Origin of the sequence: Rhodococcus sp. PD04 (assembly GCF_035918275.1) — a bacterium.
GTDB classification, from domain to species: domain Bacteria; phylum Actinomycetota; class Actinomycetes; order Mycobacteriales; family Mycobacteriaceae; genus Rhodococcus; species Rhodococcus rhodochrous.
In genome coordinates, this window is sequence record NZ_CP142143.1 from 2,923,920 (window position 1) to 3,039,262 (window position 115,343).

Sequence of the window (115,343 nt, forward strand, 5' to 3'; positions counted from 1 at the left end):
AGTACGGCACCGTCGCCCGCGACCAGCGCGACCTTGGGCACGCCGTAGTTGTTCATCAGCGAACCCGCCCAGCGCTGCTGGAGGTCGGACGTGCCGGTCATGCGGGGCCTTCCTTCCCGGAGGACGGCACCACCATGGTGCCGATGCCTTCTTCGGTGAACAGTTCGAGGAGCACGGAGTGCGGTTGGCGGCCGTCGATGACGTGTGCGGTGGGCACTCCGCCCTGCACGGCGCGCAGGCACGCCTCCATCTTCGGGACCATTCCGGAGTCGAGCGACGGCAGCAGCGCGGTGAGCGCGTCGGCGTCGATCCGCGAGGTGAGCGAGCTGCGGTCGGGCCAGTCGGTGTAGAGGCCTTCGACGTCGGTGAGCACGACCAGCTTCTCCGCGCCGAGCGCTTCGGCGAGGGCGGCCGCGGCGGTGTCGGCGTTGATGTTGTGCACCACACCGTCGGCGTCGGGCGCGATCGTCGAGACGACGGGGATGCGGCCGGCGGCGATGAGGTCGAGCACCGCGCCGGGGTCGACGCTGGTGACGTCGCCGACGAGGCCGATGTCGGTGGCCTCGCCGTCGACGACGACCGTGCGGCGGGTCGCGGTGAACAGTCCGGCGTCCTCACCGGAGGTGCCGACGGCGTAGGGGCCGTGGCTGTTGATCAGGCCGACGAGTTCGCGTCCGACCTGCCCGAAGAGCACCATCCGCACGACATCCATGACCTCGGGGGTGGTGACGCGGAAGCCGCCGCGGAACTCACCTTCGAGGCCGAGTCGCTTCAGCATGGCGTTGATCTGCGGGCCGCCGCCGTGCACGACGACGGGGTGGAGGCCGACGGTGCGCAGGAACGCCATGTCGGCGGCGAAGGCGGTCTTGAGAGTGTCGTCGACCATGGCGTTGCCGCCGTACTTGACGACGACGATCTTGTCGCGGAACTTCTGCAGCCACGGCAGGGCCTCGGCGAGGACGAACGCCTTCTGGTGCGAGGTGAGGTCGGCGATCAGTGCGTCGGTCACGTCGTCTCCTGTGTTCGTTCCGGTCACGACGAGTACGCCGAGTTCTCTTCGACGTAGGCGTGCGAGAGGTCGGTGGTGCGGATGGACACCTGCGCGTCGCCGAGACCGAGGTCGATGTCGAGGGCGATGTCGGCGGCGGACAGGTCGACCTCGCGGGCGCCGGGGGCGCCGACACCGTCGATGCACACCGGGTTCCCGTTGAACGACACGGAGATCTTGTCGGGGTCGAGTTCGATCGGGGCGATACCGATGGCGGCGAGCACGCGGCCCCAGTTGGGGTCGGAGCCGAACAGGGCGGTCTTGACGAGGCTGTCGCGGGCCACGGTGCGGGCACCGATCAGGGCGTCGGCTTCGCTGGCGGCGCCGCGGACGGTGACGGTGACCCGCTTGGTGACGCCCTCGGCGTCGGCCATCATCTGCTCGGCGAGGTCGTCGCACACGGCGAGGACGGCGGCGTTCAGCTCGTCCTGGCTCGGGGTGATGCCGCTCGCGCCGGAGGCCAGCAGCAGCACGGTGTCGTTGGTGGAGGTGGCGCCGTCGACGTCGAGGCGGTCGAAGGTGAGCCGGGACGCGTGGCGCAGCGCGGTGTCGAGTTGGTCGGCGGTCGCGACGGCGTCGGTGGTGACCACGCACAGCATCGTCGCCAGGGCGGGGGCGAGCATGCCGGCGCCCTTGGCCATGCCGCCGACGTTCCACTTGTCGGCGTGGTGCAGGGCGGCCTGCTTGGGGACGGTGTCGGTGGTCATGATCGCGTAGGCAGCGTCGGTGCCGCCGGAGATGCCACCGGCGAGTTCGTGGACGATCTCCTGCACGCCGGAGAGCACCTTGTCCATCGGCAGACGGTCGCCGATCAGACCGGTCGAGCACACGGCGACCTCACCGGCACCGGTCTCGGTGCCCCAGTTGCTCAGCGCGTCGGCGACGGCCTCGGCGGTGGCGTGGGTGTCCTGGAAACCCCCGGCGCCGGTGCACGCGTTGGCGCCGCCGGAGTTGAGGATCACCGCGCGCAGGCTGCCGGACTTGAGCACCTGCTGGGACCACAGGACGGGAGCGGCCTTGACCTTGTTGGTGGTGAACACGCCGGCGGCGGTGAGTTCGGGGCCCTCGTTGAGTACGAGCGCGAGGTCCTGCCTGCCGGAGACCTTGATACCGGCGGGGATGCCGGCGGCCCGGAAACCGGCGGGGCTGGTGACACCCTGGGTGCGGATCAGGCGTCCTCCGGCGATCTCGGTGGCGCCGGTGTAGACGTCGTCTGCGTACTTGTTCTCGGTCACGGAGCCACTCCCACGGTGGACAGGCCGGCGGTCTCGGGCAGGCCGAGTGCCAGGTTCATCGATTGCACGGCGGCACCGGCGGTGCCCTTGGTGAGGTTGTCGATCGCGGCGACGACGACGAGAAGGCCGGCGTCGGCATCGACGGTGACGGCGATCTGGACGGCGTTCGAGCCGACCACCGCGCCGGTCGCGGGCAGTGCGCCCTCCGGCAGCAGCTGCACGAACGGTTCGTCGGCGTAGGCCTTCTCGTAGACGGCACGAGCCTCGGCAACGGTCACCGTGGTCGGTGCGGTGCAGGTCGCGAGGATGCCGCGCGGCATGGGCGCGAGGACCGGGGTGAACGAGACCTTCACGTCGGTGCCGGCGAGGGCGGAGAGGTTCTGCTTGATCTCCGGGGTGTGCCGGTGGGCGCCGCCGACGCCGTAGGCGCGAACCGAGCCCATGACCTCGGAACCGAGCAGATCGACCTTCGGGGACTTCCCGGCGCCGGAGGTGCCGGAGACGGCCACGATGTTCACGACGGGTTCGACGATGCCGGCGGCGACGGCCGGGGCGAGGGCGAGCGAGGCGGAGGTCGGGTAGCAACCGGGGACCGCGATGCGGGTGGCGCCGACGAGGGCGTCGCGCTTGCCGGGCAGCTCGGGCATGCCGTAGGGCCAGGTGCCGGCGTGGTCGCTGCCGTACCAGCGCTGCCAGTCGGCGGCGTTCTCGAGGCGGAAGTCGGCGCCGCAGTCGATGACGACGGTCGTCTCGGGCAGTTGCTCGGCGATCACGGCAGAGTGGCCGTGCGGTAGGCCGAGGAAGACGACGTCGTGCCCGAGCAGGGTGTCGATGTCGGTGGCGCCGAGCACGCGGTCGGCGAGCGGCAGCAGATGGGGATGGAACTCACGCAGCGTGGCGCCGGCGTTGCCCCCGGCGGTGAGGGCGCCGATGACGAGCGAGCCCTCCTGGTAGGCGGGGTGGCCGAGGAGCAGGCGCAGGATCTCGCCGCCCGCGTAGCCGCTGGCGCCGGCCACGGCGACCCGTAGCGGCGACTCGGGGGTGGCGGTGAAGTCCGGTGAAGTACCCATACGAATGATTATGCACTCTCATGCAAATCGTTTCATAGGGGGTGTCCCTTTCGGGAGGATTCACTCCGACCGCAGCGACCGTCGGATCTGCTCGAGCCGGTCGGCGGCGGCCGCCTTGCGTTCCTCGTACTGCTCCTCGAGCGTGCGACCCGCACCCGTCGCGTGCGCGAGTTCCTCCGCGCCGAGCGCGGTCGCCGAACGCTGTTCGATCTTCTCACGCACCGATTCGAAGGTCGGCACCCCGTCCGCGGTGTATCCGGTGATCTCCTCGATCGTCGGTGCGCGGACCGGGCCGTCGGCGGATCCGGTGTCGACGACACCCGGTTCGACGATCTCGGCGTCGTGGACCTGAGCGTCGTGGACGTCTTCCTCGCGTGGGGTCACGTCGGGATCGGGGCTCGGCTCCGGGTCGATCGGCGGCACGTCCGGGATGTCCGGGCCCGGCGGAACATCCGGCACCGTCGGCGTCTCCGGCCCGGCCGGGGTCACGTCGGGGACGGGCTGCTCCGGCTTGTCGGGCTCCTCGGGAGACGGCACCCGGCCGCCTTCGTCCTTGCTCATGCCTCCAGGCTACGTCGCTCGGCTCCCGCTGAGTCCTGTTCGGCGCGAGCCCGCAGATACGCCTCGAAGGCCTCCCGGCTGGTGTACCGCAGGGGCACACCGAGTTCCTCACGCAACCGCCGGTTGTCGAGCACCGGACGGTACTGCAGGAAGCCGACCCGCTCCGGGCCGTGCTCGGTCAATCCCAACGCGCGCCCGATCCTCAGGGCGAACTTCAGGACCGCGGCGGGCACCGTGAGGGTCTTGCGGTTCGTCATCGCGGCGATCTCGGGCACGGTGACGACCCCGTCGCCCGCGACGTTGAAGATGCCCGTGACCGGACCGAGCACGGCCTCGGCGAAGGCCGCCGCGACGTCGGTGTGCCAGACGAACACGAACGGGCTGTCGCTGCCGGCGACGACGAGCAGCCGCTCGCGGTCGAGCAGCGCGGTGATCTGGTTGCGGACGGTCTCCCCCAGGATCGTGCCGATCCGCAGGATCACCTGTTCGAGCTGCGGGTGCTCGACCCGGGTGGCGGCGAGCATCTCCTCGACGAGGCGCTTGTGCCGGCTGTAGGTGAACTCGTCGTTGCCGCGGATCGGATCGTCCTCGGTGAGCGGGACCGGGTTGTCGGCGTGATAGCCGTAGGCGGCGCCCGAGGACGCCACGACCAGCCGCCGCACCCCGTAGGTCAGTGCGGCGTCGACGACGTTGCGTGCGCCCTCGACGTCGACGGCGTATTCCTGTTCCGCGGTGGTGTCGCGCCCGGGGTTGACGATGGACGCCAGGTGCACGATCACGTCCGGGCGATGGGTGCCGACGACCTCGGCCGTCCGGCGGCGGTCGCGGACGTCGGCGATCACGTGGGTGACGGCATCGGTGGGGTCGTGGAGGTCGGCCGGTTCGTGGAGGTCGGCGCTGATCACCCGGACGCCGCGCGAGCTCAGGGCCGCGACGACGGCGCTGCCGAGGAAACCGTTGCCACCGGTGACGAGGGCGGTGAGGGAGGTCATGCGGTCACCTTTCGGGTTGCGGTGCGACGGGACCAGACGGTGGCCAGGAGCAGTCCGGCGACGATGTCCCAGATCCCCCACCAGCCGGCGACGATCCCCATGCCGCCGAGGCCGTCGAAGAAGGTCATGACGAGGCCGAGTCCGAGCCCGGCGTTGCGGATGCCGACCTCGAACGAGACGGCGCGGCGGCTGTACTCGGGCAGTCCGCTGGCCCATCCGCACAGGTAGCCCAGACCGAGAGCGATCGCGTCGTGCAGGAACACCGCGAGCAGGACGAGCCCGATGTAGTCGAGGAAGTCGGCGAAGTTGCCGGCGAGCCCGGCGACGATGAAGGCGAGCAGTGCGAGCAGGGATCCGTTCTTCACCCACGGCTGGGCGCGGGACGCGAAGCCGGGGGCCTTCTGCGCGGCCCAGATCCCGAGGACGAACGGCAAACCGATGATCAGGGCGATCTGCACGACCATGCCGAGACCGTCGAGTTCGACCGAGCGCAGCAGCGCCCGGGTGTCGTCGCTGCGACTGCCCCAGAACGCGAAGTTGAGCGGCATGAGCACGATGGCGAACACGTTCGACACGGCCGTCATCGACACCGACAGGGCGACGTCGCCGCCGGCCCGGTGGGTGAGGACGTTGGAGATGTTCCCGGGTGGACAGCACGCGACGAGGATCATGCCGAGCGCGATCGACGGCGCGGGGTCGAGCAGCAGCGTCAGCAGCCAGGTCACGGCGGGCAGCGCGAGGAACTGCGCGGCGATGCCCACCGCCATGGCCTTCGGTGCGCGCAGTGCACGGCGGAAGTCGTCGACGGAGGTGTCGAGCGCGATGCCGAGCATGATCGCGGCGAGCACGACATTGAGGACGAGCAGCGAACCGGAGTCGAAGGAGAGCCTGACGTCGTCGACGTTCACCGCACGCCCGCCGCGGTGGACGAGCCGGCGGCCTCACGGACCGCGCGGGTCTGGTCGCGCAGCGCGGCCCGGTAGGCGTCCTTGTTGACGTAGTAGGCCATCCGGCCGAGCTTCAGATAGCGGTAACCGCCGGTGAGGTCCGGAGGCGAGGCCGCGAGGGCCGCGCGCCATCGCGCCGCGGCCGCCGGATCGGTGTCGGCGAGACCGATCGCGGCGGCGACGAGTTCCGCCTGTTCGTAGCGGCCCTGCCAGCCGAGCCCGGACGACTCGACCATGCCGAGCACGAACAGGTTCGCGAACCGCCGGCTGATCATGTTCAGCAGCAGGTCGGGTGCGTGACCGCGCCAGTCGAGCAGGTCCCGGTCCAGGAACGGATAGTCGAGGACGTAACCGGTGGCGTGCACGATCATGTCGTAGCCGGCGGCGGAGCCGTCCCGGAACCGGACCTCGGCGCCGTCGTACCGCTCGATGTCGGGCCGCACCTGCACGTCCCCGTGGCCGAGGTGATGCAGGATCAGGGAGTTGACGACCGGGTGCGCTTCGTAGAGACGGTGGTCGGGTGCGGGCAGCCCGAAGCGGGTGGGGTCGCCGGTGAACTGACGCAGCAGCAGTGCGTCGAGGCGCTGCTTGATCGGCGCCGGAAGGGGCCGGCCGCGGGTGAGGGTGTCGGCGGGACGCCCGAACAGGTACTTGGGCACGAAGTGGTAACCCCGGCGCACGCTCAGGTCCACCGATCGGGCGTGATGGACGGCGTCGACGGCGATGTCGCAGCCGCTGTTGCCGGCGCCGACGATCAGAACCCGCTTGCCGCGGAAGATCGTCGGATCCTTGTAGGCACTGGTGTGCAGGATCTCGCCGTCGAACCCGCCGGGGATCTGCGGGTGGTTCGGGGTCGCGAGGGTGCCGTTGGCGACCACGACACCGCGGTAGAGCTCGGTGGTCGCAGCGCCGTCCCGGTCCGTGGCGGTCACCCGCCACCGGTCACCGTCCGGTTCGACGCGGGTCACGGTCGTGTCGAAACGGTAGTGCTCGCACAGGCCGAAGACGTCGGCGTAGTCGCGGAAGTACCGGGCGAGTGCCGCATGCCCCGGATAGTCCGGCGTCTGCGGCGGCATGGGGAACTCGGCGAACTCGGTGGTCGTCTTCGAGGAGATCAGGTGCGCCGACTCGTAGACCGTGCTCACCGGGTTGGTGATGTCCCACAACCCCCCGACGGTGCTGTGGGACTCGAAGCCGACGAAGTCGATGCCGTGCCGGGAGAGCGCGCGGGCTCCGGCGAGCCCCGAGGGGCCCGCTCCGATCAGCGCATACTTCTGTTCCGTCTCCATGTTTCGTAGGCTCGCAGGCCACTCGAATTCGACCCGGATTTTGCAGGATAATGACGAAATGGACGATTCCGAGTACGGAACTGCGCGATCGATCGATGAAATCGACCTGAGAATAATCAATGCGCTCCAGTGGTCCCCGCGCTCCACATGGGATGCGCTGGCCGGTCCGCTCGGTCTCGATGCCGCCACGGTGGCCCGCCACTGGCGTCGCCTCGAACGCGAACGTCTCGCATGGACCACGATCACTCCGGGGCCGCGAATCCTCGCGCAGGTGTCGACCGCCCTGCTCGAGATCACCGTGGTGCCCGGCGCGAGGGGGTCGGTGACCGAGGTGATGACCGGGCGTCCGCACGCGGTGACCGTCGAGGTGCCGTCGGCGGGCGCCGACCTGCTCGTCACCGCCGCGACCGCGACCTACGAGCAGATGACCCGGTTGGTCGTCGACGACCTGGGGCGGCTGCCCGGCGTCGCGTCGATCCGCACCCACGTGGTCTCGGAGTGGTTCACCGAGGGCGGGGCGTGGCGGCTGAACGCGCTCGGTCCGGGAGAGCGAGGGGAACTGGCGTCGGGCTCCCGGCGGGTGGGTGAGCGGCGCGGACGCACGACGATCTCCGCCACCGATCGCGCGATCCTGTCGGCGCTCGCAGTCGACGGCCGCACCCCGATGCGCACCCTCGCGGAGATCGCCGGGGCCGGCGCGGCCACGGTCAAACGCCGGATCGAGGCGCTGCTGGCCGCCGAGGTGGTCGGATTACGGTGCGAATTCGCTCATCCCGCAGCGGGTTTCGCGGTACTCGTCACATTGTGGTGCACGGTGCCCGTCGAGCGGCTGACCACGACCGGGCGGGTGGTGAGCCGCGAACCGGAGGTGCGCAACTGCTTCGCCGTCGTCGGCGCCGCGAACCTCGTGGTGCAGGCGTGGTTGCACTCCCCCGCCGAGGTCCCGGACTTCGAGGCACGGTTGCTCGCGCGATGCCCCGACCTGGCCGTGCGGGATCGGGTGCTGGTGTTACGGATCCACAAGCTCGCCGGGCACATCCTCGACCGGGCGGGCCGCAAGGTCACCACGGTCCCGCCCGACGTGTGGCTGCCGGGCGGGGACGCGGGCGGCTCAGGCGCGTAGTTCGGCACCGACCGCGGTGGCCGCGGCGGCCACCGCTGCCTCGCGGGCGGCGCTGGCCTCGTCCTCGGTGAGGGTGCGATCGAGGGCGCGGAAGCGCAGCGCGAACGCGAGGGACTTGCGGTTCTCCCCCAGCTGGGCGCCCTGATAGACGTCGAACAGGCGGATGTCCTCGAGCAGCTCGCCGCCACCCGAGCGCAGGGCGCTCTCGACGTCGGCGGCCGGCACATTCGCGTCGACCACGACCGCGACGTCCTGCAGGACCGCCGGGAACGGCGAGACCACCGGCGCCGGAAGCGATTCCACGATCGGTAACGCGTCGAGGTCGAGTTCGAAGGCGCACGTGCGTGCGGGCAGACCGGCCCGTTCGATCACCGCGGGATGCAGTTCACCGGCATGACCGACGACGACCCCGTCGACGAGCAGTTCGGCGCAGCGGCCGGGATGCCAGGGCAGGTACTGCGCGGCGCGGCGCTCGAGGCGCACCCCGGCGGCACGTGCCACGGTCTCAGCGGCGGCGAAGGCGTCGAAGGCATCGGCGGCGCGACCCGTGCCCCACGGCCCGGCCGGCTCGCGCAGACCGGCGAGCACACCACCGACGTGGACGGGCTGCTTCGGCAGCGACCCTTCGAGCAGGGCGATCTCGTCGTCGGTGGGACGACGGTCGACCGGGAGCGCGTCGACCGGCTTGGTCTCGGAAGTGGGCTGCACGACCTGCGCGATCGCGTAGAGCGACAGGTCGCGCTGGCCGCGCGAGACGTTGCGGCCGAGGATCTCGAGCAGGCCCGGCAGCAGCGTGGTGGCCAGCTCCGGACGATCGGCTTCGAGGGGGTTGAGCACCTTGGTGGTCACCCGCCGCGGGTCGTCGGCGTCGAGCTTCCAGGTGTCGAACACGCCGGCCGGCAGGAACACCGGGGCCAGGACCTCGACATGGCCGTCGTGGGCGAGTGCGCGGGAGACGGCGCGGCGGCGCTTCTGCGTGGCCGTGAGGCCGCGGCCGGCGGGGGCGGTGGGCAGCACCGACGGGATCTGCTCGAGGCCTTCGAGGCGCAGCACCTCCTCGACCAGGTCGGCGGGCTGACGCAGGTCGGGGCGCCAGGTCGGCGGGGTGACGACGAGTTGGCCGTGGCCGTCCTCGCCGACACCGACCTCGACCGCACATCCTATCTGCGTGAGGCGGCGGGCAGCGGTGCCGTTCGGGTAGCTCACCCCGGCCATGCGGTCGGGCAGGTCGATGTCCATGCGGATCGTCGGGCTCTCGGTGGGCACGACGATGTCGGTGAGGGTCGACTCCACGCGTCCGCCGGCGATCTCGACGAGCAGGCTCGCGGCCCGGTCGAGCGCGGCGCGGGCCAGGGCCGGATCGACGGTGCGCTCGAAACGCTTGCCGGCCTCGCTGCTGAGCTTGTGCCGACGGTTGCCGCGGAAGACGGCGAGCGGATCCCAGGTGGCGGCCTCGAGCAGCACGTCGGTGGTGCTGTCGCCGACCTCGGTGGTCGCGCCGCCCATGATGCCGGCGAGGGAGATCACCCCGGAGTCGTCGGTGATGACGACGTCCTCGGGATCGAGATCGCGCTCGACACCGTCGAGGGTGGTGAGCTTCTCCCCTGCCCGGGCGCGTCGCACGACCAGCTCACCCTGGAGGGTGGCGGCGTCGAAGGCGTGCAGCGGCTGGCCGAGTTCGAGCATGACGTAGTTGGTCACGTCGACGGCCGGGGAGATCGGGCGGACACCGGCGGTGTGCAGGCGGCGCTGCATCCACCACGGGGTGACGGCCTTCGGGTCGATGCCGGTGACGCGGCGTGCGGCGAACCGGGTGGCCTTCGTCTCGGGCTCGAGCCGGATCGGGTAGGCCTCGCCGCCGTCGGACGGCAGTGCCGGCACGGCCGCGGGATCGGCGAATTCGAGGTCGAAGCCGCACGCGAGTTCGCGGGTGAGGCCGCGGACGGAGAAGCAGTATCCGCGGTCGGGGGTGATGTTCAGTTCGATGACGGTGTCGCCGAGACCGAGCAGATCGTTGGCGTCGGTGCCGGGTTCGGCCGTACCGGGCTCGAGCACGAGGATGCCGGAGTGGTCCTTGCCGATGCCCAGCTCGGACAGCGAGCAGATCATGCCGTCGGAGATGTGCCCGTAGGTCTTGCGCGATGCGATGGCGAAGTCGCCGGGAAGCACGGCGCCGGGCAGGGCGGCGATGATGAGGTCGCCCTCGGTGAAGTTGCGGGCACCGCACACGATGCCGCGCGGTTCGTCCTCACCGACGTCGACCTTGCAGAAACGGATGGGCTTCTTGAATTCGGTGAGCTCGGTGATCTCCACGACCCGTCCGACGACGAGGTTGTCGATGCGGCCGAGGGTCTCGATGTCCTCGACCTCGAGTCCGACCCGGACGAATCCCGCGTCGAGTTCCTCGGCGGTGACGTTCCACTCCGGGGTGGCGCGCTGCAGGATCTCGGTCAGCCAGGACTGCGCTACTCGCACTTGTGCTCAGCTCTTTCGTTCGGTCGTCGGTCGGTGGAGTCGGTGTCGGGAGCGGGCTCTCAGCCCTGCACGCCGAACGGCAGGGTGAAGCGCACGTCGCCCTCGACGATGTCGCGCATGTCGGGGATGCCGTTGCGGAACTGCAGGGTGCGTTCGAGGCCCATTCCGAACGCGAACCCGGTGTACACGTCGGGGTCGATGCCCGAGGCGCGGAGCACGTTGGGGTTGACCATGCCGCAGCCACCCCACTCGACCCAGCCGGCGCCGCCCTTCTTGTTCGGGAACCACACGTCCACCTCGGCGGACGGTTCGGTGAACGGGAAGTAGTTCGGGCGCATCCGGGTGCGGGTCTCCGGCCCGAACAGCGCCCGCGCGAACGCGTCGAGGGTGCCGCGCAGGTGCGCCATGGTCAGGCCCTTGTCGACGGCGAGACCCTCGACCTGCGAGAAGACCGGGGTGTGGGTGGCGTCGAGTTCGTCGGTGCGGAAGGTGCGACCGGGGCACACGACGTAGATCGGGATGTCGCGGTGCAGCATGGTGCGGACCTGCACGGGCGAGGTGTGGGTGCGCAGCACCTGCCGCGAACCCTCCGGGGCGATGTGGAAAGTGTCCTGCATCGTGCGCGCCGGATGGTCGGGCAGGAAGTTCAGGGCGTCGAAGTTGAAGTGCTCGGTCTCGACCTCGGGGCCTTCGGCGACCTCCCAGCCCATCGCGACGAAGACGTCGGCGATCTCGTCGGAGATGATCGAGATCGGGTGGCGGGCGCCGAGCGCGCGGCGGGTCGCGGGCAGGGTGACGTCGACGGCCTCGGCGACGAGGACCGCGGCGTCGCGTTCGGCCTGCAGCACCGCCTTGCGGTCGTCGAAGGCGGCCTGCACGGCCGTGCGGTGGGCGTTGACCCGCTTGCCGGCGTCGGCGCGCTCGTTGCCGGGCAGCGAGCCGAGGGCGCGCTTGGCGAGGGAGATGGGCGCCTTGTCCCCGAGGTGGTCGATCTTCGCCTGGGCGAGTTCGTCGAGGTCGGTCGCAGCGGCGAACGCGTCGATCGCGGATTTCTCGGCGGCGGTGAGCGCGTCCTCGGTCAGGGCGCTCGGATCGACTGCCGGCGGGGTGCCGCCCTCTTTCTTGGCCACGACCGGTGCATCTCCTTCTTCGGACGAACGGGTGATCTCGGTAGGTGCGGTCCGGGCCGGAGTCCGCGGCGCACCGGGGAAATCCTATGTGATGGGCCGAGCGGCCCGATGTTGCACCCGCGCGCTCGCATACAGGCAGATCGAGGCGGCGGTGGCGAGGTTGAGCGATTCGGCGCGTCCGCGGATAGGGATGCGGACGCGGTGGTCGGCGCGGGCGGCGACCTGCGGGTCGAGTCCGTGGGCCTCGTTGCCGAACAGCCAGGCGGTGGGCGCGGCGAGCAACTCGTCGGCGTCGTCGAGGTCGACCTCGCCGTCGGCGGCCGTCGCGAGGATCTGCACGCCGGCCTCGGCGAGCACGGCCAGCACCCGGTCGGTGTCGCGTTCGCGCGCGACCGGCAGATGGAAGATGCTGCCGGCCGAGGAGCGCACGCACTTGCCGTTGTGCGGGTCGACGCTGTCGCCGGCGAGGACCACGGCGTCGGCGCCCACGGCGTCGGAGACGCGGATGAGGGTGCCGGCGTTGCCGGGTTCGGCGACCGCGACGGGGACGGCGAGCAGCCGCGACCGCGGGGTCACCGCTTCGGCGAGCGGCACGTCGAGGGTGTCGCACACGGCGACGAGGCCGGGCGGGGTGACGGTGTCGGACAGCCGGGCGGCGGCCCGCTCGGTGACGATCCCCACGCGCACACCCTTGCGGCGTGCCTCGTCGATGACCGTCGCGTACCGGCCGGCGGCCGCCTCGGTGACGAACAGTTCGTGCACGCGGGCGGCGGCGAGTGCCTCGGTGACGGAGTTCTCACCCTCGGCGAGGAACCGCCCGGTCTTGCGACGCTCGGCGGTCCGGAGCAGTTTCACAGCAGAAACGACCCGTGGTGTGCGCTCGGTGAGCGTGTCCACGGGTCGTTCCTGGATGTTGTCGTAGCTCAGGGCAGCACTCAGGCAGCCGGAGCGTTGACGTCGGCCGGCAGGGCAGCCTTGGCGACAGCCACGAGGCCGGCGAAGGCCTCGGCGTCGGAGACGGCGAGCTCGGCGAGGATCTTGCGGTCCACCTCGACACCGGCGGCCTTCAGGCCCTGGATGAAGCGGTTGTAGGTGATGTCGTTGGCGCGGGCAGCAGCATTGATGCGGCTGATCCACAGCTTGCGGAAATCACCCTTGCGGGCGCGACGGTCGCGGTAGGCGTAGGTCAGCGAGTGAAGCTGCTGCTCCTTGGCCTTGCGGTACAGGCGCGAGCGCTGTCCGCGGTAGCCCTTCGAGGCCTCGAGAATCGAACGACGCTTCTTCTGGGCGTTGACGGCCCTCTTCACGCGTGCCACTGGTTATGTGTCCTGTCAGAGTTCGGGGGACGAACGAGGTGTCCCCGGGTGGATCGGTCGGAGAGGCTCAGAGCCCGAGCATGCGCTTGACGCGCGGAGCGTCGGCATCGGCGACGACGGCCTTGCCGTCGAGGCGACGCGTCACCCGCGAGGACTTGTGCTCGAGCAGGTGGCGGCGACCCGCCTTCTGGCGCAGGACCTTTCCGCTACCGGACACCTTGAATCGCTTCGCGGTGCCGCTGTGGGTCTTCGACTTGGGCATGGAGTCCTCAGTTCTTGTCGTGTGCGTACATCGGTGCTCACGGACAGCACCGGATGTGCTGCCTGAGCGGGCTAGTTGCTCGGGGCGTCGCCCGTCCCGGGAGCCGGCGCGGACGGCGCGGACTCCGTGGTCGGGGCGGCGGAGGCTGCCGGGCGCGGAGCGGCCTGCGCCGGTGCGGCCTGCGCGGCTTCCTGAGCCTTCGCGCGGGTCTTCGCACCCTTGTGCGGGGCCAGCACCATGGTCATGTTCCGGCCGTCCTGCTTCGGACTGGTCTCGATGAAGCCGAGGTCGGCGACATCGGCGCCGAGGCGCTGCAGCAACCGGTATCCGAGTTCGGGGCGCGACTGCTCGCGGCCGCGGAACATGATCGTGACCTTGACCTTCGAACCGGCTTCGAGGAAGCGCACGACGTTGCGCTTCTTGGTCTCGTAGTCGTGGTCGTCGATCTTCGGACGGAGCTTCTGCTCCTTGATCACGGTCTGCTGCTGGTTCTTGCGCGATTCGCGCGCCTTCTGCGCGGCTTCGTACTTGAACTTGCCGTAGTCCATGATCTTGCAGACCGGCGGCCGGGCGTCGGGCGCCACCTCGACGAGGTCGAGGTCGGCTTCGATTGCCAGGCGGAGGGCATCTTCAACACGCACGATTCCGACCTGTTCACCGCCGGGTCCGACGAGCCGGACTTCGGGAACTCGGATGCGTTCGTTGATGCGGGTCTCAGCGCTGATGGGGCCTCCTAGGTAGAGCGGTGTGGTCGGTTTGACCGCACCGCAGCACGTGGCCCTACTCCTCGACAAGAAGACCCCGCTGTGGCGCCGAGGCTCCACGCGGGGTCCGATACCGACCGGTCGACGGCACCCAGCTCACGCTGCGTGATCCGCACCGCCCGATGGAGGGCGGACATCCGGGCTTCTACACCCGGAGGACCGGACCCCTCAGCTGCATCGATGTGCCGCCAGAGGTGGGAGTCGGACTCCACTTTGCTGCCCACGGAGGATCACCGCGGGCGGTCGTGGGATCAAGTCTAACAAAAAGCCACGTCGACGACGAATCGGCGCGTCGGCACCGCACCCGCACCGCCGGCGCCGAGGGACGCGACCCTATGCTCGACGCTATGACGGATGCTCCCGAGACCCCCGATCAGGATGCTGCGGCGGAGGATGTGCGCGAACTCGCCGACATCCCGGCCGTCGAGGTGATCAGCCGCGCAGCCGTGATGCTCATGAGTTCGGCTGCCGAGAAGCTCGGTCTCGCCGACGAGGATCCCGACAGCAGCGCACGACGTGACCTCGACGAGGCCCGCCGCGTGATCACCGCACTCGCCGGCCTGATCACCTCGTCGGTGGAATATCTCGGTCCGCACGCCGGCCCGCTGCGCGAAGGACTGCAGGCACTGCAGCGCGCCTTCCGCGAGGCGTCGGCGGTGCCCGACGAGCCCGGCAAGGGCCCGGGCGAGAAGTACACCGGCCCGGTCTACTGAGCCGAACCGGAGTCCCGCCCACTTCACGCTCCCCGGCTGCTTCACGAGCCACGGGACCGAGCCGCCCGCCTCTTCCGAGGCGGGCGGCTCGATTCGTCAGCTCGCGGCCGCCACCTTCTTCTTGGCGGTCTTCGCCTTCGCGGCCGTCTTCGTCGCGGCCGACTTCGTAGCGGCAGTCTTGGTCGCGGTCGCCTTGGTCGTCTTCGTCGCGCGCTTGCGTACCGGCGCGGGAGCAGATGCAGTGGTCCGGCCGTCGAGGATCTCCGCAAGGAAGCGTCCGGTGTAGCTCTCCTCCACCGTGACCACCTCTTCCGGAGTGCCCTCCGCAACCACCGTGCCACCACCGGAACCGCCCTCGGGACCCATGTCGATGATCCAGTCGGCGGTCTTGATGACATCGAGGTTGTGCTCGATGACGATCACGGTGTTGCCCTTGTCGACCAGACCGTTGATGACCCCGAGCAGCTTGCGGATGTCCTCGAAGTGCAGGCCCGTGGTGGGCTCGTCGAGGATGTACGCGGTGCGCCCGTTGGAACGCTTCTGCAGTTCGGCGGCGAGCTTGACGCGCTGCGCCTCACCGCCGGACAGGGTCGTCGCCGGCTGGCCCAGGCGCACGTAACCGAGACCGACCTCCGTCAGCGTGTTGAGGTAGCGGTGGATGGAGGTGACCGGCCGGAAGAACTCCGCCGCCTCCTCGATCGACATGTCGAGCACCTCGGCGATGGTCTTGCCCTTGTAATGCACCTCGAGCGTTTCGCGGTTGTACCGGGCACCGTGGCACACCTCGCACGGCACGTACACGTCGGGCAGGAAGTTCATCTCGATCTTCAACGTGCCGTCGCCCGAGCACGCCTCGCACCGGCCGCCCTTGACGTTGAACGAGAACCGGCCCGGCTGGTAGCCGCGCACCTTCGCCTCGGTGGTGGACGCGAACAGGCTGCGGATCTTGTCGAACACCCCGGTGTAGGTCGCCGGGTTCGACCGCGGGGTGCGGCCGATCGGCGACTGGTCGACCTGCACGAGCTTGTCGAGCTGGTCGAGTCCGTTGATGCGGGTGTGCCGTCCGGGGACCTGCCGCGCGCCGTTGAGCTTGTTGGCCATCACCGTCGCGAGGATGTCGTTGACGAGTGTCGACTTCCCGGAGCCGGAGACACCGGTGACGCAGGTGAGGACGCCGAGCGGGAACGCCACGTCGATCTCGCGCAGGTTGTTCTCGCGGGCGCCGACGACGGTGACCTGCCGGCCCTTGTCGATCGGTCGTCGGAGCGCGGGGATCTCGATCTCCTCGCGCCCGGACAGGTAGGCACCGGTGAGCGATTCCGGGTTGTCGAGCAGCTCCTTGTAGGTGCCGCTGTGGACGACCTTGCCGCCGTGCTCGCCCGCGCGCGGACCGATGTCGACGACCCAGTCGGAGGCGCGGACGGTGTCCTCGTCGTGCTCGACGACGATGAGCGTGTTGCCGAGATCGCGCAGTCGCGTGAGGGTGTCGATGAGACGACGGTTGTCGCGCTGGTGCAGACCGATCGACGGCTCGTCGAGGACGTACAGAACGCCGACGAGACCGGATCCGATCTGCGTGGCGAGACGGATGCGCTGTGCCTCACCACCGGAGAGGGTGCCCGCGGCGCGCGAGAGGGTGAGGTAGTCGAGTCCGACGTCGAGCAGGAAGCCGAGCCGGGCCTGGATCTCCTTGAGGACCTGCCCGGCGATGGCGGCTTCGCGGGCGCCGAGGACGAGACCGTCGAGGAAGCGTGCGCACTCGGCGATCGACAGGTCGCTCACCTCGGCGATGGACATCGCGCCGAAGTCGCCCGCGCTGACCGTCACGGCCAGGATCTCGGGACGAAGGCGGGCACCGGCACAGGCCGGGCACGGGATCTCCCGCATGTAACCCTCGTAGCGTTCCTTGGCCTGCTCGGACTCGGACTGCTCGAGACGGCGGTGCAGGAACGGCATGACGCCCTCGAACTCGGCGTAGTACGAGCGGACGCGGCCGTAGCGGTTCTTGTAGCGCACGTGCACCTGCTCGGTGCTGCCCTCCAGCACTGCCTTGCGCACCTTGGCGGGCAGTTTCCGCCACGGGGTGTCGATGTCGAACTCGAGGGCGTCGGCCAGGCCGGACAGCAGTCGGCCGAAGTATTCCGCGCTCTGGCCCATCGACCAGGGCGCGATCGCGCCGTCGGCCAGGCTCAGATCCGGGTCGGGCACGACGAGATCGGGATCGACCTCCTTGCGCACACCGAGACCCGCGCACTCGGGGCACGCACCGTAGGGCGAGTTGAAGGAGAACGACCGCGGCTCGAGTTCGTCGATCGACAGGGGGTGCGCGTTCGGGCACGCCAGGTTCTCCGAGAACCGACGCTCGCGATCGGGGGCGTCCTCCTCGCGATCGACGAAGTCGAGCACGACGACACCCTCGGCGAGCCGCAGCGCGGTCTCGATGGAGTCGGTGAGTCGCTGTTGCGCGCTGGGCTTGACGGCGAGGCGGTCGACGACGACCTCGATGTCGTGCTTCTCCTGCTTCTTCAGCTTCGGCGGATCGGAGAGCGGGTGGACGACCCCGTCGACGCGCACGCGGGAGTAGCCCTGGACGGTCAGCTGCTCGAAGAGGTCGACGAACTCGCCCTTGCGGGTGCGCACGACGGGCGCGAGGACCTGGAAACGGGCCCCGGCCTCCATCTCCAGCACCTGGTCGACGATCTGCTGCGGCGTCTGCCGGGAGATCTGCTCACCACAGACCGGGCAGTGCGGAGTGCCGGCCCGGGCGTACAGCAGACGCAGGTAGTCGTAGACCTCGGTGATGGTGCCCACGGTGGACCGCGGGTTGCGGTTGGTGGACTTCTGGTCGATCGACACCGCAGGCGACAGGCCCTCGATGAAGTCGACGTCCGGCTTGTCCATCTGCCCGAGGAACTGGCGGGCGTAGGCCGACAACGACTCGACGTAGCGCCGCTGCCCCTCGGCGAAGATGGTGTCGAACGCGAGGCTCGACTTGCCCGAACCCGACAGCCCGGTGAAAACGATCAGACTGTCGCGCGGCAGGTCCAGGTCGACACCACGCAGGTTGTGTTCCCGGGCTCCACGCACGATCAGGCGGTCTGCCACGCCACATCCTTCCTGTAGACAAGGCCGGAATTCGGCCCTCAGCCATGGTAGGCGCGGGTACCGACACGTTTCCGTGACGAACAACCGCGCGCCTGAGGCTCACGCGCGTGCACCCGAAGGTAGGTTGGCTGCATGACGCAGCAGCCCGTGATCATCGAGGACACCTACACCGGCGACGTCACTCCCGGCGGACCCGCGCAACGCCGAAGGATTCCCGGAGCGAGCATCGTCAAACTTGCCGTCGGCGAGATGAACAACAACACCTATCTCGTCACCGACGACGCCACCGGCAAGTCCGTCTTCATCGACGCCGCAAACGAACCCGACCGTCTCGTGCAGTTCCTCCGCGACAACGCGCCGGAGCTCGAGCTGATCGTCACCACCCATCAGCACTGGGATCACTGGCAGGGCCTCGAGCGGGTCGCCGCGGAGACCGGTGTGCCGACCGCCGCGCACGAGCTCGACGCCGATCCCCTGCCGGTGAAGCCCGACCGGATCCTGGCCGAGGACGACACCGTGCAGATCGGTGAGCTGAATCTCGAGGTGATCCACCTCTCAGGACACACTCCGGGGTCGGTTGCGCTGGTCCTCACGGAACAGGGCACGGGTCGCACGCACATCTTCACCGGCGATTCATTGTTCCCCGGCGGCGTCGGCAAGACCCCGAACGACGACGCCTTCCGATCGCTCCTCGGCGACGTCGAGTCGAAGATCTTCGATCGCTTCGACGACGAGACGATCTTCTACCCCGGACACGGCAAGGACTCGACCCTCGGAGCCGAACGTCCGCATCTCGGCGAGTGGCGCGAGCGGGGCTGGTGACGGTCCGCCTCGGGCCGGACGGCACTCGGTACGAGGCCTAGCCTGCGACGGGTCTGCGACACCCGAGCGTGCTCGCACGACGTCTGGTCGGGGGCACCGTCCCTGTCGGCCGGCCCTTCGCCCTTGCCCGCTCCGGCGGGCTCGTCCCTCGAGCGCTCGCCCGCCATATCCGCGAAGGCCGTTCCCGAGACCATCCCGTTCGTGCCCGGCACGACCGTGGTCGGCCGCGCTCCCGGTTCGTACATGCGGTCGAACTCCTCGGCCTTCTCCCTCGCCTGCCGTTTCTCCTCGTCGTCGGGCCGATCCCAACGGGTCGGATCCTCCGCGTCGGTCATGTCCGGGCCCCCTTCCAGCACGCGGCAACGACCCGAGCGGGCCGATTGGGCTGCGTCCGTTCCAGCGTGCGCCCCGTCGCAGAGGTGCGGAGGCCGAACGAGGATCGGAGTTCGCCGGAATCCTCCTGTGCACCACTGCCGCGAGTACGCTCGAAAACCGGACGAGCTCGCACGAGCACGGAGGCCTGACACTGTGGCGGATCTCGTACTGGGGCCGGTGCTTCGGCACATCGGCGATACGGACGCCACGATCTGGGTGGAGACGTCCGAGCCGTGCACGGTGCATGTGCTCGGCAGTTCCGAACACACGTGGACCGTCGCGGGGCACCATTACGCGCTCGTCACCGTCCGAGATCTCGAATCCGGATCGGTGACGCCCTACGAGGTGGATCTCGACGGCCGGGTCGTGTGGCCGCCCGTCGGTGTTGCATCGCCGCTGATCAGGACCGCGGGAGACGACCCCGAGGCTTTCGTGCTCGCCTTCGGGTCGTGCCGGGTGGCCTCGGAGAGCGCGGAACCGACAGCTGTCCTCGGAAAGGACGCCCTCGTCGCCTACGCGCAGCGCATGCGTTCCCTACCGGTCGACGAATGGCCCGACGCGCTGCTGCTGCTGGGAGACCAGGTCTACGCCGACGAGCTGTCGGAGGAGATGAAGCGACGGGTCGGTGAGCGTCACGATCTGTCGGAACCGCCCGGAGCCCAGGTACGCGACTTCGAGGAGTACACCTGGCTGTACAGCCGGTCGTGGTCCGAGGACAACGTCCGATGGCTGTTGTCGAACGTGCCGACCTCGATGATCTTCGACGATCACGATGTGCACGACGACTGGAACACCTCCTATTCGTGGCGCAGGGAGATGGAGGCCTCCGCGTGGTGGGAGGAACGCATCGTCGGGGCGTTGGCGTCGTACTGGATCTATCAGCATCTCGGTAACCTCTCTCCCGCGGAGCTGGACGAGGACCCGCTCTACGACCGGGTGCGGAACTGTGCCGGGGACGCCGAACCGATCCTGCGTGCGTTCGCGTCCGGCGCCGACGAGGAAGCCGACGGCAGCCCGGGGGTGCGGTGGTCGTATCGCCGCGATTTCGGACCGGTGCGTCTGCTGGTGATCGATTCGCGGTGCGGGCGGGTGCTCGCGCCCGACCGGCGCGACATGGTGTCCGATCCGGAATTCGACTGGATCGAGGAGCAGGCCGACGGCGACTACGACCACCTCCTGATCGGTACGTCGCTGCCGTGGCTCCTCCCCCGCACGATGCACGACCTCGAGGCGTGGGACGAGAAGCTCGCGTCCGGTGCGCGCGGTGACCGATGGGCGCGGTGGGCCGAGAAACTCCGCCGCGCCGCGGATCTCGAACACTGGGCGGCCTTCCGCGATTCGTTCGAGCGACTCGCCCGTCTGTTCCTGGATGTCGCTGCCGGGCGTCGCGCCGGAACGTCCGGCCGCGCGCCCGCGACGATCTGTGTCCTTTCGGGCGACGTGCACCATGCCTACGCCGCCCGCGTCCGATTCGCGACGCCGACCGCCGGCACGGTGTACCAACTGACTTGTTCGCCCCTGCACAACCATGTCCCCGCAGCTGTCCGGGTCGCCTTCCGCGCCGCATGGGGACGCAAGGCGGAGCGCGTCGTGCGGTTGCTGCTCGGTCCGGTGACGGCCGTTCCCGAGGCGTCGTTCTCGTGGTCGAAGATGGCAGGTCCGAGCTTCGGGAACCAGATCGCCACCCTGCGGACGCGTGGACGCGTCGCGCACCTGACCATCGAGCGCAGCGTCGACACCGCCTCGGGTCCGCACCTGTTCGAGACCGTCACGGATCTGCCGCTCACTACGGAGGAGCGGCCGCCCGAGATTCCGACGTCCCGCGCGGCGAGTCGGCCGTCGAGGTGATGTTCGGGGGCGTTCGTCGATGACGAGATTCGGGTTTTCTTGCATTTCCGTACGAGCCGAAATACCGCTTTGTGCCCTTCGGCCCTGCTTCGTGCATATTCCCGTGACGCCCGGGGTACCTGTGTCAGGGTTTGGAAACACAGCCGACCACGGGAGGAACCACATGCTCGTCCGGAGAATTGCGCGGCCCATGCTCGCGTCCATCTTCATCGCCGGGGGTATCGACGCCCTGCGGAAGCCCGAGCCGAAAGCAGGTGCCGCGCAGCCCGGGCTCGATCAGGCTGTGAACGCATTGCCGGCATCGATCACCGACCGGCTTCCCAGCAACCCCGAGACTCTCGTCCAGATCAACGCCGCCGTCCAGATCGGCGCCGGGACCCTGTTCGCACTCGGTAAGGCACCTCGTCTGTCCGCTCTCGCGCTGATCGGCAGCCTCGTGCCGACGACCGTTGCGGGCCATGACTTCTGGAACGTCGAGGACCCCGAGGCCCGCGCCCAGCAGCGCACCCAGCTCATCAAGAATGTGAGCCTGATCGGCGGTCTGCTCATCGCCGCCGTGGACACCGAGGGCAAGCCGTCGCTCGGCTGGCGGAGCCGTCGCGCCGCGCGTGCCGCGCAGAAGTCGGTGGCCGCTGCACTGCCGGGCCACTCCTCGGACGGTCACACGGCCGAAACGCTGCACACCGTCGCCGAGCGGGTCAAGACGCTGACCGAGGAAGCCGGCGAGCAGGGTGGACACTTCCTCGAGATCGCCAAGGAACGTGCCCCCGAACTCGCAGAGGCCGCACGCGAGCGGAGCAGCGGACTGCTCGAGGTCGCCCGCGACCGCGGTCCGGTGCTGACCGAGCGGGCACGCGATCGTAGTGCCGAGATTCTCGGAGTCGCGCGTGAGCGTGCCCCCGAGATTCTCGGTGTCGCACGTGACCGCGCCCCCGAACTTGCCGAGGGCGCCCGCGAACGTGGCACCGAACTGCTCGAGCTGGCCCGGGAACGCACCCCCGAGCTCGCCGACGTCGCCCGCAAGCGTAGTTCGAAGCTGTGGGACACCACGGTCGATCGCAGCTCGGAATGGGCGAAGCTCGCCGAGGAGCAGTCCGCGATCCTGAACGCCCGGGCCCACGTCGCCGCGGAGAAGGCACGCCTGCGTGCCGAGGCCGCGCGCAAGCAGGGCACGAAGGCGGAGAAGAAGCTCGCGAAGAATCTGAAGGCGCTCGAGAAGAGCATCGAGAAGAAGAAGTAGTCCGGTACGGCACAAGGGTGCGGGCGTGCGTGGAAATCGCACGCCCGCACTGCTGTGATCAGGCTTTCTGCCCGTTTCCCTCCTGCGGCGACTAGACTTCTCGGGCACTTTCGTCGACGCGTCACCCCTGCGGCGGCGAGCGATCTCGTCCTGTCTATCCCCGAGGAGTCCCTGTGCCGGTTGATGGCGCGTCCCATCCGGAGCTCGACCGCGAGCAAGCCTACGTGGCGATGCTCTACACGCGTCTCGACGGTCTGCGCGCCTACGCGAAGACGCGGCTGGCCCGCGTACTGCGCGAGACCGGAGGCACCCCGCAGGCGCGCAGCGAACGCGAGTCGTACACCCACATGTACACCGAGGACATCGCGAAGTACGACGCCGCCGAACACGGCCTGTGCTTCGGTCGCATCGACGTGCGGGACGACGGGACGGACGCCTCCGGACCCACGACGGAGGACGGCGCGGAGACCCGCTACATCGGCCGCCTCGGCATCCTCGACGAGGACAACGACTACGAGTCGCTGCTGCTCGACTGGCGCGCGCCGCAGGCCCGCCCGTTCTACCTCGCGACCCCCGCCGCGCCCGACGGTGTCGTGCTGCGTCGCCACATCCGCAGCCGCGGCCGCTCCGTCACCGCACTGCACGACGAGTACCTCGACCTCGACGCCGCCCTCGAGCACGCCGACACCCCGCCGGCCGGTGGCGTGGCCGGAGAATCGGCGCTGCTCGCCGCTCTGAACGCCGCGCGCACCGGGCAGATGCACGACATCGTGGCGACGATCCAGGCCGAGCAGGACGCGGTCATCCGGTCCGAGCATCGCAGCGTGCTCGTCGTCCAGGGTGGTCCGGGCACTGGCAAGACCGCGGTCGCGCTGCACCGCGCGGCCTACCTGCTCTACACCTACCGAAAGCAGCTGGCCAAGAGCGGTGTGCTGATCGTGGGCCCGAACAGCCGCTTCCTCGACTACATCGGTCAGGTGCTGCCCTCGCTCGGTGAGACCGGGGTACTGCTGTCGACGGTCGGGGATCTGTATCCGGGCGTCACGCCGACAGTCGAGGACGATCCCGTGGCCGGCGAGCTCAAGGGCTCCCTGGACATGGTGAAGGTGCTCGAGAAGGCCGTCCGCGACCGGCAGGAGGTGCCCCGCTCCCCCGTGCAGCTGAGCTTCGACACCTACGCACTCACCCTCGACCGCAAGATGGTGACCCGCGCGCGGGGTCGCGCCCGGTCGTCCCGCCGACCGCACAACCTGGCCCGGCCCATCTTCGTGAACGGGGTCATCGACGCCCTCGCCGACCAGCTCGCCGGGATCATCGGATCGAACCCGCTCGGCGGCGCGAATCTGTTGAGCCGGGAGGACATCCACGACATCCGGTCCGAGATGCGTTCGGACCCCGACATCGTCGCTGCGATCGACGCGCTGTGGCCGGAACTGTCCCCACAGCAGGTGCTCTCGGATCTGCTGGCCTCCCGCGACCGGATCGCGTCGGCGGCCCCGGCGCTGACCGACGAGCAGCTCGACGCGCTGCACCGCCCCGATGCACCGGGGCATTTCAGCGCCGCCGACGCTCCCCTGCTCGACGAGCTCGCCGAGCTGCTCGGTGTGGACGACGCCGCCGAACGTGAGCGCGCGAAGCGGCGCTGGCGCAAGCAGATCGCCGACGCGCAGGGCGCACTCGACATCCTCACCGGTTCGGCACCGCAGGATCTCGAGGACGATCTCGATCCCGAACTGCTCATGGCATACGACCTGATCGACGCCACCCAGCTCGCCGAGCGACAGAACCACCGCCGCCACGAGACCACAGCGGAGCGGGCGGCCGGCGATCGCACCTGGACGTACGGCCACGTGATCGTCGACGAGGCGCAGGAGTTGTCGGCGATGGCATGGCGAACGATCATGCGCCGCATCCCGAATCGCTGGATGACCCTGGTGGGCGACACCGCGCAGACCGGGGATCCGGCGGGAACCGAGTCGTGGCAGCAGATCCTCGAACCGTACGTCGCGAACCGGTGGAAGAAGACCGAACTGACGGTCAACTACCGCACCCCGGCGGAGATCATGCGGATCGCGCACGCGGTGCTCGCGGAGATCGATCCCGACCAGGTGCCGCCGCAGTCGGTGCGCGAGTCCGGTTTCGAGCCGTGGGCGCAGCACGTCGACGCGGACGCGGTGCTCACCACCGTCCGGGCCGCGCTCGACGCCGAGACCGGCCCGGGCACGACGGCCGTGCTCGTTCCGGCGCGGCTCGTGGGTGCGTGGGAGCATCTCGCGTCCGAGTCGGTCACGGTCGCGACCGTCAAGGAGGTCAAGGGCCTCGAGTTCGACGCGGTGCTGCTCGTCGAACCGGCGGAGATCCTCACCGATTCCTCACGCGGGATGAACGACCTGTACGTGGCGCTGACCCGCGCCACCCAGCGTCTCGGGGTGGTGCACTCGGAGGCGTTGCCGGAGGTGCTGACCGGTCTCGCGGCGCCGACACACTGCTGAGCCGACACGGTTCGGTAGACACCGCCGAGCGGACCCCAGGACCGGTCACCGGACGGTACCGTCCTTCGGGGCAAGGGACTGGGACGGATCATCCGCGGAGGGAACGAACACGTGGCCTATCGGGCAGCGCACCACCGGATACGTCGAGCGGGGTGCGCGGCGATCGCGGCGCTGAGCGGGTTCCTCGTCTCCGCCGCGTGCGGATCGGCGACGCCGACCCAGGACGAAGCGCAGGCCGCGACGTCCACGACGTCGGTCGCCCCGACCTCGTCGACGCCGCCCGACGTGCGGTTCCTGCGGGTGAGGGAGGCGCTGGATGCCTCCGGCCTGGTCGCCGATGTCAAGGACGACACGGTGCTGGCGGTGGTGCGCGGGGTGTGCGACCAGTTGAGCGCGGGCGTGCCGGAGCACGACGTCCTCGTCACGCTCCGGCCGATCGCCGCCTATGCCGCGGGCGCCTCGGGGTCGCGGATGTCGGCGGACGAGGCCGCCGCGCGCTATCTCGAGACCGTCCGCGAGGAGTACTGCTGATCCGTCAGCGGACGGTGTGCACCACCAGCACGTCGCACAGGGCCTTGCGGGCGACGTCCGACGGGACGGAGCCGAGCAGGCGCCCGGTCAGCGTGTTGAGGCCGCGGTTGCCGATGACGATGAGATCGGCGTCGACCTCCTCGACGAGCGTGAGGAGCGATTCGACGGGAGCACCGACGATGGGGCGCTCGGTGATCTTGCGGGCGCCGGCGACGGTTGCCTTCTCCCGTGCGGTGCGCAGGATCTCGTAGGTCGGTGCCGAGCCGGTGACCTGGTACGCCTCGTCGCGCAGCGCGTCGGCGGCCTGCGCGGTGTCCTTGGGGTCGGCCGGGTAGTAGGCGCAGGCGATCACCAGTTGGGCGCCGGCGTCGCCGGCCAGAGCAGCTGCCTTCTCCACGGCCCGATACGACGATTCGGAACCGTCGGTTCCGACGACTATGGTCCGGTAGGCGCTCATTCATCCTCCATCAGGTGTGTGGTCCATCGACGCGTGCCGCCGATGCCGTCGTCGACGGAGGACACGCACGCTCCCCCGCCATACGCTGCGTCGACAGTAGCGGGATGGGCGGCCCGGGTGGGACGTTTGGGTCTCATCCCACAATCGCGTTTGATGTTACCGCGCGTCACCGTAACGCGGGCCGAAGAGGCCGGCGGGGAACACCTCGGCGTCGACGAAGGCATCGCGCCACGGCAACGCGAGGTCGAGCAGACGCTCCACACCCTCGTCACCGAGCGCAATCCACGGCGCGACCGCCAGGTCGTCGGTGAGATCCTCGACGAGCTCACGCACCTCGAATCCTTCGCCGGTGAGCTCGCCACGCTTGTCGAGCAGCCCGCGCCCGCGCAGTTCCTTCTCGGCGTCCGCCCACTCGTCCCGCGACCAGCCCCGCAGCTTCCGGGCCGGATCGGTGGCGAAGCCGGTACCGGTCGCCGTGTGGGTGACGAGCGCGTCGAGACCCGACAGTCCCGCGGTCTGCAGCGCCGCGACATGACCGTCGCCGCGATATTCGCGCAGCAGCGTCAGGGCGTGCCACAGCCGCAGGTGCGCCACCTCGGGCCAGGGCAGGTCGGCGTGGGCGGCGTAGAGCGGGCGACCGTCCGGGCCGGGAATCGCCCGCGCCGCGGTGGCCGCGAGGTCCGCCGCCTCGTTCATCTCCGCGGAGCCGAGTACGTCCTGCCCGAGGACCCGTCGATGGAGTGCGTCCAGAGCCCGCAACCGCGCCGCGATGATCGCGGCCGGCTCGGCCGTCTCCCACACTGCCGGGACGGCCGATGCCACCAATCGGGGCGAGAAGCTGTAGAACGTCGCGGTCACGACTCCGGGGCCGACGGCACCCAGGGGTGCCGAGCGCCCACCGAAGTACTGCGCAGCCGGTCCGTCGACGCCCAGCGCGGCGAGTTCACTCGCGATGTCCGGCGCGAAGTAGACGACCGAGTGCAGCAGTTCGAGTGCGCGGGCAGCACGCCCGGCCGAAGAGGGATCCATGGGAGTGGACCCTACCGATTCTCCGGCGCCGATCGGGCCGGGCGACTACTTCAGACCCGCGGCGTCCATGCCGCGCAGCTCCTTCTTCAGATCGGAGATCTCGTCGCGAAGCCGTGCGGCCAGCTCGAACTGCAGGTCGCGGGCTGCCTGCATCATCTGGTCGGTGAGCTGCTGCACGAGATCGGCGAGTTCGGCGCGCGGCATCGTCGAGGTGTCGCGACCTTCCACGACACCGGAGCTGACGGCCCGCCCGGACTCACCCTGGGCTCGGCGACCACGCGAGGCGTTGCGGCCGGAGCCGCCCACCTCGACGGCCTCGGTGTCCTCGGCCTCCTGATAGACCTGGTCGAGGATGTCGGCGATCTTCTTGCGCAGCGGCTTCGGATCGAGACCGTGCTCGGTGTTGTAGGCGATCTGCTTCTCGCGCCGCCGTTCGGTCTCCTCGATGGCCCGCGCCATCGAGTCGGTGATCTTGTCGGCGTACATGTGCACTTCACCCGAGACGTTGCGGGCCGCGCGGCCGATGGTCTGGATCAGCGAGGTCGTCGACCGCAGGAAGCCTTCCTTGTCGGCGTCGAGGATCGCCACCAACGACACCTCGGGAAGGTCGAGCCCCTCGCGGAGCAGGTTGATGCCGACGAGCACGTCGTATTCGCCCAGGCGCAACTGCCGGAGCAGTTCGACGCGGCGCAGGGTGTCGATGTCGGAGTGCAGATAGCGCACCCGGATACCGAGTTCGAGCAGATAGTCGGTGAGGTCCTCGGCCATCTTCTTGGTGAGGGTGGTGACGAGGACGCGTTCGTGGCGCTCGGCACGTTCGCGGATCTCGTGCACGAGATCGTCGATCTGCCCCTTGGTGGGCTTGACGACGACCTGCGGATCGACAAGGCCGGTGGGCCGGATGACCTGCTCGACGAACTCGCCACCGGTCTGTCCGAGCTCGTACGGACCGGGGGTGGCCGACAGATAGACCGTCTGCCCGATGCGGGCGGCGAACTCCTCCCAGGTCAGCGGCCGGTTGTCGACCGCCGACGGGAGACGGAAACCGAAGTCGACGAGGTTGCGCTTGCGCGACATGTCGCCCTCGTACATCGCGCCGATCTGCGGCACCGTGACGTGCGACTCGTCGATGACCAGGAGGAAGTCCTCCGGGAAGTAGTCGATGAGCGTCGCGGGCGCGGATCCGGCGGGGCGCCCGTCGATGTGGCGGGAGTAGTTCTCGATGCCGGAGCAGAAGCCGACCTGCCGGATCATCTCGATGTCGTACTGGGTGCGCATGCGCAGACGCTGCGCCTCGAGCAGCTTGCCGCGGTTCTCCAGATCGGCCAGGCGCTCCTCGAGCTCGGCCTCGATGCTCGCGACTGCACGTTCCATGCGCTCGGGACCGGCGACGTAGTGCGTTGCCGGGAAGATGCGCAGGGAGTCGACCTTGCGCACGACGTCGCCGGTGAGCGGGTGCAGGTAGTACAGCGCGTCGATCTCGTCGCCGAAGAACTCGATCCGCACGGCGAGTTCCTCGTAGGCGGGGATGATGTCGACGGTGTCGCCCTTGACGCGGAACGATCCGCGGGTGAACGCCATGTCGTTGCGGGCGTACTGGACGTCGACGAGCAGGCGCAGCAGCGCGTCGCGCGGCACCTCCACGCCGACCTCGAGCTGGATGGACCGATCGAGATAGGACTGCGGGGTGCCGAGACCGTAGATGCACGAGACCGACGCCACCACCACGACGTCGCGCCGGGACAGCAGCGACGAGGTGGCGGAGTGCCGCAGCCGCTCGACGTCGTCGTTGATCGAGGAGTCCTTCTCGATGTAGGTGTCGGTCTGCGCGATGTACGCCTCGGGCTGGTAGTAGTCGTAGTACGAGACGAAGTACTCGACTGCGTTGTTGGGCAACATGTCTCGCAGCTCGTTGGCGAGCTGCGCGGCCAGGGTCTTGTTGGGCGCCATCACGAGGGTGGGTCGCTGGACGCGTTCGATGAGCCACGCGGTGGTGGCGGACTTGCCGGTACCGGTGGCACCGAGCAGGACGACGTCCTTCTCCCCCGCCCTCAGCCGGCGCTCGAGCTCGTCGATGGCGGCCGGCTGATCGCCGGCCGGTTCGTACTCGCTGACGACCTCGAAACGGGCCTCGGTGCGCTCGATCTCACCCACCGGCCGGAACTCGGAGTGTGCGACGACGGGATGCTCACTTGCGAACGCCATGGAATCCAGAGTAAGCGCTCCCACCGACACGCATCGCGGTCCTGCGTGCGGCGCGGTTCGCGCGCTAGCGTGCATCCCGTGTCCGCGACCCCGCATCCCGTGAAGACCGAGACGTTCGACGTCGCCGCGAAGACCAACATCGACCCCAAGGGCTTCGTGCGGGCTGTCGACGAGTACCGCGTCGAGGAGTGGGGGCTGTACATGGCGCGACCGTCCGACCACCCGCAGTTCCACTACCTCGAGTCGTGGCTGCTGCCGGACCTGCGTCTGCGGGCCTCGATCTTCCACTTCACGCCGGGCAACGAACGCGACCAGGACCGCTACGTCGACGTCGGTGAGTTCCGGCGCGACGGCGACGTCTGGTACTCCCACGACCACTACCTGGACCTGATCGTCCGCACGGGCCGCGACACGGTGGTCGAGGACATCGACGAACTGGTGGTCGCGGTCACCACGGGGATGATCGGCGCGGCCGTCGCCGAGACGGCGATCGACACGGCGTTGCGGGCGGTGGACGGCATCGCCGCGCACGGTCACGACCTCGACGCGTGGCTGCGGGAGCGGGGCGCGCCCGTCTCCTGGCGCTGAGGCGCAGGATCTGCGCGCAGGTGTCGTCACCTGCGCAGACGACGGAGGCGCAGGAGCGAAAAAGTTACTGCCGCAAAGGACATGGTAATCTGCCCCGGCCGGCGAAGCAGTGCACCGAGAAGGCGACCATCGGGGCCGGCCCGGATCGCCCCTCCGCGTGCACATCACCCGACCGAGGACACCCCTCGCGCCGGCGGCGCGCGCCCGTGCAGCCCACGAGCGCCGACGAGAACGCCGCCGATCACTTCGTCGGCACACGCCCGGATCCGGGCGTGCCCTGCTGGAGCGGTATGCCGCGCCCGCCGGCCCGTGGCCGATCGGGCGCCCGACGCATGCCCACCGTCCGGCGGTGGATCGGACCGACGCCGAAGCGGAACCGACAGACAGGACGCGTGCAGCGCGCCCTGCGTTCCGCTGCGCTCCGACGACCGCGGACGTGACGCGAACACGAAGGAGGTCGCAGTGAACGGCACCGAGCTCGTTCAGTTCAGCGCCGCGACGATCGTTGCCCTGCTCGTAATCTTCTACGGCGGAACGCTTCTCATCTCCGCCCGAATCGGGAAGAAGGACGAGAACGCCGACGGCTACATGACCGCCGGTAACAAGGTCGGTTTCGGGGTGTCGGCGGCCAGCATGACCGCCACCTGGATCTGGGCGTCCTCGCTGTACGCCTCCGCGACCTCCGGATACACCTACGGCATCTCCGGCCCGATCCACTACGGGCTGTGGGGCGCGTTGATGATCCTGTTCATCTACCCCTTCGGGAAGCGGATCCGCGCGGTCGCCCCCAAGGCGCACACGCTCGCCGAAGTCATGTTCGCCCGGCACGGTCGCTCGAGCCAGCTCATGCTGGCCGGGTCGAATCTCGTCGGCAGCCTGATCAGCCTGATGTCCAACTTCATCGCCGGCGGTGTGCTCATCTCGCTGATCTCACCGTTCGGCTTCGCCCAGGGTGTCGTCTTCATCGCTGCCGGTGTGCTGCTCTACACCCTGTGGTCCGGCTTCCGAGCCTCCGTGCTCACCGACTTCGTGCAGGTCGTGGCGATGCTCGGTGCGGTCGTCGTCATCATCCCGGCGGTCTTCTTCATCACCGGCTTCCCCGACGCGTTCGACGGTGGTTCCGGGAACCTCACCGACCAGCAGGGCGACTTCTTCTCGAGCGATGCCTTCCTGAACCAGGGCGCGCCGTACATCGCCGCCGTGCTCGCGTACGCCATCGGCAACCAGACGATCGCGCAGCGCCTGTTCGCGGTGCGGGAGGATCTCATCAAGCCCACCTTCGTCACCGCGACCATCGGCTACGGCGCCACCGTCATCGGCGTCGGCATGTTCGGCGTGCTCGCGCTGTACCTGGGCATCGACCCGATGGACGGCGACGTCAACAACATCGTGCCGCAGATGGTGGCGTCCTTCCTGCCCACGGCACTGGTCGTCGTGTTCTTCGTCATGATCATCGGTGCGCTGTCGTCCACGGCCGATTCCGACCTGTCGGCGCTGTCTTCGATCGTCATGGCCGACATCTACGGCCAGAACATCGCCGGCGGCACCCGCAATGCCGATCCCAAGCGGATGCTGTTCATCGGGCGCGCCACGATGGTCGTCGCGACCGCAGCCGCCGTGGCGTTCGCGAGCATGAGATTGAGCATCCTCGACCTGCTCGTGTTCGTCGGCGCGCTCTGGGGTGCGCTGGTCTTCCCCGTCATCGCGAGCTTCTACTGGCACAAGGTCACCAACAAGGCGTTCACGACGTCGGTGCTCGGCGCCCTGACAGCGTTCCTGCCGGTGCGTTTCGGGTGGTTCCCGATGGACGGGGTGCTCGCCTGGACGGTGGACATCGCATCGGTCGTCGGTGTCGGCGTGATCGCGGGTCTGATGGCATTCGGCTTCTTCGGACTCCGGGCCGCACGCGTCATCGGTGTCGTCGCCGCGGTGGTCGTGGCGCCCTTCGCGCTCGGCTCGGTCCACGACTACGCCGTGCTCAGCGCCTCGCTCGTCGCCTACGCGGTCAGCACGGTCGTGTGCTGGGCGATGTCCGTGAACTCCGACGAGGACTTCGACTTCGAGGTCATCGCGCAGCGTGTCGGTGACTTCGACGTGGCTGCGGACGACGCGACACCCGAAACCGACCCTGACTCCCCGAACGCCCCTGCCTCGGCGAAAACTCCTGCGTCCGAGGCGGACGCCTCGGCGACCACTCCGGAAAAGGAGAACCGATGAGCACGCTCGCACTGACCGTCTACGTCCTGATCTGGCCCGTACTCGTCGCCGGTGTGCTGGCGGCGCTCTGCCGCGGGTTCTTCAAGGAGTGGCTGCAGGCCCGACGGGACGGCGAGGATCTGATCTGACCTTCCCTGCAGGAGCTCCATTCGGCGCCCGGGATCGCATGTGCGCGACCCCGGGCGCCGAACTCGTAAGGTCATGCGTTCGACACATTTCCACCGAACAGATGTGAATGGCGTCACAAATGATTCATGACGGGCACATTCGTGCGCTCCGGCTTCTCCTGTCCGCGTCACGTATCGATCCGTGTTCGCACCTCGAGGAGAAGCCGACCAATGCGTACATCACGTGCCATGCGCGCCGTCCTGACGGTCGCGACGGCAACCACCCTGGCGATCGCCGCGTGCGGTTCCGACACGATTGCCGCCGGAAGCGGGACCGGAACCGCAACCACTCCCGTGCGGGAAGGTGACGGGGGATCGACATCGCGGCGTTGGACGCCGGAGAGTATCGAGTCGAACCGCGAGATCTCCTCGGGGAGAACTTCACCGCCGCTGAAGCCGGGCCGGTGATCGAGGGACAGCGGATGGCCGAATTCGTGGTCCACCCCCACGACATCGATCCGGCGCTGACGACGGGTGGAGCGAGTACCGGCGTCTCGGTCTCCACCGACAAGATCCTGGTGGATGGGGCCGGGGACCTCCTCGAACCCTTCGGGATGATCACCGGATTCATGACCTACCGCACCACCGAGGACGAGTCGCGATCGCTGCACGTCTCGGTGGCGCGGTTTCCGACTCCCGAGGACGCCACCCGGGGCCCAGGTCGTGCACGAATTCGAGCAGGTCGACAGGACGACACCGCTGGCAAGTGATCCCACCATCGTGACGGGTATTGCACCGGCGGTCCCAGTCGCCGTGCCGGGAGCGCCGGAGACTCTGGCCTCCGTCCGGTCGTGGGACGTGACCGGAACCGTGACCACGTCGACGGTCACCCCGCAGGGGAGCTTCGTCATCCGGACCTACGCGCACAGCGGGACCGGCGATGTCGATTGGACCACCGATACCGCCGCGCGCGCTGCGCAGGCCCAGGCGCCGTTGCTCGACCGTTTTCCCGCGACGCCTGCCGAGGAGATCGGGGGTCTTCCGATGGATGTGGACAGGGTCCTCGTCCGGGCGGTGGGACTGCCCGAGGGTGTGCTCCCACGCCTGTCCGACCTTGCGGTCTACGGGCCGGACGGATGGCTGCAGCTCGATTCTCATACCGCACGTACCGAGAGGATCTTCGAGGTCACCGGAACCGACCGGATCACCAAGGCCGCGTCGAACGTCTACCGGACCGCCGGTCCCACAGAGGCGGAGATCCTGCGGGACGACTTCGTCGAGACGACCCGGGAGATGTATCCGGATCTCGTCGAGGACGAGACCGTTCCGCAGAACATCCCCGGAACACGCTGCTGGTCGGGTGATGTGGCGCAGGGGCGGGCGAGTGTGTGCCTGATGGTCCACGGGCGGTACGTGGCGGAACTCTCCGGGCTGCGGCCGGTGGGGAACGAGGCTCCCGAGAACGACTCGCTTCGTACGATGTCACAGCGCTTGGCCACCCAGTACGTGAAATTCGTCCGCTCCGAGGAGATGGGCTTGGGCGAGAACTGATCTCGCGGTATTGTCGACGGGTGGTCGACGCTGCCCCCGACGGCGTCGACCACTTCGGACCGCGATATGTTCGTAATTCCCCCGCCCGTCGAGCCGAGTCTCGAATGTGCATGTGGGGCAATGTGACTGCTCGGGATGGTGAGGGGGCTCGATGGACGAGGCCGAGTTGATCGAGCGGTGCCGGGCAGGCGATCGGGCAGCGTTCGCCGAGCTCGTCGCACCGTCACGGGAACGCGTGTGGGCGGTCTGCGTCCGGATCACAGGAAACCGATACGACGCCGAGGATGCACTGCAGGATGCGCTGATCGTGGCGTGGCAGAATCTCGACAAATTCCGTGGCACAGCAGCATTCGGAACGTGGTTGTATCGCATCGCGAGCAATGCGGCGCTCGCTGTCGTGCGGACGCGACGTGGTGAGGTCCTCGACGAACGGGTCGAGGACGAATACGTCTCCGGGGAAACGCCTCTCGCCGAGAGCGTGGTCGACGGTGATGCGGTCCGACGAGCCCTTTTCCTTCTTCCCGAACAGTTTCGGGTTGCCATCGTGTTGCGTGAGTATGCACAGCTCGGTTACGCCGAGATCGCAGCGCACCAGGGCGTGGGTGTACAGACGGTGAAGAGCCGGATCAGGCGTGCCCGTATGCAACTCGCCGATCTACTGAGTCCGGCACTGCTCGGCGCCCAAGAGGTTGCCCTCTGACCGACGGCCGGGCCGATCGATACGGCCACGACGGCCGGGTCGGCCGACACGGAGGGCACCGAACCGCCGAGGACACCCCGGAAGGATGAGCAATGACGCGAAGCGAACCGAATCCGTTGCCCCCCTCAAGGGAATCGCTGGGACTCGATCTGATGGACCGGATTCCCGAACTACCCGAGGACGCCTGGCGTCGGGTGCTCGATATCGCCACCGATCCCCTCACCCCTCGCATCGGAACCGAACTGGTTCCCGTCGAGGGAATCGATGAGAACGATATCGAGCACCCCGCCATCGACGACCTGCCGATCGAACAACTCGACGATCCTGGCAACGACGAGCTGCCGGAGCCGGAATTCGTCGTCGACGCAACCGATCCCGATTTGGGGTAGCCGGCCCTGCAGAGATCCGGCCCGCATCATCGCAATCCCATCCCGGTCGATCCGAGATCGACGACCACCTCGTGCAGTGGTCGCCCGACCGGACCGACCGCCAGTAGACCTCGGATCGTCGCCGTGAGGACCATCGTCGAGAATCCTTCGTGGTCGAATTCCGGAAGGTCGCGATGAGCCTCACCCAAGCGTTCGTCGGTGCTCAGCCGTTCGGCGACGTCGTCGCGTTGCTGCTGGAGCCCCGAGATGCGCTCGAGCTGCGCTTCCTCGGCCACCGCGAAGTTGATCGCGGTGCTCGCCACCGCACTCGCCAGTGCGACCGCGACGTCGGGTGTGTACCCGCGGCGCACGAGAGCTTCGATCTCGCTCACCATCAGCCGCTGCCCCGCTTCCCCACGCGGGAAGAGGGTCTGCATGTAGGTTCCCAGGCCCGCATGGGCAAGGACGAACGCGCGTAGCTGCAGACCGAACGACAGCAGGTGCCGTTCGATGTCGTGCTCCGGATCGTCATGCAGAACGAGATCGCCGAGCAGACTCTCCCCCACGACGAGTTCGAGCCCCCAGCGACCGTCCACGTGGCGGTACAGCGCCGTTGTGGAGACGCCGAGTTCCGCAGCGACAGCGTTGAGGCTCAACTGTCGCAGCCCGATCGCTCGACCGACACGGATGATGTCCTCCATGTCGATCTTACGTACACGTCTGCGGACGCCGGCCACCCCGTTCGCCCCTCCGCTCGCCTTAAGTTAGACCCCATAACTTAAGGAACTATAGGTGTGCCTTCAGGGAACGGCAAGTCGCCGATTCGTTCTCGGCGGGCTGCACCGGGCGAACGGCCCGGCGGCCGAGCTCCGCTCTCGCCGCGGACCTGCTCAGTGCCTACCTACCCGCCGACGGCCGACCGGCACGCGACGGCGGGGCTCACCCCATGTGAGCACCGAGCAGTTCCCGGAAGGACGGTCCGTCCGTGCGGACCGCGTTTCCCGACACGCGCGGCCGTCCGGCGGGCACGGCGTCCGAGAACCCGTGGGGTGATCCCGTGCTGCGGGTGATCTGCTCGGCGAGTTCGTCCGCCGCCCTGTCGATCCGCCCCTTCAGTGCCGTGGCGGCCTCGCCTGTTCCGAAGTCGTCGGTGGTGGCGAAGACGCCGGTGGGCACGACGAGCGCACGCAGATAGCTCAGCAGCGGCCGCATCGCATGGTCGAGGACCAGTGAGTGTCGGGCGCTACCCGCGGTCGCGGCGAGCACCGTGGGCACACCGGTGAGCGTGTCCGGATCGAGCGCGTCGAAGAACATCTTGAACAGACCCGAGTAACCGGCGGCGAAGACCGGGCTCACCGCGATCAGGCCGTCGGCAGTCGCGAGTTGTTCACGGGCCCGTGCGACCGCTGCGGTGGGGACACCGGCGGTGAAGGTGGTGGCCAGATCCGTCGCGAGGCTGCGTAGTTCGATGACCTCGATTTCCGCGTCGTCACCGCGCGCGCCGACCGCGACACGAGTGGCCTCGGCGATGCGGTCGGCGAGCAGACGGGTGGTGGACGGCTCGGACAGGCCACCGCTGACGACGACGATACGGCGGGTCATCGGGCATCCGCCTCTTCCGGCACGAGATCGACGCGGGCCGGGATCACCTGACGGTGCGCCGAGTCGGCTCCCTGCGCGGCGAGCGTGCTGTGCGTGGGCGGGTCGGACGGCACGTGGGCGGGGCGGCGGCGTTCGAATTCCGCTCGCAGTACCGGCACGACCTCCCGGCCGAGGATCTCGATCTGCTCGAGCACGACGTCGAGCGGCAGGCCGGCGTGGTCCATGAGGAACAGCTGACGCTGATAGTCGCCGGCGTAGTCGGCGAAACCGAGCGTGCGTTCGACGACCTGCTCGGGTGTGCCGACGGTCAGCGGTGTCATCGTCGAGAAATCCTCGAGCGACGGGCCGTGGCCGTAGACGGGGGCGTTGTCGAAATAAGGACGGAAGATCCGTTTCGCCTCGGCCTCGGTCTCCGCCATGAACACCTGGCCGCCGAGCCCGACGACGGCCTGGTCTGCGGCACCGTGACCGTACTGCTCGAACCGCTGCCGGTAGAGAGCGATCATCTGCTGGATGTGTTCCTTGTTCCAGAAGATGTTGTTGTGGAAGAAGCCGTCGCCGTAGAAGGCGGCCTGTTCCGCGATCTCGGGCGAACGGATGGAACCGTGCCAGACGAAGGGCGGGGTGTCGTCGAGCGGCCACGGGGTGGAGGTGTAGCCGTGCAGCGGTGTGCGGAACTTGCCCTCCCAGTCGACGACGCGTTCGCGCCAGAGCCGTCGCAGCAGGTGGTAGTTCTCGATGGCGAGCGGGATGCCCTGCCGGATGTCCTTGCCGAACCAGGGGTAGACCGGTCCGGTGTTCCCGCGTCCCATCATGAGGTCGACGCGGCCGCCGGACAGGTGCTGGAGCATCGCGAAGTCCTCGGCGATCTTCACCGGGTCGTTGGTGGTGATGAGGGTGGTCGCGGTCGAGAGGATGAGCTTCTCGGTCCTCGCGGCGATCCAGCCGAGCATCGTCGTCGGCGAGGACGGGACGAAGGGGGGATTGTGGTGCTCGCCGGACGCGAAGACGTCCAGGCCCACCTCCTCGGCCTTCAGCGCGATCTTCGTCATCGCGACGATGCGCTCGTGTTCGGTGGGGACCCGGCCCGTCGTAGGGTCGCGCGTGACGTCGCCGATGGTGAAGATGCCGAACTGCACGGTCGAACCTCCGTCAAGTAGTTGAACTGTCAACTATCCTAACGGACGGGTCGCCCGGAACATTCCCGGGCGGGTCTCCGCCCGGGATCCGGACCCCCTAGGCCGACCAGCCGGTGCTCTCGGCCCACTCCCACGCGCGGTGATGCGCCCGGTCGAACCACGGCGCCTTGAGCGCTGCGTAGGTGGCCGCCGCCTCGGCAGGATCCGTCTTCTGCGACGCCTCGGCTGCGGCATCGGCCTTGAGGTCGGCGTACTCGCGCTTCGCGGTGTCGACCGCGGACAGCCAGTCGCGCAGTAGCAACGCGAACTGCTGGGCGGGCCAGCCGTCCACCCGGACCGCCACCCGCGCCGGACGGCCGGGATCGGCGCTGCCGTGCAACCGCATCTCCCACACCGCCGGGTCGGTCTCTCCCCCGGCCCCGTAGGACGGTTTCGGATCGTCGGTCACCACATGGTCGATGCGCGGGAAGCCCGCAGCAGCCAAGGCGGGTGCGAGCGCATCGGCTGCCGCGAGATCGCCGACGGTGATCTGCAGGTCGATGACGTCCACGGCGGCCAGACCGGGCACCGCGGTGGAGCCCACGTGGTCGATGCGCTTCGCCGCGCCCCCGGCTGCGAGGGCCAGTCGGGCGACGAGCCGCTGCGCCTGCCGATGCCATTCCTCGCGCGCGGGCACGAGGACCGGATCCGCCTCGACCACCACACCGGTGCGCAGATTCTTCTCGAACGGCACCAGGCGGTCGTTCCACAGCGTCCGGACCTGCTCGACCAGCACCTGCTGATCACCGGTGTTGTCGAGCCACACGTCGGCGACCTCGCGTCGCTGTTCCTCCGTCGCCTGCGCCGCGATCCGCGCGCGGGCGTCCGCCTCGGGCATGCCGCGCAGTTCGACGAGACGCCGGATCCGCTCCGCCTCGTCGGCGTGCACGACGGCGACGAGGTGGAAGGCCGGTGCCATCCCGCCCTCGACGAGCAGCGGGATGTCCTGCACGACCACCGCGTCGTCGGGCGCAGCGGCCACCAGCTCGGCGGTACGGCGCCCGACCCGGGGATGGGTGATGGCGTTGAGAACCGCGCGCGCGTCCTCGCTGGCGAACGCCTTCGCGGCGAGGGCAGGACGGTCGAGGGTGCCGTCGGGCTGCAGGATGTCCTCACCGAAGGCGTCCACGAGCTCGGCGAGACCTTCGGAGCCGGGAGCGACGATCTCCCGGGCGACGACATCGGAGTCGACGATCACCGCCCCGAGTTCGACGAGCTCCTTGGCGACGGTCGACTTGCCCGCGCCGATTCCTCCGGTCAACCCCATTCGCAGCACGTTGCCCAGTCTCGCATCACCGCGTCGCCGAGGCACGTTCGCGGTCCCTACGAGGCCTCACGCATCGTCAGCCCCGACAGCGCGACGACATACTCGCCCGCCTGTTCGTCGAAGTCGACGGTGTACACCGTCGGGTAGTAGCCGGTCCGCCGGTAGGACGACGGTTGTTTCACGATCTCCCGCAGGGACGGCTTCGTCGCCAGCCACTCCCGCGTCATCATCGGCTCGATGAAGATGAACTCCCCGTCCCATGATCCGTTGAGCAGCACCTCGGTGAACTCGAAGGAGCCGGGGATCACGCCGTCCGCGGCGTCCGTCCAGTGCATGCCCATGAACGGCACGGTGTTCTCGACGGGTGGACCGGGTGGTGGGATGTATCCCTCCGGAACGTACTTGGGTTCGGGGAGCCGCGCCGCGCGCGCCGCGAAGTCGGGTGCGGCCGGGTCCACCTCGTGGTCGGCGTCCGTCGTGTAGAAGTGCATGTCGAAATGGGGCGCGCCGTAGAGGATCTCCGGGTCGTGCCCGTTCGGGTTCCAGTCCAGCATCACGTGGTCGAAACCGGTGTCCGGAGCGCCCGCGGGAAGAGCCGGCATGAGCATCGTCGTGCCGGCGCCCGGACCCTCGGAAAGGCCGGTGAGCACGGACTCCGACATCCGGATACCGACCTCGCGCGGTCTCCCGTCGTGATCGACGACGACATAGGTGCGGGAGATACCCTCCCCCAGTTCGTTTTCCGGCCCGTAGAGGGTGGTGACACCGTGGTGGTGGCCTGCCGTCTCCGCACCCTCGGCGGTCGGGACGGATCCGTCGCCGCAACCCGCGAGGGTCAGAACGGCGCAGGTGGAGAGGGCGAGTGCGGCGATCGATCGAGAAGTGCGCATTGCCTGCCTTGTGTGAGTGGATGGGTTCGCGGTGGGAGGTCTCGGTCTCATCGGGGTCGGCGCACGACCTGCCCGACGCGCAGCACACCGTGGGTGTCGTGCTCGTCGGCGAGAGCGCCGAGCCAGTGCGCGGTGTCGTCGTCGTAGGTCCGTGCGATGCGGTCCGGATCCGAGGTGGCGGTGAAGTTGGGCAGCGACGTGCCCGTGGCCCACGGTGCCAGTGCCCGATCGATGACCTGGGTGTGCGCGACGACGGCGTCGGCCGAGGGTGGCGCGAGGACGCCGATGACGAAGAGGGAGAAGGCGGCGTCGCGGTGGCAGAAGGCGCTGCGATGCCGTGGTTCACGTGCCAGCGCTCCGCCGAGGAGCCGCATCTCGATGATGGTCTGCGGCGAGTGGGAACCAGGTCCCGCAACCGAGAGCAATGCGTCGATCGCGTCGTGCGTCAGTTCGCGTGTCAGCCCGCTGTGTTCGTGAACGGGCATCGGGTCGACCGGGTCGGCGTGCACTGCTCCCAGTGCCGTGTACGGCAGGATGCCGATGCCGTCGAGGATCGGGGTCGCGACCGTGCGCAGCGCGCCGAGAATCTCCTCGGACTCGGCTTCGCCGGCGACGCTCGCGAAACGGACGGCCACGGTGGCGCGACCGGCCAGCGGTTCCGGGACTCCCGGCAGCGGTGGCAGTTGAAGGAAGGCCAGCGAGGTCGAACTGTGCTCGGGCAGGCCGGCGCACAGGTCCAGCCAGGCGTGCGCCACCGCGGCCGCGTCGGCGCCGTCGAAATACAGCGCGCCACCGTAGAAGTGCGGCAGGGGCACGAGATCGGTCTCCACCGCGGTGACGATCCCGAGGGTCGCCTTGCCGCCGCGCAGGCCCCAGAACAGTTCGGCGTGCTGTTCGGGAGTCACCCGGAGCAGGTCTCCGTCACCGGTGACGAGATCGAAGGCCAGCACGTGGTCGGAGGAGAGTCCGTAGGTGCGGACCAGTGGGCCGATGCCCCCGCCGGTGAGGAAACCGGCCACGCCGACGTGGGGTGCCGATCCGGCGAGCGGGGCGAGACCGTGGGGTGCGGCGGCGTCGACGACCTGCTGCCACACCAGGCCGGCGCCGAGACGGGCGGTGCGGGTGCCGGGGTCGATCGAGCATTCGGTGAGGCGGCCGGTGTGCACGAGCAGCACATCGTCGCCGAGCGGCACGGCGCCGTGCCCGGTGCGCCGCACGGCCACCTTCAGGCCGTGTTCGCCCGCGAACCGGACGGTGGCGCTGACGTCGAGGGCGTTCTCGACCGCGATCACCGCGCGGGGACGGACCGGCACCGCCACGTTCCACGGGGTCGCGACGTCGTAGCCGGGTTCGCCCGGGAGGGAGATCGATCCGGTGACCGCGGTACGGAGAGCGTCGGTGGGGTCGGTGCCGACGATGGGCGTCCGCTGGTTCATGTGCACTTCCTTTCGTCGCACTGGATGGGGTGCGACGAAAGAGTGCCGGGACCGGCTTGGCGGCTTCTTGCGGTGACGCGGACCGCCGTCCAAGCGGCCGCCAAGAACCGGTCAGGTGGGGATCGAGCGGGCGTAGGCGGCGAGTCCGAGCATGCCGGTGCGGGCCGCTTCGTCGGCGATCGCGGCGATCTCCCGGCTGCGTTCGGGCGAGTCCGGCCGCAGTTGGGCGCGCAGTAACCGGCACCGCAGCAGCGTCGGTGGGCTCGATGTGCGGGTCGCGAGGTCCTCGGCCCGATCCAGCAGAGCCGCGGCTGCATCGGTGCGCCCGAGCAGTGCCTGCAGGCGTGCGCACACCTCCGCCACCGAACCGATCACCCCGACCTGTCCCACCGTCGCGATGCGGTCGGTGAACGGATCGAGGAGCTCGAGGAACATCTCGGCGTAGTCGACGAGGGCGAGGTCGGCGACGACGCGCGCGATGAGTGTGCGGTGCCCGAGCGTCGTCCAGGTGAAGGGTGCGCCTTTTGCCGCCCATTGTTCGATGTCGCGGATCACCGTCGCGGTGTCCCGACGGGCGCCGGCGATCGCGATGCTCCAGGAATCCGGTTCCACGGTGCCGGGATCCGCGTCGGCGAGGGTGCCGTACTCCCATTCGAGGGTGTTGGTGGCGAGGTCGGAGCTGCCCGCCGTGTACAGCTCGGTCTGCAGGTGGAACTGAGTGGCGGTGTCGTAGTGGCGCCGGGTCTCGGCGAAGTCGCCGTGCCACGCCGCGAGGGTCGCCTCCATCCATCGGAGCTGTACGCGCAGCACGGGCAGACGCAGCAGGTCGCAACCGGCGATGCCCAGGCGGACGTGGGACGTCGCGGCGTCGACGTCGCCGAGGTTCATCAGTGTCATGCTCGCAACGGCGTGGGCGATCACCTCGTCGAACCGGGCCTGCTGGTGCGGCAGTGCGAGGAGTTCGTCGGTGAGCCGGGCGGATTCGCGGCTGTGTGTCGCGACCCCCGAGTAGAGGAGGATCCGGCCCAGCAACGCGTCGGCGACGACGTCCGGGTCGGCGAGCCCACGCGCGATCTCCAGCGCGGTGCGGCTCATCCCGTCGGGGACGGACGAATCGGGGTGATAGCAACTGCCCACGGCGAGCGCCGCGAGTACCCGCGCGTGCGCCGCGCGGTCGGCCGCGACGAACGGTTCGAGTGCGGCGAGGCGGTCGAGGACCGGTCCCGGATCCTTGCCGTAGGACACCCACGGCCATGCACCGGCTGCGCGCAGCAGCGCTGCGGCCAGGCGTCCGGCCGTCGACGTGCGGCCGTCCCGGACCGCGTCGAGCAGGCCCGCGTCGACGACGTCGAGTACGGTCTGGCCGCGCCCCGCCCGGGCGAGTGCCTCGACACGCGCGACGAGCAGATCGTCGCGATCGCCCGGGGATCGTTCCGCGGCGGGCAGCAGGTCGAAGGCCCGGACGGCGTCGTCCCACCAGCGTGCCGCCTCCTCCGAGTTCCATCTCTCGGTGGCCTCGCGGGCGGCGGTGACGCAGGCGTCGAGCACGACGCGAGCGTCGACGAGCGGCAGTGCCGCCATGAGATGCCGGGCTCGTCTGCCGGCACGATCCGGGTCGGAGGAGTCCGCCAGGACCTCCGCGACGCGTGCGTGCATGCGTTGGCGGCGGAGGGCGGGAATCGCCGCGAGGACCTCGTCGCGGAGCAATCCGTGGGCGAAGGCGTACCCCCGCAGTCCCGGATCGGCGACGATGATGCGCTCGTCGGCGGCGTCGTCGAGGTAGTCGGCGAGGGTGTCGGGATCGAGGCGCGTCGCACCGGCGAGGATGTCCATCTCGATGGTGTCGCCGACGACCGCGGCCACCCGGAGCACCTGCAGCACGGCCGGTTCCACCGCGGCGAGCCGCCGCGCGAGGACCGACCGGACCGCCATGGGGATCCCACCGTCGAGGCGTTCGTCCCGGGGAAGTCGCGCGTATTCGGACACGAACAGCGGGTTGCCGCCGGTGCGTTCGGCGAGCAGGCGCGCCTCGTCGGCACCGAGCGGCGCGCCGCTCACATGCCCGGCCAGGGCGGCGACCTCGGGTTCGGCGAGCGCCGGGACGTCGATGTGCCGGTTACCTTCGCCGTGCAGCACGGCGTCCACGAACCGCTGGACGCCGGGGGTCGTCTCCGAGTCGCGGAGTGTGCACACGAACCAGACACCCCGTTTATGCAGAGCTCCCACGAGGTACAGGAGGCAACGCAGAGAGGTCGGGTCGGCCCACTGGATGTCGTCGAGCACGACGGTGAGGACGGGAGTCTGCGTCGCGGCCGTTTCGACGACGCCCAGAACCCGTTCGTAGACCGCGAAGCGGGCTTCGTCGGACTCCACTCCGGTAGGTGGGATCAGGGTGGTGTCGGCGTCGGCGCCGAGTTCGCGCAGGATGCGCCGGATCGGCCACCAGGCGGGTGCTCCGTCGTCCTCGAGACATCGCGCCCACACGGTGTTCCCACCGATCGCGGCGGTCCGGGCGTCGCATTCCTCGGCGAGGCGGGTCTTGCCGATACCGGCGGGCCCGGTGAGGACGACCCAGCGGGTGGCGCCGGAGCGGACCTCGTCGAGCATGCGGTCGAGGACGCCGGTCTCGGAGGTGCGTCCGACGAAGATGCGCCCGGGGCCCGGCGCCGGGGTGGGTGCGGGAACGGTGGGCGCGGCCGGTGTCGGAACCTCCTCCGCGCCCGTCCATCCCGGGGTTCGGGGCCACGCGGCGAGTCCCGGTTCGTGCCGGAGGATCGCGCCTTGCAGGTCGGTGAGTTCGGTGCCGGGCCGCAACCCCAGCTCGGCGTCCAGCCTCGTCTCGTGGACGCGGAACTGTTCGAGTGCTTCCGACGAACGCCCCGCTCGGTGCAGGGCGAGCATGCGCAGCCAGCAGGTGCGGTCGCGGAACGGGAACTCGCTGCACAGTTCGGTGGCGTCGACGAGAGCGGGCGCGAGGCGACCGAGGGCGAGCAGTGCGGTGATCCGGGTCTCGCGGCATTCGGTGCGCACCTCGTCGAAGGATGCCGCCGCGACCTCCACCCAGTGTTCGTCGCGCAGGTCCTCGAGGAGGTGCCCCCGCACGGAGTCGAGGGCACGGTCGGCGGTGTCGAGTGCGAACTCCCATTCCCCGTTCTCGGCATGCCGACGGGCGGTCTCGGCGTCGTCGAGGAAGCGGGCCAGGTCGACCGACTCGGCCGGGATGTCGAGGACGTAGCCGGGCGGCTGGCGCACGATCGGGGAGGCCGCACCGCTCTCCCCTCTCAGTACCCTGCGCAGATTGGAGATGTACGCCTGGATGCTCGCCATCGCACTGGCAGGCGCCTCGTCCTGCCACAGGGCGTCGATCAGCCGGTCGGTGGAGACCACCCGCCGCCGGTTGAGCAGCAGGACGGCGAGGACCGCTCGCTGCTTGCGCGGACCGAGATCGACCTGCGACTCCGACGGGGGCACCGCCGGATCGGCCGTCGACGCGACCCGGACCACCTCCAGCGGTCCGAGCAGTCGGTACATCATGTGGTGAGCCCCCTCGACCCGGCCGAACTACGCGATCGTTGCAGTGTAAGGACAGTTTTCGCCGGGTGCGCGGCGACTTCTCATCCCGTCACGGCCGGGAATTCGACCGTGTCGCTCTCGGCGTCCCCGAACACCGGTGCGGTCTGCGGCCGGGGACGCAGGCAGACCGCACACACCACGGTTCCGAGAGCCGCAACGAACGCCGCCGCCACGAGCGCCCCCTGCAGGCCCGACACGAAGTCCTGCGGTGATCCGCCGGGCAACAGCGACTCGGCCGGCAGGAACACCCCGAGCACCGCGACGCCCACGGCGATGCCGGTCTGACGGAACGCATCGTTGATACCGGCCGCGAGACCGGAATGCGCCGCGGTGCTCTCTCCGAGGACGATCCCGCTCATCACCGGGTTGAACACGCCGGCAGCCGCGCAGGCCACGACGAGCCCCGGCAGCAGTACGTACTTCGAACTGTCCGCCTCGGCGACCGTCATCATGAGCAACCCGACGGCGACGAGCGCCAGTGAGCACGACAGCGATACCCGGGTGGGGACGACACGATCGAGTTTCGCCGTCGCACCGGCGACGACGAACATGGCGACGGTCGCGGGCAGGTACACCAGCCCGGCCTGCACCGGCGACAGCAGCAGGACGTTCTGCAGGTACAACGTGGTGTAGACGAATACCGCGAACAGCGACGCCGAGATGGCGAAGGCCGCGACCTGTGCTCCGGCGAAGGCCCGGTTGGCGAGCAGGTGCGGGGGCAGCATCGGGTCGGCGGTGCGCATCTCGTGCGCGACGAAGGCGACGAGGGCACCGACAGCGAGCACGAAGGCGATGACGGGCTGCGCATCGGACCACCCGATCTCGTGGCCACGCAGCACGGCGAACACGAACGCCGCCAGCCCAGCCGCGGCCAGGAGCTGCCCTGGCACGTCGGCGGCGCGCGGGCGGGGATCTCGCGATTCGGGCACCCAGCGCAGTGTCAGGAGCAGGGTCACGAGACCGATCGGCACGTTGACGAAGAAGATCGCGCGCCAGTCCAGCAGTTCGGTGAGCAGACCTCCGACGAGCGGACCGACCGCGAAGGCGCCGCCGATGGTCGCGCCGTAGGCGGCCAGGGCCGACGCCCGCGCCGGCCCTCGGTCGAAGACGTCGGCGAGGAGGGCGAGCGAGCAGGCGAACAGGACCGCCCCACCGATGCCCTGCACCGCCCGGGCGAGATCGAGGAACCAGATCGTCGGTGCGAGGGCGCACAGGAGCGAGGCGCCCGTGAACCAGACGAGGCCGACGACGAACGCCCGGCGCCGGCCGCGGCGATCGGCCCACGACCCGGCGCCGAGGACGGCTGTGGCCAGGGCGAGGGTGTAGGCGTCGATCACCCACTGCAGTGAACTGACGCCCGCGTCGAGGTCGACGGCGATCGACGGCAGTGCAGTGTTGACGACGGCGATGTCGAGCATGAGCATCGCCGTCGTCACGCACACCACCAGTAGCGTGATCCGTTTCGTCGCGGTACTTCTCGCGGGGATCGGTGTGGTCATGGAAGATCCTTCCGTGTCGAGGTGTGTGGACCTCGGCCACGGTGCGCCGCGTCGCTTGGGACGAACCGGGTGTACTTCTTGGACGGCCGAGAGAGCCGTCGACGTCTCCCCTCGGAGGGCTCCGGGGATCACACACCGATCACGGCGGGGTCACGGGGCGGTCGCAACGCCGCTCGGAAACCGGACACACCCCCTTCTACCTGGGGTAAATGCGGAGAATTCGACCGACTGTCCGATATCGTCGTTGCGAAGCATCCGTCCCGGCTCGTCCGGAGCATTCGAGAAGGCAGGCCATGCGATCCTCCACCTCAACCACAGGTCGGCATCGCCTCGGCATGGAAAACGGTGTTCACTGCATCCTCATCCCCGAGGTCGCTGCCGCCCTCGCCGAGCACCGGCGGAACTGGTTCACCGCGCTGCTGACGAACGCGCGCCACAGCCACGCCGCGATGCGCAAGCGGGCCACGGCCCTGCCCGCGCAGTGGGCCACTCCCGCCGTGGGATGAGCTCGCCGTGAGTTGAACACCTGCCATCGACGACACACGAAGACCGGCCCCCTCCGATTCGGAGGGGGCCGGTCCCGTCGTGGCCCGGGAGCCACTGTGCCGCAGCAACGATGACCCCGGGAACGCGGACGACCCCGCACCGAATGGTGCGGGGTCGTCCGTCGAAGCGCTGTATCAGGCGTTACCCGACAGCTTCTCGCGCAGAGCGGCGAGCTGGGCGTCGCTCGCGAGCGATCCACCGGTGGTCTCCGGAGCCGCCTCGGCACCCGACTCGGAGGAGTAGTTGCTACCGGACACGCCGGCTGCAGCCTCGGCAGCCTCGTCGGCAGCCATCTTCTCGATCTGAGCGGTGTGCATCTTGTGGCGACGCTCGGCCTCCGCGTAGCGGGACTCCCACTCCTCACGCTGCTTCTCGTAGCCCTCGAGCCATTCGTTGGTCTCGGGATCGAAGCCCTCGGGGAAGATGTAGTTGCCCTGCTCGTCGTAGCTGTCGGCCATGCCGTACTTCGACGGGTCGAACTCGGCCGTGTAGTCCTCGTTCGCCTGCTTCAGCGACAGCGAGATACGACGACGCTCGAGGTCGATGTCGATGACCTTGACCATCGCGTCGTCGCCGACGGCAACGACCTGGTCCGGGACCTCGACGTGGCGCTCGGCCAGCTCGGAGATGTGGACGAGGCCCTCGATGCCCTCCTCGACGCGGACGAACGCGCCGAACGGAACGAGCTTGGTGACCTTGCCCGGCACGATCTGACCGATCGCGTGGGTGCGGGCGAACTGACGCCACGGATCTTCCTGCGTCGCCTTGAGCGACAGGGAGACACGCTCGCGGTCGAGATCGACGTCGAGAACCTCGACGGTGACCTCGGTGCCGACCTCGACGACCTCGGACGGGTGATCGATGTGCTTCCAGGACAGCTCGGAGACGTGCACGAGGCCGTCGACACCGCCGAGATCGACGAAGGCGCCGAAGTTGACGATGGAGGACACGACGCCCTTGCGGACCTGGCCCTTCTGGAGCTGGTGCAGGAACTCGCTGCGGACCTCGGACTGGGTCTGCTCGAGCCATGCGCGGCGCGACAGGACCACGTTATTGCGGTTCTTGTCGAGCTCGATGATCTTGGCCTCGATCTCCTTGCCGACGTAAGGCTGGAGGTCGCGGACGCGACGCATCTCGACGAGCGACGCGGGCAGGAAGCCACGCAGGCCGATGTCGAGGATCAGGCCGCCCTTGACGACCTCGATGACGGTGCCCTTGACGGCCTCGTCCTTCTCCTTGAGCTCCTCGATCGTGCCCCAGGCGCGCTCGTACTGAGCACGCTTCTTGGACAGGATCAGACGGCCTTCCTTGTCCTCCTTGGTGAGAACAAGAGCCTCGACCTCATCGCCCACCGACACGACCTCGTTGGGGTCGACATCGTGCTTGATGGAGAGCTCGCGGGACGGGATGACGCCTTCGGTCTTGTAACCGATGTCGAGCAGCACCTCGTCGCGATCGACCTTGACGATGGTGCCCTCGACGATGTCGCCATCGTTGAAGTACTTGATCGTGGCGTCGATGGCGGCGAGGAAATCCTCGGCGGAGCCGATGTCGTTGACGGCTACCTGCGGCGAGGTGACGGTGGTGGAGGCCATGTGTTGAGTTGCTCCGGACGGGTTGATAGTCGGTTGGTCAAATTCGGTCGGGCACGTGAAACACCCACTGCGATACGGCGATGTGCGAGTCACGGCGAGTTCCTCGCTCGGCCCTGGAGCCGAACTGCGGACACTCGCGATCACCAGGCTACGCGCTTCGAGGGGACCCGGGCAAACCGATATCGGGGCCACTCCCCCGCACCCGATAGGCTCACACCCATGCCGGGCTCCGCGAACACTCCTTTTCCAGACCTTTCGGGCGCCCCGGAGGGAACCGACGACGAGGCCGCGCGGCACGCGGACGCCGAGACGATCCTCGGCGAGACCCGACCCACCCGGACCCGCCTCGGCTCCCTCGAGAGCGAACGCGCGAACCGGGTCTGGTGGGACGCCGACACCGACGACTACCACCGCACGCACGGCGAGTTCCTCGGCGTGGACTCGGCCGCCGGGGAGTTCGTGTGGTGCCCGGAGGGCCTGCACGAGGGCGATGTGCAGTTGCTCGGCCCGGTTGCCGGACGCGACGTCCTCGAACTCGGGTGCGGTTCGGCACCGTGCGCCCGCTGGCTCACCGGGCAGGGGGCCCGGGCGGTCGGGCTGGACATCTCCATGGGGATGCTGCAGCGCGGACGCGCTGCGATGACCGGTTCCGGCCCGACGGTTCCGCTCGTACAGGCCGGCGCCGAGAACCTGCCGTTCGCCGACGGAAGCTTCGACATCGTGTGCTCGGCGTTCGGCGCGGTGCCCTTCGTCGCCGATTCCGCCCGGGTGATGCGCGAAGTGGCGCGGGTGCTGCGACCCGGCGGGCGATGGGTGTTCTCCGTGAACCACCCGATGCGGTGGATCTTCCCCGACGATCCGGGCGAACAGGGCCTGGTCGCGATGTTCCCGTATTTCGACCGGACCCCCTACGTCGAGGTGGACGCGACGGGCCGGGCGACCTACGCCGAGCACCACCGCACCGTGGGCGATCGGGTGCGCGAACTCGTCGCCGCCGGCCTCGAGGTCTACGACATCGTCGAACCCGAGTGGCCCGAGCATCTCGACCGCGAGTGGGGGCAGTGGAGCCCGCTGCGCGGTTCGATCTTCCCGGGCACCGCCATCTTCTGCAGCCGCAAACCCGCCTGATCCCGACTCACAGCAGCCGGGACAGGAACTCCCGGGTCCGGCTCTCCTTCGGGTCGGCCAGCACCTGGCGGGGATCACCGGCCTCGACGACCACGCCGCCGTCCATGAACACGAGCTGATCGGCGACCTCCCGCGCGAAGCCCATCTCGTGCGTGACGACGACCATCGTCATGCCGCCGTCGGCGAGATCGCGCATCACCGCGAGCACCTCGCCGACGAGTTCGGGGTCGAGGGCCGAGGTGGGCTCGTCGAACAGCATGAGCTTGGGATCCATGGCGAGCGCGCGGGCGATCGCGACGCGCTGCTGCTGGCCGCCCGAGAGCTGCGCGGGATAGGCGTCGACCTTGTCGGCCAGCCCGACCCGCGCGAGCAGGTCCCGGGCCTTCTCGACCGCCTCGTCACGCTTGAGCTTCTTCACGAGGATCGGCGCCTCGATGACGTTCTCGAGCACGGTGCGGTGCGGGAACAGGTTGAAGTGCTGGAACACCATGCCGATGTCGCGGCGCTGTTTCGCGGCGGCCCGCGGGTGCAGTTCGTACAGTTTCGAACCCCGTTCGGCGTAGCCGACGAGATCGCCGTCGACGTACAGGCGACCGGCGTCGACGCGTTCGAGGTGGTTGATGCACCGCAGGAAGGTCGACTTGCCGGATCCGGACGGACCGATCAGGCAGGTCACCTGGCCGCGCCCCACCTCGAGCGAGATGCCCTTGAGCACCTTGACGGCGCCGAAACTCTTGCAGACCCGGTCGGCCCGCACCATCGGCGTCTCGACGGACGTCATATGTGTTCCTCCCCCGGTGCGCCGGGCTTCGGCGTCGGCTTGCCAGCCCCGGTGACCGGTACGTTCTGTGCGTCGGCGAGTGCCTGCAACTGACGGGCCGTGAGCTGCCGGCTCAGGCCCTTCGAGTAGTGCCGCTCGAGGTAGTACTGGCCGATCATGAGCAGGCTGGTGATCGCCAGGTACCAGGTCGCGGCGACGAGCAGCAGCGGGATCGGCTGGAAGTTCGCACCCGAGATGTCGCGGGCACGGCCGTACAGCTCGAGGCTGTAGGGCACGGCGGCGACCAGCGAGGTGGTCTTGAGCATGCTGATCAGCTCGTTGCCGGTCGGCGGGATGATGACCCGCATCGCCTGCGGCAGGACGGTGCGGCGGATGGTCTGCGACCACGACATGCCGAGCGCCGTGGACGCCTCCAGCTGCCCCTCGGGCACGGAGGTGATGCCGGCGCGCACGATCTCCGCCATGTAGGCCGCCTCGTTGAGTGCCAGGCCGATGACGGCGAACAGGAACGCCGCGTTCAGGCCCTGCACGTCGATGTGGACGAACTGGTGGACGAACGGGATCCCGAGGTCGATCTGTTTGTAGATCGACGGGAACAGTCCCCACAGCACGAGCTGGACGTACACCGGGGTACCGCGGAAGACCCACAGGTACAGCCACGCGACGGAACGCAGCACGGGATTCGGGGACAGTCGCATCACCGCGAGCACCACGCCGAGGACGACGGCGATGGCCATGGCGAGCACCGTCAGCTGCACGGTCTTCCATGCGGCTGCGGTGATGCGGGCGTCGAACAGGTACTGGGCGTAGATGTCCCAGCGGTAGGCCTCGTTGGTGGCCGCTCCCCAGGCGAACAGCCCGAGTGCGATCAGGACGATCGCGCCGGAGATCCATCGTCCGGGATGTCGCAGGGGTACTGCGCGTATCGGCTCCGGTTCGTCCGGTCGCGGTTCCGCGGATCTCGCGGACGTGGACTCGCTCATGGTTCCCTTTCTCAGCTCGTCGCGCCGTTGATCTGCGACGTGGTGATCGCGCCGTCCTCCATGCCCCAGCGCGCGGTGATCTCGTCGTACGCACCGGAGTCGATGAGGTACTGCACTGCCTGCTGCAGTACGGGACCGAACGGCGACCCCTTCGCGACGACGAATCCGTAGGGCGCGGCGTCGAAGACCTCACCGGCCGGTTCGAGTCGTTCCTCGCTGCGGGCGATGACGTACGCCGTGACCGGCGAGTCGGCGGACAGTGCGTCCACCCGGCCGAGGATGAGGGCATTGGCAGCCTCGTCCTGGCTGTCGTACTTGACCTTGTCGATGGGCGGCAGCCCGCGGGCGACGCATTCCTCGCTCTTCGCGGGGACCTCCTCGAGGTCCTCGATGGTGGTGGTCTGTACCGCCACCCGCAGTCCGCACGCGTTGTCGGGGTCGACGGATTCGCCGGTGCGCTGCGCCCACTGCACCCCGGCGCTGTAGTAGGTGACGAAGTCGACCGATTCCTCGCGTTCCTTCGTGTCGGTGAACGACGACGAGCCCATCTCGAAGGTGCCTGCCTGGACGGCCGGGATGATCCGGTCGAAGTCGGCTTCGTTGAGCACCGCCTCGAGTCCGAGGACGTCGCCGAGGGCCTGGACGAGTTCGACGCCGAAGCCGACGATGGTGCCGTCGTCGTCCTTGAACTCGTTGGGGGCGTACGGGACGTTCACCCCGACCTCGAGGGTGCCGCCGTCGGCGATGTCGGGCGGCAACCGGTTCGCGATGGCGTCGACCTTCTCGACGGTGACGCGGTCGCCGGGCGGCACGGTCGATTCGCTGTTCACCACGCACCCGGTCGCGAGGGCGAGCACCGCCGCTCCCGCCGCCAGCCTGCTCAGGGTCCGGACACGACGACGCCCCCACGAGGTCGCGCGGCGGGTGTGCACTGCTCGATTCACAGTCGCACAGTATCCAACCCGGGAGGGGTCCGAATGCAAACCCGAAGCTCAGGCTTCGAGGCGGGCGATGACGGCGGCGGTGAACTCGTCCGTCGACGCGGTGCCACCGAGGTCGGCGGTCGCGACACCCGCCGCGACGGTCGCGCGCACTGCGTCCTCGATGGCGCGGGCGGCCGCGGAGAATTCGATGTCCGCGCGTGCACCGACACGGTCGAGAAGCATGGCGGCGGAGAGGATCAGCGCGATCGGGTTGGCGCGGCCCTGCCCGGCGATGTCGGGTGCGGCGCCGTGCGCGGCCTGGGCCATGGCCTTGGTGCGCGACGCGTTGATAGACGCCGCGGTGCCGAGCGAGCCGGACAGTTCGGCGGCGAGGTCGGACAGGATGTCGCCGAACATGTTCTCCGTCACGATCACGTCGAAGTCGGCGCCGCGGCGGACGAGCAGCGCGGCCATCGCGTCGACGTGCTGGTCGTCGACGGTGACGCTCGGGTAGAGACGACCCACTTCCTGACACACGTCCCGGAACAGGCCGGTCGTGCGGGCGAGCACGTTGGCCTTGTGCACGATGGTCACGCGCTTGCGGCGACGCGACGCGAGGTCGAAGGCGGTGTGCGCGATGCGTTCACAGGCGGCGCGGGTGATCACTCCGACCGCGAGGGCGATGTCGGGTGTGGGCATGAACTCGCCGCTGCCGACGGCCATGTTCCGGTCGGCGTAGAAACCCTCGGTGTTCTCCCGGACGACGACGAGATCCATCTTCGGTGACACCGACGCCGCTCCCGGCAGTGCGCACGCCGGCCGGATGTTCGCGTACAGGTCGAAGTGCTTGCGGATCCGGCCGCCCGGAGTGAGCTGACCCCGGAACTCGGGTGGGTACGAGGCGCTGTCGTGCGGGCCGAGGATCCACGCGTCGAGCTCCGTGAGGGTGTCGAGGGTGACCTGCGGCAGCGGGTTACCGTGCGTCTCGATCGCGGAGGCACCGACGGGCAGCGGCACCCAGTCGACTGCGACCCCGGCTGCCGCGACGGCGGTATCGACGATCCTGCGGGTCGCCGGCACGATCTCGGGACCGATGCCGTCCCCCTCGAGAAGTCCGATGCAATGAGTCTGAAGCGTTGCGGTGTCGTCGGTCACCCGGTCATCATTGCCTACCGTGGTCCAGTCGGTGGAACTCCTCCTCGACGCCCCGCTCGACACGGCGGTGCGCGACGAGTGGACCAGGCTGCTCGACGCCGGTCTGCACAGTCAGGGACGCGTCCTTTCCGAATCCAACCGCCCGCACGTGACGATGTTCGTTGCGCATGCCGTGCCGGACGAGCTCGAGGACGCGCTGCGAGCCGCCATCACGGTCCGGCGGATCACCCTCCGGCTCGGTGGCGTGGTGATCTTCGGTGGCCGGTACGCGACGCTCGCCCGCACGGTCGTGCCGTCGATCGAACTGCTCGAACTCCAGGCACGGGTGTTCGAGGTACTCGCGGAGTGCCCCGGGATCCCCGCGCACATCCGGCCGGGCGAGTGGACGCCCCACGTCACCCTCGCGCGGCGGGTGCCGGCCGCGCGCATCGGTGCGGCAGTTCTGGCGGCGCAGACGCCGGAACGGCAGCTGACCGGGTCGAGCGCAGGAGTGCGGCGCTGGGACGGCGAGGCCAAGCGGGAGTGGCTGCTCACCTGAGCAGAGGTCGGTGCGCGGTTCAGAAGCGGTAGTCGCCGAACTGAGTCACTTCCATGTGGGTGTCGGGCGTGCGTTCGGTGAGGGCCAGCACGTCGAGGAGGAGGAAGACCGCCAGAAGTACGAGGACCAGCAGGATCATGCCTCGAGCCTGCCGCGCCGAGGTCCCACCCGACAGTGGCAGAGTAGTCGGAAAACATCGATTTTCTGCCACCGCGGTGTCACACTGGGTTGCGTGTCCGGAACACCTGGAACCACCGGCCGGCTCGAGAAGGTGATCGTCCCCGTCCTCCCCTATGTCGAGACCTTCGAACTCGGCGTGGCGTGCGAGGTGTTCGGCTTCGACCGCTCCGACGACGGCCTGCCCACCTACGACTTCCACCTCGTCGCCGCGACCTCCGATCCGGTGCGCACCCGCTTCGGCTACACCATCGAAGTGCCTCACAGGCTCGATCTCCTCGACGACGCCGACCTGATCCTCCTGCCGGCGGTGAACAGCGACGGCATCGCGCTCGACGACGAGCGCCTCGAACCGTTGTTCGCGAAACTGCGGGCCGCCGTCGACCGCGGCGCGCGCGTGGCGAGCATGTGCACCGGGGCGTTCATCCTCGGCGCGGCCGGGTTGCTCGACGGGCGTCGCTGCACGACCCACTGGATGCACGCCGATCGTCTCGCCCGGACGTATCCGACGGCGCAGGTAGACCGGGACGTGCTCTACGTCGACGACCATCCGGTCCTCACCGCCGCGGGCACTGCGGCCGGCATCGACCTGTGCCTCCACATCGTCCGTTCCGCCCAGGGCGCCCAGGTCGCCAACATGATCGCCCGGCGCATGGTGGTGCCACCGCACCGCGACGGTGGGCAGGCCCAGTACGTCGCGATGCCGCTGCCCGAATGCAAGGACGAGTCGCTCGCGCCGTTGCTCGACTGGATGAGCGAGCACCTCGACCGGGAACTCCCGGTGGCCGCGCTGGCGCAGAAGGCGCACATGTCGGCGCGCACCTTCGCGCGGCGGTTCGTCGCCGAGGTCGGGGTCACGCCCGCGCGCTGGCTCCGCGACCAGCGGGTCCTGGCCGCGCAGCGCCTGCTCGAGGAAACGGACCTTCCGATCGACGTGGTGGCCGACCGCGTCGGTTTCGGCACCGCTGCCGTGCTCCGTCAGCATTTTCTGCGCCTGCGGCAGACCACTCCGCAGGCCTACCGCCGGACCTTCCGGCGGTCCGTCGAGCCCGTCGGCGTGGAACGCCGCAACGAGGTCGGCGTGGGACGCCGCAGTCGGGTCGGTGGGGAACACCACGAGCCGGTCGGCGTGTGACGCATCCCTCGATCGGCACCTCCCGACAGCACCCCCGGATCGGACACGTCACGTAGCGTGGCGGAAGGAACCCCGTCACGACGCGTGACGGCGGGAACGAACGGGAAGAAACAACGGCGGCCGGATGTTGGACCCGTCGACACGCCCGACCGAAAGGATTTCCGTGGCAACCAAGGCTCTCACCCAGCAGGACTTCGACGAGGTCGTCACGAGCAACGACATCGTGCTCGTGGACTTCTGGGCCGACTGGTGCGGCCCCTGCAAGCAGTTCGCCCCCACCTTCGAGGCATCGTCGGACAAGCATCCCGACGTCGTGCACGCGAAGGTCGACACCGAGGCCGAGCAGGCCATCGCGGCGGCGGCGAACATCCGCTCGATCCCCACGATCATGGCGTTCCGCGAAGGCATCCTCGTCTACAACCAGGCCGGTGCTCTTCCGCCCGCCGCGCTCGAGGATCTCGTCTCGCAGGTCAAGAACCTCGACATGGACGATGTGCGCAAGCAGATCGCGGAGGCTCGTGCCGAGCAGGGCTGACCCACTCGCGTCGACGGCGCCCGTCCCCGGTGATCCGGGGGCGGGCGCCGTCGTCCGTACGGTGTGGACCTGCGGCCGGTGTCCCTGCGACTCGGTGTCCGCGACTCAGTGCGCCGCGGCGTCCCAGCTGCGGCCGTAACCGACCGAGACCTCGAGCGGCACCGACAACTCGATGACGGAGTCCATCTTGTCGCGCACGAGCGCCTCGACCTGTTCGCGCTCGGCCTCGACCACTTCGAGCACGAGTTCGTCGTGCACCTGCAGCAGCATCCGCGACCGCAGTCCGGCCTCGCTCAGTGCCTTCTGCACGTCGATCATCGCGACCTTGATGATGTCGGCGGCCGTGCCCTGGATGGGGGCGTTGAGCGCGGCGCGCTCGGCGACCTCCCGGCGCTGCCGGTTGTCGCTGTTGAGGTCGGGCAGATACCGGCGGCGACCGTAGAGAGTGGAGGTGTAGCCGACCTTGCGGGCCTCCTCGACCACGTTGTAGAGGTAGTCGCGCACGCCGCCGAAGCGGGTGAAGTAGGCCTCCATCTGCTCGCGGGCCTCGTCGGTGGAGATCTTCAGCTGCTGGGCGAGCCCGTAGGCGCTCAATCCGTAGGCGAGGCCGTAGGACATCGCCTTGACGCGGCGACGCAACTCCGGGGTGACCTCCTCGAGCGGCAGCCCGAACGCCCGCGATGCCACGAAGGTGTGCAGGTCCTCGCCCGTGCGAAATGCCTCGATGAGCCCCTCGTCGGCCGACAGGTGCGCCATGATGCGCATCTCGATCTGGCTGTAGTCGGCGGTGAGCAGCACGTCGAATCCGTCGCCCACCACGAAACCGTCGCGGATCCGGCGACCGGCCTCGGTCCGCACCGGAATGTTCTGCAGGTTCGGCTCGGTCGACGAGAGCCGGCCCGTCGCCGCGACGGTCTGGTTGAAGGTGGTGTGGATGCGACCGTCGTCGGCGATGGACTTGATGAGTCCGTCGACGGTGGTCTTCATCTTGGTGTGCTCACGGTGCGCGAGCAGGTGTTCGAGGAAGGGATGGCCCGTCTTGTCGAACAGGTTCTGCAGGGCGTCGGCGTCGGTGGTGTAGCCGGTCTTGGTCTTCTTCGTCTTCGGCATCTCGAGCTCGTCGAACAGCACCACCTGCAGCTGTTTCGGCGAGCCGAGGTTGATCTGCTTGCCGATCACCTCGTAGGCGGCGTTCGCGGCGGCGGCGACCTGGGCCGCGAATTCGGACTGCAGGTCGTGCAGGTGCGTCGAGTCGACGGCGATGCCGGTGGCCTCGAGTTCTGCGAGGACCTCGAGCAGGGGCAGTTCCATCTCGGTGAGCAGGCGCACCGATTCGATGTCCCCGAGTTCGGTGTCGAGGGCCGCGGCGAGGTCGACGACGGCGCGCGCCGCGAGGATCTGGGACTCGGCCGCCTGCGCGTCGGCGGAGTCCTCGTCGTCGAGCAGCGAGAGTTGTTGCGCGCCGGCGTCTTCCACCCGCAGCTCACGCTTGAGGTAGCGCAGCGACAGGTCGTCGAGCTTGAACGAGCGCTGCCCGGGCCGCATCAGATAGGCGGCGAGCGCGGTGTCGCTGGTGATGCCGGCGAGCGTCCAGCCGCGTCCGCGCAGCGCGTGGATGGCGAACTTCGCCTCGTGCACGGCCTTCTCCACGGCGGGGTTCGCGAGCCATGCGGCGAGGGCGTTCTCGTCCTCGGGGGTGAGCGCCACGGTGCTCACGTAGGCGCCCTCACCGTCGGCTCCGGCGACGGCGATCGCGGTCGCGTCGCCGCCGTAGGGGGTGTCGGTGCCCACCACGGCGAGGCCGTGACGTCGACCCGCCGGGGCGTGTTCGGCGAGCCAGTCGCCGAGGGCACCCGGCTCGACGATCCCGCCGCGCACCTCGAAACCCTCCTCGGCCTCGGGCTCGGCCGAGGAGAGCGTCTCGAACAGCCGGTCGCGCAGCACCTTGAACTCGAGGTCGTCGAACAGGCGGTGGATGCGGTCGCGGTCCCACGGGGCGAGGGCGAGCTGTTCGGGGGTGTACGGCACGGCCACGTCGCGCACCATCTCGGTGAGCTGGCGGTTGAGCAGCACGTTGGACAGGTTCTCCCGGAGCGCGTCGCCGGTCTTGCCGCGCACCTCGTCGACGCGGTCGACGAGTCCGCTCAGGCTTCCGTATTCGCGGATCCACTTCGCGGCGGTCTTCTCGCCGACGCCGGGGATGCCGGGCAGGTTGTCGCTCGGGTCGCCGCGCAACGCCGCGAAGTCCGGATACTGCTGGGGAGTGAGTCCGTACTTCTCCTCCACCGCCTCGGGAGTGAACCGCGTCAGATCGGAGACGCCGCGCCGCGGATACAGCACCGTGATGTCGTTGTTCACGAGCTGGAGCGCGTCGCGGTCGCCCGTGACGACGAGCACCCGGAAGCCCTGGGCGTGCGCCTGTGTCGCGAGCGTGGCGATGATGTCGTCGGCCTCGTAGCCCTCGATCGCCATCACCGGGATCCCCATCGCGCCGAGGACGTCCTTGGTGAGGTCGATCTGCCCCTTGAAGTCGTCGGGTGCGGCGCTGCGCTGGGCCTTGTAGGCGGCGAACAGTTCGGCACGGAAGGTCTTGCGACTGACGTCGAATGCCGCCGCGACGTGCGTGGGCTGCTCGTCGCGCAGCAGGTTGATGAGCATGGAGGTGAACCCGTAGACCGCGTTCGTGGTCTGCCCGCTGTGGGTCTTGAAGTTCTCGGCGGGCAGCGCGTAGAACGCGCGGAACGCGAGGGAATGGCCGTCGAGGAGCAGCAGGGTCGGGCGGTCGTCGGTGGCCGCGGTGGACGTCGCGGAAGTGGATGCACGGGTCACGCGTGTCAGTCTAGGGACCGAGGACGACAGCGTCGGCCACACCGCCCGACCGGTGCCTCTCCGGCATGCGTGAACACTCGTTGTCCGAAGAAACGAGACCGAAACGTCCGGGTGATCCAATTTTTCCCGTGGACGTGCGATCCAGCCGCTAGAGTCCCCTGTCACGACACCGTAGTCCGGCGTCATCGCGGTTCGCGTCGACGCCCCGGGCGCAGTGCCGCGCTCGATGACAGCGCATCAACCGGGAGGACCTGCGTGGCCCCTACCTCGGGATGTCGGCAACGACCGACCTCGACCCTCCACCGATCGGTCCGCGCCGCACTCGTCACGCTCGCGAGTGTCCTGTTCGTCCTCGTGGGCGCCGGCCTCTCCTCCGCGCAGGATCCACCGGACCCACCCTCACCACCCGCTGACACGGCACCGGCCGCACCCGACGAGGAGTCCGCGGACGGGGTGATCGTCCGCGGAACGCTCAACAATGCCGGAGAACGACTCGACGGTGTCGTCGTCCGTGCGACCACCGAGAGCGGCGAGGTGGTCACCGAGACGGAGTCCGCCGACGGTGGGCGCTGGGAACTCACCGTTCCGCCGGGCACGTACGTCTTCGAGGTCGACACCGAGAGCCTGCCCGACGACGTCACCGTCCAGACCTCGGTGACCCGTGATGTCGCTCCGGGACGGGCGAACACGGTGATCTTCTCGTTCGGGGAGGCGCGTAGCGGTTCGACGGTAGCGTGGGGCGAGACGCTGGTGCGCACGATCGTCGACGGTCTGCGTTTCGGTCTGGTCATCGCGATCGCCGGAGTGGGCCTGAGTCTGATCTTCGGCACGACCGGCCTGACGAACTTCGCCCACGGTGAGCTGGTCACCCTCGGGGCGGTCGCGGCGTGGATCTTCAATGTCACCCTCGGTGTCCAGCTGATACCGGCCACGATCCTGGCGGTGATCGTCGGCGTCATCATCGGCCTGCTCAACAACGCACTCGTCTGGGCTCCGCTCCGGCGCCGCCACACGGGCCTGATCGCCCAGCTGGTGGTGTCGATCGGCCTCGCGATCTCGTTGCGCTATCTCATCCTGGCGTTCTACTCCGACCGCACCCAGCCGTTCGACGACTACCAGGCACAGCAGCAGCTCGTGTGGGGGCCGATCGCGATCACCCCGGTCAACCTCGCGTGCATCGTGCTCAGCCTGGTGGTGCTCGTCGGGGTCGCCCTGCTGCTGCAGCGCACCCGGATCGGCAAGGCGATGCGCGCGGTGGCCGACAACCGCGACCTCGCGGCATCGTCGGGGATCGACGTCGAACACGTCATCCGCTTCGTGTGGGGTCTCGGTGGTGGGCTCGCCGCGCTCGGCGGGGTGCTGTTCGGCCTGTCGGAACTCGGCGGGCGCGTGCAGTGGGAGATGGGTTTCAAGCTGCTCCTGCTGATGTTCGCCGGCATCATCCTCGGCGGCCTCGGCACCGCCTACGGCGCACTGGTCGGCTGCGTCGTGGTGGGACTGCTGGTCCAGTTGTCCACCCTCGTGATCAACCCGGACCTGAAGTACATCGGCGGTCTGCTCGTACTCATCGTCATCCTGGTCATCCGCCCCCAGGGCATCCTCGGCAGTCGGACAAGGATCGGATGACCCATGGATATCGTTTCGGTACTCCAGGTTTCCTTCGCCCAGCTCATCGGCCCGTCGGCGATCTTCTACGCGCTGCTCGCGATCGGCCTGAACCTGCACTACGGCTATGCAGGGCTGCTGAACTTCGGCCAGATCGGTTTCGCCCTCCTGGGCGGTTACGGCGTGGGCATCATGACCGTCACCTACGACCAGCCGTTGTGGGTGGGCATCCTCGTCGGCCTCGCACTGGCAGGTCTGCTCGCGCTCGTCCTCGGCATCCCCACCCTGCGGTTGCGGGCCGACTATCTCGCCATCGCGACGATCGCCGCGGCGGAGATCCTGCGGCTGATGTTCCGCTCGACCGCGTCCGACTCGGTGACCGGATCGACCCGCGGCCTGTGGGGTTTCGCCGACCCGTTCACGTCCCTGAGCCCGTTCGATTCGAGTCGCCAGTACAACCTGCTCGGTATGCGGTTCTACGGCGACGACCTGTGGGCGATGGTTGTCGGCTGGACCCTCGTGCTGTTGTTGTGCGGCCTGGTCTACCTCCTCTCCCACAGTCCGTGGGGGCGGGTCCTCGAGGCGGTGCGTGAGGACGAGGACGCTGCCCGCGCGCTCGGCAAGAACGTCTTCGCCTACAAGATGCAGGCCCTGGTACTCGGCGGCATGATCGGCGGTCTCGGCGGCATCTTCAACGCCCTGCAGACCAAGTCGATCAACCCCGACTTCTACTCGACCGCGCAGACCTTCTTCGCGTTCGGCGCATTGATCCTCGGGGGTGCGGGAACGGTCTTCGGACCGGTGCTCGGCGCCATGATGTTCTGGTTCCTGCTCACCCTCCCGGATGCCTTCCTGCGTCAGGCGATCGCCGGACCCGACCCACTGCTCCCGCTCACCGAACAGCAGGTCGGCGCGATGCGGTACGTGCTGCTCGGCATCCTCATCGCAGTGATGATGGTGTTCAGGCCACAAGGCATCCTGGGAAGCAAGCGGAAGGTGCAACTCGATGCCTGACACGACCCGACCCGACCCGACACCGCCGCGCACGGTCCTCGGCGCGGACGCACGCGCCGCGCTGTTCGCCGGCGTCGACCGCACCCCCGGCGCCGCCAAACCCGACCCGATCCTCGTCGTCGACGATCTGTGCCGCACGTTCGGCGGCCTCAAGGCCGTGGACGTGAGCCATCTCGAGATCCAGCGCTCGTGCATCACCGGCCTGATCGGCCCGAACGGCGCCGGCAAGACCACCCTGTTCAATCTCCTCACGGGCTTCGACCGCCCCGATACGGGCACCTGGGCGATGGACGGCGTCCCGCTCGGCCGGCTCCATCCCCATCAGGTGGCGCGACGCGGGATCGTCCGCACCTTCCAGCTCACCAAGGCGCTGTCGAAGCTGACGGTCCTCGACAACGTCCGCCTCGGCGCCCGGCACCAGACCGGCGAGCGCATGGTCGGCGCACTGCTGCCGTGGACGTGGCGCCACCAGGAACGCGAGATCACGGCGCGCGCATACGAACTGCTCGACCGTTTCGGTCTGGCCGCGAAGGCCGACGACTTCGCCGGTTCGTTGTCCGGCGGCCAACGCAAACTGCTCGAGATGGCTCGTGCGCTGATGACCGAGCCGACCGTCGTCATGCTCGACGAGCCGATGGCCGGCGTCAATCCGGCGCTCACGCAGAATCTGCTGGGACACATCAAGACCCTGCGCGACGACGGGACGACGGTGGTGTTCGTCGAGCACGACATGGACGTCATCCGCGACATCTCCGACTGGGTCGTGGTGATGGCGCAGGGTTCGGTGATCGCGGAGGCACCGCCGGACGCCCTGTCGTCCGATCCGGCCGTGGTCGACGCCTATCTCGGCAGTCACCACGACCAGGCACTCGAATTCGACGACGAGGGCAATCCCGTGGGCGCGACCGCCGAACTCGCCGACGCACTCGCGGACGCGGAAGCACAGACCCTCGAGGCCGGAGGCGACCTGTCCGATCCCGATGCGGCGTCGACCGACGCGACGGCCACGACCCTGGAGAAGCCGTGAGCGACAACATCACTCCTGCACCCACCGGGACGACGCCGGCGGAACGTGCCGCGACCCCGGAAGAACATGCGCGCCTGGCGACCGGAGCTCTCCTGCGCGCCGACGATCTCGTGGCCGGTTACTTCCCCGGGGTCGACATCCTGCGCGGTTGCAACTTCTACCTGCGCGACGGTGAGATCGTGGGCATCATCGGCCCGAACGGAGCCGGCAAGTCGACCCTGCTCAAGGCGTTGTTCGGCCTCATCCCCATCCGCAGCGGCATCGTCACGCTCCGCGGGGACGAGATCACCTCGGCGCCCGCACACATCCTGGTGCGCAAGGGGATCGGCTACGTGCCGCAGACGCAGAACGTGTTCCCCTCACTGACCATCGAGGAGAACCTCGAGATGGGGATCTATCTGCGTCCGAAGGACTTCGAGAAACAGTTCGAGCGGGTGGCGTCGTTGTTCCCGTTGCTGTCCGAGCGCCGGAAGGTCAAGGCGGGAGCGCTCTCCGGTGGTGAGCGGCAGATGGTCGCGATGGGCCGCGCGCTGATGATGGAGCCGTCGGTACTGCTCCTCGACGAGCCGTCGGCGGGACTGTCGCCGATGTTCCAGGACGAGGTCTTCATCCGCTGCAAGAAGATCAACGCGGCGGGGGTGTCGATCATCATGGTCGAGCAGAACGCGCGTCGCTGCCTGCAGATCTGCGATCGCGGATACGTTCTCGACCAGGGCCGCAACGCGTACACCGACACCGGCAGCAATCTCATGCACGACCCGAAGGTCGTCGAACTGTATCTCGGCACTCTCGCCGGCAGCCGGGAGAAGCGGAAGGGGTGACCGCCCACCGGCGATCACCCCTTCTCTTACGACCTGCGGGTCACTCCCCCACGATGATGTAATCCTCGGTGGTGAGGGTGTTGTCGGGACCGAACACGAGTCGGCCGTACGAGCCGACACCGGGCTCGCCCGCGTCCACGAAGGTGAGTTCGCCGGTGGCACCGTCGTAATCGATGTCCTCACCCGCGCGGAGAAGGTCGAGGCACTGCTGGTAGCTGGTGCACTTCTCCCCGTCGCGGGTCACCGAGTTGATGTTCGCGGCGATGTCCACCCCGGCGGTCGACCCTGCCTGTTCCGCGGCCAGCGCCGAGACGATCACGGCGTCGTAGGACTCACCGGCGTAGTTGAAGTCGATCAGACCCGGATCGACGCCGAGCAGTCGCTGCTGGAACTCCTCGCCGGTGTCGGTCAGCGGCGTGGTGCCCGCCATGCCGTCGAGCAGCCCCTCGGCGACGTTCTCACCCAGCGCGTTCCCCATGTTGCCGTCGACCCCGAAGACCGCCATGCCGTCGGACGGGCCGATGCCCACCTCGTGCATGCGGGTGATGATCTTCGCCGACTCCTCGAAGCCGATGAGCGCCACCGCATCCGGTGCGAAGTTGGCCACCTGGTCGACCTCCGCGTTGAACGACTGCGCGTTGGGGTCGTAGATGATCTTCTGGATCTGATCCTCCGGGATACCGGCGTCGACGAGATTGGTCACGGTGTTCTCGGCGAGACCGGTGCCGTACGGATCGTTCAGCGCCAGGATCGACACGCGCTGCGCCCCGTCCTCGGCGATCAGCTGCGCGAGCGCCTGCGCCTGCAGCACGTCGGTCGGGGCGGTGCGGAAGTACAACCCGCGGTCGGCGTAGCAGACGAACTGGTCGGAAGTGTTCGCCGGGGAGAACTGCACCACGCCGGCACTGACGATCTTGTCGATGACCTTGAGCGAGACCGACGACGAGGCGGCGCCGACGATCACCTGGGTGCCGTTGGCGAGATGCCGATCGACGGTGGTGTTCGCGGTGTCGGTCGTCGTGTCCCCGGAATCGCCCGGGAACAGTTCGACCGGCTGGTCGAGAACACCGCCCGCGGCGTTGATGTCGTCGACGGCGAGCCGGACGGCAGCGACCTCGGGCGGTCCGAGGAAGGCGAGACTGCCGGTCTCGGGGAGAATCGTGCCGATCTTCAGCGGTCCCGTGGCGGGAGTCGCCCCTGCTGTGGCCTGCTGTGGTTCGCAGTCGGTCTCGACGGTCGTCGCCGCCGCCGACCCCTCGTCACCGGCCGACGTACCGGATGCCGAATCGTCGCTGTCCGAACCACACCCGGCGAGGGCGAGCGTCGCAACACCGAGTACCGCTACGGCGCGGACCAGAGTCCGTCTTGCCATTCAACTCTCCTTCGAACGCCTGACACCGCATCCGGCGGATTCCGGATGTGGTCGAAACATAGCGGTCCGAAGCACCCTGCGAACCGGGCCGAAATCCTTGTGATACGACCGTTATCTGCGGGGCGGAGATTTGATGTGGCGGTAACGCGCCGGGGCACCGTGAGCACGCGAAACCGGTTCGCGCGCCTAGCCGGAGGTGTCGTCTCCGAGGGTTTCGAGAACGACCACCGCGACCTGCTTCATGGTGGTGCGGCGGTCCATCGCGGCACGCTGGATCCAGCGGAACGCCTCCGGTTCGGTCATGGCGTGCTTCTCCATGAGCAGCCCCTTGGCCCGGTCGACGAGCTTGCGGGTCTCGAAGCGCTCGTTGAGCCCCTGGACCTCACGCTCGAGCTCGCGCAGCTCGGAGAAGCGACTGACGGCCACCTCGATGGCGGGCACGAGATCACTCTTCGAGAACGGCTTGACGAGATAGGCCATGGCGCCTGCATCACGGGCGCGTTCGACGAGTTCGCGCTGACTGAAGGCTGTGAGAATAACCACAGGGGCGATGCGACGCTGTGCGATCTCCGAGGCGGCGTCGATGCCGTCGCGGCGCGGCATCTTGACGTCCATGATCACCAGGTCGGGCCGGAGCTCCTCGGCGAGTTCGACGGCACGCTGCCCGTCGCCGGCCTCACCGACCACCTCGTAGCCCTCCTCGCGCAGCATCTCGACGAGATCGAGCCTGATCAGGGCCTCGTCTTCCGCTACGACGACCCGACGCGGAGTTGGTGTGCTGTCGTGCGGCGCGGAGGTCATGGTCGGGCCTTCCCCTCGGTACTGGCGGTCCCCGGTGCAGGGTCGAACGTAAGAAGGGTACCGGTGCGCGCCCGCTTCGCCCGATCCTCTACAGTGGTGTCCGCAACGCCCCCGTATCCCAATTGGCAGAGGAAACGGATTCAAAACCCGTCCAGTGTGAGTTCGAGTCTCACCGGGGGCACCACTTTTCGGTTCGCGCCACACGGTCGGGGGAAGCGTTCCGCATCCCGTCGATTCCCGCTCCGTTGTCGTAATGTTCCGGCGTGAGTATCTGGGTTCCTGTCGTCGTTGCACTCGTCACCGCGGTGGTGTCGTGGGCGGCTGTACGTCTGTCGCGCGAGCTGTCCCGTCGAAACCTCCGGACCCGGATCGCAGCCGATCTGGCCATCTACAACGGACTCGGCGACGAGTTCCGGAAGCGCCCCCTGCGGGAGAGTGTCGACGCCCGGTTGTGGCAGCTCGCGGCCCAGTCGATGCCGTTGGCGCCGGGATCGCGTCCGAAGCCCCGGATCCGTCGGATCCTGGCCCTGGTCGCCGTGGTGCTCGTCGCCGTCGGAGCGCTCGTGTTCCTGGAACTCGTCTCGGGCATCCGGGAGAACGACTCGGCCCGGGTGGTGCTCGCGCTGCTGAGCGGTGTCGTGGTCGGATTCTCGATTCCCGGTCTGTCCGCCGATCCGGCGGAGTTGCAGGAGCGGCAGCTCATCCGGGCGTTGCGGGAGCGGCGGGCCATGGAACAGTTGCAGAACGGGCAGAGCTCGGCCGCCGGTACTCCCCCCGACCTGGCGGAGACCGCGTAGCTACGATTCTCCGGGTGACCGGTTACGACGAGTTCGACATGTTCGGGGGCCTCGACCCCGCTTCCCTGCCACTGCGCCAGCAGCAGATCCTGGCCGCGATCCGCGACTGGATCGTCGCGCAGGGCTCGTCGCCGAGCACCCGGCAGATCGCCGAATCGGTGGGTCTGCGGTCGACGTCGACGGTCTCGAAGCATCTGAAGAGCCTCGAGGACAAGGGATTCCTCCGCCGCGGGACCGCTGTGGCCCGACAGCTCGACGTACGCCCCTTCCTCGGTGCGACCGGCGGTGAACGCGCCTCCGACGACACCGTGACCGTGCCCGTCGTCGGCGACATCGCCGCAGGCACACCGATTCTCGCCGAGGAACACACCGACGACATGCTCACGCTCCCCCGCGATCTGGTCGGCTCCGGCACCGTCTTCGCGCTGCGCGTGCGCGGCGACTCGATGGTCGACGCGGCGATCTGCGACGGCGACACCGTGGTGGTGCGGCGGCAGCACGAGGCCCACTCCGGTCAGATCGTCGCGGCGATGATCGACGGCGAGGCGACGGTCAAGGTGTACCGGCGCCGCGGCGGCCATGTCCACCTCGAACCGCGGAACTCCGCCTATCCCGTCCTCGACGGCGACGAGGCGGTGGTGCTCGGCACCGTCGTGTCGGTCATGCGCCGCATCTGACCTCGGGTCGGGATCAGCCGCAGATCGGATCGGTGACGACCGGCGGCAGCCCGTCGAGGAGGTCCTGCGCGGGCGGCCCGAGGAGCGGATCGCCGGCGAACCGGCCCAGCGGCGGGCAATCCTGCAGAAAAGGACCGGTCTCCGGTCCGGGCGGGACCCCTTCGGCGAACGCGCCGAGGACGTGCTCCGAGAGCTGCCCTGCCGATCCGTAGGTCGACGCCGCGACCGAGAAATCGGGACCGAACGAGGCGGAGGCGTGGAACGAGCGGTCGTCGCTCCAACCCCACTTCGTGCCGATCACTCCGGCGATCAGCGCCGTGCCGTAGTCCTGCGGATATCCGTCGGCCGCGGTGTCGTAGGCCGTGGCCATCGCGGCGAGCACCGGCGAACCGGGCTCGGTGCGCTTCTTCGTCTCGAGATAGGTGACCATGTCGTGCGTCGACGTGGTGCCCACACCCCAGTAGCCGGGCACGTGGGTGTCGGTGAGCCCGAACTCCGCCGCGGTCGACGAGATCGCCCGGGGGTACTTCGCGTGCAGGCGGTCGGCGATCGCGTCGTTCGACGACCGGATCATCTCGGTCGCGTCGGCGTGGTCCGCGGGATCGCCGTAGGTGAGGACGTACTCGGCCAGGTACATCTTGACGATCGACACGCCGGCGCGGGACTCGTGTTCGTTCGCAGTGCCGGCGCGCAGACCGGTCGGGGTGTGCGCGAACGAGATCTGAGTACTGCTCGGAGCAGCGATCGTGCCGGTGTCGTCCACGATCGGCGCGGGCGCTGCGGAGGCGATGTGACCGCCGAGGGCGGTGAGGGCGGCTACGGCGAGGGCTGTCGCAATCGGGCGCATGCGGGCGGACCCCGAAGGGGACGCGCAGTAACGGCCGCGACCTGCACCCGGCCGTTCCTGTCGGTGCCCGCCTCTACAGTTCGGTCGTCCGGGGATCGCTCCGGAACCAGCGACACGAAACGGATCCACCATGTCGATGCCCGCCACTCCGCCCACTCGTCGACCGTGTCGATCGTCCGTCCCGGTGCGCCCCGCTCGCGGACCGGGCTCCCGGGTGATCGCGTGCCGGACGACGATCCCGTTCGGGCGCGACAACGACGGCACGCCCGTCTCGTGGGATCTGTCCGCCGGACGGCACCTGCTGATCCGACGCGACGAGCGCCGCTCGTCGCCCAGCGTGTCGCTCGACCTGATCGCGATGACGACACTGACCGGCGGCACCCACGACCTGGTGGTCGTCGATCCGCACCGCCGTCATCGCTGGCTCGGAGGCTCCGCCTCGCTCCCCACGGGGCCGTGTTGCTGGGCCACCACCACCGATCAGATCACCGACGTGGTCGCCGAACTCGATTCGCCGGTCGTCGGCCCCCCGCGCGTGCTGCTCGTCGCCGATCTCGCCGCGACGGTCGCGGCGCTCGACGACGAGGGGCGCACCCGCCTCGCCCGGGTCGCCGGGGATGCGCGCGAACGCCAGTTGCTGCTCGTCGCCACCACCGCCGACACGAACCCCCGCTGGTACCCCGAGGGCCTGATCGACGCGTTCGACGACGTCGTCGAACGGCGGCGCGAGCAGAGACCGTCCGTCGGACTTCGCTGATCGCCCGAGCGGCCGAGGGACCGGTCGCTCGACACAGAGCAGTGCTCGAATGACACCGAAAAGACCGATCGAGCTGCCACAATCGTTCTACGAACACCTCCCGTAGCGACCCGATGATCGTCACGGCTGCCCGGAGGACGGAACGATGCACGTCGGCAAAGTGGTCATGCTGGTCGTCGGCACTCTGCTCGTGCTCCTCGGTGGCGCCGCCGCGATCGGAGCACTCGTCCTGGGGTGGTTCTTCGTCGTCCAGCGCGCCGACGGTTTCATCACCGGTCCGGAAGGGACCCTCCGGACGCAGACGCACGCATTGGTGTCCGAGCGCCTCGACCTCGTCACCGACGACCAGAGTCCCACGGGTCTGCGCAGTGAGGACATCGGCCGACTGCTGGTGCAGGCCACCGCAACCGATCCCGCATCGGCGGTGTTCGTCGGGGTCGCCCCCGTCGGGGAGGTCGAGTCCTATCTCTCGGGCATCGCCCACACCGTCGTGACCGATCTGCGGTTCGAGCCGTTCGATGCCACCTACCGTGACGTGCCCGGTGGTGACACCCCGGCTGCCCCTTCCGCGCAACAGTTCTGGGTCGCGTCGGCGGAGGGGACCGGCACTCAGCAGGTGGAGTGGGATCTGCGCGACGGCACATGGACCGTGGTGGTGATGAACGCCGATGCGTCCGCGGGAATCGGCGTGGACGTGCGGGCCGGAATCCACATCGACCTGCTCGGACCGGCCGTGCTCGCGCTCCTGGTCATCGGACTCGTTCTTCTCGCCGTCGGTGTCCCGTTGCTGCTCGCCGGCGCCGTCGGACTCGGTCGCCACGGCCCTCCGCCGCCCGGTCCGGTGTCCGCTCCCGTCACCGGCACGACTCCGGTCACCGCCCCTCCGCCTGCGCCGGCGGTGCCCTATCCGGTGCATCTGCGGGGCGATCTCGACGAGCCGTTGTCGCGGTGGTTGTGGCTGGTGAAATGGCTGTTGGCGATCCCTCATTTCATCGTGCTGTTCTTCCTGTACATCGCATTCGTCGTGGCTACCTTCACGGCGGGGATCGCGATCCTGTTCACCGGTCGTTATCCGCGCGCACTGTTCGACTTCGACGTCGGTGTGCTGCGGTGGACCTGGCGGGTCGCCTTCTACACCTACTCGGCACTGGGTACCGACAGGTATCCGCCGTTCAGCCTGCACCGCACCGACTACCCGGCCGACTTCGACGTCGAGTATCCGGAACGGCTCTCCCGTGGGCTCGTCCTGATCAAGTGGTGGCTGCTCGCGATCCCCCATTACGTCGTACTGGCCGTGCTGGCCGGAGGGTGGATGGGCGGGTGGACCCTCGGTATCGCGGCCGGCGACGGCAGCGACGGTGCTACCGGGAACGGCACGTGGGCCTTCGGATCGCTGCTGGGCGTGCTGGTGTTGTTCGCCGCGATCGTGCTGCTGTTCACCGGCACCTATCCGCGATCGCTGTTCGACTTCGTCATGGGCATCAACCGGTGGCTGTACCGGGTGTGGGCGTATGCGGCACTGATGCGCGACGAATACCCGCCCTTCCGTCTGGACCAGGGCGCGCGCGAGCCGATCGAGCAGGTCGCGACCACGCTCTCGGCCGGCGCCGACGAACCGTGATCGTCTGACATCACCCGCACCTCGCTCACCGGCGGCCTCCTGGCCGTGGCAACCACCGCAGTCCTGACCGCGGAATCGCCGATACGGATGATCCAAACCCTGCTCGTCGTCTTCGGTGCTGCCGTCGACATGGTCGCGATGCCCGCCGGGATCACCGCCCTACAAATCGGTCGACGCTGTGCAACTTCCGGACCGGCACTTCTGGTCGCAGCCGTCGGAGCGACCATCGGATCCTGGTCGATCCATTGAGCGACGAGACCCGCCCGGACGACGTGACGCGCCGACGGGGTGACCCGCCACAGATATCCGGCCGCCCGGGGCGAGAGGATCGTGCCGGTCGCTCCGACCGACGAGAGTCTGCGGTCGTTTCCTGCGGGCAGATCGGGACCGTCGACCCTTGTGCGACCGACCGATCCGAGCGTGTACTGGCAGGGTCCCGAAACGGCCGGGTCCCGGAAAAGCAGCAGGGTCCGAAACGGCCGTGCCCGCAGCTCGGACAGGCACCGAGGTGATCGTGATGACAGCACACCACCCCATCGTCGCCGGAGTGGACGGATCGAGAGCATCTCTGCAGGCCGTGGCCTGGGCAGCTCGCGAAGCGGATCGGCGGCGACTCCCGTTGTCGCTGATCACCATCGTGTCGGTCCGCAACACCTTCGGTGTCCCGATCGGCATGCCCGCCGGATTCTTCGAGCAGGAGGAGTCCGAGGGACGCGAGATGCTTCTCGACGCCGCCGAGTTCGCACGTCGAGCGGTACCCGAGCGTGAACTCTACATCGAGACCCACCTGTGCACCGGTTCCCCGTCGCTCGAACTGGTGGACCGGTCGAAGTCGGCGTCGATGGTGGTCGTCGGGGCCGGGGACAACCGGTTCGGCTGGGAGCGGTTCGGTTCGGTCAGCCGAGCGGTGGTGACGCACACGCACTCCCCGGCCGTGGTGGTCCGTAAACTGCCGCATGTCGACGTCAACGACATCTCCGGTCCTGTGGTCGTCGGAGTCGACGGTTCGGAACACAGTGTGCGCGCGGTGTCCGCCGCGTTCGAGGAGGCCTCGCTGCGCGGCACCGACCTGGTGGCCGTCCATGCGTGGTCGGACCTCGATGTGCGCGGCCCGTTCCGATTCCGAATCGACTGGGACAGCGTGGAGAACAAGGAACGGGCACTGTTGTCGGAGAGCCTCGCCGGACACTGCGAGGAGTTCCCCGACGTGCGGGTGCACCCGGTGGTGGTGCTGGACCAGCCCTCCCACTATCTGGCGTCGCATGCTGCCGACGCGCAGCTGCTCGTACTCGGCCGTCGCGGTCGCGGCGGGTTCCCGAGTCTGATGCTGGGGTCCACCACCTGGGCGCTGCTGCACACGGTGACGTGCCCCGTCATGGTCGTCCCGTAGAGCGCGCGGCGCCCCTGACGAAGGACGGTTCCCCGCCGGTCATGTCCCGGCGCGCCGGGCGCGGTCGAGCAGGATGCGTTGTTCCGCTCGCGCGACCGTTCGCCGCGTCTGCGCTGCTGCGTCGGGCGCGACCGACACGGAGGTGATGCCGCGCCGGACGAGATGTTCGGCGAGTTCGGTGCTCGTCGACACGGCCTGACCGCACAGCGACGTCGTCAGTCCCGCGGCGGAGGCGCGCTCGATGATGTGGTCGATCGCGTCGAGCACCGCCGGGTCGAGGGTGTCGAACAGGTCCTTGCACACCTCCGAGTCCCGGTCCACGCCGAGCATCAACTGCGTGAGGTCGTTGGTTCCGATGGACACGCCGTGGATGCCGAGCTTCGCGTATTCCGGCAACCAATAGACGACCGACGGGACCTCGGCCATGATCCAGCGCTGCATGCGCTGGTCGGAACCGAGCGGATGCCGGTCGAGTTGGGCGAGGCAGTCCCGCAGCTCCCAGCGGGTGCGCACGAACGGGATCATCAGATGCACGTTCGGGTGTGTGCTCCGAACCCGGTGCAGCACATCGAGATCCAGGGAGAACAGTTCCGGATCCCGGATGTACCGGAAGCACCCGCGGTAACCGATCATCGGGTTCTCTTCGTGGGGTTCGACCTCACCACCCTCGAGATCGGCGAATTCGTTGCTGCGCAGGTCGATCGCGCGGTACACGACCGGACGCGGGGCGAACGCCGCCGCGATCCGCGCCAGGCCACCCGCCATCTTCTCCACGTACTCGTCGCGGCGTCCCTGCGCGATCATGTGCGAAGGGTGTTCGCCCGCGAGCGCTTCGGTGATCATGAACTCGGCACGGAGCAGACCGACGCCGTCGACATCGGTCGCGGCGACCGACTCCGCGGCATCCGGAGTCGCGAGATTGACGTAGACCGCTGTGGCCGTAACGGTTTCGGCGGCGACGGCCGACGCCGCAGACGCGGATACCGTCGCGACGGGCCGTTCCGCCGTGTGGACTGCGCCGTCGAACACCACACCGGCGTTGCCGTCGACGGTGATCAGCTGCCCGTCCTTCAGATCCTTGGTGGCGGTACGTGCACCGACCACGACGGGCTTGCCGAGTTCGCGTCCGACGATGGCCGCGTGGCAGGTGATACCACCACCGTCGGTGACGATGCCGCCGGCGCGGCGCAGAATCGGCAACCAGTCGGGTCTGGTCATCGGCGCCACGATGATCTCGCCGTCGCTCAGCTTCTTCCCGTCGACCAGTTCGTGCAGCACCCGCACTCGGCCGGTCGCCGTCCCGGGGCCGGCACCGAGACCGGTCAGCAACGCTCGTGCCTCGCCGTTTCCGGACGGGGCGGGCGTCGCCGGTTGATCGAGCGTGGTGATCGGGCGGGTCTGCACGATCCACAACTCGTCGTTCGCGAACGCGAATTCGAGGTCCTGGGGGCGCCCGTAGTGCTCCTCGACTCCGGCGGCCAAGCGCGCGACGCGCAGGAGCTGATCGTCGTCGAGCACCCGGGTGCGGCGCGTGGGATCGACGGCGACGCGACTGTCCCCGCTGTCGGTGGAGGTGATGCGGAACTCCTGATGGCCGAGATGCACGTCGAGCACCTCGAAGCCGTCCTTCGCAACGACATAGGTGTCGGGTTCGACCTGCCCGCCGACGACGACCTCCCCGAGACCGAGAGCTGCCTCGATGACGATGCGATCGAGTTCGCCCGTGCGCGGGTCGGCCGTGAAGGCCACGCCCGACGACTCGGACTTCACCATCACCTGGACCACCACCGCGATGGACGGTTCGTCGGTCACCCCGCGCAACCCTCGGTAGGTGCGGGCGCGTTCGGACCACAACGAGGCCCAGCACGCCTGCACCGCGCGGATCACCGCGTCCGCACCGATGATGTTCGTGTACGACTCGTGGATCCCGGCGAACGACGTGTCGGAGGCGTCCTCTGCGGGAGCCGACGACCGCACCGCGACCGGCACGTCGGGACCGAGGCTCTCGTAGGCGGAGACGATCGCCGCGCGCATCCCGGCCGGGACGGTCGAACCCGTCACCAGGGCGGCGAGTTCCGCGGAGGTGCGGATGAGGGTGGCGTCGTCGATGTCGGGGTCGGGCACGGCCTCGGCGGCCAGCCGGGATCGGATGCCGGCTGCGTCCATCGCGTCGAGATAGGCGGCGGTGGTGACGGCGAACGCCGGCGGTACCGGAAAGCCTGCGCGGGTGAGCTCTCCGAGGTTCGCGGACTTGCCACCGACGGTCGGCGCGTCGGCGGCGCCCACCTCCGCGATCGGTCGGACCCACAGTTCGTGTTCGGTCATCGACGACTCCCCACACTCCCCGCCCGCGTCGACCTTCCGGGCCGGATCGGATACTCGGTCTTCCCATCGTCGCCCCGGCCCGATCGATACCGTAGGGGCAAAGGTCATCATTCCGGGACGGGGACGACCGTGGCCGATCCTCCGCGCACACCTGATCCGCGGGAGCGGAGACGGTTGATCCTGGCTGCGCTGGCGCGACCTGCACTCACCGCGCTCGTGCTGGTCAGCGTGTATTTCGTGGTTCCCCTGGATCAGGTCACCGGCCTGTCCGACGTGCTGTTCCTCGTCGGGGGCGGCGTGGTGGTACTGCTCGTCGGCGGGTGGCAGGTCCACAGGATTCTCGCCGCGGAGTATCCGGCGGTGCAGGCGATCGAGGCGCTCATCAGCGTCGTGTCCCTGCATCTCGTGCTGTTCGCGACCGTCTATCTGCGGATGTCGGTCGTCGCCGCGGACAACTTCTCCGAGCCGCTGTCCCGCATCGATGCGATCTACTTCTGCCTGACCGTCTTCGCCACGGTGGGCTTCGGGGACATCTCCGCCGAGTCCGAGGCTGCGCGCGCTGTGGTGTCGGTGCAGATGGTGGCGAACCTGGTCTTCTTCGCCGTCGGGATCCGGTTGCTCGCGGCCGCGGTGCAGTGGCGGCGGCGCAGTCGCGGTGACACCGAGGGGTGAACGATTCGGATTCCGGCCACCGGATTCCGCGACTTCGTATTCCTGCTGCGGCCTGCAGGGTGATCCTTGTAGGGATGCGACTGTAGGGATGCGACTCCACTGATGCCTGTCGGAGGCCGACATGTTGGATTGGGGAACCGTCGTCGTCGACAGCGTCATGTGGATGGCGAAAGCCTTTGCGATCACCGCCCTGGCCTTCGTCGTTGTGATCGCCGCGATCGTGCGGTTCACGCGCTGGGGTCGCCAGTGGTGGCGTATCGCCGCGTCCTTCTTCGACCCGCGCAACGGTGCCGGCGGTCTTGCCCTGGCCGCGATCGTGTTGCTGCTGACGGTGTTCGCCGTGCGGATGAACGTGTTGTTCTCCTACTGGTACAACGACTTCTATACGGCGATCCAGAATCTGGACGAGTCGGCCTTCTGGCGTTTCATGCGGGTCTTCGCGATCCTGGCGACGATCCATGTGGTGCGAGCGCTCGTCGACTACCTCCTCGGGCAGACCCTCGACATCCGGTGGCGGACACATCTGAACGAACGCCTCGTGGACGACTGGCTGGAGTCGGGTTCGTTCTACAAGGATCGGTTCGTCTCGTCGCCGGTCGACAATCCGGATCAGCGCATCCAGGTCGACATCACGAATTTCGTCACCACCACGCGGGTGCTGTCGATGGGAGCGGTGACGGCGGTGCTGTCGATCGTCAGCTTCACCGGAATCCTGTGGGATCTGTCCGGACCGATCACGATCTTCGGTACCGAGATCCCCCGCGCGATGGTCTTTCTCGTGATCGTCTACGTTCTCGTCACCACAGCAGTCGCGTTCTGGATCGGCCGTCCGTTGATCGTGCTCAACTTCCTGAACGAGAAGCTCGGCGCGACCTACCGGTACGCGCTCGTGCGGGTGCGCGAGTACGGCGAATCCATCGCGTTCTACCGGGGTGAGGGCGTCGAACGCGGTGGGTTGCTCGCGCGGTTCGCCGCGGTGATCCGCAACTGGTGGCGCATCGTGTTCCGCACGCTGAAGTTCAACGGTTTCAACCTGGCGGTCAACCAGACCGCGGTGATCTTTCCGTTCCTCGTGCAGGGTCCCCGTCTGTTCGCCGGCCAGGTGACCCTCGGTGATGTCATGCAGACGAGCAACGCGTTCGGGCAGGTGCACGACTCGCTGTCGTTCTTCCGCGAGTCGTACGACGAGTTCGCGGCGTTCCGCGCGACGACGATCCGTCTGAACGGATTGCTCGACACGACGCATCAGGCCGCCGAGTTGCCCTCGGTCTCGGTGCGGGCGCGGGAGGATCGGCTGGAGTTGACGGATCTGTCGGTGGAGACCCCGGCGGGTGACCCGCTCGTCACGGATCTGTCGCTGGGTGTCGAGGCGGGCGAGGCGCTGCTGGTGCGCGGAGCGTCGGGCAGTGGGAAGACCACCCTGCTCCGCACGATCGCGGGGCTGTGGCCGTATGCGCGCGGTGAGGTCGACCGGCCGGTCGGTGACGGATTGTTCCTGTCCCAGGACCCTTATCTACCGCTGGGCACCCTGCGCGAGGCCGTCGCCTATCCCCGCGCGACGGACCACGACGACGCGGCGATACGCACGGCGCTCGAGACGGTCGCGCTCGGGCATCTCGCCGATCGACTCGACGTGGAGGCCGACTGGGCGCGCACCCTCTCCCCCGGTGAACAGCAACGGCTCGGGTTCGCGCGCATCCTGTTGTCGTCCCCGGCGATCGTGTTCCTGGACGAAGCCACCGCCGCGGTCGACGAGGGTCTCGAGCACACGCTGTACCGGACGATGCGGGAGGCACTGCCGGACGCCGTGATCGTCAGTGTCGGGCATCGGAGCACTCTCGACGCCTTCCACGACCGCGTCCTCGAACTCCGCGGTGAAGGACGCTGGGTGGTCTCCGACCTGGAGAAGTCGCGATGATCCCCGCTCGTCGACAGCCGGTGCCACGGTGTCGGGTCCGGCCGGACCCGACGACTCTTCCGGGAGGTGCTGAATGTTCGACACTCTTGTGCCCGAGTCCCAGCGACGCAGCCTGACCGAACTCGACGAGCGTCTGGATCTGTCGGTCGGCGATCGGCAGGCGAAGCGGTCGGCGTTCTGGACGATGCTCACGCTCTCGGCGATCATCGCCGTGGCGGGGGTGGTCAGTGATTCGACGGCCACCGTGATCGGGGCGATGATCGTCGCACCGTTGTCCACCCCGATCCTGGGGGTCGGCCTGGGCATCGCGGTGGGACGCGGTGCGCTGATCGCACGCAGCGTCGCCCGAATCCTCGGCGGCATCGTCCTGGTGGTCCTCCTGGGGGTCGTCTTCGCCCAGGTGCTCGCGAACCCGGGCAACGTCCTGTCGAATTCGCAGGTTCTCGGTCGCACGTCGCCGACGCTGATGGATCTGACGGCGGCCATGGCGACCGGACTGGTCGGGGCGATCGCGGTGACACGCCGCGATGTCGGGGACGTCCTGCCCGGGGTCGCCATCGCGATCTCGTTGGTGCCTCCGCTCGCGGTGGTCGGTGTCTGCCTCGGCTCCGGGGCACCGACACTCGCGCTCGGCGCGTTCGTGCTGTTCGCATCCAACGTGGTCGCGCTGATCATCACGGCCACAGTGGTTCTCGTCGCCGCAGGCTATTACCGGGAGGCTGCGGAGACGGTCCGGCACCGGTGGCGACGAGCGTATGCCGTCCTCGCGGTGGCCCTGGTCGTCGTCGCGGTGCCGATGGTCGTCAACTCGATGGCGTCGTTGTGGGCACGGCAGATCTCGGCGCAGGCCACGCAGTGGCTCGACGGGGCACCCGGTGCGGAGGTCACCGGCGTGGACTGGCACGGCACCACGGTGGTCGTCTCCGTGCTCGGCCCGGCCGAGCTACCGCCCCTGGACGAACTCGACGCCGCGGTCGATGCGGTGCTCCCCTGGGATCCCACCCTGCAGGTCATCCACACCGTGGGCGCCAACATCGAACGGGTCGAACCGGAGTGAGGAACGTCAGGGAGTGACGATCGCGAAGTCCGGATCGGGTTCGTCCAGCACGCTCACCAGCATCGCGAGCACGCCGTCCGCCCCGTCGACGGTGATGCTGCCGTCCGCCACGAGCGATGCCGGATCGGCACCGCCGAGCAGCACCGCGATGAGCAGCGATCGGGTCAGGGTGATGGTGGTGTCCGGCGCAGGCAGCGATCCGTCGGTGTCGAAGTGCACCAGGAGTCCGTTGCACAGCCGAGTGCGATGCACGCTGTTCTCGTCGGTGAAGTTCCAGTCGATCGTCAGCGTCGTCGACCATGCGCGCGGTCCGTCCACGCGTAATGCGAGTGCGTCGAAGATCTGGTCGATCGTGAGCGCACCGACGATGTCCGGGGCGGTGGTGACGGTGGGAGTGCCGATCGCACCGTGGCGGAGTTCGTAGGCGCCCATGAGGAAGAAGTTCCGCCAGGTGCCGTTCTCGGAACCGAAGCCCAGTTGTTCGAGCGCGTCCGCCTGCAGCGCCTTGGCCTGCGCGTTGTCGGGGTCCGCAAAGATCACGTAGTTCAGCACCTGCGCGACCCAGCGGAAGTCGCCGTCCTCGAAAGACCGGCGCGCCTTTTCCAGGACCTGATCGGCGCCGCCCATGAACTCGATGTGCCGCATCGCCGATTCGACGGGAGGGTGCTCCCACAGATGCGCGGGATTGCCGTCGAACCAACCCATGTACCGCTGGTAGATCGCTTTGACGTTGTGGCTGACACTGCCGTAGTAGCCGCGCGTGTGCCATACCTTCTCGATCGCCGGTGGCAGTTCGATCGACTCGGCGATCTCGATTCCCGTGGCCCCTCTGTTGATCGCCCGCAGCGTCTGATCGTGCAGGTAGCCGTACAGGTCCCGCTGGAGGGACAGATACTCGGTCAGGCGCTCGGTGCCCCAGGTCGGCCAGTGGTGCGAGGCGAACAGGACGTCGGAGCGGTATGCGAACCGGTTGATCGACTCGGTCAGGTATTGCGACCACACATGCGGATCCCGCACGAGCGCCCCGCGCAGCGTCAGCAGATTGTGCAGGGTGTGGGTGGCGTTCTCCGCCATGCACAGGGCCCGCAGCTGCGGGAAGTAGAAATTCATCTCCGCCGGGGCCTCGGTGCCCGGTGTCATCTGGAACTCGATCTCGACTCCGTCGACGGTCTCTGCCTGCCCCGTGTGCTCGATGTCGATCGTCGGAGTGATCAGGGTCGGTGTGCCGGTCGAGGTCGTCGGCCCCAGTCCCGCACCGACGGCACCGCGAGGACCTCGCGGCAGCGCCGCCCCGTACATGTAGGCGGCGCGACGGCCCATCGCCGTGCCTGCGTACACGTTCTCCGCGACGGCGTGTTCGACGAATCCGGCCGGCGCGAGGACCGGACATCGCCCGGCTTCGACATCCTCGACCCTCGTGACACCCTTGACGCCACCGAAATGATCGATGTGACTGTGGGTGTAGATCACCCCGGTTACCGGACGGTCACCGCGATGCGCCCGATACAGCGCCAGACCCGCCGCAGCGGTCTCCGCGGAGATCAGCGGATCGATGACGATCACGCCGGTATCGCCCTCGACGAGCGTCATGTTCGACAGGTCGAGACCACGCACCTGGTAGATGCGGTCACCGACCTCGAACAAACCCTGCCGCGCGCAGAGTCGCGACTGCCGCCACAGGCTCGGATTCACCGTCGGCGGGCAGTCGCCTTCGAGGAATGCGTACGAATCGCTGTCCCACACGACGTCGCCATCGGTGTTCCTCACAATCCCGGGTTCGAGAGCCGCGATGAAGCCGCGATCGACGTCGTCGAAATCCTGGACGTCCGAGAAGGGCAGTGATAGATCCGCCTGTCTGATCCGGCCTGCGGCGGGCATGTCGGCCGATGGGTCGGACATCGCGATCCTTCCGGGTGATCTGCAGGACCCGGCACAGCGTGGAGTGTCGAGTTCGTGATTTCCGTTTCTGCCCTCGACTGTATTTCTGCAGGCACTCCGGAGTCACGGCTTCCGCCGAGATCGCCCGGCAGCATCGAGACCGACCACTCGGAATTCGCAAATCGGACAACAATTCCCGATTCGGCCGGAATCGGGGCGTTCGGACTTGGCGATCCGGCCCGGCATCGCGTATTAGTTGTGTCGCGTCATAATCCTGTGACGGGGGTCATGGTTTGACGCACATGTCGGCGGGGCAGCAGGGGGCCTCGTCAGGAACTGCCCGGCGATCCGGGCGGAGGAAATGTGCCGATGCGTCCACCCATGTCGCCCACCGATTCGATGTTTCTCCTCGGGGAGTCCCGCGATCATCCGATGCACGTGGGCGGGCTGATCCTTCTCCGGCCCCGCGAAGGCACGACCGCCGCGGACCTGGGAGCACTGTTCACCGCCACCGCAGAGGACGACGAGGTCGCCCCACTGTGGCGTAAGCGAGCGGTCCGTTCCCTGGGCACCTTCGGCCAGTGGGCCTGGGAAGAGGACGCGAACTTCGACCTGAGCTACCACGTACGACGCAACGCGTTGCCGCAGCCCGGCGGGCTCGACGAACTGTGGGATCTCGTCTCCCGGTTGCACAGCACGCTGCTCGACCGGAGCCGGCCCTTGTGGCAGATACACGTCATCGAAGGCCTCGCGGACGGCAGGCTCGCCGTCTACACCAAGATCCACCACGCCCTCGCCGACGGTGTGGGCGCGATGAAGTTGCTGCGCCGCGCCCTGAGCCCGGACGCCGAGCGGCCCGGCATGCCGGCGCCGTGGGCGCCGTTCGACACGCCGGGCCGGCACCACTCGTCCGGGACCGCACTCGATCTTCCCGAGGCAGCGATGCAGGTGGTGCGGACCGCGACGTCCGAGGTCACCGGCTTCGTGCCCGCACTGGCCGGCACCGTGAACAGGGCACTGCGTGGCGTAGGCGGATCGCTGTCGCTCGCCGCACCGAACACCGTGATCAACGTGCCCATCTCGGGCACGCGCCGGTTCGCCGCGCGTTCGTGGCCGCTGGCTCGCCTGCGCGCCGTGGCGAGAGCAGCCGACGCGACCGTCAACGATGTCGTCCTGGCCATGTCATCGGGAGCACTGCGCGCCTTCCTGAGCGAGCAGGGGGCATTACCCGACAAGTCGCTCGTGGCGATGGTGCCGGTATGTCTTCGGCCCGACAAGGATTGTGCCGGAAACGAAGTCGGTGTCCTGATGGCGGATCTGGGTACGGATCTCGCCGATCCGGCCGATCGACTGGCCAGGGTGTCGGCGTCGACGACGGAGGGCAAGGCCTCCATGCAGGGGATGTCCCCCCTGTCCCGGCTGGCGGCGAGCGCACTCGGCGTCGCGCCGCTGGCGGTGGGAATCCTCACACGCAATCGCGCGCTCCCGCGACCGCCCTTCAACGTCATCGTCTCGAATGTGCCGGGGTCGCCGGATCCGTTGTACTGGAACGGAGCTCGTGTGGATGCGGTGTATCCACTGTCCGTACCGGTGGACGGTCAGGCGCTGAACATCACGTGTACGAGCACCGACGACGCCATCGCGTTCGGTCTCACCTCGTGCAGTCGCAGCCTGCCGCAACTCCGGCCGTTGCTCGACCACTTCGACACGGCCCTCGGAGCCCTCGAGGACGCCTTCGACCTCGTGCCGGTCACCGACGAGGCGTCCGTCCGTGCAGGCTGACGCCGCAAAGCGGCATCAGCACCGGTGAGGCCCCGTCACGAGCGAGGTCGGGAGCGGAAGGAATCCGGCGAGGCTGCACGCCAATCCGCTGCCCAGGTGGCGGGTGGATCGGCGAGCAGTTCACCCGGGCGGAGCCACTCGTAGAGTTCCGTATAGGAGCGAACAGTGGTCGGCGACACTTTCTTCCGAAGCATGTCGGTCGTGAGGTCGCCGGGCTCGTCGACACCTATCGACGCCATGAGTTGCACCGCCTGCCGCACCGTGCTCGCGTGGTACCGCTGCACCCGCAGCGCCTTGTCCGCGACGTCGAGGGCGCGAGCGCGTTTCGGGTCCTGGGTCGTCACACCGACCGGGCACCTGTTCGTGTGGCACCGCTGAGCCTGGATGCATCCGAGCGCCATCATCATCGCTCGTGCCGAGTTGGTGTAGTCCGCGCCCTGGATCAGCCGCTTGACCATGTCGTTTCCGGTCGCGACCTTCCCGCTCGCACCGATTCTGATTCGATCCCTCAATCCGGTACCCACGAGTGCGTTGTGGACCGTCATCAGTCCGTCGGTGAGCGGCAGACCCACGTTGTCCTCGTACTCGAGGGGTGCTGCGGCGGTGCCGCCCTCCGCTCCGTCGACAATGACGAAATCGGGTGTCGTCCCTTCGGTGAGCATGGCCTTGCAGATCGCGAGCACGTCGATGCGGGATCCGACACAGAGTTTGAATCCGACGGGCTTCCCTCCGGACAGCTCGCGGAGACCGGCGAGGAAACGGACCAGTTCGCGCGGTGTGGTGAAGACCGTGTGCGCTGCGGGACTGATGCACTTCTCGTGGGCCGGAACACCTCGATAACGTGCGATCTCCTCGCTCACCTTCGCTGCGGGGAGAACACCGCCCACGCCCGGCTTCGCACCCTGGCTGAGTTTGAGGGAGATCGCCTTGACATGGTCGTGGGCGGATTTGTCGGCGAATTCCGTCGGGTCGAATCTGCCGTCGCGGTCGCGCGTCCCGAAGTAGCCGGATCCGATCTCCCAGACCAGGTCGCCACCGCCTTCGAGGTGATACGGCGTCAGGCCGCCCTCACCGGTGTCGTGGGCGAATCCGCCTCGGGCCGCCCCACGGTTCAACGCCCGGATCGCGTTGGCGGACAGCGCACCGAAACTCATCGACGAAACATTCAGCAGCGACATCGAGTACGGCCGCGTACAGTCGGGGCCTCCAATGCTCACCCGCGGTGGTTCGTCGGGTTCGGGCACCGGCGCTGTCGAGTGCACGAGGTATTCGTAGCCGACCTCGTAGATGTCGCGTTCGGTGCCGAACGACAGTTCGCCGTGGATACCCTTGGCGCGTTCGTAGACGACCGTGCGCACGTCCCTGTCGAAGGGGCGGCCGTCGAAGTTCCGCTCGACGAAGTACTGCTGCAATTCCGGACGCACGCTCTCGAGCAGATATCGCATGTGGCCGAGCACCGGATAGTTGCGCAGCACCGAATGCCGACGCTGCACGAGATCGTAGATTCCGACCAGCAGCAAAAACGTCAGGAGGACGACCAGCACCCACCAGACCCACCCTCCGACGGCGGCGATCACACCGACCAGAACCAGGGTCAGGCCCAGAAATCCGACGAGGAAGAACCGCAGCACGGTTCACCTTCTCTCCGCCTACCCGGCGGGACACACATGTCGGACAGCAGTGACCACACTCGCCGCCCGACCGGCAGATCAGCGCGAGCCGCCGCGCTTCTGCTGCAACTTGGCGAGCATCTCCTTGGCCTTGCGCTGGTTCTCCGGCTTGGCCGCCTCACGTCGGACGATCTGGATCGCCTTGACCGCGGCGGCGCTCTTCATCGCCTTACCGAACATTCCCATCGAGCACTCCTCCGCGTGTCGTTCCGAACCGTACTTCCACGATACGGACGCGCGGAAACACCGACGAGGAACCGCTGCCGGCGGCACGGGGCCGTTCGGATGGAACGCCCCCGTGCGCGCAGCTCAGTTCGCCGAGTCGGCGACGCGGCTGTTCGGCAACTTCCAGCCCGGCCGCGGGAAGTGGCAGGTGTACCCGTTCGGGTACCGCTGGAGATAGTCCTGATGCTCGGGCTCGGCCTCCCAGAAGGTGCTCGCGGGAGTCACCTCGGTGACCACCTTGCCGGGCCACAGGCCGGACGCCTCGACGTCGGCGATGGTGTCCACCGCGACCTGCTTCTGCTCTTCGTCGAGGTAGAAGATCGCAGAACGGTAGGACGCCCCGATGTCGTTGCCCTGCCGGTTCAGGGTGGTCGGATCGTGGATCTGGAAGAAGAACTCGAGCAGCGCCCGGTAGTCGGTGCGTGCGGGGTCGTAGACGATCTCGACGGACTCCGCGTGCCCCGGATGGTTGCGGTAGGTGGGGTGATCGTTCTGCCCACCGGTGTAGCCGACCCGCGTCGACACCACCCCGGGCTGCCTCCGGATGAGCTCCTCCATGCCCCAGAAGCATCCACCTGCCAGAATCGCCTTGCGTGTATCGGTCATTACGCCTCCTCGGCAGGTGGAACCGATACGACGGTCGCGACATTCCCGGCCCGCACCCCGTTGGTGGTCAGAGCACGAACACGGCCGCCCGCTCGGCGAGGTCGAGGACGGGTTGCGGCAGGATGCCGAGCAGCACCGTCGCCACCGCCGCGAATGCGATGGCCGCGCTCGTCGCCACGGTCGAGGTCGCGAGCCGCGGGGCGTCGTCGGTCGGGTCGGTGAAGAACATCAGCACGATCACCCGCACATAGAAGTACGCGGCGACCGCGCTGACCAGCACACCGATGATCACGAGCGGAGCCGCACCGCCCTCGATCGCGGCGCCGAAGACTGCGAATTTCGCGATGAATCCGCTGGTGAGCGGAATGCCGGCGAGCGACAGCAGGAACAGCGCGAACGCCCCGCCGAGCAGCGGGGAGCGCCGCCCGACACCGGCCCACCGCGACAACTCCCATGCCTCGCCGTCCGGGTCGCGGACGAGCGTCACCACGGCGAACACCCCGACCGTCCCGATGCCGTAGACGAGCAGGTAGAACAGCGTCGACGACACCCCGGACACGGTTCCGGCGACGACACCGGTGAGCACGAATCCGGTGTGGCTGATCGCCGAGTACGCGAGCATGCGCTTGATGTCGTTCTGTGTCACCGCCAGGACCGCGCCGACGACCATCGTCGCGATCGCGACGGCCCACAGGATCGGACGCCACTGGTCGGCGGCGCCGGGAACCGCGACATAGAGCACACGCAGCAGCGCACCGAACGCGGCGATCTTGGTCGCGGCGGCCATGAACGCCGTGACGGGGGTCGGTGCCCCCTGGTAGACGTCCGGTGTCCACGAATGGAACGGCACCGCCCCGATCTTGAAGAGCAACCCGACGGCCAGCAGACCCACCCCGACGAGCGCGGTGGTCTCGTTGCCCGCACCGGCGTCGATCGCCAGGGCGATCCCACCGAGGTGGACGGTCCCGGCGTAGCCGTAGAGCATCGCCACCCCGTACAGGAAGAACGCCGACGAGAACGCGCCCAGCAGGAAGTACTTCAGTGCCGCTTCCTGGGAGAGCAACCGGCGGCGCCGCGCCAGTCCGCACAGCAGGTACAGCGGCAGCGACAGCACTTCGAGTGCGATGAACATCGTCAGCAGGTCGTTCGAGGCCGGGAACACGAGCATCCCGCCCACCGCGAACAGCAGGAGCGGGAAGACCTCCGTGCGCTCGCCGCCCGCCGCGAGTGCCTGCCGCTCTGCCGCGGTACCCGGGATCGCCGACGCCTGGGGCGCGAACGCATCGAGATGCGCACCGACCGCGGCGTGCGGAACCGAGTGCGTACGAACCTGTTCGATACTCCGTTCCGCGACGAGCGCGACCGACAGCAACGCCACGATCAGGACCGATCCCTGCAGGAACAGTGCCGGTCCGTCGATCACGACCGCCCCCGACAGGGTGGTCGCGCGGGTTCCCGCGAGCATCACCACCGCGACGAACGCCGCGACCAGCGCGACCGTCGTCAGGACCACGTGGGCGAGATAACGTGCCGAGGCCGGCACGAAGGATTCGATCAGTACACCGACGACGGCTGCGGCGAACACGATGAGGATCGGTGCGATCAGTCCGTAGTCGATCGCCGGGGCGGGAAGTGATGCGGCAAGAACGACGATGCCCTCGGAGGGGTTCATTCGGCTTCACCTTCCTCGGAACCACGGGCGGGTACACCACTCTCGGCGACGGGCCGCTCGGCGGGCACCACCGGTTCGGGCCGGGAGATGTCGATCGAGACGAGCGTGTCGTCGACCGCGGGGGTGATGACGTCGAGCGCGGGTTTGGGATAGATCCCCAGAACGAGCAGCAGCGCGATCAGCGGCGCGACCACCGCGATCTCACGCGGCACGAGATCGGAGAGCCTGCGCGTGGGTTCGGAACCGTCGTCACCGTCGTCCCCGCCGGGCAGGCGCACGGGTCCGCCCATCATGCGCTGGTAGAGCCACAGCACGTAGAGCGCGGACAGCACGAGCGCGAGTGTCGCGATCACCGCGGCCACCTGATAGCGCGGATAGGTGCCGACGAAGACCAGGAACTCGCTGACGAACGGTGCGAGTCCGGGCAGGGACAGGGTCGCCAGTCCCGCGACGAGGAAGGTTCCGGCGAGGACCGGGGCGACCTTCTGCACCCCGCCGTAGGCCGCGATGGTGCGGTCGCCACGTCGCGAGACGAGGAAACCGGCGATGAGGAACAGTGCGGCCGTGGAGATCCCGTGGTTGACCATGTACAGGGTCGAGCCGGCCTGCCCCTGTGCGGTCAGCGCGAAGATGCCGAGGACAATGAACCCGAAGTGCGAGATGGAGGTGTAGGCGATCAGGCGCATCACGTCGGTCTGGCCGATCGCGAGCACGGCACCGTAGACGATGCCGATGACGGCGAGGGTCACCACGACCGGCGCGAAGGTCACCGAGGCGTCGGGGAACAACTGAAGGCAGTAGCGCAACATGCCGAAGGTTCCGACCTTGTCGACCACGGCCATCATGAGCACCGCCGCGACCGGCGTGGTCCGCACCGCCGCGTCGGGCAGCCAGCCGTGCAGCGGCCACAGCGGGGCCTTCACCGCGAAGGCGACGAGGAAACCGAAGCACAGTGCGCCGAGCACGGCAGGGGTCGCGTCGAGATCGCCGGCGACGGCGGCGGCGGTGACGGTCCGGACGTCGAAGGTGCCCACTCCCGCGCTCTCCCCAAGCCCGGACCGGGCGGTGACCACGTACAGGCCGATCAACGCGGCGAGCATCACCAGTCCACCGAGCAGGTTGTACAGCAGGAACTTCACGGCGGCACGTGCCCGGTCGGCGCGCGGTGTCCCCGGGGAACCGAACCCGCCGATGAGGAAATACATCGGGACGAGCATCGCCTCGAAGAAGACGTAGAACAGCAGGATGTCGAGGGCGGTGAACGACACGAGCACCATCGACTCGACGAGCAGGATCAGCGCCACGTAGGTGTGCGCCGAACGCGGGCGGGCCGCGTCGCCCTCCTCGTCGGCGGCCCGATGATCGTGCCACCCGGCAGCCAGGAGCAACGGCACGAGCGCGGCGGTCAACAGGACCAGTACCAGGGCGATGCCGTCGACGCCGAGCCGATAGCCGGCGCCGAAGGAGGGGATCCAGTCGTGCGATTCGACGAACTGGAAACGCTCTCCCCCGCGGTCGAATCCGACGGCGACGATGACCGCGACCACCAGAACGGCGATCGACACCGCGAGGGCGATCGACCTGACGGCCGGACCCCGGCGAGCGGGCAGAGCCGCGATCACGGCGGCGCCGAGCAGCGGGAGCACCCACAGGATCGTCAACCAGGGAACGGTGGTCACCAGTACACCCCCATCACAACGTCACCAGGACGAGCGCGCCGACCACGACGGTCGCGCCGGCGAACATGTACAACGCGTACGAGCGGACGAAGCCGGTCTGCAGGCGGCGCAGTCCGCGCGAGAGCGCACCGATCCCGGTGGCGGCGCCGGTGACGGAGCCGTCGATGCCGGTGGACTCCACGGCATCGAGGGCGCGCACCAGACCCTGACCGGGACGCATGAACACCGCTTCGTTCACGGCGTCGCCGTAGAGGTCGCGGCGTGCGGCGACGGTCAGCGCCGACACCGCCTCGGGCGCCGTCTCCGGGACCGGTTCGCGGGCGTACTGCCGGTAGGCGACGGCGACACCGGCGAGCACGACCGCCAGAGTGACGGTGGTGACGAGCCAGACGGGCAGGCCACCTTCGTGATGGTCGTAGCCGACGACGGGTTCGAGCCAGTGCTGCAACGCGCCACCGAGCACCAGCAACCCGCCGGCGCCGACCGAGCCGACGGCGAGTGCGATCATCGGCCAGGTCATCGAGGCCGGCGACTCGTGCGGGGCGGCGTCGGGCGCCCAGCGCCGGTCGCCGAAGAAGGTCAGGATCATCACGCGGGTCATGTAGAAGGCGGTCAGCCCCGCACCGAGCAGCGCGACGACACCGAGCACGATGCCTTCGACACCGCCGGCGGCAAACGCCACCTCGATGATCTTGTCCTTGGAGAAGAACCCGGCGAACGGCGGGATCCCGATGATCGCGAGATACCCCAGCCCGAAGGTGGCGAAGGTGATCGGCATGACCGCGCGCAACCCGCCGAAGCGGCGCATGTCGGTCTCGTCGTTCATCGCGTGCATCACCGAGCCGGCACCGAGGAACAACCCGGCCTTGAAGAAGCCGTGGGTGAGCAGGTGCAGGATCGCGAAGGCGTACCCGGCGGGACCGAGACCGGCGGCGAGCACCATGTAGCCGATCTGGCTCATCGTCGATGCCGCGAGCGCCTTCTTGATGTCGTCCTTGGCGCAGCCGATGATCGCGCCGAAGAGCAGCGTCGCTGCGCCGACGATCACCACCGCGAGTCGCGCGGCCGGTGCGGCGTCGAAGATCGCGTTCGCGCGGACCACGAGGTAGACACCGGCGGTGACCATGGTCGCGGCGTGGATGAGCGCGGAGACCGGGGTGGGGCCCTCCATGGCGTCGCCGAGCCACGACTGCAGTGGCAGCTGGGCGGATTTCGCACACGCGGCCAGGAGGAGGCACAGGCCGATCGCGGTTACGGTGCCCTCGCTCGCCGCGGGCACCGCGGCGAAGACCGTGTCGTAGTCGAGGCTCCCGAAGGTCGCGAACATGATCATGAGGGCGACGAGCAACCCCATGTCGCCGACGCGGTTGACGACGAACGCCTTCTTCGCGGCGGTCGCGGCGGTGGGCTTGTACTGCCAGAAGCCGATGAGCAGGTACGAGGCGAGACCGACGCCCTCCCATCCGACGTACAGGACGAGGAAGTTGTCGGCGAGGACGAGTACCAACATCGCCGCGAGGAACAGGTTCAGATAAGCGAAGAACTTCCGACGCTCCGGATCGTGCGCCATGTATCCGATCGAATAGAGATGGATCAGCGAGCCCACGCCGGTGATGAGCAGTACGAAGCAGATGGACAGCGCATCGAGCCCGAGTCCGAGATCGACCTGCAGTTCGCCGACCGGCACCCAGGTGAACACGGTCTGCTGTGCGAGTCTCTCGCTCGCGTCGAGTCCGAGAAGTCCGACGAACATGACGACGCCGCCGACGAAGGAGGCGACCGCCGTGGCACATCCGAGCAGATGTCCCCAGCCGTCGCTGCGACGCCCGAGGAGCAACAGAACGAACGCGCCGGCCAGGGGCAGTGCCGGTATCGTCCACAGCGCCGAGTTCAGGAACGAAGTCATGCCGCGTGTCCTCTCGGTTCGTCGTGGGCTCTCACACTCACCGTCCTCGTGGAATCGTCAGTACTTGAGCAGGTCGGCGTTGTCGACGGAGGCCGATCTCCTCGTCCGGAAGATCGTCACGATGATCGCGAGGCCGACGACGACCTCGGCGGCCGCGACGACCATCGTGAAGAAGGCGAACACCTGTCCGTGGAGATTGCCGTGCATCCGCGCGAACGTGACGAACGCCAGGTTGGCGGCGTTGAGCATCAACTCGACGCACATGAACACGACGATGGCGTTGCGGCGGAGGAGAACTCCCACTGCGCCGATGGTGAACAGCAGTGCGGACAGGTAGAGGTAGTTCTCGGGGTTCATCGCCGATCCTTCCTCGCGTCGTCGCCGGGTTCGCGCAGGCCCAGATCGGCGTGGTCCCAGTCGCGTCCGATGCGGCCGAGCAGCTCACCGACCGACAGTTCCGAGAATGTTCCGTCCGGGAGCAGGGCCGGGACGTCGGCGGCGTTGTGGCGGGCATAGACACCCGCGGCCGGCAACGGAGTGACCCGCTCCCCGTCGCGGAACCGGCGTGCGGCGAGTTCGCGTTGGGTCTGCCTCGGCTGCAGACGTTCCCGGTGGGCGAGCACCATCGCCCCGACGGTGGCGGTGATGAGCAGCGCTCCGGTGAGTTCGAACGCCCAGACGTAGTCGATGAACAGCAACACCGCGATACCCTCGACGTTGCCGCCGGCGTTGGCGGCGTCGAGTCCCGCGAAGCCGGAGACCGCGGTGTTCCCGATGCCGCCGATGAGCATCACCGCGAATCCGACAGCCACGACGATCGCGAGAACGCGCTGCCCCTTGATCGTTTCGACGAGGGAATCGGCGGAGTCGATACCGACGAGCATGAGCACGAACAGGAACAGCATCATCACGGCACCGGTGTAGACGACGACCTGCACCACACCGAGGAACAACGCGTCCTGCGCGATGTAGAAGACGGCGAGCACGATCATCGTCATGGCGAGGAACAGCGCCGAGTACACGGCCTTCGGAGCGACGACGACGCCGAGCGCCCCGAGTACTGCGACGGCACCGAGGATCCAGAACTGCACGGCCTCCCCGGTGGAGGTCGTGGTGAGTTCGGCGGCGAGCAGGGCAGTGGTCACCGGCCCTCCTCCCCGTCGGTGGCGGATGCGTGTTCCGGGACGGGGATCGTGCCCCGGTAGTAGTCCTCGTCGGTGGCGCCGGGCGCCATGGGATGCGGAGGTGGTTGCATCCCGGGTTCGAGGGGTGCGAGCAGACGGTCCTTCTCGTAGATCATGTCGGTGCGGTTGTCGGAGGCCATCTCGTACTCGTTCGTCATCGTCAGCGCGCGGGTCGGGCACGCCTCGATGCACAGTCCGCAACCGATGCACCGCAGGTAGTTGATCTGGTAGACGCGCCCGTACCGTTCGCCGGGCGAGTACCGCTCTTCGTCGGTGTTGTCGGCGCCCTCGACGTGGATCGCGTCGGCCGGGCACGCCCACGCGCACAGTTCACAGCCGATGCACTTCTCGAGTCCGTCCGGATACCGGTTGAGCTGGTGGCGTCCGTGGTAGCGGGGTGCGGTGGGTCTCTTCTGTTCCGGATACTGCTCGGTGTTGGGCTTCTTGAACATCGTCGTGAGCGTCACACCGAAACCGGCGAGCGGGCCGCGGAATTCGACCATCACGATCCTCCTGGGAGACGACCCGCCGAGGCGGGCGGACTCGATCGGGTGCTCGACCGAGCAGGTAGTGGCGGCACGGGGAAGCCACCGGCCATGGCGTCGAACTCCGCGTCGACGTCGGCCGGCGGTTCCGTCGCCTGGGCGAGGCGCCGGGTCCGCCGCCCCCGCACGGTGAGGTAGGCGAACAGCAGAGCGGTGGACAGTACACCGGCGACGATGAGGCTCGCGGTGCCGGGCAGGACGTCGTCGGTGTCGAGGATGCGCAGCGCGGCCGCGATCATCACCCACACCACCGAGACGGGGATGAGCAGTTTCCAGCCCAGGGCCATGAACTGGTCGTACCGCAGTCGCGGCAGGGTGCTGCGCAGCCACACGAAGACGAACAGCACGACCCACACCTTGATCACGAACCACAGCAGCGGCCACCAGCCCGAGTTCGCGCCGCTCCACAACGTCAACGGCCACGGCGCGTGCCAGCCGCCGAGGAACAGGGTGGTCGCGAGCGCGGAGACGGTGACCATGTTGACGTACTCCGCGAGCATGAACATCGCGAACCGTAGCGACGAGTACTCGGTGTGGAAACCGCCCACCAGCTCACCCTCGGCCTCGGGCAGGTCGAAGGGAGCGCGGTTGGTCTCCCCCACCATCGACACCGAATACACCAGGAAGGACGGCAGCAGCAGCACGACGAACCACAGGTCGTTCTGCGCGGCGACGATGCCCGAGGTCGACATCGTGCCCGCCTGCAGGAAGACCGCGGCGAACGCGAGTCCCATCGCGATCTCGTACGAGATGACCTGCGCGGTCGAACGGAGCCCGCCGAGCAGCGGATAGGTCGAACCGGAGGCCCAGCCGGCGAGCACGATGCCGTAGACACCGACGGAGGTGATCGCCAGGACGTAGAGCACCGCGACCGGAAGATCCGTGAGCTGCAACGGCGTCCGGTTCCCGAGAATCGACACCTCCGGCCCGAACGGGACGACCGCGAACGCCATGAACGCCGGGGCCGTCGCGATGATCGGGGCGAGCATGTAGATCGGCTTGTCCACCCCGGTCGGGATGATGCCTTCCTTGAGCGCGAGTTTCAGGCCGTCGGCGACGGTCTGGAACAGTCCTTTCGGCCCCACCCGGTCGGGTCCGACGCGCATCTGCATCCAGGCCATGATCTTGCGTTCGGCGAGGATCATCACGAGCGTCGTCAGGACGAGGAACGCGAAGATCGCCACGGCCTTGACGACGACGAGCCACCACGGGTCGATGCCGAACATCGACAGATCCACGGGCTGCTGGGCGGTGACGCTCATCGCGGATCCTCCTCGACCGATCCGGAACCCGGCGTGGCGGCCCGGATCCGCACCACATCACCGGAGGCGACGCCGAGCTCGACGTGCACCATCGATCCCGGGGATGCGGTGGGCAGCCAGACGACACGGTCGGGCAGGTCGTCGACCACCAGCGGCAGCGTGATCGAGCCGCGCGCGGTGGAGACGGTGAGCGAATGATGGTCGGCGGCGCCGATCTCCGCGGCCGTCGCGGCCGACAGCCGGGCGACGGGTTCGTGCGCCGTTCCGGCGAGGTGCGGTTCGTCGTCCTGCAACCGGCCCGCGTCGAGCAGCATCCGCCAGGTGGCCAGGACCGCTTCCCCGAGGACGGGACGTCGCGGAGACCGCGGGGACACTTCCGGCATCTCCGGGACGGTGCCCGCCCATCGTCCGAGTTCCGTGAGTTCGTGGCGCAGGGTCTCGACGTCGTGGGGGCCGGGATCACCGAGACCGGCATCGATGTCCATCGCGTCGGCGATCGCCGCGAGCACCCGATGGTCGGGCAGTGCCCCGGTGTCACGGAGCGCGATCGGGAAGGCTCGTTCGCGCCCCTCCCAGTCGAGGAAGCTCCCGGCCTTTTCGACCACCGGCGCGACGGGGAAGACGACGTCGGCGCGGTCGGTCACCGCGCTGCGTCGCACTTCCAGACTCACGACGAATCCGGCACCGTCGAGACCCGCGAGTGCGGCATCGGGGTCGGGCAGATCGGCGGGATCGACGCCGGCGACCACGAGCGCACCGATTTCACCCTCGGCGGCCGCAGTGAGGAGGGCGGCGGTGTCGCGACCCGGTTCCGTCGGCAGGGTGCCGGCCGGGAGACCCCACGCCGACTCCGTGTCGCGCCGGGCCTGCGGGTCGCGGACCGGGCGACCGCCGGGGAGAAGTGTCGGGAAGGCACCGGCCTCGAGTGCTCCGCGATCACCGGCGCGGCGCGGGATCCACGCGAGGCGGGCTCCGGTCCCGTCGGCGAGGGCCGCGGCAGCGGACAGTGTGCCGGGCGACGCTGCAGCCCTCTCCCCCACCAGCACGATCGCACCGGGAGCTCCGAGCGCAGCCGCGACGTCGGCGGATGCGCCGGTGCGGATCGCGTCGAGTGCGTGCGCCTCGCCGCCCGGCACGCACTGTTGGACCCGCCCCGACAGCTTGTGGACGCCGCGCGAGGCGAAGGGGGCGATCGCGAAGACCTGCAACCGGTTCCGGCGGACCGCCTTGCGCAGCCGCAGGAACACGATCGGCGATTCCTCCTCCGGTTCGAATCCGACGAGCAGCACCGCGGGCGCGCGGTCGAGGTCGCGGTAGGTGACGTCGAGGCGCCGTCCGGCGACCCGCGAGGCGAGGAAGGCCGTCTCCTCCTCCGACAGGGGACGGCTACGGAAGTCGATGTCGTTGGTGCCGAGCGCCGTTCGCGCGAACTTCGCGTACGCGTAGGCGTCCTCGACGGTGAGCCGGCCGCCGGTGAGCACCCCGGCCCTACCGCGCGCCGCCGCCAGCCCGCGGGCGGCGACGCCGAGCGCCTCGATCCACGAGGCGGGGACGAGCGCTCCGGTGTCGTCGCGGACGAGCGGTGTCGTGAGGCGATCGTCGGCAGTGGCGTAGGTGAACGCCCAGCGTCCCTTGTCGCAGTTCCATTCCTCGTTGACCTCGGGGTCGTCCCCGGCGAGGCGGCGCAGCACGGCACCGCGACGATGATCGGTGCGTTGGGCGCAGCCACTCGCGCAGTGTTCGCACACGCTCGGCGTGGAGACGAGATCGAACGGGCGGGCGCGGAACCGGTAGGCGGCGCCGGTGAGCGCGCCGACCGGGCAGATCTGGACGGTGTTGCCGGAGAAGTACGACTCGAACGGTTCTTCGGTGTAGATACCGACCTGCTGCAGCGCCCCGCGGTCGAGCATGTCGACGAACCGGTCGCCCGCGATCTGGTCGGCGAAGCGGGTGCACCGCGCGCACAGCACGCACCGTTCGCGGTCGAGGAGCACCTGCGAGGAGATCGCGATGGGTTTCGGGTAGGTGCGTTTGGTGTCCTCGAAGCGGGATTCGGCGCGCCCGTTGGACATCGCCTGGTTCTGCAGCGGGCACTCGCCACCCTTGTCGCACACCGGGCAGTCGAGCGGATGGTTGATGAGCAGCAGTTCCATCACGCCGCGCTGGGCCTTGTCGGCCACCGGTGAGGTGAACTGGGTGCGCACGACCATCCCGTCGGTGACCACCGAGGTGCACGAGGCGAGCGGTTTGCGTTGGCCCTCGACCTCGACGAGGCACTGGCGGCACGCGCCGACCGGTTCGAGCAGCGGGTGATCGCAGAACCGCGGGATCTGGACCCCGATCAGTTCGGCGGCACGGATCACGAGAGTGCCCTTGGGCACGGCGATCTCGGTGTCGTCGATGGTGACGTTCACGAGGTCGGTGGTCTCGGACTTCTCCGCACCGGCACCGGACACGGCGGTCATCGCTCGTTTCCTTCCGCTGGAGTGTCGGCGGCGAGCGTCGACAGATGCGGGTCGAACGGGCAGCCGCCGTGCTCGAAGTGGGCGAGGTATTCGTCGCGGAAATACTTCAGCGACGACGTGATCGGGCTCGTCGCGCCGTCCCCGAGCGCGCAGAACGCCCGGCCGAGGATGTTGTCGGAGATGTCGAGCAGCTTCTCCAGGTCGGCCTCGGTACCCTGACCGTGCTCGAGCCGCTCGAGGATCTGCACGAGCCACCAGGTGCCTTCGCGGCACGGCGTGCACTTGCCGCACGATTCGTGCGCGTAGAACTCGGTCCAGCGCAGCACCGTACGGACGACACAGGTGGTCTCGTCGAAGATCTGCAGGGCCCGGGTCCCGAGCATCGACCCGGCGGCGGCGACGTTCTCGTAGTCCAGGGGGACGTCGAGGTGTTCGTCGGTGAAGATCGGGGTCGACGAACCACCCGGTGTCCAGAACTTGAGCCGGTGACCGGCGCGCACTCCACCGGCGTAGCCGAGCAACTCCCGCAGCGTGATGCCGAGCGGGGCCTCGTACTGGCCGGGGGTGGTGACATGCCCGGAGAGCGAGAACATCGCGAAACCCGGTGATTTCTCGGTGCCCATCGAGCGGTACCAGTCCACACCGTTGCGGATGACGAGCGGGACGTTCGCGATGGATTCGACGTTGTTGACGACGGTGGGGCACGCGTACAGGCCGGCGACGGCGGGAAAGGGTGGGCGCAGGCGTGGTTGGCCGCGGCGTCCTTCGAGGGAGTCGAGCAGCGCCGTCTCCTCACCGCAGATGTATGCGCCTGCACCGGCGTGGACGACGAGTTCGAGGTCGTACCCGGAGCCGAGGATGTCGCGTCCGAGGTAACCGGCCTCGTAGGCCTCCGCGACCGCGGCGTGCAGGCGCCGCAGCACCGGGACGGCTTCCCCGCGGAGATAGACGAACGCGTGCCGGGCGCGGATCGCATACGCGGCGATGATCACGCCTTCGACGAGGGCGTGCGGGGTAGCCAGCATGAACGGGATGTCCTTGCAGGTGCCCGGTTCGGATTCGTCGGCGTTGACGACGAGATAGTGCGGTTTGTCGTCGCCCTGCGGAATGAACGACCACTTGGTGCCCGTGGAGAATCCGGCGCCGCCGCGACCGCGGATCCCGGAGTCCTTCACCGCGGCGATGACCGCATCCGGCTCCATTCCGAGTGCGATGGGCAGGGCCTCGTATCCGCCGTGCCGCCGGTAGGTGTCGAGGGTCCACGCCTGTTCCTCGTCCCAGTAGCGGGTGAGCACGGGGGTCAGACCCGTCGGGGATTTCCCGACGGTGACGACGGCCTCGTCCTTCGCCGGGGGTTCCGGTGCCTGCATGTCGTGCTCGCGGGCGACCTCGAGCCCGGCGAGGGAGGCCGGTCCGGCGGTACCGGCGGCCTCGAGTACACCGGGCCGGTCGTCGGGGATGCCTGCGAGCAGGCGCGCGGTGTCGCGGAAGCTGCGCAGCGGTGCGCCGCGCGTCGGTGTGGGTGTGCCGCCGGCGAGCAGGTCGTCGACGAGTTCGATCGCGGAGTCGACGGTGCGGTTGTCGAACAGTTCCCAGTCGACGGTCATCACCGGGGCGTAGTCGCAGGCCGCGTTGCATTCGATGTGCTCGAGGGTGATCGCACCGTCGGCGGTGGTCTCGTCGTGTCCGACGCCGAGCCGGGTGCACAGCGCGGAGAAGATCTCGTCGCCGCCCATCGTCGCGCACAGCGCGTTCGTGCACACTCCGACGTGGTGGCGGCCGGTCGGCGAGCGACGGTACATGGTGTAGAAGGTGGAGACGGCGGCGACCTCGGCGCCGGTGAGTCCGAGCCGCCGGGCGCAGAACTCGATGCCGGCCGGCGTGATGTAACCGTCCTCCGCCTGCACGAGGTGCAGCAGCGGCAGCAGCGCCGATCGTGGCTGCGGGTAGCGCGCGACGATCCGGTCGGCGTCGGCGTCGAGGCGGGCGCGGACGTCGTCGGGATAGCGGCGCGGTGCGTCGGGCGGGGTGAGATAGGTGTCCTCGTCGGGTCGCGGCCCGAGCGGCACGAGGACGGGTTCGCGCCCGGCCGGTTCGGTCATCGGCACGGCGGCGGTGGTCTCGCTCGTGGCCGCGGTGCCGGCGGTCTCCGAGCCCGCGGCCCGCACGAATTCGGTGCTCATCGGTCCACTCCCCCCATCACCGGGTCGATGCTGGCGACGGCGGCGATCACGTCGGAGACCATGCCGCCCTCGCACATCGCCGCGACGGCCTGCAGATTCGTGAACGACGGGTCGCGGTAGTGCACGCGGTACGGGCGTGTGCCGCCGTCGCTGACCATGTGGACGCCGAGTTCGCCGCGTGGCGATTCGACGCCGATGTAGACCTGTCCCGCCGGAACACGGATGCCTTCGGTGACGAGCTTGAAGTGGTGGATCAGACCCTCCATCGACTCGCCCATGATGTGCCGGATGTGGTCGGGCGAGTTGCCGAGTCCGTCCGGTCCGAGCTGCAGTTTCGACGGCCAGGCGATCTTGCCGTCCTGAACCATCACCGGTCCGGGGCGGAGCCGGTCGAGGCACTGTTCGACGATCTTCAGCGATTCGCGCATCTCCCCGATCCGGACGAGATAGCGCGCGTAGCAGTCGGATCCCTCGGCGGTGACGACGTCGAACTCGTAGGTCTCGTAGCCGCAGTAGGGTTCGGCGCGGCGCAGGTCGTAGGGCAGTCCGGTGGACCGCAGGATCGGTCCGGTGATCCCGAGGGCCATGCAGCCCGTGAGATCGAGGCAGCCGATGTCGCGGGTGCGTGAGATGAAGATGGGGTTGTCGGTGAACAGGGCTTCGAGGTCGGCGAGCCGGCCGGGCAGGAGCGCGAGCAGGTCGCGGATCATCGGCACGGCCTCGTCGGGCAGGTCCTGGGACAGTCCGCCGGGCCGGATGTAGGAGTGGTTCATCCGCAGTCCGGTGATCGTCTCGAAGACGTCGAGGATCAGTTCGCGTTCGCGGAAACCGAACAGCATCGGGGTGGTCGCGCCGAGTTCCATGCCACCGGTGGCCAGCGCCACCAGGTGCGAGGAGATGCGGTTGAGTTCCATGAGCATCACCCGCACGACCTGCGCGCGTTCGGGGACGAGATCCTCGATGCCGAGCAGCTTCTCGACGCCGAGGCAGTAGGCCGTCTCGTTGTGGAACGGGGCGAGGTAGTCCATGCGCGTGACGAAGGTGACGCCCTGCGTCCAGTTGCGGAATTCGAGGTTCTTCTCGATTCCGGTGTGCAGATAGCCGATTCCGCAGCGGGCCTCCGTGACGGTCTCGCCGTCGATCTCGAGGATCAGGCGCAGCACCCCGTGGGTGGACGGGTGCTGGGGGCCCATGTTGACGACGATGTGGTCCTCACCGCTGTCGCGTACGGCAGCGGTGATGTCGTCCCAGTCGCGTCCGACGGCGTCGAAGACGGTCTCGGTCGCGGGTTCGCTCGTCACGTGTACGCCCTCCGTTCGTCGGGTGGTGGGATCCGGGCGCCCTTGTACTCCACCGGGATTCCGCCGAGAGGGTAGTCCTTGCGTTGGGGATGTCCGTGCCAGTCGTCGGGCATCTCGATGCGGGTGAGCGCGGGGTGCCCGTCGAAGACGATTCCGAAGAAGTCGTAGGTTTCGCGCTCGTGCCAGTCGTTCGTCGGGTAGGTGCGGTAGAGCGACGGGACGTGTGGGTCGCTGTCGGGGATCGCGACCTCGAGCCGTATCCGACGGTTGTGGGTGATCGAGACGAGCGGATACACCGCGTGCAGTTCGCGGCCCGTCTCCTGCGGGTAGTGCACCCCGCTGACCCCGAGGCACAGTTCGAAGCGGAGGTCCGCATGGTCGCGCAGGGTGCGGGCCACCAGCGGCAGATGTTCGCGGCGGACGAAGACGGTCAGCTGGTGGCGGTGCACGACGACCTTCTCGACCGCCTGGGCATAGCCGACGCCGGTGTCGCCGGATCGCTCGTCGAGGACGTCCTCGAGCGTGTCGACGAGGGCGTCGAGGTACCCGCCGTAGGGTCGCTCGGTGCTGCCGGGCAGCGTCACCCGGCGCACGAGGCGGCCGTAGCCGCTGGTGTCACCGGATCCACGCACCCCGAACATGCCGCGTCGGACGGCGATCACCTCGTCGGCGCGGTCGTGGTCGGATCCTGTCCGTTCGAGATCGGTCATCGCGGCGGCACCGTCAGTTCGATGAGGGGACGTTGGGCCAGGGCCGCTTCCTCGGCGGCGCGGATCGCCTCGGCCCGGTTCACACCCAGGGGCATCTGCGCGATCTTCTCGTGCAGCGTGAGGATGGCGTGCAGGAGCATCTCGGGCCGGGGCGGGCAGCCCGGGAGGTAGATGTCGACGGGGACGACGTGGTCGACCCCCTGGACGATCGCGTAGTTGTTGAACATGCCGCCCGACGAGGCGCACACGCCCATCGCGAGCACCCACTTGGGTTCGACCATCTGGTCGTAGACGCGGCGCAGGGCGGGGGCCATCTTCTGGCTGACGCGGCCGGCGACGATCATGACGTCAGCCTGTCGCGGGGAGGCCCGGAAGGCCTCCATACCGAAGCGGGCGATGTCGTAGCGGCCACCGGCGGTGGCCATCATCTCGATGGCGCAGCACGCGAGCCCGAAGGACGCCGGCCACAAGGAGCCCTTGCGCGCGAAACCGGCGAGGGTCTCGACGGTGCTGAGCAGGAAACCGCTGGGGACCTTCTCCTCGATGCCCATCGCCCGTCACCTCCCCCGGAATCGGACCGGACGCCCGGCCGTGGGTCGCCCGTTCTCGTAACCCGTTCGCTTGCAGGACATCCCGTCGTGTACGCGGGTCGTCAGTCCCATGTCAGGCCTCCTCGTTTCCACTCGTAGGCGTAGGCGACGAAGACGTTGAACATGAACAGCGCCATCGCCGCCAGACCGAAGACGCCGAGCGCGTCGAAATGGACCGCCCACGGGTACAGGAAGACGATCTCGATGTCGAAGATGATGAACAGCATCGCGGTGAGGTAGTACTTCACCGGGAAGCGGCCACCTCCCACCGGCTGGGGTGTGGGGTCGATGCCGCACTCGTACGCGTCGAGCTTGGCGCGGTTGTATCGGCTCGGGCCCGCGAGGCTCGCCACCGCGACGGAGAAGACCGCGAAGGCAAGCGCGATGCCACCGAGTACCAGGATCGGTACGTAAGCGTTCATGCGACCTCCGGTTGCTCGCGCGAATCCGGCCGCGGGTCTGCTCGTCGCCCGCGAACCCACCCCCGCCGCGCACCGGGCGGTTCCGCCCCGGCCCAGGGTTGTGAGTCACGGCACACACTAGTGCTGTTCGCGTCGGACTTGTCGCGATTTCACGCCCTCGATTCGGGGCGGCGTGTCGGGCTGCTCGACAACCGGAAGGGGGGTAGATTCTCCGGCCCCACATACGAGTTCGCGGCCGGGCGGTCGCGCGCCGGAAGGGTCAGGAGGGGCGCGAGCGAGGGGTGAGCAGCGCGAGGACCTGCCGGCCGAGCCGGATCGGGTCGACGGGATGACGCAGCGCCACCTCGGCGCCCGACCAGCGGGCGAGCCATTCGTCGTCGGCCCGGGCGATCAACACGATGATCGGCGGGCACGAGTCGAGTTCGTCCTCGAGTTGTTTCGCGAGGCCCATGCCGCCCGCGGGGGCGGCCTCACCGTCGAGCACGGCGAGGGCGATGTCGCCGGCGTGCATGCGTTCGACGACGACCGGCGGTGTCGCGACCTCGACGTAGTCGAGTGGAGGCAGATCCGGGTGCAGGCGGGTACCGAGGGCATCACGAACCTGTTGCCGCACGGTCGCATCGTCGCTGTAGACGAGGATGCGCAGCGAGTCGGTCACGGGCAAGATGCTAACCGAGCACACCCGCCCGTCCGGGGAACCCGCGTGTCGCGGCGGCGCCGCGACGTCGGCGGGCCGGGACGAGCTCAGGATCCGCTACCGAGCGGATGCCACCGTTCACGGATCTCGGGACGGGTCGCGGTCTCCGTCTCGTCGTCGTGGATGATCGAGGCGGGCGCGATCATCAGGTGCGCCAGCACGATGCACGCGCCGGTGAGCATGGCGAATGCGGCACCGATCAGATACGACCCGGTGAACACCGCAGCCAGGAATCCGATCGTGAGCATCCCCGTGAGTGCGATGATCGCGAGAATCCGCCGACTCGAGCGTGGCATCGAATCGGACCTCTCGTCCGTGGATGCAACCATGAGCATCTCCGTTCCTCCCCGGAACGGCGCATCTCGTACTCCCGCATCCACTCATCGTTCCCGGTCGACGAATCGTCGGTGATGAGCAGACCCCCGCGGTGGCCGAGTGCGGCCGTCCCCTCCTCCGCTCGGACCGTGAGCGGTTTCGGTAACAGAATACTATCAAATGTGACATTCGTCTTGTGCTCTGTTTGTGGGACATCACGAAGTTGTGGACGGCCCGGAAATCTGTCGGTAACCGACAGTCCCTTCAGAAGGTTAGGCTCACCTCTCGAACCGGTCCGATCAGTGAGAGGTACCCATGAATTTCCTGTCCCCGCGCCGCCTCGGGTCACGCGCGGTAGTCGTGCTCGCCGCCGTCGCACTCACCGCCTGCTCGTCCGGTGGTGGCGACGACTCGAACGGTTCTCCGACCGGCGACTTCGAACCCGTCGCGATCGAGCACGCGCTGGGCACCGCCGAGATCGACGCGCAGCCCGAGAGGGTCGTGACACTCGGGATGGGTTCGGCCGAGACGGCGATCGCACTGGGTGTCACCCCGGTGGGGATGGAGGAATATCCCTGGGGCAGCGACGAAACCGGATATCTGCCCTGGATCCACGAGGAACTGACCGAACGCGGCGAGCCGCTGCCCGAGCAGTTCACCGGTGGCGCCGAGGTGGACGTCGAGGCGATCGCCCGACTCGCTCCGGACGTCATCCTCGCGCCGTGGTCCGGCATCACGCAGGAGCAGTACGACCTGCTGTCGGCGATCGCCCCGACCGTCGCCTACCCCGAACTGCCCTGGACGATCACCTGGCAGGATCAGATCGAGACCATCGGCACCGCGCTCGGCAGGCACGACGAGTCGCTGGGTCTGATCACGGGGATCGAGGACACCTTCGAACGCACCGCGGCCGAGCATCCCGAATACGCCGGGGTGACGTTCTCGTACATCTACAACACCGGTCCCGGAACGCTCGGGGTGTTCATGCCCGACGAGCAGCGCGTGGCGATGGTCCGCGGACTCGGGCTGACGGTCGATCCGGTCGCCCGGACTCTCGAGGAGACCGAGGGCACCGACTCTGCGGTCATCGGCCTCGAGAACGCCGGACTGCTGTCGGAGTCGGATCTGATCTTCACGTTCTATTCCGACCCCGCGAACCGCGCGGAGATCGAATCGCAGCCGGTCTACCAGCAGATTCCGGCGATTGCACGCGGGTCGTTCGTCGCGCCGGAGGAACAGCCGTTCGTCACGGGATCGTCGATGATCAATCCGCTCACAGTGCCGTGGTCCCTCGACCGCTACGTCCCGCTCGTCGACGAAGCGATCGCGAAGCTCGACCGCTGAGCCGGACGCACCGGTGGTGCGCCCGGCTGTGGGGCGTCACCGCCGGCGTGTCCGACTCCGGGCGTCACCGCCGGTGTGCGAGCCTGCGGACCATCAGATCACCGATCGACTGCATGATCTGCACCATCACGATGAGCACGACCACCGCGAGCAACAGCACCGGAGTGTTGAACCGCTGGTAGCCGTAGACGATCGCGAAGTCGCCGAGACCGCCGCCGCCGATGACACCGGCCATGGCCGAATAGCCCACCAGCAGCACCAGGGTGAGGGTGGCACCGGCGATCAGCGGGGACAGCGCTTCGGGCAACAGCACCTTGCGCACGATCTGCGCGTTGGTGGCCCCCATCGCCTGGGCCGCCTCGACCCGGCCCCGGGGAACCTCCCGTAGAGCGGATTCGACGATCCGACCGAAGAACGGGATGGCACCGATGGTCAGCGGCACGATCGCCGCGGTCGGTCCGATCGCGGTGCCCACGATGAAGCGGGTGAACCCGATCAGCGCGATCAGCAGGATGAGGAAGGGCAGCGACCGGAAGAGGTTGACGATCACGCCGAGAACGGTGTTGAGCGTCCTGCGCGGCCACAGTCCGGACGGGGACGTCAACTGCAACACGATCCCGACGAGCACACCACCGACGACGGTGAGCACGAAGGACACCGCAACCATGTAGAGCGTCTCGAGGGTGGCTTCCCACACCTCCGGGAATGCCTCGTACCACTGCAGTTTGTTCATCGCGCCTGCACCGTCATTCCGTGAGTCCCTCCAGTTCGGCTTCCGTCCCCCACGCCAGGGTCAGATACGGGCGATCGGCCACGAATCCCTCGATGAGCGTCCGATCGGTGCCCGCCGTGAACCGCAGGCGCATCCGGCCCACGGTGACGCTGCCGACCTGTTCGACGCGGCCGCCGACCACAGCGATGTCGGCATCGAGCTCGCGGATCATCTCCGCGAGCCACGGTCCGTGCGCGGCATCACCGATTGCGGTGACCAGCGCCGTGTCCGCGCCCGATCCCGTCGACGGGTCGGTACCGACCGGGACGAGTGCGTGCCCGAGCGCCGACTCGGGATCGGCGACGAGATCGACGATCCGGCCCGTCTCGACCACCTGCCCGGCGTCGAGTCGCGCGGCCGAGCTGCAGATCCGGCGCAGCACCCCGAGTTCGTGGGTGATCACCACGACCGTGACACCCAGGCGTCTGTTCACCTCGGCGACGAGATCGAGGACCTGATCGGTGGTGTCCGGGTCCAGGGCGCTCGTGGCCTCGTCGCACAGCAGTACCTCGGGTTCGACGGCGAGTGCGCGGGCGATGCCCACGCGCTGCTGCTGTCCACCGGACAACTGCGAGGGATAGCTCTCCCCCTTGCCGGCCAGGCCGACGAGATCGAGCAGCTCGAGCGCCCGCTTGCGGCGCTGGTCCTTGTCGATCCCCGCCACTTCGAGCGGGAATTCGACGTTCCGGATCACGGTGCGCGAGTGCAGCAGGTTGAACTGCTGGAAGACCGTCCCGATCCGGCGACGCGCCGCTCGCAGTTCCGCGCCGGACAGGGTCGACAGGTCGTCCCCGCCGAGCAGGATCCGTCCCGAGGTGGGTCGCTCGAGCAGGTTCAGACAGCGCAGAAGGGTGGACTTGCCGGACCCGGACGGGCCGACGATGCCGTAGATCTCGCCGTCGGGGATCTCGAGCGACACCCCTCGCAACGCCGCGACCTCCCCGGAGCGCCCGGCTCCGGGGAAGGTCTTGACGAGGTTCTCGACGACGATCATCAGTTCGTCGGGTGGACCGGCAGCACGGCGCCGGAGTAGGTCTCCTCGATCCAGGCAGCCGTCTCGGGCGACTCGAGGGCCTCGGCCAGGGCGGTCACGGCCGGGTCGTTCTCGTTCTCGGCCCGCACGACGAGCAGGTTGGAGAAGGGGTTGTTCTCGACCTCTTCGGTGACGATGGCGTCCTCGGCCGGGTTCAGGCCGGCTTCGAGCGCGTAGTTGGAGTTGATCACGGCGGCGGTGATCTGGGCGTCGTCGAGCTGACGGGCGAGCTGCGGACGCTCGATGGCGACGAGGTTCAGATTCTTCGGGTTGGCAGTGATGTTCGATTCGGTCACCACCGACAGGTCGGCCTCCTCGAACGGAACGTCCATCTCGAGCAGACCGGCCGACTCGAGCAGGTACAGCGCGCGGGCGTAGTTGGTGGTGTCGCGCGGCACGGCGACGGTGTCGCCGTCCTTCAGGTCGTCGAGCGAGGCGATCTTGTTCGAGTAGAGGCCGATGGGCTCGAGGTGCACGTCGGCGACGGCGACGAGGTCGTCGACACCCTTCTGCTTCTGCCAGTCCGTCAGGTACGGCTCGTGCTGGAAGAAGTTCGCGTCGACGTCACCGGCCTCGAGCAGTTCGTTGGGATCGACCTCACCGGTGATCTCGACGATGTCGAGCTTGTAGTCGCCCAGCGCCCCGGTGCTCACGATCTGGTCGAGGATCTCGACGTGCGGGGTGGACGACGCCGAGATCCGGAGGGTGGTGTCGTCACCTTCGGACGACGAGCAGGCCGCGAGACCCGCAGCGAGGGTGAGCGCGGCGGACGCGACGACGATACGACGCAGTGACATCGGGTGGATACCTTCCGTTGGGAATGCGGGGACGTTGGAAATACGGGGACGGACAGATCGATTATCGGGGTGCGGCGAAGCGGGCGAGGAGATCCGCGTGAAAACGCTCCGCCACGTTCGGATGTGCCCGCAGGCGGGACTTGAGTGCGTTGAGGCCGTAGACGGCGTGCAGCGTGCCGCCGTGTGCGTCGGGGCCGACGCCGCGGGCGGCCGCGGCCAGATCCGCGGGCAACTCCACCGCCGGGAGTTCGCGGTCGAGACCGGGATTGAGGAAGAAGGGCAGCGACACGCGGTCGGTGCCCGCCGGGGGCGGCAGCACACGATGGACGGTCGCCTGGAGGTAACCGCCGGTGGCGACCTCGAGGAGTTCGCCGATGTTGACGATGAAATGTCCTGGGAGCGGGTCGATGTCGACCCACCGTCCGTCGCGTTCGACCTGGAAGCCGGTGCTCCCGGGCTCGGGATACAGCAACGTCAGCGCGCCGACGTCCTTGTGGCTGCCGACCCCTTGACCGGTGACCGAGCGGTCGTGCCCGGGATACCGCGCGATCTTCAACAGCGGATCGGGATCGGCGAAGGCCTCCTCGAAGTGATCGGCGGGGGCACCGAGGGATTCGGCCCACGCGCCGAGCAGCCGGCGTCCGACGTCACCGGCCTCGTCGATCCAGCGCAGGGCGAGCTCGCGCAATCGGGGGACCTGCTCGGGCCACAGATTGGGGCCGTGCAGCACCTCCCAGGGGCGATCGGGGTCGATCCCGGCAACGGCGTCGCGTTCCGGGCCGATGTCGAGCTGTTCGCGCCAGTCGACGTAGCCCTGGGTGCGTTCGCCACCGACACGGGTGTAGCCGCGGAAGTGGGGTGAGCGGATGTTCTCGATCGCGAGCTTGTCCGCCTCGGGGAGAGCGAAGAATTCGCGGGCCGCCGCGACGAGTTCGTCGGCGAGCGCGGGGTCGATCCCGTGACCGGCGAGATGGAAGAACCCGATCTCGTGGGTGGCCTCCCGGAGGCGATCGAGCAGGGCGTTGCGTGTGGTGTCGTCGCCGTCGAGATCGGACAGATCGATGACGGGCAATACCGTCGAATCGGACATGATGTGCCTTTCGAACCGCATCGGATGCGAGGAATTCCCGGTCACCGCCGGATCGTCGGTCACAGCGGACTCAGGGGAATCGTGAGAGCAGTGCGAGCAGCCCCGACAGGGGTGATCAGCGGCAACGACAACACGCAGGAGCCACGGCGCTTCGAGCGCGTGTGCTCACAGTCTGCGCGTGAGTGTTGCCCATGTTCTCCTCCGATGAGGTCGCGTGCGACCTTCGACGACAGTGGCGCCACGACGTGGTCCTGATCAAGGCTAATCGCCGCCTCGACCACCCGGCAAATCACCGTCGACCGGCAGTGCGACACCATTGACAGCAGACTGCCGTTTTGTCAGCATATTGTCATGACCGAAACAGTTCACGTCGCCGTGTACGACACCCTGGCGGACTGGGAGATCGGATACGTCACGCCACACATCGCGGATCCCGAATGGCAGCGCAACCCCGGCCGGTACCGCGTCCGTACCGTCGGAGCCACGACGGAACCGGTCACGACCAAGGGCGGACTCCGCATCCTTCCCGACACCGTGCTCGCAGACGTCACGCCGGAGGACAGCGCGATGCTGATCCTCGCGGGCAACGACATCTGGCCGACCGACGCCTACACCCCGTTCGTCGACAAGACCCGGCAATTCCTCGACGCCGGCGTTCCGGTGGCCGCGATCTGTGGCGCGACCGGAGCGCTCGCGGCTGCCGGCCTGCTCGACGAGCGGCCGCACACGAGCAACGCTCGGGAATTCCTGCAGAGCGTCGGATACGGTGGCGCCGATCTGTACCGGGACGAACCCGCGGTCACGGACGGCGATCTCATCACCGCGAGCGGCATCGCCCCGGTCGACTTCGCCCGCGCGATCTTCGCCCGGCTCGACATGTACGAACCGCGCGTCCTCGACGCCTGGTACGCCCTCTACGGCGAGCGCGACCCGCGCGGCTACTACGACCTCATGGCGTCCGGGTCGTGACGGAACAGTACGCGGCGGGGCAGAACGCGAGTGAGCAGAACGCCGCCGAGCAGCACCCGGCCGAGCTGCTCAGCGCGGCCGCACTGACGGCCTTCCGCCTCAACGGGCAGTTCCTCGCGCTGGCCGAGAGCCTGGCGCGTCCCGTGGGCCTGACCGCGGCCTGGTGGCAGGTCCTCGGTGCGGTCTCCCCCGAGCCACTGCCGGTGTCCGCGATCGCCCGCGAGATGGGCATCACCCGGCAGAGCGTGCAGCGCATCGCCGATCTCCTCGTCGACAAGGGCCTGGCGGAGTACCGACCCAATCCGGCGCACCGTCGCGCCAAACTCGTCGCGATGACGCCTGCCGGCCGCGACGCGATCCGGGCCATCGGCCCCGCCCACGCCGACGCCGCGCGAGCCCTGTGCGAGGAGACCGGTGCCGAGGAACTGGCGCGGATCGTGGAGGGCATGCGTGCGTTGTCGGCCGCCCTCGATCGGTCGGCCGATCAGCTCCCCGACGGGCGACGCGGCGGGAAGTGACGGATGAGCCCTTCCTGCACGACGGTCGCGACGAGTTCGCCCTCGATGGTGAAGTAGCGGCCCGTCGCCATCCCACGGGAACCGGCCGCCACCGGGGATTCCGTGGCGTACAGGTGCCATTCGTCGAAGCGGAGCGGACGGTGGAACCAGATCGAATGGTTGACCGTCGCCGCCACGATCCGGTCGAGCCCCCACGACAGGCCGTGCGTGGTGAGGATCGAATCGAGGACGGTCGTGTCGGACGCGTAGGCCAGCGTGGCGACGTGGAGCAGCGGATCGTCGGGCAGTTGCCCGTCGGCGCGCATCCACACGCGGTTGTGGCCGAGCTTCTCCCCCGTTCCCCGCAACACCCAGGCGGGGTCGTTGGCGTACCGCATGTCGATCGGCTTGAGCGCGCCGACGAAATGCGGCAACTGCTCCTCGAAGCCGCGCAGGCGTTCGCCGATCGGCGGGAGCGCTTCGGGCAGTGGAACATCAGGAACGGTCACCGAGTGTTCGAGGCCCTTGCCCCACCGCTGGAAGGCGGCGAGCATGACGAACAGTTCCTGGTCGTCCTGGTAAGCGGTGACCATTCGGTTCGCGAAGTCGCGGCCGTCCCGGTGGGTGACGACGTGGTAGTCGATGGGCCGCTTGACGTCGCCGCCCCGGATGAAATGGGCGTTGATCGCGTGCACCGGACGATCACCCACGGTGCGTCCGGCCGCGATGAGCGCCTGCGCGACGAGCTGACCGCCGAAGGTGCGGCTGCCGACCTGTGCGGGATGACCGCCACGGAAGACGTTCTCCTCGACCTGCTCCAGATCGAGCAGGCCGAGGAGAACGTCGAGATCCGTCGTGTCCGACAGTGTCACCGGCTGTCTTTCTCGCCCAGCCGGTGCACGTGGATGAGGTTGGTCGAACCCGAGCGTCCCGGAGGCGCCCCGGCGACGATCACCACGAGATCGCCGCGCTGGTACCGACCGAGCGACAGCAACGCCGCGTCGACCTGTTCGACCATCTGGTCGGTGGTGTCGACCGGCTCGACCGAGAAGGTCTCGGTGCCCCACGTCAGCGCCAGCTGGTTGCGGATGTGCGGGACCGGCGTGAAGGCGAGCAGCGGCAGCGGGGTGTGCAGCCGCGCGAGTCGTCGCACGGTGTCGCCCGACTGGGTGAACGCGACGAGCGCCTTGGCGTCGAGACGCTCGCCGATGTCGCGGGCAGCATACGAGATGACACCGCGCTTGGTGCGCGGAACATGCGTCAGCGCAGGCACTTCCGTCGAATCCGACTCGACGGCGGCGATGATGCGCGCCATCGTGCGGACCGTTTCGACGGGGAACTTGCCGACCGATGTCTCACCCGAGAGCATCACGGCGTCGGCACCGTCGAGCACGGCGTTGGCCACGTCGGAGGCCTCGGCGCGGGTGGGACGCGAGTTCTCGATCATCGATTCGAGCATCTGCGTCGCGACGATGACGGGCTTGGCGTTCTCGCGCGCAATCTGGATCGCGCGCTTCTGCACGAGCGGCACTTCCTCGAGCGGAAGTTCGACGCCGAGGTCGCCACGCGCCACCATGACCGCGTCGAAGGCGAGGACCACGGCCTCGAGATTCTCGACGGCCTCGGGCTTCTCGAGCTTGGCGATCACCGGCACGTGCCGACCGACGCGGTCCATGACCTCGTGAACGAGTTCGACGTCGGCCGGCGACCGCACGAACGACAGGGCGATGAAGTCGACACCGAGGCGCAGGGCGAACTCGAGATCCTCGATGTCCTTCTCAGACATGGCCGGAACGGAGACGTTCATCCCCGGCAGGGAGACACCCTTGTTGTTGCTGACGGGTCCGCCCTCGATGACGCGGCAGACGACGTCGTTGCCCTCGACCGCCTCGACGACCAGTCCGACCTTGCCGTCGTCGACGAGCAATCGGTCGCCGGCGACGGCGTCCTGAGCGAGTTCCTTGTAGGTGGTCGAGACGCGGTCGTGGTCTCCGACCACGTCGTCGACGGTGATGCGGACTACTTCACCGTGTTCCCACACGGTGCGGTCCTCGGCGAATCGTCCGAGCCGGATCTTCGGCCCCTGGAGATCGGCGAGGATGCCGACGGCGTGCCCGGAGGCCTCCGACGCAGCGCGGACCCGGTTGTAGTGGCCCTCGTGGTCGGCGTGTTCACCGTGGCTGAAATTCAGGCGGGCGACGTCCATTCCGGCGTCGACGAGATTCCGCAGGACATCGGGGTCGGCGGTGGCCGGCCCCATAGTGCAAACGATCTTGGTGCGTCGGGTCACGCTTCGAGCCTAGCCTCCGAGCCTGCGAGCCTCCATCCCAGCACCCTGGCGCGTGTCGCCGGGGTGCTGACGGGACGGAGACGTCGGGATGTCACGGACGGAGCTGGCGTCCGTTCTTGTCGCGGACCTTGCCGGTGAGCATGAGGATGCCGTCGATGAGCGGCCAGATGCCTCCGATACCGCAGGTGAGCCATGTGACGGCGATCTGCGCGACCGCCGTACCCGGCTGGTCGAGGTAGAAGCGTCCGGCGCCGAAGGGGCCGAGCAGGATCTCCAGCACACCGGCGGTGACCTTGCTCTTGTCGGAGTACGGCTCGCCGGTGTAGGGATCGCGTCCGAAGGGGGCTGCGGCGTCGCGACCGTACGGGTTCGACGGGTCGGGGTATCCGTAGGCGGGCATCACCCCGTAGCCGGGCGGCGGACCGTATCCCTGCCCGCCCTGCGGCGGCGGACCGTAACCCGGCGCCTGGTGCGATCCCTGCGGACCGGTGTACCGCCCCTGTGACGGGTCCTGCTGCGGGGACCCGATCGGGAAGTGCGGATCGGGGGTCCCGTAGACCGGTCCGGTGCCGGTCTCGGGCCGGCCCTGATGCTCGCCGTAGGGATAGTCGCCCGGGGACGGATAGTCGGACTCGTGCTCGGCCGGCGGCGGGTAGCTGGGCGTGGTACCCCAGCCCGGTCCGTTGCCGACACCGGAGTAGGTGTCCCACCCCGGCCCCGGGGTACCGGTGGCACCACCGAGGGAGTCGAGGGTCGGCGGTTGAGCGGACAGCGACGCCTGCGCGGTGGCGTCGTAGTCGAACGCGCGTCCGAGATCGGGCGGCGGGGTGTGTTCGCTCTCCGAGGACCGCTCCGGCGTATCGGCGCCGGAGGCGGACTCGCTCGGCTTCGTCAGGTCGGGCTTGGCAGGCTCCGTCTTGTCGGGCTCCGGCTTGGCAGACTCCGAATCGGATGCTCCCGAAGTTCCCGGGTCCTGTGTGGTCACGAGTGATCCCCCTTGCTGTCTCCGGACGTCGCTTCGTCGACTCTACCGGCGGCGGACGACGAGCTGCCCGAGGCGGCATCCGCCGAGTCCGAGCTGCCCGACTCGGCATCCGCCGAGTCCGAACCGTCCGACTCGACATCCGCCGACGCCGGGGCGGAACCGGCCGGGTTCAACGACGCCGGGTCCTCGCGGCCCTTGCGTGCGAGGACGAAGTAGGCGACCGCGAGCACGAACACGATGCCCGAGGTGAACGTGTTGATCCGGATACCTGCGATCTGGGTCGCCGCGTCGGTGCGCATGAGCTCGATCCAGAACCGGCCCGCGCAGTACCCGGCGACGTACAGGGCGAACAGGCGTCCGTGGCCGATCGTGAACCTCCGGTCGACGAACACCAGCAGCAGCACGACGAGGACGTTCCACAGCAGCTCGTAGAGGAATGTCGGGTGCACGACGAATGCCACCTCGCCGGTGGACACACCGTCGACCAGCCCGGGCGCGACCTGTCCGGCGTCGTTGCGCCGTTCGTAGATCTCGAGGCCCCACGCCACCGTGGTCTCGCGACCGTAGAGTTCCTGGTTGAACCAGTTGCCGAGACGTCCGATGGCCTGCGCCAGCAGGATGGCCGGGGCGAGGGCGTCCCCGAAGGCCGGAAGCGGGATCCCCCGCCGACGGCACCCGATCCACGCACCGAGCGCACCGAAGGCGACCGCACCCCAGATGCCGAGGCCGCCCTCCCAGATCTTCAGGGCGTCGACCGGGTCGTTGCCGTCGCCGAAGTACTTCTGCCAGTCGGTGGCGACGTGGTAGAGCCGCCCACCGATCAGGCCGAAGGGCACCGCCCACACGGCGATGTCGAGGACGGTGCCGGCCTGTCCGCCGCGCGCGACCCAACGGCGGTCGCCCCACCAGATCGCCACGACGATCCCGACGATGATGCACAGGGCGTAGGCGCGGAGGGCGAACGGTCCGAGATACCAGACGCCCTGCGGCGGACTCGGCAGATAGGCCAGAACAGACGCAGTGGATGTCACGAGTGCACGTTAGCGGAGCGAACGCCCTTCGCGAGATCCCGAGTCAGTGCGAGCAACGCGTCGTGCCCCTCGGCGACGGCGGAGACCAGCGCCGAGCCGACGATGACACCGTCTGCGTAGCCCGCGATCTCCGCGGCCTGGGCACCGTTGCGCACACCGAGACCGACACCGACCGGGATGTCGGAATGCGTGCGCACCCGGGCGACGATCTCCGGCGCGCGGTTGTCGACGCTGTCGCGGGCACCGGTGACGCCCATGGTCGAGGTGGCGTAGACGAAGCCGCGGCACTTGTCGAGGGTGGTCGCGAGGCGCTCGTTGGTCGACGACGGTGCGACCAGGAAGATCCGGCCGAGTCCGTACTTGTCGGCTGCGGCGATCCATTCCTCCGCCTCGTCCGGGACGAGGTCGGGCGTGATGATGCCGAGTCCACCCGCGGCCGCGAGGTCGCGGGCGAAATTCTCGACGCCGTACTTGATCACGAGGTTCCAGTAGGTCATCACGACCGCGGCGCCACCGGCGGCCGTGATCGCTTCGACGGCCGGAAAGACGTCGCGGACTCGGACGCCGTTGGCGATCGCTTCGAACGCCGCGTTCTGGATGGTGGTGCCGTCCATCACCGGGTCGCTGTAGGGGATGCCGACCTCGATGAGATCGCAGCCACCCTCGACGAGGGTCTTCATCGCCTCGACGGAGCGCTCGACGGTGGGATAGCCGACCGGCAGGTAACCGACCAGTGCGGCGCGGTTCTCGGCGCGGCAGGTCGCGAAGATCTCGGTCAGGCGTTCGTGCGGGGCGCTCACTGGGCTGCTCCTTCGGTGCCGGTCCGCTCGGCGGACTCGGACTCGGACTCGTCGGTCGGCAGGTAGCCGAACCACTTGGCGGCGGTGTCGACGTCCTTGTCCCCGCGGCCGGAGAGGTTGACCAGGACGATGGCACCCTTGCCGAGTTCGGGACCGAGCTTCACGGCACCGGCGACGGCGTGGGCCGACTCGATCGCGGGGATGATGCCCTCGGTGCGGCACAGCAGCGCGAAGGCCTCCATGGCCTCGCTGTCGGTGACGGCGCGGTACTCGGCCCGGCCGGTGTCGGCGAGCCAGGCGTGTTCGGGGCCGACGCCGGGATAGTCGAGACCCGCGGAGATCGAGTGCGATTCGATGGTCTGGCCGTCCTCGTTCTGCAGCAGGTACGAGAACGCGCCGTGCAGAGCACCGTGGGTGCCGCCGCCGATGGTGGCGGCGTGCCGTCCGGTCTCCACGCCGTCTCCCCCGGCCTCGCAGCCGACGAGCTTGACGGACGGGTCGTCGATGAACGGGTGGAAGATGCCGATCGCGTTCGATCCGCCACCGACGCAGGCGACGACGGCGTCGGGCAGGCGACCGGTGAGCTCGCGGATCTGGACGCGCGCCTCGAGACCGATGATGCGCTGGAAGTCGCGGACCATCGCCGGGAAGGGGTGCGGGCCGGCGGCGGTGCCGAAGCAGTAGTAGGTGTTGTCGGCGTTGGTGACCCAGTCGCGCATCGCCTCGTTGATCGCATCCTTGAGGGTGCGCGAGCCGGTCTTGGCGGCTATGACCTCGGAGCCGAGCAGACGCATGCGCGCGACGTTGAGAGCCTGTCGTTCGGTGTCGACCTCGCCCATGTAGACGCGGCACTCGAGACCGAGCAGCGCGCACGCTGTGGCGGTGGCGACGCCGTGCTGGCCGGCACCGGTCTCGGCGATCACGCGGGTCTTGCCCATGCGCTTGGCGAGCAGTACCTGCCCGAGCACGTTGTTGATCTTGTGCGAGCCGGTGTGGTTGAGATCCTCGCGCTTGAGGAAGATGCGCGCTCCGCCGGCGTGTTCGCTCAGGCGGGTGGCCTCGTAGACCGGGGACGGGCGGCCGGTGTAGTCGCGCTGCAGGCGGTCGAGTTCGGCGAGGAAGCCGGGATCGACGCGTTCCTTCTCGTAGGCAGCGGTGACCTCCTCGATCACCGCCATGAGCGCCTCGGGCACATAGCGGCCACCGAAGACTCCGAAATGGCCGCGGACGTCGGGTTCGTGCGCGGTCGGAGTGGCGAGGGCTTCGCTCATCGAGGGAAGCCCTCGGCCCTTGGCGGAAAGTGCGGAATCGTCTGCAGTCACGCGTCCAGTCTGCCCCACCACGCGATGCGGATCACGTGGGGGTCCGGACCGGCCGGGACGGTCAGCGTGCGGGCTTGGGGCACGACGGATGCGTGCCCACCGTCACCAGTTCGGCGACTGCCTGGCGCGGATCCCCACTGGTCACCAGTCCCTCTCCGACGAGCACCGCGTCGGCGCCGGCACCCGCGTACGCGAGCAGATCGGCCGGGCCGCGGACACCGGATTCGGCGATCTTGAGCACGTTGCTGGGCAGGCCCGGCGCGATGCGCGAGAAGGTCGTCTTGTCGACCTCGAGGGTCTTGAGGTTGCGGGCGTTGATGCCGATGACGGTGGCGCCGGCCTCGAGGGCGCGATCGGCCTCCTCCTCGGTGTGCGCCTCGACCAGTGCGGTCATGCCGAGCGACTCGACACGGTCGATCAGCGCCGTCAGCACGGTCTGCTCGAGTGCCGCGACGATGAGGAGCACGATGTCGGCGCCGTGTGCCCGCGCCTCGTGGATCTGGTAGGGACCGACCACGAAGTCCTTGCGCAGCACGGGAATACGGACGACGCGACGTACGGCGTCGAGATCGGCGAGGCTGCCGTGGAATCGGCGTTCCTCGGTGAGAACGCTGATGGCGCGAGCGCCTCCGGACTCGTACGCTGCTGCGAGCTCGGCAGGATCGGCGATGTCGGCGAGAGCGCCCTTCGAGGGGCTGGCACGCTTCACTTCGGCGATGACCGCGATGCCCGGTTCGCGCAGCGCGGCCTTGGCGTCGATCGGTGGGGGCGCGGCCGCGGCGGCAGCCTTGACGGAGGCAAGATCGAGAGCCGCCTCACGGGCGGCGACGTCGGCTCGCACTCCTTCGAGAATCGAATCGAGAACTGTCATCGTGGCTCGAGTCCTTTCCCACCCTGCTCAATCCCGATGTGATCAAGCTCATCGGATCTGTCTAGAAGAGTAGTGAAGTGGTTTACAGCGGTCACCGGCGGGTGTCCGTATCACCTTCGCCACCGTCGTCGGTGGGATCCTCACCTGCGTCCAGCGCGTCCCACAGACCGCGTTCGGACAGGGGTTCGTCGTTCTCGGCGCGCCGGGCGGCCGCCTCGCGACGTGCGGCCGGGGCGTCGTACTTCGACGACAGTCCGGCCGCCTCGCGCGGGGTGCGCCACAACGTCACGGCCGCGGCGAGAGCCGCGACGGCGCCGACGATCGCGAGGACGGCCGGCAGCGGATAGGTCTCGAGGGCGGTCACGGTCGCGCGGTCCGGCAGCGCCGCGACACCGGCCGCGGTCTCGGGATCGGCGTCGCCGGTGAGCAACCGCACGGCGGGGATCGCGGCCGCGACGGCGACGACCGCGACCACGAGCGAGACGAGGCGCAGCGCGAATCCGCGTACCGCGAAGACGGCGGCGACCGCAGCGAGCAGCACGAGGGCGAGCGGGGTCAGCGCCGCCGCCCAGCGGCCGCCCTCGAGGTCGTCGACGCGGTCGATCCCGAGTCCGTCGGCCGAGACCGCGGTGACCCACGTCATCCGGCTCGACGCCCACAGCAGGGCCGCACCGATGCCGAGCAGCAGGGCGGCGATCACGGTCGGCCGGCGGCGGCGCCCGGTGGTGGCGCCGGCGTCCGGCGTCTCCGCGGTCACCGTGCGTCACCGCCGTAGGTGGTGAGGGTGGATGCTGCGGCCACGGCGGCGAGGGCGGACATGGCCTTGTTGCGGGCCTCGGTGTCCTCCGCCTCCGGATCGGAGTCGGCGACGATGCCGGCACCCGCCTGCACGTAGGCGACGCCGTCCTTGACGAGGGCGGACCGGATGGCGATGGCGGTGTCGGCGTCGCCCGCGAAATCGAGATAACCGACGATGCCGCCGTAGATGCCGCGGCGGGTGGGTTCGAGTTCCTCGATCAGTTCCATCGCACGCACCTTGGGCGCCCCCGACAGGGTTCCGGCGGGGAAACAGGCCGTGACGGCGTCGAGGGCGTGCTTGCCCTCCGCGAGTCGCCCGGTGACCGTGGAGACGAGGTGCATCACGTGGCTGTACCGCTCGATGTGGCGGTAGTCGTGCACCTCGACGGTGCCCGGCGTGCACACCCGGCCGAGATCGTTGCGGCCGAGATCGACGAGCATGAGGTGCTCGGCGTTCTCCTTCTCGTCGTGGACGAGGTCCTTCTCGAGCAGGATGTCCTCCTCCTCGTTCGCACCGCGCCACCGGGTCCCGGCGATGGGATGGGTGGTGGCCACCCCGTCCGAGACGGTCACGAGCGCCTCCGGGCTCGACCCGACGATCGAGAAGGCCGTCTCGCCGTC

General features: G+C 68.6%; 104 protein-coding genes, 1 tRNA gene and 1 pseudogene (2 of these 106 cut by a window edge). 37 read left to right on the top strand and 69 right to left on the bottom strand.

The genetic code is table 11. The annotated features are described in order from the left end of the window. The 8 genes in view from U9J23_RS13485 to U9J23_RS13520 are tightly spaced (at most 60 nt apart) and all read right to left on the bottom strand, a layout consistent with a single transcriptional unit that may run on beyond the window. Positions 1–101: the start of an acetylornithine transaminase gene (locus tag U9J23_RS13485; protein WP_059381099.1), read on the bottom strand. 1,087 nt of this gene lie to the left of the window's left edge; the window shows 101 of its 1,188 coding nt (coding positions 1–101); its start codon is at positions 99–101; its stop codon lies off the left edge, out of view. Continuing rightward, complete coding sequence (argB, locus tag U9J23_RS13490) at positions 98–1,036, bottom strand: acetylglutamate kinase (RefSeq protein WP_059381098.1); 939 nt, start codon at positions 1,034–1,036, stop codon at positions 98–100. The genes U9J23_RS13485 and argB overlap by 4 nt, the downstream gene beginning before the upstream one ends. Continuing rightward, the gene (gene argJ, locus U9J23_RS13495; protein ID WP_059381097.1) at positions 1,033–2,283 is read right to left on the bottom strand and encodes a bifunctional glutamate N-acetyltransferase/amino-acid acetyltransferase ArgJ; all 1,251 of its coding nucleotides are present in this window, start codon (positions 2,281–2,283) and stop codon (positions 1,033–1,035) included. Before argJ ends, argB begins: the two co-directional genes overlap by 4 nt. Further along, the gene (gene argC, locus U9J23_RS13500; RefSeq protein WP_059381096.1) at positions 2,280–3,353 is read right to left on the bottom strand and encodes an N-acetyl-gamma-glutamyl-phosphate reductase; all 1,074 of its coding nucleotides are present in this window, start codon (positions 3,351–3,353) and stop codon (positions 2,280–2,282) included. The genes argJ and argC overlap by 4 nt, the downstream gene beginning before the upstream one ends. A gap of 60 nt (positions 3,354–3,413) precedes the next feature. After that, entirely contained in the window at positions 3,414–3,914 is a 501-nt protein-coding gene (locus U9J23_RS13505) for a PspA/IM30 family protein (protein WP_085468325.1), read from the bottom strand. Next, positions 3,911–4,906, bottom strand: coding sequence for an SDR family oxidoreductase (locus tag U9J23_RS13510; protein WP_085468326.1), 996 nt, complete (start codon positions 4,904–4,906; stop codon positions 3,911–3,913). Before U9J23_RS13510 ends, U9J23_RS13505 begins: the two co-directional genes overlap by 4 nt. Continuing rightward, positions 4,903–5,814 (bottom strand): bile acid:sodium symporter family protein, encoded by a 912-nt coding sequence (locus U9J23_RS13515; RefSeq protein ID WP_059381093.1) that lies wholly within the window; start codon positions 5,812–5,814, stop codon positions 4,903–4,905. The genes U9J23_RS13510 and U9J23_RS13515 overlap by 4 nt, the downstream gene beginning before the upstream one ends. Further along, positions 5,811–7,142, bottom strand: a complete 1,332-nt coding sequence (locus U9J23_RS13520) for a flavin-containing monooxygenase (protein ID WP_326598341.1) — start codon at positions 7,140–7,142, stop codon at positions 5,811–5,813. The genes U9J23_RS13515 and U9J23_RS13520 overlap by 4 nt, the downstream gene beginning before the upstream one ends. Positions 7,143–7,200: 58 nt before the next feature. Here U9J23_RS13520 and U9J23_RS13525 point away from each other — a divergent pair, with 58 nt between their 5' ends. After that, positions 7,201–8,265 carry an Lrp/AsnC family transcriptional regulator gene (locus U9J23_RS13525; protein WP_085468534.1) on the top strand — a complete coding sequence of 355 codons (1,065 nt, stop codon included), beginning with the start codon at positions 7,201–7,203 and terminating at the stop codon, positions 8,263–8,265. On the opposite strand, the gene pheT is transcribed toward U9J23_RS13525, so the two are convergent. The 6 genes from pheT to infC all read right to left on the bottom strand — a co-directional run bounded on the left by pheT (position 8,254) and on the right by infC (position 14,242). Continuing rightward, on the bottom strand, positions 8,254–10,740 hold the full coding sequence (pheT, locus tag U9J23_RS13530; RefSeq protein ID WP_085468327.1) for a phenylalanine--tRNA ligase subunit beta: 2,487 nt from the start codon (positions 10,738–10,740) through the stop codon (positions 8,254–8,256). The genes U9J23_RS13525 and pheT overlap by 12 nt on opposite strands. A gap of 59 nt (positions 10,741–10,799) precedes the next feature. Next, complete coding sequence (gene pheS, locus U9J23_RS13535) at positions 10,800–11,870, bottom strand: phenylalanine--tRNA ligase subunit alpha (RefSeq protein ID WP_059381089.1); 1,071 nt, start codon at positions 11,868–11,870, stop codon at positions 10,800–10,802. An 84-nt stretch (positions 11,871–11,954) separates the two neighbouring features. Then, positions 11,955–12,767, bottom strand: a complete 813-nt coding sequence (locus U9J23_RS13540) for a TrmH family RNA methyltransferase (RefSeq protein WP_085468328.1) — start codon at positions 12,765–12,767, stop codon at positions 11,955–11,957. A 38-nt stretch (positions 12,768–12,805) separates the two neighbouring features. Continuing rightward, complete coding sequence (gene rplT / locus U9J23_RS13545) at positions 12,806–13,186, bottom strand: 50S ribosomal protein L20 (protein ID WP_006553977.1); 381 nt, start codon at positions 13,184–13,186, stop codon at positions 12,806–12,808. Between the two features lie 67 nt (positions 13,187–13,253). Continuing rightward, the gene (gene rpmI, locus U9J23_RS13550) at positions 13,254–13,448 is read right to left on the bottom strand and encodes a 50S ribosomal protein L35 (protein WP_006553978.1); all 195 of its coding nucleotides are present in this window, start codon (positions 13,446–13,448) and stop codon (positions 13,254–13,256) included. A 71-nt stretch (positions 13,449–13,519) separates the two neighbouring features. Continuing rightward, entirely contained in the window at positions 13,520–14,242 is a 723-nt protein-coding gene (infC, locus tag U9J23_RS13555) for a translation initiation factor IF-3 (protein WP_033097706.1), read from the bottom strand. 317 nt (positions 14,243–14,559) lie between these two features. Between infC and U9J23_RS13560 the strand changes: the two genes are divergently transcribed. Further along, complete coding sequence (locus U9J23_RS13560; RefSeq protein ID WP_016692782.1) at positions 14,560–14,925, top strand: DUF1844 domain-containing protein; 366 nt, start codon at positions 14,560–14,562, stop codon at positions 14,923–14,925. 96 nt (positions 14,926–15,021) lie between these two features. Here the strand turns inward: U9J23_RS13560 and uvrA are convergent, their stop codons facing one another. After that, positions 15,022–18,030, bottom strand: a complete 3,009-nt coding sequence (gene uvrA, locus U9J23_RS13565; protein WP_272268760.1) for an excinuclease ABC subunit UvrA — start codon at positions 18,028–18,030, stop codon at positions 15,022–15,024. A gap of 132 nt (positions 18,031–18,162) precedes the next feature. Between uvrA and U9J23_RS13570 the strand changes: the two genes are divergently transcribed. Then, entirely contained in the window at positions 18,163–18,852 is a 690-nt protein-coding gene (locus U9J23_RS13570; RefSeq protein ID WP_272268758.1) for an MBL fold metallo-hydrolase, read from the top strand. Between the two features lie 119 nt (positions 18,853–18,971). On the opposite strand, the pseudogene U9J23_RS27745 reads toward U9J23_RS13570, so the two are convergent. Further along, positions 18,972–19,187: pseudogene (locus U9J23_RS27745) on the bottom strand (hypothetical protein); the annotation flags it as partial. A 193-nt stretch (positions 19,188–19,380) separates the two neighbouring features. Here U9J23_RS27745 and U9J23_RS13575 point away from each other — a divergent pair. From U9J23_RS13575 to U9J23_RS13590, 4 genes are all read left to right on the top strand, one after another. Beyond that, on the top strand, positions 19,381–21,075 hold the full coding sequence (locus U9J23_RS13575) for an alkaline phosphatase D family protein (protein WP_283481288.1): 1,695 nt from the start codon (positions 19,381–19,383) through the stop codon (positions 21,073–21,075). 163 nt (positions 21,076–21,238) lie between these two features. Then, the gene (locus U9J23_RS13580; RefSeq protein WP_059381083.1) at positions 21,239–22,315 is read left to right on the top strand and encodes a DoxX family protein; all 1,077 of its coding nucleotides are present in this window, start codon (positions 21,239–21,241) and stop codon (positions 22,313–22,315) included. Between the two features lie 173 nt (positions 22,316–22,488). Continuing rightward, positions 22,489–24,807 carry a HelD family protein gene (locus U9J23_RS13585; RefSeq protein WP_372466033.1) on the top strand — a complete coding sequence of 773 codons (2,319 nt, stop codon included), beginning with the start codon at positions 22,489–22,491 and terminating at the stop codon, positions 24,805–24,807. Between the two features lie 111 nt (positions 24,808–24,918). Next, positions 24,919–25,338, top strand: coding sequence for a hypothetical protein (locus U9J23_RS13590; protein ID WP_059381081.1), 420 nt, complete (start codon positions 24,919–24,921; stop codon positions 25,336–25,338). 4 nt (positions 25,339–25,342) lie between these two features. Here the strand turns inward: U9J23_RS13590 and U9J23_RS13595 are convergent, their stop codons facing one another. The 3 genes from U9J23_RS13595 to uvrB form a co-directional block, all read right to left on the bottom strand. After that, positions 25,343–25,795: a universal stress protein gene (locus U9J23_RS13595; RefSeq protein WP_059381080.1), complete on the bottom strand. Its 453-nt coding sequence runs from the start codon at positions 25,793–25,795 to the stop codon at positions 25,343–25,345. Positions 25,796–25,951: 156 nt separating this feature from the next. Beyond that, positions 25,952–26,824 carry an SCO6745 family protein gene (locus tag U9J23_RS13600; RefSeq protein ID WP_059381079.1) on the bottom strand — a complete coding sequence of 291 codons (873 nt, stop codon included), beginning with the start codon at positions 26,822–26,824 and terminating at the stop codon, positions 25,952–25,954. 45 nt (positions 26,825–26,869) lie between these two features. Next, entirely contained in the window at positions 26,870–29,029 is a 2,160-nt protein-coding gene (gene uvrB / locus U9J23_RS13605) for an excinuclease ABC subunit UvrB (RefSeq protein ID WP_326598370.1), read from the bottom strand. A gap of 69 nt (positions 29,030–29,098) precedes the next feature. Between uvrB and U9J23_RS13610 the strand changes: the two genes are divergently transcribed. The 7 genes from U9J23_RS13610 to U9J23_RS13640 all read left to right on the top strand — a co-directional run bounded on the left by U9J23_RS13610 (position 29,099) and on the right by U9J23_RS13640 (position 34,581). Beyond that, positions 29,099–29,617 carry a DUF402 domain-containing protein gene (locus U9J23_RS13610; protein ID WP_059381121.1) on the top strand — a complete coding sequence of 173 codons (519 nt, stop codon included), beginning with the start codon at positions 29,099–29,101 and terminating at the stop codon, positions 29,615–29,617. A gap of 462 nt (positions 29,618–30,079) precedes the next feature. Continuing rightward, positions 30,080–31,834 carry a sodium:solute symporter family protein gene (locus U9J23_RS13615; RefSeq protein ID WP_326598372.1) on the top strand — a complete coding sequence of 585 codons (1,755 nt, stop codon included), beginning with the start codon at positions 30,080–30,082 and terminating at the stop codon, positions 31,832–31,834. Beyond that, entirely contained in the window at positions 31,831–31,962 is a 132-nt protein-coding gene (locus U9J23_RS13620) for a putative transporter small subunit (protein WP_006553992.1), read from the top strand. The genes U9J23_RS13615 and U9J23_RS13620 overlap by 4 nt, the downstream gene beginning before the upstream one ends. Positions 31,963–32,423: 461 nt before the next feature. Then, positions 32,424–32,711 carry a DUF7373 family lipoprotein gene (locus tag U9J23_RS13625; RefSeq protein ID WP_174479572.1) on the top strand — a complete coding sequence of 96 codons (288 nt, stop codon included), beginning with the start codon at positions 32,424–32,426 and terminating at the stop codon, positions 32,709–32,711. A 10-nt stretch (positions 32,712–32,721) separates the two neighbouring features. After that, on the top strand, positions 32,722–33,492 hold the full coding sequence (locus U9J23_RS13630) for a DUF7373 family lipoprotein (protein WP_420917805.1): 771 nt from the start codon (positions 32,722–32,724) through the stop codon (positions 33,490–33,492). A 151-nt stretch (positions 33,493–33,643) separates the two neighbouring features. Next, positions 33,644–34,192: an RNA polymerase sigma factor gene (locus U9J23_RS13635; protein WP_085468336.1), complete on the top strand. Its 549-nt coding sequence runs from the start codon at positions 33,644–33,646 to the stop codon at positions 34,190–34,192. A 92-nt stretch (positions 34,193–34,284) separates the two neighbouring features. After that, positions 34,285–34,581 carry a hypothetical protein gene (locus U9J23_RS13640; protein WP_143533340.1) on the top strand — a complete coding sequence of 99 codons (297 nt, stop codon included), beginning with the start codon at positions 34,285–34,287 and terminating at the stop codon, positions 34,579–34,581. A gap of 26 nt (positions 34,582–34,607) precedes the next feature. On the opposite strand, the gene U9J23_RS13645 is transcribed toward U9J23_RS13640, so the two are convergent. From U9J23_RS13645 to U9J23_RS13680, 8 genes are all read right to left on the bottom strand, one after another. Then, positions 34,608–35,261 carry a TetR/AcrR family transcriptional regulator gene (locus tag U9J23_RS13645; RefSeq protein WP_228524542.1) on the bottom strand — a complete coding sequence of 218 codons (654 nt, stop codon included), beginning with the start codon at positions 35,259–35,261 and terminating at the stop codon, positions 34,608–34,610. A gap of 238 nt (positions 35,262–35,499) precedes the next feature. Then, the gene (locus tag U9J23_RS13650) at positions 35,500–36,162 is read right to left on the bottom strand and encodes an FMN reductase (protein ID WP_085468338.1); all 663 of its coding nucleotides are present in this window, start codon (positions 36,160–36,162) and stop codon (positions 35,500–35,502) included. After that, the gene (locus U9J23_RS13655; RefSeq protein WP_059381070.1) at positions 36,159–37,301 is read right to left on the bottom strand and encodes an LLM class flavin-dependent oxidoreductase; all 1,143 of its coding nucleotides are present in this window, start codon (positions 37,299–37,301) and stop codon (positions 36,159–36,161) included. The genes U9J23_RS13650 and U9J23_RS13655 overlap by 4 nt, the downstream gene beginning before the upstream one ends. Positions 37,302–37,398: 97 nt before the next feature. Next, positions 37,399–38,616, bottom strand: coding sequence for a dephospho-CoA kinase (gene coaE / locus U9J23_RS13660; RefSeq protein WP_186455498.1), 1,218 nt, complete (start codon positions 38,614–38,616; stop codon positions 37,399–37,401). Positions 38,617–38,663: 47 nt separating this feature from the next. After that, entirely contained in the window at positions 38,664–39,497 is an 834-nt protein-coding gene (locus U9J23_RS13665; protein WP_059381068.1) for a DUF5602 domain-containing protein, read from the bottom strand. Between the two features lie 47 nt (positions 39,498–39,544). Next, entirely contained in the window at positions 39,545–40,933 is a 1,389-nt protein-coding gene (locus U9J23_RS13670; protein ID WP_326598386.1) for an FAD-binding oxidoreductase, read from the bottom strand. Between the two features lie 111 nt (positions 40,934–41,044). After that, positions 41,045–44,467: a BTAD domain-containing putative transcriptional regulator gene (locus U9J23_RS13675; RefSeq protein WP_326598388.1), complete on the bottom strand. Its 3,423-nt coding sequence runs from the start codon at positions 44,465–44,467 to the stop codon at positions 41,045–41,047. A gap of 80 nt (positions 44,468–44,547) precedes the next feature. Beyond that, positions 44,548–46,005 carry an MFS transporter gene (locus U9J23_RS13680; RefSeq protein WP_085468343.1) on the bottom strand — a complete coding sequence of 486 codons (1,458 nt, stop codon included), beginning with the start codon at positions 46,003–46,005 and terminating at the stop codon, positions 44,548–44,550. A 293-nt stretch (positions 46,006–46,298) separates the two neighbouring features. On the opposite strand from U9J23_RS13680, the gene U9J23_RS13685 reads away from it, so the two are divergent. Continuing rightward, complete coding sequence (locus tag U9J23_RS13685) at positions 46,299–46,511, top strand: hypothetical protein (protein WP_016934979.1); 213 nt, start codon at positions 46,299–46,301, stop codon at positions 46,509–46,511. Between the two features lie 174 nt (positions 46,512–46,685). On the opposite strand, the gene rpsA is transcribed toward U9J23_RS13685, so the two are convergent. Further along, on the bottom strand, positions 46,686–48,146 hold the full coding sequence (gene rpsA / locus U9J23_RS13690; RefSeq protein ID WP_006554003.1) for a 30S ribosomal protein S1: 1,461 nt from the start codon (positions 48,144–48,146) through the stop codon (positions 46,686–46,688). A 219-nt stretch (positions 48,147–48,365) separates the two neighbouring features. On the opposite strand from rpsA, the gene U9J23_RS13695 reads away from it, so the two are divergent. Then, positions 48,366–49,274: a class I SAM-dependent methyltransferase gene (locus U9J23_RS13695; protein ID WP_059381065.1), complete on the top strand. Its 909-nt coding sequence runs from the start codon at positions 48,366–48,368 to the stop codon at positions 49,272–49,274. 7 nt (positions 49,275–49,281) lie between these two features. Here U9J23_RS13695 and U9J23_RS13700 read toward each other — a convergent pair whose 3' ends face one another. From U9J23_RS13700 to U9J23_RS13715, 4 genes are read right to left on the bottom strand one after another with little or no spacing between them, the layout of a single operon-like run. Then, positions 49,282–50,055: an amino acid ABC transporter ATP-binding protein gene (locus tag U9J23_RS13700; RefSeq protein WP_059381064.1), complete on the bottom strand. Its 774-nt coding sequence runs from the start codon at positions 50,053–50,055 to the stop codon at positions 49,282–49,284. After that, positions 50,052–51,038, bottom strand: a complete 987-nt coding sequence (locus tag U9J23_RS13705; RefSeq protein ID WP_085468345.1) for an amino acid ABC transporter permease — start codon at positions 51,036–51,038, stop codon at positions 50,052–50,054. The genes U9J23_RS13700 and U9J23_RS13705 overlap by 4 nt, the downstream gene beginning before the upstream one ends. 11 nt (positions 51,039–51,049) lie before the next feature. Further along, the gene (locus tag U9J23_RS13710; protein WP_085468346.1) at positions 51,050–51,970 is read right to left on the bottom strand and encodes an ABC transporter substrate-binding protein; all 921 of its coding nucleotides are present in this window, start codon (positions 51,968–51,970) and stop codon (positions 51,050–51,052) included. 60 nt (positions 51,971–52,030) lie between these two features. Further along, positions 52,031–53,116 carry an isocitrate/isopropylmalate dehydrogenase family protein gene (locus tag U9J23_RS13715; RefSeq protein WP_272268734.1) on the bottom strand — a complete coding sequence of 362 codons (1,086 nt, stop codon included), beginning with the start codon at positions 53,114–53,116 and terminating at the stop codon, positions 52,031–52,033. A 19-nt stretch (positions 53,117–53,135) separates the two neighbouring features. Between U9J23_RS13715 and U9J23_RS13720 the strand changes: the two genes are divergently transcribed. From U9J23_RS13720 to trxA, 3 genes are all read left to right on the top strand, one after another. After that, positions 53,136–53,654, top strand: coding sequence for a 2'-5' RNA ligase family protein (locus U9J23_RS13720; RefSeq protein ID WP_059381061.1), 519 nt, complete (start codon positions 53,136–53,138; stop codon positions 53,652–53,654). 232 nt (positions 53,655–53,886) lie between these two features. Further along, positions 53,887–54,966, top strand: a complete 1,080-nt coding sequence (locus tag U9J23_RS13725) for a GlxA family transcriptional regulator (protein ID WP_326598402.1) — start codon at positions 53,887–53,889, stop codon at positions 54,964–54,966. Between the two features lie 163 nt (positions 54,967–55,129). After that, positions 55,130–55,501 (top strand): thioredoxin, encoded by a 372-nt coding sequence (trxA, locus tag U9J23_RS13730; RefSeq protein ID WP_016691445.1) that lies wholly within the window; start codon positions 55,130–55,132, stop codon positions 55,499–55,501. A gap of 105 nt (positions 55,502–55,606) precedes the next feature. Here the strand turns inward: trxA and polA are convergent, their stop codons facing one another. Beyond that, positions 55,607–58,330 carry a DNA polymerase I gene (gene polA / locus U9J23_RS13735; RefSeq protein ID WP_326598407.1) on the bottom strand — a complete coding sequence of 908 codons (2,724 nt, stop codon included), beginning with the start codon at positions 58,328–58,330 and terminating at the stop codon, positions 55,607–55,609. Between the two features lie 255 nt (positions 58,331–58,585). On the opposite strand from polA, the gene U9J23_RS13740 reads away from it, so the two are divergent. The 4 genes from U9J23_RS13740 to U9J23_RS13755 are packed head-to-tail and all read left to right on the top strand — an operon-like array spanning position 58,586 to position 62,797. Then, complete coding sequence (locus U9J23_RS13740) at positions 58,586–59,956, top strand: branched-chain amino acid ABC transporter permease (protein WP_085468349.1); 1,371 nt, start codon at positions 58,586–58,588, stop codon at positions 59,954–59,956. Positions 59,957–59,959: 3 nt separating this feature from the next. Further along, positions 59,960–60,949, top strand: coding sequence for a branched-chain amino acid ABC transporter permease (locus U9J23_RS13745; protein ID WP_059381057.1), 990 nt, complete (start codon positions 59,960–59,962; stop codon positions 60,947–60,949). Then, positions 60,942–61,976, top strand: a complete 1,035-nt coding sequence (locus U9J23_RS13750; RefSeq protein ID WP_059381056.1) for an ABC transporter ATP-binding protein — start codon at positions 60,942–60,944, stop codon at positions 61,974–61,976. The genes U9J23_RS13745 and U9J23_RS13750 overlap by 8 nt, the downstream gene beginning before the upstream one ends. Next, positions 61,973–62,797 carry an ABC transporter ATP-binding protein gene (locus tag U9J23_RS13755; RefSeq protein WP_059381055.1) on the top strand — a complete coding sequence of 275 codons (825 nt, stop codon included), beginning with the start codon at positions 61,973–61,975 and terminating at the stop codon, positions 62,795–62,797. The genes U9J23_RS13750 and U9J23_RS13755 overlap by 4 nt, the downstream gene beginning before the upstream one ends. 40 nt (positions 62,798–62,837) lie before the next feature. On the opposite strand, the gene U9J23_RS13760 is transcribed toward U9J23_RS13755, so the two are convergent. Beyond that, positions 62,838–64,169 (bottom strand): ABC transporter substrate-binding protein, encoded by a 1,332-nt coding sequence (locus tag U9J23_RS13760; RefSeq protein ID WP_326598413.1) that lies wholly within the window; start codon positions 64,167–64,169, stop codon positions 62,838–62,840. A 186-nt stretch (positions 64,170–64,355) separates the two neighbouring features. Continuing rightward, positions 64,356–64,970: an ANTAR domain-containing response regulator gene (locus U9J23_RS13765; RefSeq protein ID WP_016691452.1), complete on the bottom strand. Its 615-nt coding sequence runs from the start codon at positions 64,968–64,970 to the stop codon at positions 64,356–64,358. A gap of 107 nt (positions 64,971–65,077) precedes the next feature. On the opposite strand from U9J23_RS13765, the gene U9J23_RS13770 reads away from it, so the two are divergent. The 3 genes from U9J23_RS13770 (at position 65,078) to lexA (ending at position 66,444) form a co-directional block, all read left to right on the top strand. Continuing rightward, positions 65,078–65,154: transfer RNA gene (locus U9J23_RS13770), tRNA-Leu, on the top strand. 79 nt (positions 65,155–65,233) lie between these two features. Beyond that, the gene (locus U9J23_RS13775; protein WP_059381053.1) at positions 65,234–65,767 is read left to right on the top strand and encodes a hypothetical protein; all 534 of its coding nucleotides are present in this window, start codon (positions 65,234–65,236) and stop codon (positions 65,765–65,767) included. 14 nt (positions 65,768–65,781) lie between these two features. Continuing rightward, entirely contained in the window at positions 65,782–66,444 is a 663-nt protein-coding gene (gene lexA, locus U9J23_RS13780) for a transcriptional repressor LexA (RefSeq protein WP_085468351.1), read from the top strand. A gap of 13 nt (positions 66,445–66,457) precedes the next feature. Here the strand turns inward: lexA and U9J23_RS13785 are convergent, their stop codons facing one another. Further along, positions 66,458–67,291 carry a hypothetical protein gene (locus tag U9J23_RS13785; RefSeq protein ID WP_085468352.1) on the bottom strand — a complete coding sequence of 278 codons (834 nt, stop codon included), beginning with the start codon at positions 67,289–67,291 and terminating at the stop codon, positions 66,458–66,460. Between the two features lie 184 nt (positions 67,292–67,475). Here U9J23_RS13785 and U9J23_RS13790 point away from each other — a divergent pair, with 184 nt between their 5' ends. The 4 genes from U9J23_RS13790 (at position 67,476) to U9J23_RS13805 (ending at position 71,059) form a co-directional block, all read left to right on the top strand. Next, positions 67,476–68,048: a hypothetical protein gene (locus tag U9J23_RS13790; RefSeq protein WP_059381050.1), complete on the top strand. Its 573-nt coding sequence runs from the start codon at positions 67,476–67,478 to the stop codon at positions 68,046–68,048. Between the two features lie 145 nt (positions 68,049–68,193). Continuing rightward, positions 68,194–69,669 (top strand): DUF4389 domain-containing protein, encoded by a 1,476-nt coding sequence (locus U9J23_RS13795; protein WP_326598419.1) that lies wholly within the window; start codon positions 68,194–68,196, stop codon positions 69,667–69,669. Between the two features lie 45 nt (positions 69,670–69,714). Further along, positions 69,715–69,918 carry a hypothetical protein gene (locus U9J23_RS13800; RefSeq protein ID WP_119274219.1) on the top strand — a complete coding sequence of 68 codons (204 nt, stop codon included), beginning with the start codon at positions 69,715–69,717 and terminating at the stop codon, positions 69,916–69,918. A 268-nt stretch (positions 69,919–70,186) separates the two neighbouring features. Next, complete coding sequence (locus tag U9J23_RS13805; protein ID WP_059381120.1) at positions 70,187–71,059, top strand: universal stress protein; 873 nt, start codon at positions 70,187–70,189, stop codon at positions 71,057–71,059. 39 nt (positions 71,060–71,098) lie between these two features. Here U9J23_RS13805 and ppsA read toward each other — a convergent pair whose 3' ends face one another. Further along, positions 71,099–73,384: a phosphoenolpyruvate synthase gene (gene ppsA / locus U9J23_RS13810; RefSeq protein WP_059381047.1), complete on the bottom strand. Its 2,286-nt coding sequence runs from the start codon at positions 73,382–73,384 to the stop codon at positions 71,099–71,101. Positions 73,385–73,513: 129 nt separating this feature from the next. On the opposite strand from ppsA, the gene U9J23_RS13815 reads away from it, so the two are divergent. The 3 genes from U9J23_RS13815 to U9J23_RS13825 all read left to right on the top strand — a co-directional run bounded on the left by U9J23_RS13815 (position 73,514) and on the right by U9J23_RS13825 (position 77,031). Then, positions 73,514–74,056, top strand: a complete 543-nt coding sequence (locus U9J23_RS13815) for a potassium channel family protein (protein WP_059381046.1) — start codon at positions 73,514–73,516, stop codon at positions 74,054–74,056. 124 nt (positions 74,057–74,180) lie between these two features. Then, positions 74,181–75,974, top strand: a complete 1,794-nt coding sequence (locus U9J23_RS13820; protein ID WP_059381119.1) for an ABC transporter ATP-binding protein/permease — start codon at positions 74,181–74,183, stop codon at positions 75,972–75,974. Between the two features lie 73 nt (positions 75,975–76,047). Next, a complete protein-coding gene (locus U9J23_RS13825) occupies positions 76,048–77,031 on the top strand; it encodes a TIGR00341 family protein (protein WP_059381045.1) in 984 nt (327 codons plus the stop codon). Positions 77,032–77,037: 6 nt separating this feature from the next. On the opposite strand, the gene U9J23_RS13830 is transcribed toward U9J23_RS13825, so the two are convergent. Further along, a complete protein-coding gene (locus U9J23_RS13830) occupies positions 77,038–78,930 on the bottom strand; it encodes an alkyl/aryl-sulfatase (RefSeq protein WP_059381044.1) in 1,893 nt (630 codons plus the stop codon). Between the two features lie 348 nt (positions 78,931–79,278). Between U9J23_RS13830 and U9J23_RS13835 the strand changes: the two genes are divergently transcribed. Next, complete coding sequence (locus tag U9J23_RS13835) at positions 79,279–80,691, top strand: WS/DGAT/MGAT family O-acyltransferase (RefSeq protein ID WP_226949845.1); 1,413 nt, start codon at positions 79,279–79,281, stop codon at positions 80,689–80,691. A 35-nt stretch (positions 80,692–80,726) separates the two neighbouring features. Here the strand turns inward: U9J23_RS13835 and U9J23_RS13840 are convergent, their stop codons facing one another. The 18 genes from U9J23_RS13840 to U9J23_RS13925 all read right to left on the bottom strand — a co-directional run bounded on the left by U9J23_RS13840 (position 80,727) and on the right by U9J23_RS13925 (position 100,104). Continuing rightward, positions 80,727–82,322 carry an FMN-binding glutamate synthase family protein gene (locus U9J23_RS13840; protein WP_272268711.1) on the bottom strand — a complete coding sequence of 532 codons (1,596 nt, stop codon included), beginning with the start codon at positions 82,320–82,322 and terminating at the stop codon, positions 80,727–80,729. A 78-nt stretch (positions 82,323–82,400) separates the two neighbouring features. After that, positions 82,401–82,547, bottom strand: coding sequence for a hypothetical protein (locus U9J23_RS13845; RefSeq protein ID WP_155418930.1), 147 nt, complete (start codon positions 82,545–82,547; stop codon positions 82,401–82,403). Between the two features lie 123 nt (positions 82,548–82,670). Continuing rightward, the gene (gene msrA / locus U9J23_RS13850) at positions 82,671–83,192 is read right to left on the bottom strand and encodes a peptide-methionine (S)-S-oxide reductase MsrA (protein ID WP_059381041.1); all 522 of its coding nucleotides are present in this window, start codon (positions 83,190–83,192) and stop codon (positions 82,671–82,673) included. A gap of 67 nt (positions 83,193–83,259) precedes the next feature. Further along, positions 83,260–84,864 carry an NADH-quinone oxidoreductase subunit NuoN gene (gene nuoN / locus U9J23_RS13855; RefSeq protein WP_272268705.1) on the bottom strand — a complete coding sequence of 535 codons (1,605 nt, stop codon included), beginning with the start codon at positions 84,862–84,864 and terminating at the stop codon, positions 83,260–83,262. Further along, a complete protein-coding gene (locus tag U9J23_RS13860; protein WP_059381039.1) occupies positions 84,861–86,543 on the bottom strand; it encodes an NADH-quinone oxidoreductase subunit M in 1,683 nt (560 codons plus the stop codon). The genes nuoN and U9J23_RS13860 overlap by 4 nt, the downstream gene beginning before the upstream one ends. Before the next feature lie 13 nt (positions 86,544–86,556). Continuing rightward, complete coding sequence (gene nuoL, locus U9J23_RS13865; RefSeq protein ID WP_326598429.1) at positions 86,557–88,449, bottom strand: NADH-quinone oxidoreductase subunit L; 1,893 nt, start codon at positions 88,447–88,449, stop codon at positions 86,557–86,559. A gap of 57 nt (positions 88,450–88,506) precedes the next feature. Beyond that, on the bottom strand, positions 88,507–88,806 hold the full coding sequence (gene nuoK, locus U9J23_RS13870; RefSeq protein ID WP_006554035.1) for an NADH-quinone oxidoreductase subunit NuoK: 300 nt from the start codon (positions 88,804–88,806) through the stop codon (positions 88,507–88,509). Then, positions 88,803–89,594, bottom strand: coding sequence for an NADH-quinone oxidoreductase subunit J (locus U9J23_RS13875; RefSeq protein WP_059381037.1), 792 nt, complete (start codon positions 89,592–89,594; stop codon positions 88,803–88,805). The genes nuoK and U9J23_RS13875 overlap by 4 nt, the downstream gene beginning before the upstream one ends. After that, positions 89,591–90,136 carry an NADH-quinone oxidoreductase subunit NuoI gene (nuoI, locus tag U9J23_RS13880; RefSeq protein WP_059381036.1) on the bottom strand — a complete coding sequence of 182 codons (546 nt, stop codon included), beginning with the start codon at positions 90,134–90,136 and terminating at the stop codon, positions 89,591–89,593. The genes U9J23_RS13875 and nuoI overlap by 4 nt, the downstream gene beginning before the upstream one ends. Further along, positions 90,136–91,440, bottom strand: a complete 1,305-nt coding sequence (gene nuoH / locus U9J23_RS13885; protein ID WP_059381035.1) for an NADH-quinone oxidoreductase subunit NuoH — start codon at positions 91,438–91,440, stop codon at positions 90,136–90,138. The genes nuoI and nuoH overlap by 1 nt, the downstream gene beginning before the upstream one ends. Continuing rightward, complete coding sequence (locus U9J23_RS13890; protein ID WP_085468358.1) at positions 91,437–93,905, bottom strand: NADH-quinone oxidoreductase subunit G; 2,469 nt, start codon at positions 93,903–93,905, stop codon at positions 91,437–91,439. Before U9J23_RS13890 ends, nuoH begins: the two co-directional genes overlap by 4 nt. Then, positions 93,902–96,088 (bottom strand): NADH-quinone oxidoreductase subunit NuoF, encoded by a 2,187-nt coding sequence (nuoF, locus tag U9J23_RS13895; RefSeq protein WP_145709811.1) that lies wholly within the window; start codon positions 96,086–96,088, stop codon positions 93,902–93,904. Before nuoF ends, U9J23_RS13890 begins: the two co-directional genes overlap by 4 nt. Next, the gene (locus U9J23_RS13900; RefSeq protein ID WP_059381033.1) at positions 96,085–97,389 is read right to left on the bottom strand and encodes an NADH-quinone oxidoreductase subunit D; all 1,305 of its coding nucleotides are present in this window, start codon (positions 97,387–97,389) and stop codon (positions 96,085–96,087) included. The genes nuoF and U9J23_RS13900 overlap by 4 nt, the downstream gene beginning before the upstream one ends. Then, the gene (locus U9J23_RS13905) at positions 97,386–98,099 is read right to left on the bottom strand and encodes an NADH-quinone oxidoreductase subunit C (RefSeq protein ID WP_059381032.1); all 714 of its coding nucleotides are present in this window, start codon (positions 98,097–98,099) and stop codon (positions 97,386–97,388) included. Before U9J23_RS13905 ends, U9J23_RS13900 begins: the two co-directional genes overlap by 4 nt. Beyond that, positions 98,096–98,650, bottom strand: coding sequence for a NuoB/complex I 20 kDa subunit family protein (locus U9J23_RS13910; RefSeq protein WP_059381031.1), 555 nt, complete (start codon positions 98,648–98,650; stop codon positions 98,096–98,098). Before U9J23_RS13910 ends, U9J23_RS13905 begins: the two co-directional genes overlap by 4 nt. A 101-nt stretch (positions 98,651–98,751) precedes the next feature. Beyond that, positions 98,752–99,111, bottom strand: coding sequence for an NADH-quinone oxidoreductase subunit A (locus tag U9J23_RS13915; RefSeq protein ID WP_016935086.1), 360 nt, complete (start codon positions 99,109–99,111; stop codon positions 98,752–98,754). Between the two features lie 259 nt (positions 99,112–99,370). Continuing rightward, entirely contained in the window at positions 99,371–99,775 is a 405-nt protein-coding gene (locus tag U9J23_RS13920) for a response regulator transcription factor (RefSeq protein WP_080678464.1), read from the bottom strand. A gap of 80 nt (positions 99,776–99,855) precedes the next feature. Then, positions 99,856–100,104, bottom strand: coding sequence for a hypothetical protein (locus tag U9J23_RS13925; protein ID WP_226949846.1), 249 nt, complete (start codon positions 100,102–100,104; stop codon positions 99,856–99,858). A gap of 334 nt (positions 100,105–100,438) precedes the next feature. Between U9J23_RS13925 and U9J23_RS13930 the strand changes: the two genes are divergently transcribed. After that, positions 100,439–101,467 carry an iron-siderophore ABC transporter substrate-binding protein gene (locus U9J23_RS13930; protein ID WP_059381029.1) on the top strand — a complete coding sequence of 343 codons (1,029 nt, stop codon included), beginning with the start codon at positions 100,439–100,441 and terminating at the stop codon, positions 101,465–101,467. A 64-nt stretch (positions 101,468–101,531) separates the two neighbouring features. Here the strand turns inward: U9J23_RS13930 and U9J23_RS13935 are convergent, their stop codons facing one another. From U9J23_RS13935 to U9J23_RS13950, 4 genes are all read right to left on the bottom strand, one after another. Continuing rightward, on the bottom strand, positions 101,532–102,200 hold the full coding sequence (locus tag U9J23_RS13935) for a methionine ABC transporter permease (protein ID WP_059381028.1): 669 nt from the start codon (positions 102,198–102,200) through the stop codon (positions 101,532–101,534). A 13-nt stretch (positions 102,201–102,213) separates the two neighbouring features. Further along, positions 102,214–103,233, bottom strand: a complete 1,020-nt coding sequence (locus U9J23_RS13940; RefSeq protein ID WP_059381027.1) for a methionine ABC transporter ATP-binding protein — start codon at positions 103,231–103,233, stop codon at positions 102,214–102,216. Beyond that, positions 103,233–104,069, bottom strand: coding sequence for a MetQ/NlpA family ABC transporter substrate-binding protein (locus U9J23_RS13945; RefSeq protein WP_059381026.1), 837 nt, complete (start codon positions 104,067–104,069; stop codon positions 103,233–103,235). Before U9J23_RS13945 ends, U9J23_RS13940 begins: the two co-directional genes overlap by 1 nt. A 61-nt stretch (positions 104,070–104,130) precedes the next feature. Then, positions 104,131–105,159: an isopenicillin N synthase family dioxygenase gene (locus U9J23_RS13950; RefSeq protein WP_085468537.1), complete on the bottom strand. Its 1,029-nt coding sequence runs from the start codon at positions 105,157–105,159 to the stop codon at positions 104,131–104,133. A gap of 351 nt (positions 105,160–105,510) precedes the next feature. Here U9J23_RS13950 and U9J23_RS13955 point away from each other — a divergent pair, with 351 nt between their 5' ends. After that, positions 105,511–106,128, top strand: coding sequence for a DJ-1/PfpI family protein (locus U9J23_RS13955; RefSeq protein WP_059381025.1), 618 nt, complete (start codon positions 105,511–105,513; stop codon positions 106,126–106,128). Beyond that, complete coding sequence (locus tag U9J23_RS13960; RefSeq protein ID WP_059381024.1) at positions 106,125–106,646, top strand: MarR family winged helix-turn-helix transcriptional regulator; 522 nt, start codon at positions 106,125–106,127, stop codon at positions 106,644–106,646. The genes U9J23_RS13955 and U9J23_RS13960 overlap by 4 nt, the downstream gene beginning before the upstream one ends. On the opposite strand, the gene U9J23_RS13965 is transcribed toward U9J23_RS13960, so the two are convergent. From U9J23_RS13965 to U9J23_RS14005, 9 genes are all read right to left on the bottom strand, one after another. After that, a complete protein-coding gene (locus U9J23_RS13965) occupies positions 106,613–107,497 on the bottom strand; it encodes an acyl-CoA thioesterase II (protein ID WP_085468362.1) in 885 nt (294 codons plus the stop codon). The genes U9J23_RS13960 and U9J23_RS13965 overlap by 34 nt on opposite strands. Beyond that, positions 107,494–108,915 (bottom strand): pyruvate kinase, encoded by a 1,422-nt coding sequence (gene pyk, locus U9J23_RS13970; RefSeq protein ID WP_059381022.1) that lies wholly within the window; start codon positions 108,913–108,915, stop codon positions 107,494–107,496. Before pyk ends, U9J23_RS13965 begins: the two co-directional genes overlap by 4 nt. 91 nt (positions 108,916–109,006) lie before the next feature. Further along, complete coding sequence (locus U9J23_RS13975; protein WP_229579292.1) at positions 109,007–109,900, bottom strand: TM2 domain-containing protein; 894 nt, start codon at positions 109,898–109,900, stop codon at positions 109,007–109,009. Further along, entirely contained in the window at positions 109,897–110,931 is a 1,035-nt protein-coding gene (gene lgt / locus U9J23_RS13980; RefSeq protein ID WP_059381020.1) for a prolipoprotein diacylglyceryl transferase, read from the bottom strand. Before lgt ends, U9J23_RS13975 begins: the two co-directional genes overlap by 4 nt. Continuing rightward, positions 110,928–111,731 (bottom strand): tryptophan synthase subunit alpha, encoded by an 804-nt coding sequence (gene trpA, locus U9J23_RS13985; protein ID WP_059381019.1) that lies wholly within the window; start codon positions 111,729–111,731, stop codon positions 110,928–110,930. Before trpA ends, lgt begins: the two co-directional genes overlap by 4 nt. Further along, on the bottom strand, positions 111,728–113,002 hold the full coding sequence (gene trpB, locus U9J23_RS13990) for a tryptophan synthase subunit beta (RefSeq protein WP_059381018.1): 1,275 nt from the start codon (positions 113,000–113,002) through the stop codon (positions 111,728–111,730). The genes trpA and trpB overlap by 4 nt, the downstream gene beginning before the upstream one ends. A gap of 112 nt (positions 113,003–113,114) precedes the next feature. Then, positions 113,115–113,924, bottom strand: a complete 810-nt coding sequence (trpC, locus tag U9J23_RS13995; RefSeq protein ID WP_059381017.1) for an indole-3-glycerol phosphate synthase TrpC — start codon at positions 113,922–113,924, stop codon at positions 113,115–113,117. A gap of 91 nt (positions 113,925–114,015) precedes the next feature. After that, complete coding sequence (locus U9J23_RS14000) at positions 114,016–114,681, bottom strand: TIGR02234 family membrane protein (protein WP_059381016.1); 666 nt, start codon at positions 114,679–114,681, stop codon at positions 114,016–114,018. Continuing rightward, a protein-coding gene (locus tag U9J23_RS14005) for an anthranilate synthase component I (protein WP_176569465.1) crosses the window boundary here: on the bottom strand, positions 114,678–115,343 show its final stretch. The gene runs 918 nt beyond the window's last position; 666 of the gene's 1,584 nt are visible here — the last part of the coding sequence; the start codon falls outside the window, past its right edge — the gene reads right to left on this strand; the stop codon is at positions 114,678–114,680. Before U9J23_RS14005 ends, U9J23_RS14000 begins: the two co-directional genes overlap by 4 nt.

Coding starts and splice junctions, on each gene's coding strand:
- argC (WP_059381096.1), bottom strand. CDS start 3,353: ATGGGTACTTCACCGGACTTCACCGCCACCCCCGAGTCGCCGCTACGG.
- U9J23_RS13505 (WP_085468325.1), bottom strand. CDS start 3,914: ATGAGCAAGGACGAAGGCGGCCGGGTGCCGTCTCCCGAGGAGCCCGAC.
- U9J23_RS13510 (WP_085468326.1), bottom strand. CDS start 4,906: ATGACCTCCCTCACCGCCCTCGTCACCGGTGGCAACGGTTTCCTCGGC.
- U9J23_RS13520 (WP_326598341.1), bottom strand. CDS start 7,142: ATGGAGACGGAACAGAAGTATGCGCTGATCGGAGCGGGCCCCTCGGGG.
- U9J23_RS13525 (WP_085468534.1), top strand. CDS start 7,201: ATGGACGATTCCGAGTACGGAACTGCGCGATCGATCGATGAAATCGAC.
- rpmI (WP_006553978.1), bottom strand. CDS start 13,448: ATGCCCAAGTCGAAGACCCACAGCGGCACCGCGAAGCGATTCAAGGTG.
- U9J23_RS13560 (WP_016692782.1), top strand. CDS start 14,560: ATGACGGATGCTCCCGAGACCCCCGATCAGGATGCTGCGGCGGAGGAT.
- U9J23_RS13570 (WP_272268758.1), top strand. CDS start 18,163: ATGACGCAGCAGCCCGTGATCATCGAGGACACCTACACCGGCGACGTC.
- U9J23_RS13580 (WP_059381083.1), top strand. CDS start 21,239: ATGCTCGTCCGGAGAATTGCGCGGCCCATGCTCGCGTCCATCTTCATC.
- U9J23_RS13595 (WP_059381080.1), bottom strand. CDS start 25,795: ATGAGCGCCTACCGGACCATAGTCGTCGGAACCGACGGTTCCGAATCG.
- U9J23_RS13600 (WP_059381079.1), bottom strand. CDS start 26,824: ATGGATCCCTCTTCGGCCGGGCGTGCTGCCCGCGCACTCGAACTGCTG.
- uvrB (WP_326598370.1), bottom strand. CDS start 29,029: ATGGCGTTCGCAAGTGAGCATCCCGTCGTCGCACACTCCGAGTTCCGG.
- U9J23_RS13620 (WP_006553992.1), top strand. CDS start 31,831: ATGAGCACGCTCGCACTGACCGTCTACGTCCTGATCTGGCCCGTACTC.
- U9J23_RS13625 (WP_174479572.1), top strand. CDS start 32,424: ATGGCCGAATTCGTGGTCCACCCCCACGACATCGATCCGGCGCTGACG.
- U9J23_RS13635 (WP_085468336.1), top strand. CDS start 33,644: ATGGACGAGGCCGAGTTGATCGAGCGGTGCCGGGCAGGCGATCGGGCA.
- U9J23_RS13640 (WP_143533340.1), top strand. CDS start 34,285: ATGACGCGAAGCGAACCGAATCCGTTGCCCCCCTCAAGGGAATCGCTG.
- U9J23_RS13645 (WP_228524542.1), bottom strand. CDS start 35,261: ATGGAGGACATCATCCGTGTCGGTCGAGCGATCGGGCTGCGACAGTTG.
- U9J23_RS13650 (WP_085468338.1), bottom strand. CDS start 36,162: ATGACCCGCCGTATCGTCGTCGTCAGCGGTGGCCTGTCCGAGCCGTCC.
- U9J23_RS13665 (WP_059381068.1), bottom strand. CDS start 39,497: ATGCGCACTTCTCGATCGATCGCCGCACTCGCCCTCTCCACCTGCGCC.
- U9J23_RS13670 (WP_326598386.1), bottom strand. CDS start 40,933: ATGAACCAGCGGACGCCCATCGTCGGCACCGACCCCACCGACGCTCTC.
- U9J23_RS13675 (WP_326598388.1), bottom strand. CDS start 44,467: ATGATGTACCGACTGCTCGGACCGCTGGAGGTGGTCCGGGTCGCGTCG.
- U9J23_RS13680 (WP_085468343.1), bottom strand. CDS start 46,005: ATGACCACACCGATCCCCGCGAGAAGTACCGCGACGAAACGGATCACG.
- U9J23_RS13685 (WP_016934979.1), top strand. CDS start 46,299: ATGCGATCCTCCACCTCAACCACAGGTCGGCATCGCCTCGGCATGGAA.
- rpsA (WP_006554003.1), bottom strand. CDS start 48,146: ATGGCCTCCACCACCGTCACCTCGCCGCAGGTAGCCGTCAACGACATC.
- U9J23_RS13695 (WP_059381065.1), top strand. CDS start 48,366: ATGCCGGGCTCCGCGAACACTCCTTTTCCAGACCTTTCGGGCGCCCCG.
- U9J23_RS13700 (WP_059381064.1), bottom strand. CDS start 50,055: ATGACGTCCGTCGAGACGCCGATGGTGCGGGCCGACCGGGTCTGCAAG.
- U9J23_RS13705 (WP_085468345.1), bottom strand. CDS start 51,038: ATGAGCGAGTCCACGTCCGCGAGATCCGCGGAACCGCGACCGGACGAA.
- U9J23_RS13745 (WP_059381057.1), top strand. CDS start 59,960: ATGGATATCGTTTCGGTACTCCAGGTTTCCTTCGCCCAGCTCATCGGC.
- U9J23_RS13750 (WP_059381056.1), top strand. CDS start 60,942: ATGCCTGACACGACCCGACCCGACCCGACACCGCCGCGCACGGTCCTC.
- U9J23_RS13760 (WP_326598413.1), bottom strand. CDS start 64,169: ATGGCAAGACGGACTCTGGTCCGCGCCGTAGCGGTACTCGGTGTTGCG.
- U9J23_RS13765 (WP_016691452.1), bottom strand. CDS start 64,970: ATGACCTCCGCGCCGCACGACAGCACACCAACTCCGCGTCGGGTCGTC.
- U9J23_RS13785 (WP_085468352.1), bottom strand. CDS start 67,291: ATGCGCCCGATTGCGACAGCCCTCGCCGTAGCCGCCCTCACCGCCCTC.
- U9J23_RS13795 (WP_326598419.1), top strand. CDS start 68,194: ATGCACGTCGGCAAAGTGGTCATGCTGGTCGTCGGCACTCTGCTCGTG.
- U9J23_RS13805 (WP_059381120.1), top strand. CDS start 70,187: ATGACAGCACACCACCCCATCGTCGCCGGAGTGGACGGATCGAGAGCA.
- ppsA (WP_059381047.1), bottom strand. CDS start 73,384: ATGACCGAACACGAACTGTGGGTCCGACCGATCGCGGAGGTGGGCGCC.
- U9J23_RS13825 (WP_059381045.1), top strand. CDS start 76,048: ATGTTCGACACTCTTGTGCCCGAGTCCCAGCGACGCAGCCTGACCGAA.
- U9J23_RS13830 (WP_059381044.1), bottom strand. CDS start 78,930: ATGTCCGACCCATCGGCCGACATGCCCGCCGCAGGCCGGATCAGACAG.
- U9J23_RS13835 (WP_226949845.1), top strand. CDS start 79,279: ATGCGTCCACCCATGTCGCCCACCGATTCGATGTTTCTCCTCGGGGAG.
- U9J23_RS13845 (WP_155418930.1), bottom strand. CDS start 82,547: ATGGGAATGTTCGGTAAGGCGATGAAGAGCGCCGCCGCGGTCAAGGCG.
- msrA (WP_059381041.1), bottom strand. CDS start 83,192: ATGACCGATACACGCAAGGCGATTCTGGCAGGTGGATGCTTCTGGGGC.
- nuoN (WP_272268705.1), bottom strand. CDS start 84,864: ATGAACCCCTCCGAGGGCATCGTCGTTCTTGCCGCATCACTTCCCGCC.
- nuoL (WP_326598429.1), bottom strand. CDS start 88,449: ATGACTTCGTTCCTGAACTCGGCGCTGTGGACGATACCGGCACTGCCC.
- nuoK (WP_006554035.1), bottom strand. CDS start 88,806: ATGAACCCCGAGAACTACCTCTACCTGTCCGCACTGCTGTTCACCATC.
- nuoI (WP_059381036.1), bottom strand. CDS start 90,136: ATGGTCGAATTCCGCGGCCCGCTCGCCGGTTTCGGTGTGACGCTCACG.
- nuoH (WP_059381035.1), bottom strand. CDS start 91,440: ATGAGCGTCACCGCCCAGCAGCCCGTGGATCTGTCGATGTTCGGCATC.
- U9J23_RS13890 (WP_085468358.1), bottom strand. CDS start 93,905: ATGACCGCCGTGTCCGGTGCCGGTGCGGAGAAGTCCGAGACCACCGAC.
- nuoF (WP_145709811.1), bottom strand. CDS start 96,088: ATGAGCACCGAATTCGTGCGGGCCGCGGGCTCGGAGACCGCCGGCACC.
- U9J23_RS13905 (WP_059381032.1), bottom strand. CDS start 98,099: ATGACCGATCTCGAACGGACAGGATCCGACCACGACCGCGCCGACGAG.
- U9J23_RS13910 (WP_059381031.1), bottom strand. CDS start 98,650: ATGGGCATCGAGGAGAAGGTCCCCAGCGGTTTCCTGCTCAGCACCGTC.
- U9J23_RS13915 (WP_016935086.1), bottom strand. CDS start 99,111: ATGAACGCTTACGTACCGATCCTGGTACTCGGTGGCATCGCGCTTGCC.
- U9J23_RS13925 (WP_226949846.1), bottom strand. CDS start 100,104: ATGCCACGCTCGAGTCGGCGGATTCTCGCGATCATCGCACTCACGGGG.
- U9J23_RS13930 (WP_059381029.1), top strand. CDS start 100,439: ATGAATTTCCTGTCCCCGCGCCGCCTCGGGTCACGCGCGGTAGTCGTG.
- U9J23_RS13935 (WP_059381028.1), bottom strand. CDS start 102,200: ATGAACAAACTGCAGTGGTACGAGGCATTCCCGGAGGTGTGGGAAGCC.
- U9J23_RS13940 (WP_059381027.1), bottom strand. CDS start 103,233: ATGATCGTCGTCGAGAACCTCGTCAAGACCTTCCCCGGAGCCGGGCGC.
- U9J23_RS13945 (WP_059381026.1), bottom strand. CDS start 104,069: ATGTCACTGCGTCGTATCGTCGTCGCGTCCGCCGCGCTCACCCTCGCT.
- U9J23_RS13950 (WP_085468537.1), bottom strand. CDS start 105,159: ATGTCCGATTCGACGGTATTGCCCGTCATCGATCTGTCCGATCTCGAC.
- U9J23_RS13955 (WP_059381025.1), top strand. CDS start 105,511: ATGACCGAAACAGTTCACGTCGCCGTGTACGACACCCTGGCGGACTGG.
- trpB (WP_059381018.1), bottom strand. CDS start 113,002: ATGAGCGAAGCCCTCGCCACTCCGACCGCGCACGAACCCGACGTCCGC.
- trpC (WP_059381017.1), bottom strand. CDS start 113,924: ATGACAGTTCTCGATTCGATTCTCGAAGGAGTGCGAGCCGACGTCGCC.